Here is a 115343-nt window from a genome sequence, read left to right as displayed (position 1 = left end):
GGTGTTCCAGCTGACGATGCTGGCGGCGCTGTTGCTGGCGGCTCAGCTCGTCGTCTCGTGACGATCTCGTCCGTGCGGGCGTGCTCTTCCGACACGGGGCCGTACCGACCCCACGGCGGCGGCCGCACGACGTGCTGAGCTAGGCGGTCGCGGCCCGATCGAATCGCATCGCGTAGGCGTGCGCGAAGGCGGCGCCGCCCGGTCCCCGCAGGACCGTGCGCAGCGTCGCGGTCTTCGCCGCGTGGGCTGCGGGCCCCCGTGCCCGCCCGAGGAAGGTGTTCAGCGTCGCGAGTCGGGCGGCGTGCCGGGCCGAGGCGAGACGGTCGCGTTCCCACCGAGCCAGGTCGTCCGCTGATCCCGTCCGCAGCCATTGCGACAGCAGGGGCGAGAGGGTCAGCGCGTCCAGCAGCCCGAGGTTCATCCCCTGGCCCCCGATGGGGCTGACCTCGTGGGCTGCGTCACCGACGACGAACACCCGTCCGCGCCGCAGCGCGGGGGCCACGGCGCGGCGGACGCGGAACATCGTCGCTTGCGGGATGTCGACATCGAGACCGGCGCGCTCGGCGACGGCGCGGCGCAGGAAGGCCGCGGCATCCGGGATGTCCTCCGTTCCGGCCCAGGCCACGAGGCGGCGCCGACCGCTCGGGAGGGGGAAGGACTCGAGCACGCCGGCGCGTTCGAGGTGCACGCGGGCGACGGGCCCGCCCGGGGCGACGACGTCCGCCATCGCGTAGCGGTCGGGGTACTCGTGCGTGCGGACGGCGCCGGGGCGGTAGACGAGCTCGCGGCCCGCCCAGCCGGACGCGACCACGACCACCCGGGCCCGGACCTCTTCGTCGCCGCGCTGCCCGGTCGTCTGCACACGCACCGACGAGCCGTCGTCGGAGACCGCCGTGACGGTGATCCCGCGTCGGACGGGAGGGGCGAGCCGGGTGAGGATCTCGGTGGTGTCGACCTGCGGGAGGGCGGCGACGTACGGGTGACGGGCGCGGATCCGGTCGAAGCGGATCTCGGCCAGCACCGTGCCGTCGGCGCGCGCCTCGCCGCGCTCGATGCGGACGGCGCGCGAGAGAAGCTCGTCGGTCGCGCCCGAAGCCTCGAGGTGGGCCAGGACGGGGGAATGGACGCCGATGGCGCGGGTGCCGCCGCCGATCGCCGTCCGCCGCTCGACGACATCGACGTCGACGCCGCGGACGCGGAGGTCCGCGGCGAGGGCGAGACCGACGGGGCCCGCTCCGACGACGAGGACCTCACGCACGGGAGGCCTGCCCGCGGGCGACGGCGAGGACGCGGAAGGGCGCGGGTGTCTCCACGCGCCACGGTCCTCCGAGCGCCGCGGCGAGCTCGGGAGCCCGGTAGCTGCGACGGATCGAGCGGAGGCCGTCGACGCGAAGGAACGTGCCCGCCGACAGCGGTGCGATACCGACCGCGTACAGTCCGTAGGCCAGTCGTCCGCGTGCGATGTCGGCGTGCAGGACGCTGCCCCTCGACAGGGCGAGGGAGTCGTCGGTGAAGCCTCGGAGTGCCGCAGCGTCCAGGTGGTGCAGAACGTGGTTCGACACGACGATGTCGAACCTCTCCCCGGCCGCGAGCAGGGCCCGCGAGTCCTGTGCGACGAACCGCACCCCCGGCCGCGCGCGATCGCGGGCGGCGGCGATCGCGCGCGGGTCGGGGTCGGCGCCCACGCACTCGAGCTCGAAGCCGTCACGCGCGGCCAGACCCGCCAACCTCACCAGGACGTCCCCTCCGCCGCACCCCAGGTCGAGCACGCGCGCGGGGCGGCCGAGGGCGCGCAGCTCGGGCCGGACGCGGGATCGGTAGACGTGCCCCCAGGCCGAGACCATGCGGTTCACGAGATCGAAGCGACGGTAGGTCGCAGCCAGCGCCTGCGGGTCGCAGTCGGGGTCGTCCATGAGCTCGGTCAGCGCGGTGTCGCGCCGCGCCAAGCCGGTCACGTGGCCGGACGGCGCAGCGTCAGACGCGCCGCCTCCACCGTGAGGCCGGGGCCGAAGGCGAGGGCGGCCACGCGGTCTCCGTCGCCGCGGGAGGCGTCGGCGAGCAGGTCGCGGAGGATGAACAGCAGCGTGGCGCTCGACATGTTTCCGTGCTGGCGCAGCACCTCTCGCGAGGGGGCGAGGGCCGCAGCATCGAGGGAGAGCGCACTCTCGACGCGGTCGAGGATGCTCCGCCCTCCGGGGTGCACCGCCCACGCGTCGATGTCGTCGAGGTCGCCGATCACATTCGCGGCGATCGCGGAGATCTCGCGACCGATGATGCGGGGCACCTCGGGGGTGAGGGTCATCTCGAACCCGGAGTCGCCCACCGTCCAGGCCATGTCTTTCTCGCCCTGGTCTATGAGGTGCGTGGCGAAGCCCTCGAGGTCGAGGCCCTCGTGGTCGGAATCTGCGGATGCCACGACCGCCGCTCCCGCTCCGTCGGCGAACACCGAGGCTGCGACGATCTGGTCGGGGTGGGACGAGGTCTGCCAATGCAGGGAACACAGCTCGGTGCACGCGACGAGCACGACCGCGGCGGGATCGTCGCCGACGATGCGGGCGGCCAGCCGCAGGGCAGGGATGGCCGCCGCGCACCCGATGAAGCCGAGGTGGTAGCGCTCGACCGTGGGAGAGAGCCCGAGATCGCGCACCAGGTGGTAGTCGGGGCCGGGTGCGAACATGCCGGTGCACGAGACGGTCACGACGTGGGAGATGGCATCCGCGGTCCGTCCCGAACCTGCGATGGCGGCGCGAGAGGCCTCGGCGAACAGCGGTGGAGCGGTGCGACGATACTCGTCGTTGCGCGCGCCGGTCGGGGGCATGAGGAGTGTGTCGCCGTCGCGGACCTCGAGTGCGTCGCCCTGCCCGCCCGCGAGTTGGGGAAGGACCACGTGCCGGGTGTCGATGGCCGCGGCATCGAAGGCGGCCCCCACGAGCCGCTGGGCCTTGCGGTCGAAACCGGGCTGTGCGGCGAACAGGTCACGCAGGGTCGACTGGTCGACACGAGTGTCGGGCAGGGCCGTGCCGATCGAGAGGATACGGGCGGTCATGCCTCACTGTAGACACGGCGCCGCCGCCCTTCGTCGGGGATGGCGCCGTGTCGGCACGCCGTCTATGGTGCGCCGGGCTCAGGCCGCCAGCATGCGCGACACGAGCAGGTTCTCGACCGTCGCTCGGTAGTCGGCGATCATGCGGCCCCGGTCCATGCGGGCCCGGGCCGCGAGGGCGGCTGCGCGCAGCGCCGGGCCGAGGGCGAGGGCGTCTCCCCAGGCCTGGACGATCGCGTCGACGTCGCGCGCCGTCACCAGGCCGAACCCCTCGACGAGGCGCGCGGCGTCTCCGACGTCGGTGGTCACCGGAACAGCTCCGGATGCCGCTCCCTCGACGAGGCAGAGGGGAGAGGCCTCACCGAAGGCGCTCGTCAAAGCGACGACGTCGGCGATGCGGTACAGCTCGGGCATGTCCTCGCGAAGGCCCAGGGCGTGCAGGGGCACGCCGTCGTCGACGCCGCTGTCGGCGAGGAGCGAGACGAAGGCCGGGTTGGCGCGGGTCATGCCCGATCCGCACACGACGTACTGCGTCCCGGGCGCCGTGCGCGCGTGCGCCGCGACGGCCCGGAGGAACAGTCCGGGGTCCTTCATCGCATCGAAGCGCGCGGCCAGCAGCACCACGGGGGCGGAGTCCGGGATGCCGAGCCCCGCGCGGATCCGTCGCCGCTCGGCGCGCGTGCCGGGGCGGAAGCGGCGGGTGTCGATGCCGTTGTCGATGACCCAGGCCTCACCGGCCGAGACGCCGGCGCGCGCGTAGGCGCGGGAGGTCGACTCCGCGCAGGAGATCGTCGCCGTGACTGCCCCGCAGGAAGCCGACTCGACGAGCCAGCCGAGGGCGGGGCCGGAGTGGGTGGGGTCGGAGCGGTGCAGGCAGGCGGCGATCGCGCGGTCGGGCAGCATGCCCGCGCGCTCGAGGGCGACGACCAGGCTGAGCGGCTGCTCTTTCAGCGAGAGGATGACGTCGGCCTCCGCGAACAGGCGCGCGGCGTGCGTGAGCTCGTCCCTCGTGTACTCGTCGGGGCCCGGGGGGCGGTCACCGGCGACGCGGTCGAACGTGTCGATGCGGACCCCGCGCTCCTGCAGACGACGAAACCGGGTGTCGTCGTGCGCGAACTGCAGGGACGCGTCCCGCCGTGCGGCGGACGTCAGCGACAGCACACGGTGCTCCTGCGTCCCGTCGGCCGCGAGCCCCTCGACGACATCGGAATGGAGGATTCGCGCGCCTCCGGCGAAGAAGCCTTCGTAGAGCGAGAGCACACGCACGGGTCGAGTCATCGAGGTCGCTTTCCAAGCCGGGATCCACTACCGCGGGTGCGGTCGTCCCATGCTGGAGCCTCGACCAGGTGCGGCGGGTTACACCGTGGAGACCATCGTGTGAACGCCCGGACACGAGCCGACGCGCCGACCTCCGGGGGAAGAAGCCGACGCGCCGGGTGAAGGGGCGGTGGAATCAGGCGCGGAGTGCGTCCGCCATCGCCTCACCGGCCGAGCCCGTGCGCGACCAGGGCCACCGCCTCGCCGTGCGCGGCGCGGGTGATTCCTCGATCGAGCGCGGCCCGATGCCGTTGCCCATCGCGGCCGTCATGGCGATGCTCCACACCGAGCCCGTCTGTCGTCCGCTCTGCTGTCCGTGGATCATGGTGTTCTCCTTGCTCCCGTCTCCCGACGGCGCTGTGTACGTCATAGACCCGGGGGGAGGGGCGTGAGACCGGCTTGACAGGAGTCTCGACGTACCCATCACCCGGTCCGCCGCGTGTCGAGCGGCCGGTGGAGCATCCTGCGCCGCTCCGTGCAAGCGGACTGGACACTGGGCCGGAGTGGGTACGATCATGGGTCGTGCACTCGTCCCCCGAAACTTCGTCTCGCCCCGCGCCGGGGTCGGAGGTCGGCCGCGCCCTCCTCGCCTACGGCGAAGCCCGCCGGGTCGCCGCCGCGGAAGCGCGTCGTGAGCTGTCCTTGAACGAGCTCGACGCTCGCGCCCTGCTGTTCGTCGCCGAGAATCCCGGGGCTCGGCCCTCGCACGTGCGTGACCACCTCGGCATCACCTCGGCCGGCGTCACCACGCTCATCGACCGCCTCGTGCAGCGCGGTGCCGTGCGGCGCGACCTCGACGAACAAGATCGTCGGGTGAACCACATCACGGTGATCATCGACCTCGACACTGCGCCGTGGTCACAGCTTCGCGCCTTCGACACCGCCGTCGAAGCGGCGATCGCCGACGTGGATCCCGTCGATGCGAAACGGCTCGCCGAAGTCCTCGACCGCATCACCGCGCAAGCCGTGAGCTGAGCTTCTTCGACTCGACCCGTCGCGCCCGGCGGCCTCAGACGTTCGCGAGAAAAGCCTCGGATCGTGCCTGGAGGAAAGAACACAACGCCGACAACGTCGCCAATTCACCCGACAGCGCCATGACGCGACCGGCCGGCAGGGGAGCGGCGTCTTCGCGGGGCTCGAACGTCACGGCCCATTCGGTGGAGTGCAGCTCGGGGCCGGGGGCGATGAAGAACGTCGTCGAAACGCTCTTCAGCCGGGCGGCGATGAGTCCCGCATCGGCGCCGTCGTCGAGGTCCTGGGGAATGACGCGCAGCATGTCTGCGTCGTCGTAGCCGAGCGCTCGGAAATCGTCGACCCAGGTTTGCAGCGTGGTGGTCGTGCGAAATGGCATGAGAGCTCCCTTCCCTGGCGGACGCCGGGTAGCCCCCGTCCCATTATGGGCCGCACCAGGCGCCCCGGGCGGGGTCACGAGCTCCGCCTCGAGGCGCCTGCCGACCACCGCGCCGGGGAACGGAGAGCGGTCAGGATGCAGCGAGTTGCTGCTCGGGGATGATGGCCGGTCGACGTACGTCGGGTCAATCTGCACGGAGTTCATCTTTCGCATTCCGGATGCCGATTGACGTACGCGGTCCGAATCCGCCGAAATGCGCATCGCAATTTCTATGAGCGATAGCGTGGAATGCGGATGGGGGGCATCCACGACGCCGCGGTCTCTTCGGCTGAGCGTGTGAGAGCGTTCCCATAGTGGCCCCCGCCACTGAGCGCAATGGTCTTGCCGCACATCCTCGGACTATTTAGGAAAAAGGCGTGGAGCATACGAACATCGAAACCCGCGACGCCGAGACGGTGGAGCACCTGTGGCAGACCGTCGTTCCCGGAGCGCGCATCTCGCGCGCCGAGGTGATCCAGCCGGCTCTCGCCTGGCATGCGGCCTCCGAGCCCGGTTTCGCTTTCTGCGATTACACGATCGGTTCGACGATGATCGTCGAGTCCGATCCGCGCGATCAGGTCGTGGTCGGTCGTATCGCCGGTCCCCGGGTATCGGGTACCTACCGTCGCGAGCGCATCGACACGGCGGTGCCGTTCATGGTCGTCGACCGCCCTCTCGAGATCGCCTTCACCGGGCGCATCGCCGGTACCGCCGTCTCGTTCGCCCGCTCCGACTTCGACGAAGCCGCGCGGCGGCTGTCGGGCGACGACACCCTGCGCGTCCGGCCGACAGGGTACGCGCCGGTGAGCGAGCAGCGCCTGCGCTACTGGTCGCGCACGTGGGAGTACGCCCGCGACGTGCTGCTGCGCTCACCCGAACGAACCCCGATCATCGAGCAGCAGGCCCGCACCCTTTTGCTGGAGGCCTCGCTCCTCGCCTTCCCGACGACCTTCACCGAGGCCCTCGCGGCCGGCCGCCCCTCGCGGCCGCTGCCCGCCCCGGTGCGCCGGGCCAAGGCGTACGTCGAGGCGCACGCGGCAGAGCCCGTGGTGCTGGCCGATATCGCGCAGGCGGCTCGTCTGTCGCCGCGCGGCCTGCAGTACGCGTTCCGCGCGGCCACCGGACGAACCCCGATGCAGTACCTGCGCCGCGTGCGTCTGGACGCCGCACGCGCCGAGTTGCGCAGCGCCGACCCGTCGGTCGAGACGGTCGCGGCGATCGCGGCACGGTGGGGGTTCTCGAACCTCGGGCGCTTCGCCGCGATGTATCGCGGGGAGTTCGGCGAGACGCCGTCGATGACGCTGCGGTCCTGAGGGCGGCGGGCTCGCGTCGAGCGGGATCCACCGGCGGGCTCGTGGCCCCGGCCGCCCCCTTCGAGGCGAGCGCGGGGTCAGTGTCCCGCGCCGAGCCCTCCGCTCAGGCGCGCGTGCAGCCGGGCGGCGGTGTCGTTCATGCCCTCGATCTCGACCGTCGTGCCGAGGTGCGCGTACTTCGTCTGCACCGCGTCGAGAGCTGCAACCGTGGACGCGTCCCAGACGTGCGAGCGCGAAAGGTCGATGACGACCCGCCGAGGGTCGTCGTGGTACGCGAACTTCGTGGTCAGGTCGTTGCTCGAGGCGAAGAACAGCTCGCCCTCCACGGTGTAGCGAGCGGTGTCGCCCTCCACGGACCGCGTCACCGCGGTGACGCTCGCGACCCGTCGTGCGAAGAGCACCGCGGCGGCGATCACGCCCACACCCACGCCGATCGCGAGATTGTGCGTCCACACCGTCACGGCGACCGTGAGCACCATCACGATCGTCTCGCTCAGCGGCATCCGGCGAAGGGTGGAGGGGCGGATGCTGTACCAGTCGAAGGTGGCGATCGATACGACGATCATCACGGCCACGAGCACCGCCATCGGAACGACGGCGACCACGTCGCCGAAGGCCAGCACGAGCACGAGCAGGAAGACGCCGGCCAGGAAGGTCGAGATGCGGGTGCGCGCTCCCGAGGCCTTCACGTTGATCATCGTCTGGCCGATCATGGCGCAGCCGCCCATTCCGCCGAACAGCCCCGACAGCAGGTTCGCCGCCCCCTGGCCGAGGGACTCGCGCGTCTTCGACGAGGGGGTGTCGGTGATGTCGTCGACGAGGGCCGCGGTCATGAGCGATTCGAGAAGGCCGACGATCGCCATGGCGACGGCGAAGGGCAGGATGATCGCGAGCGTCTCGCCGGTGAGCGGCACGTTCGGAACAAGCAGGGCGGGCAGGCTCTCGGGCAGGGCGCCCTGGTCGCCCACGGTGGGCACCGAGATGCCGAAGACGACCGCGGCTGCGGTGAGCAGGACGATCGCGACCAGCGGCGCCGGGACGACCTTGGTCACGCGCGGCAGCAGATACATGATCGCCAGCCCCGCCGCCGCGATCGGGTAGACCGCCCAGGGCACGCCGATCAGCTGCGGCACCTGGGCGACGAAGATCAGGATCGCGAGGGCGTTGACGAAGCCCACCATGACGCTGCGGGGAATGAATCGCATGAGCTTGGCGACCCCGAGAATGCCGAGGATGACCTGCAGGATGCCGCCCAGGATCACCGTCGCGAGCAGGTAGTCGGCCCCGTGCTCGCGGGCCACGGGGGCGATGACCAGGGCGATCGCGCCGGTGGCGGCGGTGATCATGGCGGGGCGGCCGCCGAGGAAGGCGATCGCCACGGCCATCACGAACGATGAGAAGAGCCCGAGGCGCGGGTCGACCCCGGCGATGATCGAGAAGGCGATCGCCTCGGGGATGAGGGCGATGGCGACGACGAGGCCGGCCAGCACCTCGCGGGTCAGCAGGCGAGGCGAACGCAGGGCCTGCAGGACGGTGGGCTCGGTGCGCGGGCGCGCGGGGGCAGAGGTCATGGTGATGCTCCGGGGTGGGGGAGGGGTCCGCTTCAACGCGGGGAAGAATAGGGGGGTCGCGATCGCGACCTATCGAACTCTACCGTAACGAGAGGGTTGCGGGATCGGGGATGGCATGACCGACGTGCGGCCGATGCAGATCGGCGAACTCGCCGAGCGGACGGGGCTGTCGATCCGCACCCTTCGCCACTACGACGAGATCGGGCTGCTCCGCCCCTCGGCGCGCAGCGAGGGCGGGTTCCGGCTCTACACGGCCGACGACGAGTCGCGGTTGCTTCTCATCCGCCGGATGAAGCCGCTCGGATACTCCCTCGAGCAGATGGGGGAGCTGCTCGCCGTGGTCGACGGACTCACCGAGGCCCCGGACGATTCCGCTCTGGTGGCCCGTCTCGCCGACATTCGCGACGAGGCGCATCGCCGTCGCGAAGACCTGCGGCGCCAGCTCGCCGCCGCCGACGAGTTCGTCAGCCAGCTGGAGGCGCGATGACCGCTCACGACATCACGCTCGAGGGTCACGGCATCCGTCTGACCCCGGCGGAGCCGGCGGACGCGGCGCAGGCGTGGCCGCTGACCGACGCGGAGCTCTGGGCTCGCATGACGACCCCGTGGGCGGATTCGGTCGAGGCCTACGCCGCTCGGGTCGAGCAGCAGGTCGCGACGCCGGGGCTGTACGCCTTCACCGTGCGCGACGCCGAGACGCGAGAGGTTCGCGGTGCGACGACGTTCTACGAGTACGTGCCGCCGCAGGGGCGGGTCGAGATCGGGACGACCTGGTACGGCCGCGCCTTCCAGGGTGGGCGCACGAACCCCGCCGCGAAGCTGCTGCTGCTCGCCCACGCCTTCGACCAGTGGCAGGTGAATCGAGTGGCGCTGCGCTGCGACGCGCGGAACGAGCGCAGTGCGCGCGCGATCGAGCGACTCGGCGCGACGCGAGAGGGGCGGCTCCGGCGGCACCGCATCGCACCCGACGGCAGTGTGTCGGACACGCTGTACTTCTCGATCCTCCGCGAGGAGTGGCCGGCCGTGCGCGCGGGTCTCGAGGGGCGTCTGGGCGGCTGACCCGCCCACGTGAGCAGGCTCGCGCGGCGGAGGATGCCCACGCGCGAGCGGAACGTTCTCCGCGGGCGAGGTGAGCGGGATGCTCAGCCGGCCGCAGCCTCGGCTGCCCGGCGGCGCGCGAACTCCCGCGCCTCGGTGAACAACTCGAGGTCGATCTGCACGTGCCGGCGGGCCAGCTCGGCGGCCTGTTCGGGCAAGGCCTGAACGATCGCATCGACGATCGCGTCGTGCTCTCGCGCCGCGCGCGTCTCCATGCGGCGATGACTGCCGCGATCGCCCCACGGGTGCGCTGGTGCCGACAGTGACAGATGTCGCTCGTGCTCGAGCAGGATGTCGCGCAGCGCGGTGTTGTGCGCCGCCTCGATGATCGCGAGGTGCAGCAGGCTGTCGGCGCGCTGCTTGGGGCCGCCCGACTCGGCGGAGTGGAACTCGGCGAGGCGCTCACGCATGACGGCGATGTCGGCGTCGCTGCGCCGCTCGGCGGCGAGGCGCGCGAGCGAGGAGTGCAGCATCGAGCTCGCGGTGCACGCGTCGACCAGGTCGCTCCAGCGCTCCTCGAACCAGCGGTCGACGCCGACGACGATGGAGGCGGGCCACTCCTCGGTGACGAACGTGCCGCCCCCGCGCCCCCGACGCCGTTCGATCAGACCCCTCGTGGACAGGTCGTCGAGGGCCGCGCGCACCGTCGTCCGGCCGACGCCCAGGAGGGGCGAGAGGTCGCGCTCGGCGGGCAGGCGGGTACCCGGGAGGAACTCGCCCACCGCGACGGCGGTGATCAATCGCTCGGTCACGCGCTCCACCAGGGAGGCGTCGTCGGTGTCGGCCATGGGCTCCCGTCGTTTCTCCCATGTTAAATCCGGAGAAAAGGTTTGCCAACGCACCTTTAAGGGTCCACGATGACTCCATGCAGCGCGAGATCACCGTTCCCTTCCACGACGGCTTCACCTGGGCCAGACTCACCGAACCGGCCGAGCCCTCCGGGAAGGCCCCCCTCTTCGTCCTCCACGGCGGGCCGGGGATGGCGCACGACTACGTCTCGAACCTCGACGCGCTCGCCGATCTGACCGGGCGCACCGTCGTGCACTACGACCAGATCGGCTGCGGCAAGAGTTCGCACCACCCCGACGCCCCGGCCTCCCAGTGGGTGCCGCAGCTGTTCGTCGACGAGTTCCACAACCTGCAGCGCGCGCTCGGCTTCGACGAGTACCACGTGCTCGGGCAGTCCTGGGGCGGCATGCTCGGAGCCGAGATCGCCGTCCGCCAGCCCGCGGGGCTGCGGAGCCTGGAGATCTGCAACTCCCCGGCATCCATGGCCCTCTGGCTCGCGGGGGCGGCCCGCCTCCGTGCCGAGCTCCCCGCACGAGCCCGCGAGGCGCTCGACCGCCACGAAGCCGCGGGTACCCTCGACGACCCGGAGTACGCGGAGGCCACCCGCGTGTTCTACGAGCGGCACGTCTGCCGAGTGACCCCCATGCCGCAGGACTTCGTCGACAGCGAGCAGCAGATGCTCGCCGACCCGACCGTCTACTTCACGATGAACGGCCCGAACGAGTTCCACGTCGTCGGCACCGGTCGCGACTGGACGATCATCGACCGTCTGCCCCGGGTCGCCGTGCCCACGCTCGTGGTCGCCGGCGAGTTCGACGAGGCCACGCCCGAGACCTGGGAGCCCTTCGTCGAGCGCATCCCCGGCGCCCGGTCGCACGTCTTCGCCGGGGCGAGCCACTGCACCCACCTCGAGATGCCCGAGGCCTTCCGCGCGGTCATCGCCGACTTCCTCGCACCCCTTCCCTGACGACGCACCCCGACCCCCACCCGAACCAGGAGACCCGATGTCGCATCACGCCCCCGAGGCCCAGCAGTCGCTGGAGTCCTTCGGCTACAAGCAGGAGCTCAAGCGCTCCATGTCCACCCTCGACCTCGTGGTCTACGGTCTCGTCTTCATGGTGCCCATCGCGCCGTGGGCGATCTTCGGCGTCGTGTTCAACGCCGCGAGCGGCATGGTGCCGCTGGTCTACCTCACCGGGGTCATCGCGATGATCTTCACCGCCCTCGCCTACGCGCAGATGTCGAAGGCGTTCCCGATCGCGGGCTCGGTGTTCTCGTACGTCGGTCGGGGTCTGCACCCCACCGTGGGCTTCTTCGCCGGGTGGGCGATCCTGCTCGACTACCTGCTCGTGCCGACCCTGCTCTACGTCTTCGCGGCGTCGTCGATGGCGGGGATCTTCCCCGATGTCCCGCAGTGGATCTGGGCCGTGGTCTTCGTCGTCGTCAACACGGTGATCAACGTCCTCGGCATCGGCTCCATCAAGATCGCGAACCGCGTCATGCTCGCCATCCAGCTCGCCTTCGTGGTGATCTTCGTCGTCATCGCGATGATCGCGCTCTCGTCCGGCACGATCCCGGGCGCCGAGTTCACGATGGCGCCGCTCTGGGACGCCGAGAAGGTCAACCCCGCCCTCATCGCCACCGCCCTCTCGATCGCGGTGCTGAGCTTCCTCGGCTTCGACGGCATCTCGACGATGGCCGAGGAGTCCACGGGGGACCGGAAGTCCGGCGGACGCGCGATGATCATCGCCCTGCTCGTGGTCGCGGTGCTCTTCATCGCGCAGACGTGGTTCGCGAGCGCCCTGGCCGCCGGCACCATCGAGTTCGGCGACGACGAGGTCAACAACGCGTTCTTCCTGCTGGTGGCCAAGGCCGCCGGCAGCGGGTGGGCCACGGCGTTCCTCGCGGTCAACGTCATCGCGGTGGGTATTGCCAACGCGGTGGCGGCGCAGGCCGCGACCTCGCGCCTGCTGTACTCGATGAGCCGTGACCGGCGCCTCCCCGCCTTCCTGTCGAAGGTGACCTCTCGCCAGGTTCCGATGGCCGCCATCCTGATGGTCAGCGCCATCTCGCTGGTGCTCGTGCTGTTCTTCGTCGGCCAGATCGCCGTGATCTCGTCGCTGGTGAACTTCGGCGCCCTGCTCGGCTTCATGCTGCTGCACGTGTCGGTGGCGGCGTACTACCTCGGCAAGAAGAAGTCGAAGAACTATCTGCTGCACCTCGTCGTGCCGCTGGTCGGCTTCCTCATCATCGGTTACGTGCTGCTCAACGCCGACATGACCGCCAAGGTCGGCGGCATCCTGTGGCTCGTCGTCGGGGGGATCGTGTACCTGATCTTCGCCCGCAAGCACGGGGGAGCCGCCGGTCCTCTGCCCGAGCACGCCACGTCCACCGCCGGTGAAGGCGGGGGAGAGGTCGCCCCTCGATGACCGTCGACCACTGGCTCGGCAAGGATCACGGTCGTCCCGGCTACGACGCATCGGTGCCTCCGGTGCTGCGCCTACGGCCCGGGACCGGTGAGACGATCGCCTTCGAGACCGACGACGCGGTCTACGCCGAGCTCCACGACCACGGCGATCTCGGTGCGCTGCGGGCGCCGATCAACCCGGTGACCGGGCCCGTGTACGTCGAGGGCGCCAAGCCGGGCGATGCCCTCGCCGTGCACGTGCACGAGATCCGCCTCGGCGACTACGGCTGGTCGCAGAGCCTCCCCGGCGCGGGCGCGCTGCAGCACCGCATGCCCGAGCGCGTCATCAGCCGTCGCATCCCGATCGACGCCGAGGGCGTGCATCTCACCGACCGGCACGTGGTTCCCGCGCGACCCATGATCGGGTGCATCGGAACGGCTCCCGCGTCGGGGCGCAACTCCACCGTGATGCCCACGACCGCTCTCGGCGGCAACATGGATCTCACCGACGTCGCTCCGGGGGCCACGGTCTACCTGCCCGTCGAGGTCGAGGGCGCGCTCCTGTCGATCGGTGACATCCACGCCGTGATGGCCCGCGGCGAGTCGTCGTTCGTCGCCATCGAGGCGGCGGGCGTCGCCGTGGTCTCGATCGATCTCATCGCGGATGCCGCTCTGCGGGCGCCCCGGGTCGAGACCGACGAGGAGTGGATCTTCGTCGGCCTCGGAGACCCGGTCCAGGAGAGCATCCGGCGCGGGTACGAAGACGTCTTCGACGAGCTCGTCGACGCGCGGGGATGGGACCGCATGGATGCCTACGCGGTCATGAGCGCGCTCGTGCACAGCGAGCTGGGCGGCCCGACCGGCTCCGAGGCGCCCGACCCGCTGCACCCGTTCCGGGCGGTGGGGGCGGTGACGCTGCACAGGTTGCCGAAAAGCGTGCTCTGACATACTGCGCCGATGACCGACGCTTCCGACCCCGCCGCGAGGGGTGTTTCGCATGGCTGATCTCGACTTCGTGCTGCGCCTGCTGCTGGCAGCGGGGTGCGGCGTGCTCATCGGTTTGGAGCGGCAGTATCGCTCCCGCACGGCGGGCCTTCGCACGCAGGCGCTCGTGGCCATGGGAGCTGCCGCTTTCGTCCTCTTCGGCAGCGAGCTGGGGGTGGGCCAGGGCTCGCTGCAGATCGCCGCCTACGTCGTCTCGGGAGTCGGTTTTCTCGGCGGTGGTGTGATCCTCCGGCAGGGCCTGTCCGTGCAGGGACTCAACACCGCTGCGACCCTGTGGTGCTCGGCGGCCGTCGGGTGCCTGGCCGCGGGCGGGCTGGTGGTGCCGGCGCTGACGATGACGGCGCTGGTGCTCCTCGTGCACGTCCTCCTCCGCCCGCTCGGTCGCCTCGTCGACCGCGCCCCCGACGCCAACGCCGAGACGATCGGGGCATTCGTCCTCACGGTGCGCGCGCTCGAGGAGCGCGAGCAAGAAGTGCGCGAGCTGCTCTCCGACACGCTGGAGTCACCCGATGTCCTCGTGCTCGCGATGTCGAGCCACGAAGACGACGGCGTCGACGAGGAGCCGGCGGGCGTGATCCTCGACGCCGAACTGCTCATCGAGGGAGACGCGCCCGAGTTCCTGGATGCCGTGACCACCCGGCTTTCGCGCGACACCGGTGTGCGCGCGATGTCGTGGAGGGCGGAGGACAGCCCGATCACCGTCCGAACCCGGCGCCGATTCGGGCGGGGCTGAGCGACGTGTAAGATCGTCCCTTGGAAGTGTGTCCGAGCGGCCTAAGGAGCATGGCTGGAATCCATGTAGGCGGGGTAACTCGCCTCGCAGGTTCAAATCCTGTCACTTCCGCCACGAGATGAGCCTCACCCTAAGGGGTGGGGCTCATCTCGCATGATGCGGGTCCCTCATAAGACATGGTTTACCCAGAGATCTCAGGTCAGGTCGGGGCGTATCGCCAAGCGTTGGATCTCGTCGGCTGACCAGTCCGCGCGCGTCTCGTCGTCCGGCAACGTGACGACTTTGTCGAACATGCGAACGAGGGGTCCGAGATCTTGCTGATCGGACCCGGCGCGCGCCGCGAGATGGTTCTCGTCACCGTGGACGGGGCGCCAGTCGAGTTGCCACCCCGCGGCTAGTGCGACGCGATTCCAGTAGATGCGCTGCACTCGTCCGTTGCCCTCTCTGAAGGGGTGGATGTAGTTGATTTTCTCGTAGTGATGGGCAATATGCTCGACGAACTCGTCGCGGCGTAGCCCGGAGAGATGATTGTCCTCGGCGAGTGCCGCGAAGCAGATGCTGGCGGCGTGCTCAATGTAGCCGACGGGGAGGAAGAACTCGGCGCCAGGAACATTCTTCCGTACGTCGATCGTCCTCACCTGCCCAGCCCAGTCGTAGATGTCCTGGAAGAGGTGAAGGTGGATCCGTTGCAGCTCGCGCAGATCGTTTGTCGCCGGAACCGGTTCATCCAGCAGCTGCAGTGCTCTCACGAAGGAGAGGTCTGCCTCGGCGGCGCTGAGATCAGCTGCGGAGGTGAGCCCGAGGAGGTTCCTCAGGACGTTGGTTCCCGGTATCAGATACGGATCGACGACTTCAGGAGAGGCCATACCTGCTGCGCACCCGGTCGACAAGCTCAGTCGAGTCGATCTTCCCGGCAACATACGCATCGGCGTCGGTGAGGGTCGCCTTGCTGATACTCAGTCCCTCGATCTCGGCGCTGTGGATCGCCGCCTCGACGCTCTTCGCCCGCACTGCGGTGGTCTCCATCTCGACTCCCGTCCCGTTCGTCACAGTCTACGAGCGACGGCTGACTCTCGACTGGACCCCAGACCTCGTGATCAATTCGGTGGGGTCGCACCAGGCGCGCGGTTCGTTCGGAGCAGCTGCTGAACTTCGGCGAGCGAGACCGAGCGTTTCGATGTGCCCCGTCTCTCAACCCAGCTGAACCCGCCTCCGAAATACTTCCCGGTAGCAAGAGTGCCGCCAAGGACTAAATGGGGGAGGTGCTCGTCGGGCTGTGGGGGGATATAGACAACGAGAACGCGATGATCGCCGCGCTCAATCACTTCGACCCTCAGATCCCGAGGGTGAGGTGTGATGTATCGATTGATGATCTCTTCGACGCGAGGGACTGCCGCATCGATGTTCCGAATGCCGTCCACGTTAGTGATCACATCACGATCAAACTCGTCCCGCGTTGTCGTGAACCCGACGACAATGACGCCGCCCGCCGGTGAGTTGGCGAAGCTGGCGACATCGAGGGCAAGTTCGAATTGACCGGCTGCGCTGTCCACACCCCACAGCTTTGCCTTTGCCTCTAGCCATGATGATTCTGGTACTCCCCGGAATGACTCCCACGCGTGGGAAAGGAGGGACTGCATCGCGCCGTGTGGAGAGTCGACAGACAGCATCGTTCCGCGGACGCTCGCGATGACCCGCATGCAATCACGTGCGAGCTCGCGCATCTCGACGCCAACGTCTGGGGTGAACGTCACCTCAATTTCGTCGCCTTCCGAGTGAGAACGGAAGGTGGCCGACTCGAAATGGAGGCTTCGCCACGAGCTCGCGCTTCGCCTCATCATCGATTCGACTTCGTCGGCGTCATCCATCGGCGGAAATTCTATGGATAGCGAGACGCGGTTGGGCGCGGTGTCAAACCACATGGCTTCACCTCCCGCCGTGCGATCTCTCATTCGTCTGCGAAGCGGGTCTGGTGGGAGGCCGAGGGCTTCTTCCGCGGATTCTGAGAACACAATCAGCGCTGCTTCGCCGGAGAGGTAGGGCGCGACCGACTCGAGCACCGCTCCAACACGGAGTGTCGCGATGGCGTCAAGGTGCACGTCTATGTCCGCATAGCAACCGACCGTTACTCCGTTCGGGAACGTGAATTGGCGCATACTGCAATTCTCGCGCGGCGTGCCTATACCGGCGATCGAGGATGTCCGTGTCCGCGGTCTAGGCGTGTGCGGCCGGCAGTGACTCGTCAGACGGCGGTGGTCTCTCGCTGGATCGCTTCGGCGCCGGGCCGAACGACGAGCGAGCGAGGGTACGCCCGCGCGAGGAACCGGCGCAGCGGTGCAGTTCTCTCATCGAGAGCCGCACGCACGCCCGTGACGGCGGCGACGAGACCGGGTCCCCGAGCGGGGTCAAGGCTGTCGCCCGCGTAGCTCACCCGTTCGACGGCCTCGCGGAGAAGACCGACGTCGTCGGACGGTGCGCCATGCTCCTCGACGAGCAGTACCGCGAAGGCGCGCGGAGACAGCGCAGACGAGACCGGGATGCCGAGATCCACCGCCTCCTCGAGCATCGCCGTCCACGCGGCCACCGGGTCGCCCGCGCGCGCGGCGGCGAGGCGTCGGCGACGCCGCACGATCCGGGCGACGGCCGGGATCCCGGCGAGCACCAGCAGCACGAGGATCCCGAGGACCGGGGCGACCCACGCCGTGCTCTGACGCGCGGTCACCGAACCGCCGCCGGTGCTCTGCGCCCCGGGGTCGTTCTCGGCGGCCTCCGACGGCGCCGACGAGGGCTGATCGGCCGGGGTCTCGGCATCCTGGCTCGGGGTGTCGGGGGTGGTCGTGTTGTTCCCGGTGGAGCCCGAGGCGAAGTTCGTGGGCACGCCGAGGCTGTTCGTCGGCTCGAACGGGATCCACCCGATGCCCTCGAAGTACACCTCGGGCCAGGAGTGCAGCTGGCTGGAGCTGACGGAGTACTCGGTGCCGCCCTGCTGAGGGATGCTCGAGGCGGTGCCCGGAAGATAGCCGATGACGATGCGCGCCGGGATGCCGAGGGTGCGGGCCATGACGGCGAAGGCCGAGGCGTAGTGCACGCAGTACCCGGCGCGCACCTGCAGGAACTGCGCCACGGCGTCGAGGCCCGCTCCGTCGAACCCGGAATCGACGGGGGCGTCGAGCGAGTAGCGGAACTGGCTGCCGCGGAACCAGTTCTGCAGGGTCACGAGCTTGTCGTAGGGCGTCTGCGCGTTCGCGGTGACCTCACGGGCGGTGTCGCCGATGACGGCGGGCACGTCGGCGGGGAGCGCGGTCAGCGCGGGGTCGAGGTCCGTTCCGCCGACGGTCTTGGAACGGATCTGCTCGAGGGTCGGGCGGGGGACGCTCGCCTGCACCTCGTAGACCTGCTCGCGTGTGGATCCGGCGCGGGTCACCACCGTGCGGTTCTGCGGCATGCCCAGCCAGTCGCCGTTCAGGCCCGTCACCGTCGAGGCCGGGTACGGCACCGGCAGCCAGGGGCTGTCGAGCTGGTCGACGGTGAGCGTGGTCGTCCAATCGGCCAGGGCGACGTCGCCGTCGACGCCCACGCGGTCGAACACCGCGCCGTCCGAGGGCAGCGGGACGGTGTCGAAGCTGTCGGGCTGCCAGACGGCACCGTCGAAGCGCGACAGGGTGACCGCGCGCAGGTACGGCGCCGTCGGACCCGTCGTGCGCACCTTCAGCACCTCGACGTCGCGCGGTTGCCGCAGATCGTTGCCGAGCTCGAGGTTGGGGTTGATCGTCGTACCCAGGCCGCCCGTGCCGCCGCTGGCGAACCGCAGGCCCGGCTGCGGGAGCAGGGGGGTCGCGACCACGGCGACGATCACAGCCACGGCCGCGACCCCCAGGGCGGTGGCCGATACCCCGAAGAGACGGCGGCCCTGCGCGGGGCGAGCGCGATCGTCGCGGCGTGCGGACGCCGCGGCACGTGCCCGTGTGTCGACCCGCAGCAGGAAGAGCAGAGCAGCCGCCAGCAGCACGAAGCTCGCGACATCGACGTCGGAGGGGATCGCGATCGTCGGGATGAGCGAGACAGCGACCAGGCCCACTCCGGCGAGCAACGGCATCCGGGCGGTCAGGACGACGTGGTCGAGGACGATGGCGAGCGCGCCGATCGCGGCGATCAAGAGGAACGCCAAGCCCTCATCCGGCGGGACGGGGGCGACGCCGTCGCGGATCTCCGCCGAGGCCTGGGCGACGAGCCCGGGTACCGAGGTGAAGGTCGAGGGGGTGGGGATGACACCGAACAGGGCCGTGGAGCGGCCGAAGATCGCCGTGAGCAGCACGATCCACACGACCACCTCCGCGATGCTCGCCACCAGGGCGGGCAGCCGCGACAGACGGACGATCAGTCCCGCGCCGAGTGAGCCTCCGGCGACGAGAACGGCCCCCGCGACCCAGGCGCCCGGGGCGATGACCGAGAAGACCGGCAGCATCGCGGCGGCGATCGCGGCGCACAGACCGATGGTCAGCAGGGTCGCGTCGCGGCGACGGCGGGGAGTGCGCAGCACGGTGAGATCAGCGACCGACACGGGCGTACCCCTGTTCCATCGCGTCGTCCCAGGCGAGGGCCACGTCCGCCCCCGGGCGCAGGTGCGCCGCGCGCCAGCCGGCGGTCCGCACGGCATCGAGCTGCGCGTGCTCGGCCACCACGATCAGTACGGGAAGGGCCGAGTGCGTGCCGACCGCCCCGAGGGCCGCGTGGTCCTCGGGCTGCAGGTTCCCCGTGATGACGACGACGGGACCCAGCAGAGCCGAGACGGTCACCGGCACCACGCGGTGGGACGCGTCGTCGGCGCGCGCCCTCAGGCTCGCGAAACCCGCGGCGGCCGCTCGCGCCTCGACGTCGTCGCCGCCTTCGACCGGGTCGGTGAGAAGAGTGCCGTCGCTGTCGACGACGTCGACGGTGTACCCCTCGTGCACGAGGTGGGCGATGGCCGAGACGCACGCGGTCACCGCCGTCTCGAAAGCGGGGTCGCTGCCGGGAGCGTGGGCGGCCAGCGGCGACCACCGCGAGAGCGCGCGGTCGATCACCACGGTGGCGGCCGGCGAGGACTCCTGCTCCTCCTGGCGCACCATCAGCGTGTCGCGGTGGGCGGTGGCCCGCCAGTGGATGCGACGCATCGAATCGCCCGGCGCGTAGGGACGGGCGACGAGGTTGTCGGCCCCCTGTCCCAGCTGCAGGGCCGCGGTCTGGCGCGTGCCGCCCGCCTCACCCGACGCCGAGGGGAGCGGAGCCAGATCGACGATCGCCGGGGCCACCGTCACGGAGGTCGCCCGGCCGAGGGCGATGCGACGGCGCACCAGGCCGAAGGGATCGGTGGTCGTCACTTCGAGAGGACCGATCGAGTGGATGCCGCGCGAAGCGCCGACCACGTCGTAGCGCACCTCGACCGTGCCCGCTGCACCCGAGAGCGTCGAGGCGATGGGTGCCGAGGTCCCCCGGGCATGGCCGGTGAGTCCCGCCGGAAGCGTGTCGCTCCATCGTCCGGGACCGGTGGGGAGGGCGCTGGAGAGCGTCGTCCGCACCACGACGGTCGCCGGACCTCCGACCTCGGGGGTCTCGGGCGTCACCACACGTGAGACCGACCCCGTGCCGCGCGTCAGCAGCAGCGCGATCGCCGACACCGCCAGCAGAGCCACGAGCAGGGTGGCGAAGTACAGCAGTTCCGGGATGCCGGCGCGCTGCGCGATCACGAACCCGGCGACGGCGAGGAGGACGGCCCCCGTGCCCCGCAGGGTGAAGGGCCACAGGCGCTTCACGCCGGTGCTCACGGCCGCGGGGCGAGAGGAACGCGCACGCTCGTCGCGATGCGCTCGAGCGCGTCGGCGACGACCGCGGCCCCGGCCCGCCCGCCCGCGGCCGAACGGTTGGCGATCAGGCGGTGTGCGAAGACCGGTGACAGCAGAGCGGTGATGTCATCGGGGATGACGTACGCGCGCCCGTCGAGAGCGGCGCGCACCTTGGCGGCGCGCACGAGCTGCAGGGTCGCGCGCGGGCTCGCCCCCAGACGGATGTCGGGGTGACTGCGGGTGGCTTGCGCGAGGGCGACGACGTAGTCCTCGAGAGCGGGAGCCACGTGCACGCCACGTGCCCAGGCGATCAGCGCGGTCACCTGACGCGCGGTCACGACCGGTGTCAGGGCGTCGAGAGGGTTCACCGCGTCGCGCTGGCGGAGCATGAGCGCCTCGGCCGCGGCATCCGGGTATCCCATCGAGATCCGCAGCAGGAAACGGTCGCGCTGGGCCTCGGGGAGCACGTACGTGCCCTCCATCTCGAACGGGTTCTGGGTCGCGACGACCAGGAACGGCGAGGGGAGCACGTGCGTGCGGCCGTCGACCGTGACCTGGCGCTCCTCCATGGCCTCGAGCAGCGACGACTGCGTCTTGGGGGAGGAGCGGTTGATCTCGTCGGCGATGACGATGTGCGCGAACACCGCGCCCGGGGTGAACTCGAACTGCCGCTGCACGGGGTTGAAGACCGACACGCCGGTGATGTCGCCCGGCAGGAGGTCGGGAGTGAACTGGATGCGGCGCACGTCCGCGTCGACCGTGGCAGCCAGTGCCCGCGCGAGCATCGTCTTGCCGACGCCCGGGACGTCTTCGATCAGCAGATGGCCCTCGGCGAGCAGCGCGATGAGGGCGCTGCGCACGGCGTCCGGCTTGCCGTCGATGACGGTCGACACCGAGGCCAGAATGTCCCCGGTCAGCCGGGCGAAAGACGCCGCGTCGAGAGGGGTGTCGACACCGGGCCGAGCCGAGCCGGTGGGGGCGTCTGCGCGGCGCAGCCGCGTGGTCGCCTCGGGCGTGACGGTCTCGTCCATGGCATCTCTCTTGTCGCGGAGGCGGGCGCGTCCTCGCCACCGTGACCCGATCGTAACCCGGGCCGCGGCGGCGGGGGTCGGAAAGCCGCGGGTGCACAGGCGTCACTCGGGGAGAGGGGGCTCGCCCCTAGGATCGGGGAGCGTTGGTCCACCCGAGGAGCCCGCGCATGTCGCACACCACCCCGTCCCTGCCCGCCGTCACCCATGTGCTCGCCGTCGACATCGGCGGGACCAAGGTCGACGCGGCCCTGGTCTCGGCCTCCGGCGAGGTGGTCCGCGCGAGCGTGAACCGACGCCCCACCGGCCGTGAGAACGACCGCGACGCCATCGCCGGAAACGTCCGCGCGGCCGCCGAAGCCGCGCTCGCCGCCGTACCGGGAGCCACGGTCACCGCGATCGGCGTCGGCAGCGCGGGCCCGGTCGACCTGCCCTCGCGCTCGGTGTCGCCCCTGAACCTCCCGCTGGCGGCGGGGCTGCCCGTCGACGAGGTGCTGCGCGGGCTGGTCGACGGCCCCATCCATCTCGCGCTCGACGGCACCTGCATCGCCCTCGCCGAGCACTGGCGCGGGGCCCTCGTCGGCTGCGACGACGCGATGGCCATCGTCGTGTCGACCGGCGTGGGCGGCGGCCTCGTCCTCGGTGGTCGTCCCGTCAGCGGAGCGAGCGGCAACGCCGGCCACTTGGGCCAGACCTTCGTCCGCACCCTCGAGGAGGGCGAGATCGTGGCGGCGACGCTCGAGGCCGTCGCCGCGGGGCCCGGGACCGTCGCGTGGGCGAGGTCGCAGGGCTGGGAGGGCGAGACCGGTCTGGATCTCGCCGCTTCGCACGCGGCGGGGGATGCCACCGCCATCGCCGCCGTGAGCCGTTCGGCGACCGCGGTCGGCCAGGCCATCGCCGCGGCCGCCACGCTGTGCGACCTCGAGGCCGTGGCCATCGCCGGCGGTTTCTCGCAGGTCGCCCCCGATTACGTCGACCAGGTGCGCGCCGCAGCCCAGGCCGCGTCGCTGCACGCCTATGCGAGGCGGTGCCGCATCGTCGGTTCGGGTCTCGACGGCGATGGACCGTTGCTGGGCGCGGCCGCACTGGCGCTGCAGTCCTGAGCGCACCGTACCGAGAAGTGCGTGGATGAGCGGGCGTAATCTGGGCGAGAGGGCCCGCGCCGCGGACCGGCGAACGAGGGCGGGGGTCATGCGCACCGGATCCAACCTGCCCGCCGTCGGGGAGTACAACCAGACGCTCGTGCTGGACCACATCCGGCGCTCGCCCGAGGGACTCAGCCGGGTCGAGCTGACGGCGCGCACCGGTCTCAGCGCGCAGACGCTGAGCAATGTCACCCGTCGCCTGGCCGATGAGGGACTCATCGTCGAGGCGGGCAAGGTCATCTCCGGCCCCGGCAAGCCGCGCACGATGCTCAAGCTCGCGCCGCGCTCGCGATTCGCGGTCGGCGTGCACCTGGATCCCGTGGTCGACACGATCGTGGTCGTCGACATGGCGGGCGAGGTCATCGTCCACGACGAGATCGCCCGCCCCGTCGTGTCCGCCCCCGGGAGTCTCGTGGATGCCGTGGGTGCCGCCGTCGACGCGATCGTCGAGCGCGCCGGCATCCCGCGCGAGCTCGTGCTCGGTGTCGGAGTCGCCGCCCCGGGTCCTTTCGACGCGCGTGGGGGGCGCCTGCTCGACCCGCCCCTGCTGCCCGAGTGGCACAACGTCAACGTGCGCGAAGACCTGGGAGCCGTGACGGGCCTGCCGGTCATCGTCGAGAAGGACGTGACCGCCGCCATGGTGGGCGAGATGTGGTTCGACCGCTCCGATGCTCTCGGCGACGCGATGTTCCTGTACTACGGTGCCGGCGTCGGCGTCGGACTTGCGATCGCGGGTGCTCCCGTGCGCGGACGGACCGGCAACGCGGGCGGTATCGCCCACGTCGTCGTCGATCCCGAGGGCCCGGGGTGCGCCTGCGGGGCACACGGCTGCCTGGGGGTGTCGATCGAGCCGCGCGTGCTGCTCGCCGAGGCGGGGTACGCTCCCGCTCGCGCCGGGGACACCCGTCCCGATCTGGATCGGCTCGTGCGAGACGCCCGCGAGGGCGAGGAGCGCGCGGCCGCCGTGCTGCGACAGGCGGGGGCGCGCATCGCCCGAGCGCTCGTGGTGACGAACAACCTCATCGACGTCGACGAGGTGGTCCTCGGCGGTCCGGTGTGGGAGCGTCTCGCGGGAGTCCTGGGCGACATCGTCGCCGAGCGCGTCGCGGTGGACGCCGCCTCGACCGCGACGCGCGAGATCGTCGTGCGCCGCTCACGTGTCGGGTCCGATGTGGCGGCCGTCGGGGCCGCCTGCCTCATGCTCGACGGTGCCTTCTCCGCGCGGCCGGCGCGCATGATGATCGCGCTCTGAGGCGCGCCCACCGTCTCTCATAGCCGGGCGAGTCCCGATCGTTACGCGCGCTCGCGCTCTCGGACTTGCCGAGTTAGTCCATTTGATTTATAAAAGGTTCTGGCGACGCGGTGTCTCCACCCGAGCAAGGGAGCTTCAATGAAGAAACTGACGATGGCGACCGGTCTTCTGACCGCCACCGCCCTGACCGTGGCCCTCGCCGGCTGCTCCGCGGGGAGCGCGGGTGCGGGCGACGGAAAGACGATCCGCGTCGCGTACCAGACCACGGCGACCTTCAACCAGATGCAGACGCTGATGGAGACCGCCAAGTCGCAGTACGAGGCCGCGCATCCGGGTATGACCGTCGAGCTCGTGCCGATCCAGGCCGAGGGCGCCGACTACTACACGAAGCTCGCGCTGATGAACAAGTCGGCCAGCACCGCCCCCGACGTCCAGTACGAAGACACCTTCAAGATCCAGTCCGACGCGGCCGCCGGCTACCTGCTTCCCCTCGACGACTACCTCTCGACGTGGAGCGATTGGTCGCAGTTCGCCGAGGGGGCCAAGCAGGCCGGTCTCGGCCCCGATGGCAAGACCTACGGCGTCTCGCTCGGCACGGACACCCGCGGCCTCTGGTACAACAAGGAGATCTTCGCGAAGGCCGGCATCTCGGTGCCCTGGCAGCCGAAGACCTGGGCCGACGTGCTCTCCGCGGCCGAGAAGGTCAAGGCGGCCGACCCCGACGTCATCCCGATCAACGTCTACTCGGGCAAGACGGCCGGCGAAGCGGCATCCATGCAGGGTCTCGAGATGCTCCTCTACGGCACCGAAGACAGCCTCTACGACACCTCCTCGAAGAAGTGGGTGGTGGGCAGCCAGGGCTTCAAGGACTCGCTGCAGTTCGTCAGCGACGTCTACCAGGGCGGCCTCGGGCCCTCGCTCCAGCAGGCGCTCGACCCCAACATCTTCACCAGCGTGACCGCCGACTGGCTGCCCAAGGGCAAGCTCGCCATCGCCCTCGACGGCTCCTGGCAGTCGGCCGCCTGGGTCGACGGCGGCACGGCCCCGTGGCCCGCATGGAGCGACGCCCTCGGCATCGCCGCGATGCCGACGCAGAAGGGGCAGGCGCCCGGCACGACCAGCATGTCGGGCGGGTGGACGCTCGCGATCGGCAAGAACACCAAGAACGCCGACGCCGCGTGGGACTTCCTCTCCACGGCCGTCAACAAGGACAACGCCACGTCCTACAACATCGACAACAGCCAGATCGCGGTGCGCTCCGACGTGGCCCAGTCCAGCGAGTACCTCGACGCGAACCCGAGCTTCAAGACGTTCTCGAGCTTCGTCGACACCACGCACTTCCGTCCGGCGACCGAGGACTACGACAAGATCTCGAACCAGATCCAGGTCGCCATGGAAGCCGTCATGACCGGGCAGTCCAGCGTCGACGACGCGGCCGCCGCCTACGATCAGGCCGTCATCGGCATCGTCGGCGAAGACAACACCCAGAACGGCTGAGCATGACCGCCCTGGCTCAGACCGGGGCGACCGGAACCGACCGGGGGTCGCGCGCCAAGACGCGCGGCCTCCGGTCCTCGGCCCGGGCGCTCCCGCTCCTTCCCGCAGCACTGCTGCTCGCCGTGTTCCTGCTCGGTCCGATCCTCGTCTCGCTGTGGGGCTCCCTCACCAACGCGACGCTCTCGGGCTCCACGGCGGTCGCGAGCGAGTTCGTCGGCCTCGACAACTACACCCAGCTCTTCAAGGCCCCCGACTTCCCGGTCGCGGTCGTCAACACGATCGTCTTCGTGTTCTTCTCGGCCGTCATCGGCCAGAACATCCTGGGTCTCGCACTTGCTCTCATGATGCGCTCGGGCAACCGCGTCGTCACCGCGGTGGTCGGCACGATCGTCGTCACGGCGTGGGTGCTGCCCGAGATTGTCGCGGCCTTCGCCGCCTACGCCTTCTTCCGCGACAACGGCACCCTCAACGCCATCCTCGCCGTCTTCGGGCTCGACCCGGTCAGCTGGCTGTTCACGATGCCGGTGCTCATGGTCATCTTCGCCAACATCTGGCGCGGGACGGCCTTCTCGATGATGGTCTATTCGGCGGCTCTGGCCGACGTGCCGCCCGAGATCACCGAGGCCGCCGAGGTCGACGGCGCGAGCGGCATCAAGCGCCTCCTGCTCATCACGATCCCCATGATCCGCTCGACCATCGGGACGAACTCGATGATCGTCACGCTGCAGACCCTCTCGGTCTTCACGCTCATCTTCGTCATGACCGGCGGTGGCCCCGGCAACAAGAGCACGACGCTGCCGATCCTCGCCTACCAGGAGGGCCTGAAGTTCGGCGAGCTCGGGTACGGCACTGCGATCGCCACGATCATGCTGCTCATCGGTGCGATCTTCTCCTTCTTCTACGTCCGCGCGCTGCGCGAGGAGGTCTCCTCATGACCACCGCCACCCTTCCCGAGGTCACCGGCGCTCGCGTCCGGTCGTCGCGCCGTGCACCCGCGCGCAAGAAGGCGTCCCTGTCGTCGCCGCGTACCCGTGTGCTGCGGGTCGTCGCCAACACGCTGCTCCTCGTCGTCGGCATCCTGTTCGTCGTGCCTCTCGTCTGGCTCGTCACGGCCTCGCTCGATGCGCAACCCACCCTCGCCATCAAGATGCCCGAGGTCGTCACCCTCGACAACTTCGCCGCCGTCATGAAGCCCGACCTGCTCTTCCAGCCCCTGTGGAACAGCGTCCTGCTGGCGGGAGGCACCTCGATCGCGACGGTCGTGCTCGCCTCGCTCGCCGCCTATCCGCTGTCGCGGTACAGGATGCGCGTGGGAAAGCCCTTCCTCTACGCGGTGCTCTTCGGCACGTGCCTTCCGATCACGGCGATCATGGTGCCGGTCTACAGCTTGTTCGTGCAGCTGAATCTCATCGACTCGATCGGCGGCACGATCCTCTTCCTGACCGCGAGCGCTCTGCCGATCGCGATCTGGATGATGAAGAACTTCATGGACGGCGTACCCGTCGAGCTCGAACACGCCGCATGGATGGACGGTGCGGGTTCGATGCGCACCCTCGTCCAGATCGTGCTGCCCCTCATGCGCCCGGGCATCGCGGTGGTGTTCATCTTCACGTTCATCCAGGCGTGGGGGAACTTCTTCGTTCCCTTCGTGCTGCTGCTCAGCCCCGACTACCAGCCGGCGGCGGTCAGCATCTTCAACTTCTTCGGGTCGTTCGGAGCCGTGGCCTACGGCCAGCTCGCGGCCTACTCGATCGTCTACTCCCTTCCGGTCCTCGGCCTGTACGTGCTCGTGCAGCGCGGACTCGGCGGCCCGTCGGCCCTCGCCGGCGCGGTCAAGGGCTGACCCGTCCCCCCAGACAAGGAATCCACCTTCATGCACGACCGCACCGCGCTCACCGAGATGCGCATCGAACGCTTCGTCCGCGAGCGTCTCGCCCCCGCCGTCTACCGCGCCCGCCAGCCCCTCGACATCCAGGCATGGGAGGCCCCCGGCGAGCCCGTGACCTTCGCCGAGGCTCGGGATGCCGAGTACCGCCCCTTCGCCGTCGGAACGCCGTGGGGTCGGGCGTGGGGCACCACCTGGTTCGCCGTGTCGGGAGAGATCCCCGCCGCCTGGCGTGACGGCTCGGGCACCTTGCCCGCCGGGACGGTGGCCGAGTTCGTCGTCGACCTCGGGTTCACCGCCGGGCAGAGCGGCTTCCAGTGCGAGGCGCTGATCTGGAACCGCGACGGGGCACCGATCAAGGGCGTTTCGCCCTTCAACAACGCCACCGCGGCGGCCATCGGCACCGACGGCCGGATCGACGTGCTCGTCGAGGCCGCCTCCAACCCCGACGTGGGCAGCCTCTTCACGTTCGAGCCGACGCACCTCGGCGACCCCGCGACGGCGGGAGATGCTCCTCTCTATACGCTGCGCGAGATGTCGATCGGCCTGCGCGACCTCGCGGTGTGGGAGCTGCTGCAGGACTTCCGGCTCCTGCACGGCCTCATCGCCGAGCTCGACGCCACCTCCGCGCGCCGGGCGACCCTCCTCGAGGGAATGGATGCCGCGATCGACGCGGTCGATCCCGATGACGTCGCGGCGACGGCGCAGGCCGGTCGCGACGCGCTCGCTCCTCTGCTCGCCGCCCCCGCGGCATCCAGCGCTCATGTCCTGCACGCGGTCGGTCATGCGCACATCGACTCGGCGTGGCTCTGGCCGGTGCGGGAGACCGCCCGTAAGGTGTCGCGCACCTTCAGCAACGTGCTCTCGCTCATGGACGAAGATCCCGAGTTCGTCTTCGCCAGCTCGTCCGCGCAGCAGTTCGCGTGGATGAAGGAGCACTACCCGGCCCTCTGGGAGCGGCTCAAGGCGCGCGTCGCCGAGGGGCGCTTCGTGCCGGTGGGCGGCATGTGGGTCGAGTCCGACACCAACATGGTGGGCGGCGAGGCCATGGCCCGGCAGTTCGTCGAGGGCAAGTCGTTCTTCCTCGAGGAGTTCGGCATCGACACCGAGGAGGTGTGGCTGCCCGACTCCTTCGGCTACAGCGCAGCGCTGCCCCAGATCATGAAGGCCGCGGGCGCCCGCTGGTTCCTCACGCAGAAGATCTCGTGGAACGAGACCAACCGCATCCCGCACCACACCTTCCGCTGGGAGGGGATCGACGGTTCGCGCATCTTCACGCACTTCCCGCCGGTCGACAAGTACAACTCCGAGGTCACCGCGGCCGACCTCGCGCACGCCGAGCGCAACTTCGCCGACAAGGGCCGCGCGCGCACCTCGCTCCTTCCCTACGGCTTCGGCGACGGCGGCGGCGGACCCACCCGCGAGATGACCGCGACGATCGCTCGCACGCACTCGCTCGAGGGCGCGCCGGTGGTGAAGCACTCCACCCCGCGTGCCTTCTTCGAAACGGCCGAGGCCGAGTACGCCGATCCGGCCGTGTGGGCGGGGGAGCTGTACCTGGAGTTCCACCGCGGCACGTACACCAGCCAGCTGCGCACCAAGCAGGGCAACCGCCGCAGCGAGCACCTGCTGCGCGAGGCCGAGCTGTGGGCTTCGACCGCGACCGTGCGCACCGGTGCCGCCTACCCGGCCGGGGCGTTGCGTCGCCTGTGGCGCCTGGTGCTGCTGCAGCAGTTCCACGACATCCTGCCCGGCACCTCGATCGCGTGGGTGCACCGCGATGCCGAGCGCAACTACGCGGCGATCGCGACGGAGCTCGAGCAGATCATCGCCGACAGCCTCCGCGCTCTCGTGGGCACCGGGGAGCACGCGGTCGTGGCGAACGCCGCGCCTCACCGTCGTGCCGGGACCCCGGCGCTCGCGATCGCCCCCGCGGTCCCGGCCGGCGACGTCGCACCCCGGCCCGCGGGCGAGGGCTTCGTGCTCGACAACGGCCTCGTGCGCGTGGTCGTCGACGGCCGCGGTCTGATCACCTCGATGATCGAGGTCGCCTCGGGTCGCGAGGCCGTTCCCGCCGGAGAGTCGGCGGGGCTGTTCGAGGTGTTCCGCGACACTCCCACCCAGTGGGACGCGTGGGACATCGACGAGACCTACCGTCGCCATGTCACCCCCCTCGACTCCGCCGAGGCCGTCCGCCTCGACGGCGACGCGGTGCTGGTCGAGCGACGCACGGGCGATTCCACGATCGTCACGCGCATCGCCCTGGCCAACGGGTCGCGCACGGTGCGTCTCTCGCTCGAGGTCGATTGGCACGAGCAGCAGAAGCTCCTCAAGCTCGGTGTGCCCGTGGACGTGCACACCGATCGCGCGGCCAGCGAGATCCAGTTCGGTCACGTCGTTCGTCCGACCCACACGAACACCTCGTGGGACGCCGCGCGCTTCGAGACCGCCGCCCACCGCTGGGTCCGGGTGGCCGAGCCGGGGTTCGGCGTGGCCGTCACCAACGACTCCACCTACGGCCACGACATCACGCGCCACGAGCGCGGGGCGGGTGGAACGTTCTCGCTGGTGCGGCTGTCGATCATCCGCTCGGCGAAATTCCCCGATCCCGGTCAGGACCAGGGAGCGCACCACCTCGAGGTCGGTATCGTCGTGGGCGCCGACGTGGTCGACGCCGTGGCCGAGGGCTACCGCACCAACCTGCCCGAGCGCACGGTGGCGGATGCCGCCGAGTCGACGGTCGCACCCCTGGTCACGCTCGATCGTCCCGGGGTGGTCGTCGAGGCGGTCAAGCTCGCGCAGGACGGCTCGGGAGACGTCGTCGTGCGCCTGTACGAGGCGTTGGGCGAGCGCACGCGCGCGCGCGTGGAGGCCGGGTTCGAGGTCGCGGGTGTCACCGAGACCGATCTGCTCGAGCGCGAGGTCGACGCCGCCGCGGTGACGAGCGTGGCGGGCGGAGTGGTCGAACTCGACCTGCGCCCGTTCCAACTGGTCACGCTGCGTCTCGCCCGCTGACCGCGCAGGATCCGCGGGGCGGGCGAGCGGCGAGGCCCTCCCGCCCCGCGGTGCCGTCGGGTGGGAGGGCGCGCTCAGTCGGCGTCGAGGCCGATCTCGGCGAGCAGCAGCGACGCCACCCGCCACGGCTCGATGCCCGCGGTTTGCCGGGCACCCGGTGGTGGTGCGGCCGCGCTGACGGGGCGCGCGGCCCGGGCCGCGGAACGCGCGTCTCTTCGGCACACGTGACCTCGCGAGCCGCGCGCGGGGTCACACCGACGCCACCGCCATAAGAGCGACGGATGCCGCCATCGCACCGATCTGGGCGCGGTCGAGCCGAGCCCGCATCCGACGCATCATCTTGAGAGACAGCACCGCGTAGACCGCTGCTGTGCCGAGCAGCACGGGCGCCAGGGCGAGCCCATGGGCATGGCCGGCGGGGGCGGCGTGCCCGCCCATGCCGAGCTGCAGCCCGCCCATCACGACCATTCCGAGCGTCGTATGGACGGTCATCAGCGCGGGGACGTGCGGCGTCCGGCGTTGACGCGGCCGGCGCCACACGGTGAGTGCGATCGCGCCGGCGAGCAGGAGCCCCGTCCACCAGACCGGAGCGACCACCCCGAACACCGCGGCATCCAGCATTGCCAGGAGCATGAGGGCGGATGCCAGGACCTCGGGCGGTCGCACCCGCGCGCGATCGGCTGCCAGACAGCAGGCACCGACCGCGGCGGGGGCGACCGCCGCCACGTGGAGGATCTCGCTCATCGCCTCAGCAGTGGCATTCGGCGGCCGGGGCGTCGCCCGCGTCGTGGCCGTGCTCGTGCTCGGATGCGTGCGCGGCGGGCGAGCAGTGCGTCGAGGCCGGTGCGGGCACGTTCAGCACGGGGTTCCGCTCGAAGAAGTTGTACGGCTTGAGCGTGAACTTGGCGTAGTCCATCGGCATGACGGGCCAGTCCTCGTTGCGGGGGAAGTGCGTGAGCCCGAAGGTGTGCCACAGCACCACGTCTTCGCCCACGAGCGGCTCGTCGCCGGCGATGAATGCCGGGATGCCGGCACCGCCGGGGTGCTGGTTGACGAAGTCGCCCGCGGCGTAGCGCTCGTCGGGGTCGTACTTCGTGACGTACAGGCTCTTCGTGGCGAACGCCGCACGGGCGGCGATCGACGACGTGTCGTCGGCGAGCAGCATCGGCGTCTCGGTCGGGAAGAGCACGTACGAGGTCGCCTGACCGCGTTCGGTGGTCTTCTCGGTCGAGGCGATCTGCCAGACACGGTTCACGGAGCCGTCGGCGAGACGGCCCGAGACCTTCTCGCTCGTGAGGGGAGTGACACTCTTGGTGAAGGCGTTACCGGCCGGGTTCTCGGCCGAGATCGGAACGCGCACGGCGTCGATCTCGTTCACGACGTTCGCGACGCCGTCGACCGTCATGTCCAGGCGCGCCGAGAAGAGGTGCTGGTGGTACGGGGCTCCTAGACCCGGTGCCACCTCCGAGGCGTACGGGTAGCCGTCGCCCGGGTAGGCCGAGGTGAACAGGATGCCGGTGAGCTTGGCCTCGCATTCGATGGTGCCGTCGAGGTAGAGGTACCAGTAGAAGCCGTAGTCGTAGTTGCCGACGGTGGTGAAGAACGAGATCACGAGACGTCGGGAACGGCGCACCTCGCTGGCGCCGGTGAAGATGTCGGTGTGCTTCCAGAGGGTGCCGAAGTCCTCCTCGTGCATGCACACGGCGTTGCGGACGGTCCGCGGCATCCCGTTCTCGTCCGAGAGCACGGCGTCGACGTAGGTGATGTCGCCGACGCAGTCGCAGCCGAGTGCGAGCTCGTTGGTGTAGCGGCCGAAGAGGTACTCACCGGTGTCGAAGTAGTTCTGCCAGAAGCGGTTCGGGGCGGGGTCGGCGTAGGGCACGATCATCTCGCTGATCGAGCCGCGGTACATCACGGGTCGTCCCGCGAACGACAGCTGGCGCAGGATCAAGCCCTCGCGGGTGTCGAAGCCGATGCGCAGGTCCCACTCGCCCCACGAGACGTGCTCGCCGTCGACGGTGAAGCTCGACCCTTCGGGCTGGGTGATGACGATGGGCTTCAGCCCCTCGAGCGGCGGGCCCTGCAGCTCGGGGTCGTCGTAGTTGCCGTGCGTCTCGGGCACGGTGAACCCGGGGGTGTCGATGATCTCGGTGACCCGGCGGTCGGCGACGTCGATGTAGGCGGTGAGGCCGTCGACGGGGTGCGCCCACGGGTGGTCGCCGGGGTGGTCCTGACGGAACGCGAAGGCGCGCAGCACGCGCCGACCCACCTCGTTCTCGTAGCCGTAGTGGCCGGCCGAGAGGGGCACGAGGACGACGTCGGCGGTCGTGAGCCCGCGCGCGGCGAGGGCCGCGACCCACTCGGCGCTCTCGCCCGCGATGACCCCGACCTCCTCGAACTCAGCGTCGAGGATCGGGAGCTGTCCGTCCGAGCCGTCCAGCTCGGTCTGACGGAGCACCTGACCGGTGGACAACGACACGACGAGGTCGAGCGAGTGCGCCGTGCGCAGGTTGAGCAGCTGGACGCGTGCCCGGCGCTCGGGGAAGGGGCCCTCGCCCCGCTCCCATGCCAGCACCTCGCCCTTCGGGGCTTCTTCGAGGCCGACGTAGGCGAAACGGGTGGCTTCGTCGAGCCCGTCGAGGCTGGAGGCGATCGCGTGCACGGCGGTGATCTCCTCGGGCGACAGGGAGGCCAGCGGGTGGGCGGGCGTCGCGGGCGCGGTGAAGGCGGTGGACGTCGGGTCGGTGAGGGTCATGATGTCTCTTTCGGGTGGAGCGGGAGGGAAAGGGGCGGGAGGGATGCCGCGACACCGGGCCGCGGCATCCGCTCATCCCGCGATGGCGTCGGTGAGCTTGGCGTAGGCGGCGGGGCGGCGGCGTCGGATCCAGGCGGCTTGGGCGTACCCGAAGACGGGAACGACCACCACGAGCGCGAGCAGGGCCCAAGTGACGGCGCCGAAGCTGGGTGCGCCCTGGGCGTCGACGTCCCCGACCATCACGGGGAAGTAGGCGACGATCACCACGGCTGAGATCGCAAGCCCCACGAAGCCGAGCGCCGGCGCGATCATCGTGTTCCACGGACGACGGTCCTGGCGGTTGCGCGAGAAGTACACGATCACCGCGACCGAGGTCACGGCCATCAGGATGACGATGGCCACGGTCGCGACGCCGGAGAGCCAGGTGAACACCTGCAGGAGGGGGTCGAGTCCGAGCAGGGCGAACGCGGCGAGCAGGACACCCGCCGTGACGGTCTGCACGATCGACGACACGTGCGGCGAGAGGTGTCGTGCGTGCACTCCGGACACCGCCTCCGGGAGGACCCCGGCGCTCGACATCGCGTGCTGGTAGCGCGTCAGGACGTTGTGGAACGACAGGACGCACGCGAACATCGAGGTCAGCAGCAGGACGTTGACGATGACCTCGCCGACCGTGCCGAGGTACAACGCGACGGTGCGGAGCATCAGCGTCGCGGGGTTCTCCGCGGCGGCGGCGAGCACGCCGTTCGGTCCCCAGGCCATCACCAATCCCCAGGTCGACACGGTGTAGAAGACCCCGATGCCGATGACGGCGCCGTAGGTCGCCCGCGGGATCGTGCGGTCGGGGTCGCGCGCCTCGTCGCGGAAGATGGCGGTGGCCTCGAAGCCGATGAAGGCGGCGATCGCGAACATCAGCCCCACTCCGGGCGAGCCGCTGGCGATGTTGGCGGGCTCGAAGGGCGCGAGGCTCAGTCCCTCCGGGCCTCCGGTGGCGACCACCGCGCCGACCAGGACGAGGACGATCGCCACCTCCGCGATGAGAAGGACGCCCAGCACCTTGCTGGACAGGTCGATGTGCCGGTAGCCGAGGATCCCGACCAGCGCGACGGTGGCCAGCGCGTACAACCACCACGGAAGATCCGGCCCGCCCACCGACACGATGGTGATCTCGAGCAGGTACCCGACGTAGCCGTACACCGCGACCTGGATGGTCGTGTAGGTCAGGATCGCGGTCCACGCCGCGGCGAGCCCGGAGGGGCGTCCCAGGCCGTATCCGATGTAGGTGAAGAAGGCGCCGGGGCGGGGGACGTGCCGGGTCATGGCCGCGAGGCCCACCGCGAACAGAAGCAGGATGACGGCGCTGACGGCGTACAGAGCCGGGTAGCCGACACCGTTGCCGATCAGGATGCCGAGCGGGCCGGCGCCGCCCACGACGGTGAGCGGCGATGCGGCGGCGACCACCATGAAGATGATCGCCGTGACACCGAGGGAGCCCTGCAACGTCCGCTTCGCCGACGCCGCCACTCCCTTCGATTCGAGTTGGGTCATTTCCAGTCCTCCGGAGTTCGGGTGAGGGTGCGCGGTTCGTGAGTCGAGGTTCCCGTGGCGTCGTTGCCGGACCGTGTAGTCGTCGTGAAGGTGTGCCCACACCGAGTGAGACGCCCGCCGGGGGTGTGTCTCAGTCGAGGTCACGAGCACGAAACACGCGGGTCGCCCGGGTGCAACGCCCGCCGCGTACGGTCGGCAGAACCCGACGGAGACCACGTGAACGCACTCGCTCGCGCCATCGCGCGCCCCGACCCTGTCGCCGGCTTCGGCGACCGGTCGCCCCTGCACGGGCTCGACAGGCGCCGGATCGGCATCGTCGACCTCGCCGCTCAGTCGATCGCGGCGGTCGCCCCGGCCGCGGCGGCGACGACGGTCGTCCTGCTGGTGGCGGGTGTCGCTCCCGGGGCGACGGTCACCGCGATCGTGGCCGCGGCGATCCTGAGCCTGGGGGTTGCCCGGACGATCTCGCAGTTCGCCCGTCGCTTCGCCGCCACGGGCGCCCTGTACACCTACACCGCTCGCGGTCTCGGCACACGGGCCGGCCTCGCCGCGGGGGCGGCGATCCTCACGGGGTATGGCGCGGTGGCGATGTTCGCCATGCTCGGCGGCGCGTACTACGCCACCTACCTGGTGTCGGGGGTCTGGCCGTCGATCGACCGAACGATCGTCACCGCACTCTTCCTCGTGGGTCAGGGCCTTCTCGTCGCGTTCGTGCTCGTCCGCGGCATCCGGATCTCCGCCCGTGCCGCTCTCGTCGTCGAGACCCTGTCGGTCGCCCTGATCGTCGTGCTCCTCATCGCGCTTCTCGTGCGCATCGGTCCGATCGACCTCGCCGCGGTCGCGGGGGTGGGGACGGCACACCTCGATCTGACGGCTTTCGCGGCGGGGGCGGTGATCGCCCTGACGGCGTTCGTCGGGTTCGAGTCCGCAGCGACGCTCGGCGTCGAATCGGTGTCTCCGTTGCGCAACGTCCCGCGCGCGATCACCGGCACCGTCGTTCTGTCCGGCCTTCTCTACGTCCTCGCGGCGCTGACCCAGGTGGCCGGGTTCGACGCCCTCGGAGCCGATCTGGCGACCAGCGTCTCGCCGGTCAACGAGCTCACCGAGGCGTACGGTCTGGGCGGATGGGGGGTGGTCGCCGATCTGGGCATCGCGGCGTCGTTCCTCGCCTGCGCGATCGGCACGACCACCGCGCTCGTGCGGGTGCTGTTCGCGCTGAGCCGCGACGGGGTGCTCCCGGACGCCGTCGGACGCGCGCATCGGCGCTTCGGTACCCCGGCGGCGGCCGTCGGGTGCGCGCTCCCGGTCATCACGGCTGCGCCGGTGCTCGTGGTCGCCGCGGGGATCGACACCCGCGACGCGATGCACATCACGATCGGGGTGGGGGCCGCGGGGTACATCGTGGCCTACATCCTCGTCTGCGTCGCCGCCCCCGTGTTCCTCCGCCGCATCGGTGAATCCACGGTCGGCGTCACGGTGGTCGCGGGGGTCTCGGCGCTCGCCCTCGCCGCGGCCCTCGTGTCGTTCTTCATCGACGACGCGGCCGAGGGCGGGCCGGTCGTCGCGATCGTCGCGGTGCTGGCCGCCGTGTCCGCCGCCGTCATCTCCGTCCTCCGTCGCCGGCACGGCCCGGGGGCGCTCGGTGTCTACGACGAGCCGGTCGCGGCGCAGGTGCTCGGGGGAGTGGTGTCGCCGCGGCATCCCGGCGATGCGTGAGCAACCGGCGCTTGCCGCACGCCAGCCCGGTGCCGTGCACTCCGCGCTCGCCGTCCTCGAGGCCGTCGCCCAGCTCGGCGCCGGGGTGAGCGCCCAGCGGATCTCCGCCGAGCTCGGTCTCCCGCGCGCCACGACCTACCGTCTCGTGAACCTCCTCGTCGAAGACGAGTACCTCGTTCGCACGCCGGATCTCGCGGGGTTCGCGCTGGGCGCGAAGGTCGCGCAGCTGGCGGCCGTCGTCGCTCCGCCGGCGCGTCTGTCGTCGGCCGCGCGGGCGGTGCTCGCCGAGGCGCGCCTGACCGTACGCGGGGGAGTGCACGTCGCGCTGTTCGTCGACGGGCGGGTCGCGGTGGTCGATGCCGATCCCGACTTCCCCCTGTCGGACGAGGCGCGTCTTGCGCGCGAACCCGCCCGGTATGCGCTCGGCCGACTCATGCTGGTGTCGCAGGGCGACGAGGGCACGCCCGAACTCGACCGCGCGCGCGACGACCTCGCACGATGGGGGGCGACACGCCAGAGCGGAGAACTCGTGGCCGCGTCCGGGTGTCTCGCTGTGCCGATCGTCGATGCGAGCGGCCTGGCGGCGGGCGCCGTGGCGTTCTCGGGGCCGCGACACCGTGTCGACGACCCCGTCGACGTGCTGTCGGCCCTGCGGCCAGTGGCCGACGCCCTCGCCCCGCTGATGGTGTGACGCGCATCGGGTAGGCTGTACTCGGCTCTCCGCGTGGCGGTATCCCGGCCAACTCCCCCAGGACGGAAACGTAGCAAGGGTAACCAGGCTCTACCGGGTGCGCGGAGGGTCTTTTCTTTGCCCGGAAGCCTCGGCTGCGCGACGGGATGCCGGCTGAGCTGCGCGCTTGTCGGACTCGGGCCCGTCACCGGGAGGCGAAGGGCCCGTCGAGCACCGCCCACTGCAGCAGCATGATGGTCTTGGCATCCTGGATCGATCCGTCCCGGATCATCGAGAGGGCGACATCGATGTCGTACTCGAGGATCTCGATCTCCTCGTCCTCCTCGGCGAGGCCCCCGCGGTCGCCCTCGCGCTCGGCCCCGTCGTAGGCCGCGGCGAAGAAGTGCAGCCGTTCGGTGACCGAGCCCGGACTCATGAACGCGTCGAAGACGTGCTCCACCTCGGCTACCCGCACGCCGGTCTCCTCCTCGGCCTCGCGGCGGATCGCGGTGACGGGGTCGTCGTCGTCGAGCAGGCCCGCCGCGGTCTCGATGAGCATGCCGTCGGGGTGGTCGTTGACGTAGATCGGGTAGCGGAACTGTCGCGTGAGCAGGACGGTCCGCCGTTCGAGGTCGTAGAGCAGGATCGTCGCGCCGTTGCCGCGGTCGTAGGTCTCGCGGGTGAGGGTGGTCCACTCGCCGTCGTCGCCTCGGTACCGGAACGTGGTCGCGCGCAGCACGTGCCATCCGGCGGCGAGGAGCTCGACGCCGGTGACCTGCACACGGGGGTTCCTGTCGAGGTCGAGTCCGGTCCGGTCGAGGCCGGTGCGGCCGCGGTGGTCGGGAACGGTGGAGCCGGGTGGGGGGAGGGTCATGAGTCGGAACGATAGTGCAGAAACGTGCAAGAATGCGAACGTGATGCTCGCCGCCGCCCGCAAGGACGCCCTCCTCGACCGCCTCCGCCGCGATGGCCGACTCGTCGTGAAGGACGTGGCCGTCGAACTCGGTCTGTCCGAAGACAGCATCCGTCGGGACCTGCGAGAACTGGATGCCGCGGGCCTGGCCGTCCGCGTCTACGGCGGCGCCCTCCCGGCATCGCCGGCCGTCGCCGATCACTCCGCGCGTGCCGAGGTCGCCCGGTCGAGCAAAGCACGTGTCGCGGCGGCGGCGGTGGCCGTGATCGAGCCGGGCGCCACCGTGCTGCTCGACGGCGGCACCACGACCCTCGCGATGCTCGACGTGCTACCGCGCTCGTTCTCGGGAACCGTCATCACGCACTCGCCGACGATCGCCGCGGGGCTGCTGCACCACGACGCGGAGGTCATCGTCCTGGGCGGGCGCATCTTCAAGCACTCCGCCGTGGCCTGCGGGGCAGCCGCGATGGAGGCGGCCCAGAACATCAGCGCCGACCTCTTCTTCCTGGGGGTGACGGGCGTGCATCCCGAGGCCGGGCTGTCGACGGGAGATGCCGAGGAGGCGGCGATGAAGAGAGCGCTCGCCGCCCGCGCGGCCGAGACGTTCGTTCTCGCGAGCGAGGAGAAGCTGGGCGCAGCCTCGCGCTTCGGCATCCTGCCGCTGGACGGAGTGACCGGGATCATCGCCGACCTCGATCCCGGGGCCGCGCTCGCGGGAGAGCTGCGCGCGGCGGGAGCGCGCCTGCTTCCGGCGTCGCCGTGATCACTCGACGCCGAAGCAACCCCGCAGCGGTGTCGGAGGCGCGCAATAGGCTGGACGCGTGACGCAGAGCATCTACATCACGTCGGCCGAAGGTCATTCGGGCAAGTCCTCCGTGGCCTTGGGCGTCCTCGACGCGCTCAGTCGTGTGACGCCGCGCGCGGGGGTGTTCCGGCCCATTGCGCGATCCACCGCCGAGCGCGACTACGTGCTCGAGATGCTGCTCGACCACGACAGCGTCGACCTCGACTACGACGACTGCGTCGGCGTCACCTACGACGACGTCCGCGACGACGCCGATGCGGCTCTGGCGCGGATCGTCGAGCGCTATAAGGCCGTCGAGGCGCGGTGCGATGCCGTCGTGATCATCGGCAGCGACTACACCGATGTCGGAAGCCCCGCCGAGCTGGCGTACAACGCCCGGATCGCGGCCAACCTCGGTGCCCCCGTGCTCCTCGTGCTGGGCGGTCGCGCGCAGCAGGGCCACAGCGAGACACTCGGCATGTCGGTCGCCCGTACCCCTCACGAGGTCGGCCAGATCGCCTCGCTCGCGGTGGCAGAACTCCAGCACGAGCGAGCGGCGCTGTTCGCCGTGATCGCGAACCGCGCCGATCCCGACCACCTCGACGAGATCATGGCATCCGTCCGCCAGGTCGTCGACGCCGTGCCGGTCGGTGCGCCGGCCGAGCAGCGCAGCGTCCCCGTGTGGGCCCTCCCCGAAGACCGGTTCCTGATCGCCCCCTCGGTGCGCGGCGTGCTGCGCTCGGTCGAGGGTGAGCTGATCAAGGGCGACCCGGCCCTGCTCACTCGCGAGGTCCTCGACGTCGTCGTGGCGGGCATGTCGATGGTCAACGTCCTCCCGCGTCTCAAGGAGTCGGCGGTCGTGGTCATCCCGGCCGACCGCAGCGAGGTGCTCCTCGCCGCCCTCCTCGCCAACGCCTCGGGCACGTTCCCCTCGCTCGCGGGCATCGTTCTCAACGGCGGCTTCGAACTGCCCGACGCGATCGTTCGCCTCATCGACGGGCTGGGCTCGCCGCTGCCGATCATCGCCACCGACCTCGGCACCTACGACACGGCCGTGCGCATCATGAACACGCGTGGCCGTCTCGCCGCCGATTCGCAGCACCGCTACGACACCGCCCTGGCGATGTTCGAGCGCCACGTCGACACCGAGCTGCTCACGCGCGAGCTGGGCGTGGCCCGCCCGAGCGTGGTCACCCCGCTCATGTTCGAATACGGCCTGGTCGACCGTGCTCGCAGCGACCGTCGCCGCATCGTCCTGCCCGAGGGCACCGACGATCGCGTACTGCGGGCCGCTGCCACCGTTCTCTCGCGCGGCATCGCCGACCTCACGATCCTCGGCGAGCCGATCGAGGTGCGCGGGCGCGCGATCGAGCTCGGCATCGACATCCGCGACGCCGAGGTGCTGAGCCCCTTCGACGCCGTCCACGTCGACAAGTTCGCCGCCGAGTACGCCCGGCTGCGCGCCCACAAGGGCGTCACCTACGCGCAGGCCGCCGACACCGTCACCGACGTGTCGTACTTCGGCACGCTCATGGTGCACCTGGGCCTCGCCGACGGCATGGTGTCGGGCGCCGCGCACACCACGGCCCACACGATCCGTCCGGCCTTCGAGATCATCAAGACCGCGCCGGGTGTCTCGGTCGTCTCGAGCGTGTTCCTCATGGCCCTCGCCGACCGCGTGCTCGTATACGGCGACTGCGCCGTCATCCCCGACCCCACCAGCGAGCAGCTCGCCGACATCGCCGTGTCGTCGGCCGCGACCGCCGAGCAGTTCGGCATCGCGCCGCGCGTGGCGATGCTGTCCTACTCGACCGGCGAGTCGGGCACCGGCGCCGACGTCGAGAAGGTGCGCACCGCCACCGCCCTCGTGCGCGAGCGGGCGCCCGAGCTGCTGGTCGAGGGCCCCATCCAATACGACGCCGCCGCCGACGCCGCCGTGGCCCGGGCCAAGATGCCCGACTCCGAGGTGGCCGGGCGCGCGACGGTGTTCGTCTTCCCCGATCTCAACACGGGAAACAACACCTACAAGGCCGTGCAGCGCTCGGCCGGAGCCGTCGCCATCGGGCCCGTCCTGCAGGGGCTGAACAAGCCCATCAACGACCTGTCGCGCGGCGCTCTCGTCGACGACATCGTCAACACCATCGCCATCACCGCGATCCAGGCCCAGGGGGTCACCCAGTGAGTGTCGTCCTCGTCGTCAACAGCGGGTCGTCGTCGTTCAAGTACCAGCTGCTCGACATGGCGCGTGAACAGGTCCTCGCCTCGGGACTCGTCGAGCGCATCGGCGAGGGCACCGGCGTCGCGAAGCACACGGTGAAGGCGGCGTCTTTCGGCGCAGCGGGCGAGCCCGTGCCGACGGTGACCGATGCCACCTCGACCATCGAGCGCGAGATCGCCGATCACACGGCGGGCTTCGCCGTCATGCTCGAGGCCTTCGCGCAGCACGGCCCGTCGCTCGACGAACGCCCGCCCGTCGCCGTCGGACACCGGGTCGTGCACGGCGGGGCGCGGTTCTTCGCACCCACCGTCGTAACCCCCCTCGTCGAGATCAACATCGACGAGCTCTCGGTGCTGGCGCCATTGCACAACCCGGCCAACCTCGCGGGGATCGTCGCGGCCAAGAAGGCCTTCCCCCACGTGCCGCACGTGGCCGTCTTCGACACGGCGTTCCATCAGTCCCTCGCCCCCGAGGCATACACCTACGCGATCGACCGCGAGGTCGCCGAAGCCCACCGCATCCGTCGCTACGGCTTCCACGGAACGAGCCACAAGTTCGTCAGCGAAGCCGCCGCGGCCTTCGTCGGCCGCCCTCTCGGCGAGCTCAAGCAGATCGTCTTCCACCTCGGCAACGGCGCCTCGGTCGCCGCGATCGAGGGGGGCCGCTCGGTCGACACGTCGATGGGACTCACCCCGCTCGAGGGACTTGTCATGGGCACGCGTTCTGGCGACCTCGACCCCGCGGTGCTGCTGCAGCTCGCCCGTCGCGCCGACATGTCGATCGCCGACCTCGACACGCTCCTCAACAAGCGCTCCGGCCTGCTGGGTCTGGCGGGTGTGTCCGACATGCGCGACATCGGAGAGCGCAGAGAGGCCGGCGACCCGTCGGCCCAGCTCGCCTTCGACGTCTACATCCACCGCCTGCGCGCGTATGCGGGCGCGTATCTCGCGCAGCTCGACGGCGTCGACGTCATCTCGTTCACCGCGGGCGTGGGCGAGAACGCCGCCGCCGTGCGAGAGGGCGCCATGGCCACCCTCGGCTTCGCGGGCGTCGAGATCGATCCCGAGCGCAACGCCTCGCGAGAGCGCGGCATCCGGCGCATCTCCACCGACGCCTCGCGCGTCCAGGTGCTGGTCGTCCCCACCGACGAAGAGCTCGAGATCGCCCGTCAGACCCTCTCCGTCACCGGCTGAGTCGCTCGCGGCCCCTCACCTCTTCGAACGGCCCGCCGTGCAACCGGCTCGGTCCGCCCCCGACCGCTACCCTGAGATCGCCGCGCATCGGCGCCCGTGACCCGCACACCGATCTGGAGCCCGCCGTGACCGACAGCCCCGACCTGCCCGACCTCACCGCTTTCGAGGGAGTGCTGTTCGACCTCGACGGCGTCCTCACGCCCACGGCCGAGGTCCACATGCGCGCCTGGAAGACGATGTTCGACGAACTGTTCGCGGCGTGGAAGATCGAGCCGGCCTACACCGATCGCGACTACTTCGAGTACGTCGACGGCAAGAAGCGGTACGACGGCGTTGCGAGCCTGCTGCGCAGCCGCGACGTCGAGGTCCCGTGGGGCGACCCCTCCGACGATCCGTCCGAAGACACCGTGTGCGGAGTTGGCAACCGCAAGAACGAGGTGTTCTCGCGGATTCTCCGTAGCGAAGGCATCGCGCCCTACCCGGGTTCGGTCGCCCTCCTCGATGTGCTGCAGGCCGCGGGAACCCCCATCGCCGTGGTGTCGAGCTCGAAGAACGCCGTCGAGGTGCTCGACGCGGCCGGCATCCGCGAGCGCTTTCCCGTCGTGATGGACGGCGTGATCGCCGAGCGCGACAACCTCTCGTCCAAGCCCGCCCCCGACGTCTTCGCCGAAGCCGCACGCCTGTTGGGCGTCGACCCCGCCCGATCCGTCGCCGTCGAAGACGCTCTGAGCGGCGTGCAGTCCGCCGTCGCCGCCGGTTACGGCGTCGTCGTGGGCGTCGACCGAGGCGTCGGGGCGGACGACCTCCGTGCCGCCGGGGCCACCGTGGTCGTCGACGACCTCGCGGCGTTCGTAGACTGAGCCGTCGCCACCCGCGACAAGCGTCATCGCCCGCCCCCATCGGCGAGACCGAGCACCACCCGCGCGAACGGCCCGAGGCCGCCCCGCGCCTACCCGAACCTGCCACCGGAAGGCACGCCCCGATGATCGACCGCGATCGTTTTCCCGTCGACGAATGGCGCCTCGTCGAAACCGAGTTCTCCCTCGACGACGTGGGGGTCACCGAGACCCTCTTCGCCGTCGGCAACGGGTACCTCGGTTTGCGCGGCAATTCCATCGAGGGGCGCTTCGCCCTCGAACAGGGCACCTTCATCAACGGCTTCCACGAGACGTTCCCCATCCGGCACGCCGAGCAGGCCTACGGCTTCGCCGAGGTCGGGCAGACGATCATCAACGCTCCGGATGCCAAGGTCATGCGCGTCTACGTCGATGACGAGCCGCTCTCTCTCGACGTCGCCGACGTCCGTGAGTACGAGCGCGTGCTCGACATGCGCCAGGGAATCCTCCGCCGCAACCTGCTGTGGGTCACGCCCTCGGGCAAGCGCGTGCGGATCGAGGACGAGCGTTTCGTCTCGTTCGACGAGAAGCACCTCGCCGTCCTCCGTCTGACCGTGACGGTGCTCGACGCCGACGCTCCCGTCACCGTGAGCAATCAGCTGCTCAATCGTCAGGACGGCGAGGGGATCTACGGCGGCTCGCCCATGGCATCCAAGCAGTCCGGTTTCGACCCGCGAAAGACCGAGAAGCTCAGCGATCGCGTGCTGCAGCCGCGCGAGTACTGGCAGGACGGCAACCGTTCGGCGCTCAGCTACGAGGTGAGCGAGTCGAACATGACGCTCGCCGTCATCGCCGACCACCTCGTCGAGACGGAGAACGAGTACACCTCGCGTCAGCTCGTCGAGCCCGACATCGCCAAGAACATCTACCGCGTGCACGCGAAGGCCGGCGTGCCCACCACGATCACCAAGCTGGTGAGCTATCACACCTCGCGGGGCGTCCCCACGGGTGAGCTGCTCGATCGCTGCCGACGCACGATCGACCGTGCGGTCGAGACGGGGGTCGACGGGCTCGTCGAGAAGCAGATCGCCTGGTACGCCGACTTCTGGGACCGCTCCGACGTGCGCATCGGCGGTCACGGCGACCTGCAGCAGGCCACGCGCTGGTGCCTGTTCCAGCTCGCGCAGGCCGCGGCCCGCGCCGACGGACAGGGTGTCCCGGCGAAGGGCGTCACCGGTTCCGGGTACAGCGGTCACTACTTCTGGGACACCGAGGTCTACGTCCTGCCGTTCCTGGCGTACACGTCGCCCCTCTGGGCCCGAAACGCCCTGCGCATGCGGTACCTGATGCTTCCTGCAGCCCGCAAGCGCGCGCACCAGCTCAACGAAGCGGGTGCCCTGTTCCCGTGGCGCACCATCAACGGCGAAGAGGCGTCCGCTTACTACGCTGCCGGCACCGCGCAGTACCACATCAACGCCGACGTCGCCTTCGCCCTGGCGAAGTACGTCCGCGCGACGGGGGACGAGGAGTTCCTCGCCCGCGAGGGTGTGGACATCGCGGTCGACACCGCCCGCCTCTGGTCGACGCTGGGCTTCTGGCGCTCGAGCGACGCCGCCGAAGACGGGGAGCGCGACTCGTTCCACATCCACGGTGTGACCGGACCGGACGAGTACACCACGGTCGTCAACGACAACCTCTTCACGAACGTCATGGCGCGTTTCAACCTGCGCTTCGCCGCCCGCACGGTGCGCGACCTCGCCGAGAACAACCCCGAGGCCTATGCGCAGATGGCCGACCGCATGAACCTCGACCCCTCCGAGCCGGAGCGCTGGGACAAGGCGGCCGAGGCCATGCACATCCCGTTCAGCGAGGCCCTCGGCATCCATCCCCAGGACGCCGTCTTCCTCGAACGCGAGATCTGGGACCTCGAGAACACCCCGCCCGACCAGCGCCCCCTGCTGCTGCACTTCCACCCGCTGGTCATCTACCGCTACCAGGTGCTCAAGCAGGCCGATGTGGTGCTCGCGCTGTTCCTGCAGGGAAATCACTTCACGGATGCCGAGAAGCTCGCCGACTTCGAGTACTACGACCCGCTGACGACGGGCGATTCGACGCTGTCGGCGGTCGTGCAGTCGATCTTGGCGGCCGAGGTGGGCTACCAGGACCTCGCCTTGGAGTACTTCCGGCAGGCCGCCTTCGTGGACCTCGGAGACCTGCACCACAACGCCTCGGACGGCGTGCACGTGGCATCGGCCGGTGGGGTGTGGACCGCCCTGGTGAGCGGCTTCGGCGGCATGCGCGACCACTTCGGCCTGCTCACCTTCGACCCGCGCCTTCCGGCCGACTGGCCCGAGCTGTCGTACGTGCTGCACTGGCACGGCACGCGCCTGGACATCACGCTCACCGAGACCGCGCTGACGCTGCGCGCCGGGGGAGAGGGCGACCCCGTCACCTTCGCGGTGCGCGGGGCGACGTACACCGTGGCTCCGGGTGAGACCGTGCGCGTCGCGCTCCACGGGCAGGGCCCGGTGCGGCCGGGTCGGCCCTCGATCCGCCAGCTCGAGGGCTCGGTGCGCGAGGACGGCACGCTCCTGTCGGCCTCGGTGCCGATCGTCACGACGGCGATTCCGATCGTCGGCGACGACGACGGGCCGATCGCGGTCGGGCTCGACGGCGGTTTCTGAACCATCGACGCGGCGGCATCCTCCGGGATGCCGCCGCGTTCGGCGTCTCGGGCGCCGCCGCGCGATGACGGCCCGGGGCTCGGCATCCGTTGTTCTGGCGGGGCCGATCGACCGCGGCGGATGCGATGTCGGAGGTACGCCGTAGGCTGGTGTGGTGACGACAGCCCTGTACCGCCGATACCGCCCCGAGGCGTTCGGCGAGATGATCGGGCAGTCTCAGGTGACCGAGCCGCTCATGACCGCACTGCGCAGCGATCGCGTGGGTCACGCGTATCTGTTCTCGGGTCCGCGCGGCTGCGGTAAGACCACGTCAGCCCGTATTCTCGCGCGTTGCCTGAACTGCGCCGCCGGCCCCACCGACACCCCGTGCGGCACGTGCGACAGCTGCGTCGAGCTCGGTCGCGGCGGCGGCGGATCGCTCGACGTGGTCGAGATCGACGCGGCGAGCCACAACGGCGTCGACGACGCCCGCGACCTCCGCGAGCGCGCGATCTTCGCACCCGCGCGCGATCGCTTCAAGATCTTCATCCTCGACGAGGCGCACATGGTGACGCAGCAGGGCTTCAACGCGCTGCTCAAGCTCGTCGAGGAGCCGCCCGCGCACGTGAAGTTCATCTTCGCCACCACCGAGCCCGAGAAGGTGCTCGGCACGATCCGTTCGCGCACGCACCACTATCCCTTCCGGCTCGTTCCGCCCGCGGCCATGCTCGAGTACGTCCAAGAGCTGTGTGAGACCGAGGGCGTCGGCGTCGAGGCCGGTGTGCTTCCGCTCGTCGTCCGCGCCGGTGGCGGATCGCCGCGCGACACGCTCTCCCTGCTCGACCAGCTCATCGCCGGCTCCGACGCGGACGCGGGCGGTCACGTCCTCGTGCGGTACGAGCGCGCGGTCGCGCTCCTCGGTTACACGCACTCCGAGCTCCTCGACGAAGTCGTCGACGCCTTCGCCGCCAACGACGGTGGGGGAGCCTTCGCCGCCGTCGACCGGGTCGTGCAGACCGGTCAAGACCCGCGTCGTTTCGTCGACGACCTGCTCGAGCGCTTGCGCGACCTGATCGTGGTGGCAGCCACAGGCGCGGGCGCCTCGGCGATCCTGCGCGGCATCCCCGACGATGAATTCGATCGCATGTCCCGTCAGGCGACGGCGTTCGGCGCGCCGCGCCTCTCGCGCACCGCCGACCTGGTGGTCGCCGCCCTCGACGAGATGACCGGGGCCACGTCCCCGCGCCTGCAGCTCGAGCTGTTGGTCGCACGCGTGCTCACCCACGCCGGCGTCGCCCAGGGCACGTCGCCCGCCATGGCGCACGATCTCGAGGCGACGCGTGGGGGCTCGCATGCCTCCGCTCCGGCCCCCGCGACGGGAAGACCGGCGTCTCCCGCGGCCGACATCGCCTCTCCCGGCACATCGCCGGCGTCCCCCGCGGTAGCGAGCCCCGGAGGATCGCGAGTTGCCGCGCCCGGGATCGCCTCCCCGGGCAGCACTTCTCCGGCGGTTGCCTCCCCCTCCGTCGCGCCCCCGACTGCGTCTCCCGCGGTCGCTTCTCCCGGTGTCGCCGCGCCAGCCGCTGCGTCTGCCGGGAGGATCGCGTCGCCCGGTATCGCCGCACCGGGTGCCGCGACACCCGGTGTGGCCGCACCCGGTGCCGCTTCGCCCGCTCCGGCGGCACCCGCCGCGGCCTCACCGGGAAAGCCGCAGGCGGTTCCGGTGCGCCCGGCCGATGCAGAACCGCCCTCTTTCGGACCGAGCGACGACGATGCACCGCCGCCGTTCACCGACGACGACGCTCCTCCGCCTTTCGACGACGACGAGCAGTCGCCGTCTGAGACGGCAGCGCCACCCGCGCGCGGCGCAACGGGGGCGATCTCCCCGTCGGGCCCGAGCCCGTCCGACCAAGAAGACACTCGGGCGTCGGCAGGATCGCCGTCGCGCCCCGCCGCGCGTGCTGCGGCGTCTGCGGGTTCCGGTCGTGTCGAGGCGTCGGACGACGTCCACCCGTTCGACACGGCTCCGACTCCGCAGACCGCGTCGTCCGAACTCGACCCCGAGCCCGAATCGGCGCCCACCGAGGCCCCCGCGGCAGCAGCCCCGCGCCACGACGCCGCTGCGTCCTCGGCGTCGGAGTCGGCTGCACAGCGACCCGCCGCGGCGTCGACCTCGGGCGCGCCGTCCGACGACACGGAAGACGCCTCGCCGCTCGAACCGACCGCGCCCACGCCGCCCGCCACTCCCGTCGGCCCGATCGAGCTCGGACACGTCCGCGACGCGTGGCCCGAGGTGCTCGGCCAGCTCGAGGTCGCGAGCCGGTCGTCGTGGCTCATCGTGTCGACCGCCGCCGTCGCCGCCTTCGAGGGCGACGTGCTCACGCTGGCATTTCGGACGGGGAGCGATCTCACCGCCTTCAAGACGCGCACCCCGGAGGGCGGCCCGAGCGAAGATCTCCGCCAGGCCATCCAGGCGGTCCTCGGCGTCCGGGTCAAGTACCTCGCGCGCCTCGAGGGAGACGGTCACGGGGGATCCGGTCCCGGCGGCTCCTCGCGAGGCCCCTCGGCTCCCACGAGTGGCCCGGCGTCGGGCGCTCCCACGACCACGACTCGCGCTCCGCAGGGTTCGGCGCCGTACTCATCGTCGGTGACCGAGTGGGCCGTCGCGCCGATCCCGGCATCCGACGGCTCCGCCCCGGCGGCGATGCGGGTCCCTGCGGCTCCGTCCACGGCCCTCGCCGTCGACGACGAGCCCGACGAGGCGACCGCGGTCGCCCCCTCCGAGCTGCACGAGGGCGTTGTCCTGCCGCCGCGCGAGGTCACCCCCTCGGTGGCCGCACCGGACGAGGTCGACGACGACGACGTCATCCCACCGGTCGACGAGGTCGAGGCCCCGCTGCCGCCGGTCGTCGTTCCGCGCATGGCCCCGCTCAGCGGGGGCGTCCAGCGATACGGCGAAGCCGTGGTGCGCCAGATGCTCGGGGCGAACTACGTGCGCGATGAGCCCTACGAGCCCCCGACGAGGTTCACCTGATGTACGACGGCATCGTCCAAGACCTGATCGACGAGTTCGGCCGCCTTCCGGGCATCGGCCCGAAGTCGGCTCAGCGCATCGCATTCCACATCCTGCAGTCGCCGTCGTTCGATGTATCGCGCCTGTCGACGCTGCTCGGAGAGATCCGCGACAAGGTGAAGTTCTGCGAGATCTGCGGCAACGTCTCCGAGCAGGACCGCTGCTCGATCTGTCGCGACCCGCGTCGCAATGCGACCTTGATCTGCGTGGTCGAAGACGCCAAAGACGTCGCGGCGATCGAACGCACCCGCGAGTTCCGCGGCCTCTACCACGTGCTAGGCGGCGCCATCAGCCCCATCGCGGGGATCGGTCCCGACGATCTGCGCGTCACCCAACTCATGCAGCGCCTCGCCGACGGCACCGTTCAAGAGGTCATCCTGGCGACGAACCCCAACCTCGAGGGAGAGGCCACGGCGACCTACCTCAGCCGGCTGCTGCACACCCTCGAGATCCGCGTGACGCGTTTGGCATCCGGTCTCCCCGTCGGCGGCGACCTGGAGTACGCCGACGAAGTGACCCTGGGCCGCGCCTTCGAGGGTCGTCGGACGCTCTGACGACCGTCCGCGGGGTCAGGGCATCCCGGCACCCCCGCTACCGCCGCACGCGCGCTCGCACCCGGGGAATAACCGACGGGGTCGTCCGCGCGGGCCGGCGCCGGTTACCGCCGCACGCGCGCTCGCACCCGGGTGACGCTCGACAGGGTCGCCCGCACGGGCTGGCCCAGATAGATGCCGAGAGAAGCACCGACGGCGAGGGCGATGCCGATGGTCGCCGCCCCGGCGAGCGTGGTGACCCCGGTCATGAGCACGGCAGGATCCTGGCCCGACTCCACGATCCCGAGAAGACCTCGGAAGACCGCGGCACCGGGCACGAGCGGGAGGATCGCCGCGGTCGTGATCGCCACCGACGGCACGTGCAACCGGTAGGCGACCACGATGCCCGCGAAGCTTCCGACGAAGGCTCCCACGCCGCTCGCGGCGGCGACCTCGAAGCCGAGGCCGGAGGCCGCGACGTAGCCCGCCCAGGCCACCAGGCTGAGGGCGGCGCTCACCACGACGATGCGCGCGCCGGCACCGTTGAACACCGCGACAGCGATGGCGATCACCGCGGCTCCCACGAACTGGACGCCGACGGGTCCGAGCGGCAGCGCGTTCGACGGCGGCGACATCCCCATCCCGAGAACGCGCACCGTTTCGAGCCCCGCGAGAATCCCCAGCACCACGCCGAGAGTCTGCGTGGTGAGTTCGAGGATGCGTCCCGTCGCGGTCAGAGCGAAGCCGTCGATGGCATCCTGTGCCGCGCCCACGACGGTGAGACCGGCGAGCATCAGGACGATTCCGGATGCCACGATCACCGACGGTCTGATGGCCGCGGCCGCGTCGAGACCGGTGTAGCGCAGCAGCGGCGACAGCGCCGCGAAGACGGTGAGGACGAAACCGCCGGCGATCTGCGCGAAGAAGTACGGCACACGCGCGCGCGCCAGCACGTATTGCGTGGTGGCGGCGAGGGCCGCGGCGATGAAGGACAGCACGAGGGCGAGCCAGTTCGCCCCGAACATGATCGCCACTCCCGCGGCGAGCGACGCCTGTGAGGCGATGACGATCGCGGGGCGATAGCGGAAGGGCAGGCGACGGATGGCCCGGCACCGCACAATCGCATCGTCGAGCCCCAGGCCGCCGGTGATCTCCTGCACCAGGGCCTGCAGGCGCTGCAGCTTCGCGTGGTCGGGGACCGAGCCCCGCACCACGCGCAGCAGGGTGGTCGGGTGGCTCGCGCCCGGGCGGCTGTGCGCGATCGTGATCGAGTTGTAGGTCACGTCGACGTGCACCGGGTCGAGTCCGTACGCCCCGCACACCCGAACGATCGTGAGGGTCACCTCGTTGGCCGGGGCACCGACGACGAGCATGGTCTCGCCGATGCGGATGGCGAGATCGAGAATGCGCGTCGACAGGGCCTCATCGATGATCGGAAGCAACGTCGTGTCGGGGGAGGAGACCTCGTCGACATGGACGAGCCGGCGCAAAGACGACAGCAGTCGGCGCGGGGTGGGGGACAACCGCGGGCCTCCAGAGAAGGGGGAGAGAGGGAGGGTTCGATCCTATCGACGGGCTCTGCGATTTCTCCCGGCGTCGACCCATGACGGAGGCGGTATGCGCCCGCCTCTAGGATGATCCTCGGGCGCGGCACGAGCGCCCCGTCGTGGCATCCCGACGCGCGACCTCTCCGGGAGTTCTCCTCATGGCTCTGATCGTCCAGAAGTACGGCGGTTCGTCCGTCGCCGACGCCGAGAGCATCAAGCGGGTCGCCAAGCGCATCGTCGACACCCGCCGCGCGGGTCATGAGGTCGTCGTCGCCGTCAGCGCGATGGGCGACACCACCGACGAGCTGCTCGATCTGGCGAACCAGGTCGCGCCCATCCCTGCGCCGCGCGAGCTCGACATGCTGCTCTCCAGCGGGGAGCGCATCTCGATGGCGTTGCTGGCGATGGCGATCCACTCGATGGGCTTCGAGGCGCGCTCCTTCACCGGCAGCCAGGCCGGAATGATCACGGATGCCACGCACGGCGCAGCCCGCATCGTCGATGTCACGCCCGTCCGCCTTCGCGAGGCGCTCGACGAGGGAGCGATCGTGATCGTCGCGGGCTTCCAGGGCTTCAACCGCGACACCCGCGACATCACGACCCTCGGTCGTGGCGGATCCGACACCACGGCCGTGGCGCTCGCCGCGGCGCTGAAGGCCGATGTCTGCGAGATCTACAGCGACGTGGACGGCATCTTCACCGCGGATCCCCGCGTCGTGCCCCTCGCGCGCAAGCTCGACCGTGTCGGCAGCGAGGAGATGCTCGAGCTCGCCGCCAATGGCGCGAAGGTCCTCTACATCCGCGCGGTCGAGTACGCGCGTCGTCACGGCGTCCTCATCCACGCCCGTTCCACGTTCAGCTCGGGCGAGGGCACCTGGGTGCTCGACGCTTCGAAGACCTCCGCACTCGTCCCCGAAAGAGAAGTCATGGAAGAGCCCATCGTCGCCGGCGTCGCCACCGACCTCAGCCAGGCCAAGATCACCGTCATCGGTGTGCCCGACGTGCCCGGCAAGGCCGCCGACATCTTCAAGATCGTCGCCAAGTCCGGCGCGAACGTCGACATGATCGTGCAGAACGTCTCGGCCGCTGCCACGAGCCGCACCGATATCTCGTTCACGCTGCCCAAGACCGACGCCACCGCGGCCCTCAAGGCGCTCGCCGCGGAGCAGGCCGAGGTCGGGTTCGAAAGCCTCGTGCACGACGACCAGATCGGCAAGCTCTCCGTCGTCGGCGCGGGCATGCGCACGCACTCGGGCGTTTCGGCGACTCTCTTCGAGGCGCTCAGCCTGGCTGGCGTCAACATCGAGATGATCTCGACCTCCGAGATCCGCATCTCGGTCGTGGTGCGTGGTGTCGACCTCGCCGAGGCCGCCCGTCTCGTGCACACGGCCTACGGGCTCGACGGTGACGCCGAGGCGACCGTCCACGCCGGCACCGGTCGCTGATCACCGTCTCGCCTCGACGCGCAGGATGTCGCTGGGCGCGGAGGTCGCCGCGTTCCAGAACGACGCAGGCGCGTCTCGGGATGGCGTGATCGGTGACGCCGACTAGTTCGACGTCTCCCGTCTTTCCTGATCGGTCCGGGGAAAGGGCTCCGGCAACCGGTCACCCGAGAACGACCAGACGATGATGTACAGCACCGCGCCGATGAGGAAGAGCCCGAGAAGGACCACTCCGGCGATCGCCCCCGGCCACAGGAGCACGAGCAGTCCGGCGGGTCTCGTCATCGCGCGCGAGACCAGGCCGCGGGTCATGAGCTGGAACAGGACCACCAGCACACCGCCCGCGTAGGCGCTGCACAGTCCCAGGGTCAATCCGAGAGTGCCGAGGGGATCGCCCGCCGTGGCGTAGACGACGATGCCGATGAGGTCGAGGACGAGAGCACCCGCGATCGCCCACGAAGTGAACTTCGACAGGGGCCCATCGTCCATCCGAGACGCGACGATGGAGCGAAACAGATCACCCAGGTTGCGCTGCATGCGCCGGAGCCACAATCCCAGGATGGCGATGGCTCCCGAGAACAGGAGGGCCTGGACAATCGCGCCGGCGAGATGACCGAGGCCGGTGTCGATGCGCCATCCCCACAGGCCGCCGGTCGGAACGCAGACCGCGAGCAGGGCCACGCACAGGCCGAGGACGACCGAGACGGGGAAAACCAGCGCCCTGCTGGCGGCGAGCTCGAAGAAGACCTCGTTGTCGTCGTCGCCGGGGGCCTTCGCCACGCGACGAGCCGTCTCGAGGAGGGCGTCGGATCCGCGCTGACCCGGTCCGCCGAAGACGGCGAGGACGCGTTGGGCATCGTCGTTCGTCGGGTCGATGCGTAGCGCAAAGGCGACACTCTCGCGAGCTTCGCGCGAGCGGCCCACCTTCCACAAGCACGTCGCGCGCGCGAGGTGCAGATCGATGTCATCGGGCTGCGTCTCGAGCGCGCGCTCGAGGGCGGGGATGGCCTCGGCGGCGCGACCGAAGGCATGCAGGACGCGCGCGTAGGTGAACACCGCGAACGAGACCTCGGGGGCCAGAGCGTACAGACGGTTGGCGGCGTACAGGGCCTCTGCCTCGTGGGCGGTCTCCATCTGGGTGAGGGCGAGCAGGCGCCACGCCCACGCGTCGTCAGGAAACGATGACACCGCGTCTCGGGCGAGCGGCGTGAGTTCGTCCCAGCGCTCCAGCTCGACCAGGGCCTCTCCGACGATCCGCTGTGCTTCTGCGTTGCCGGGGTCCCGCGCGAGCACCGCTCCCGCCTCCTTCAGTGCCTGTTGGCGCCGTCCGAGGCTCAGCAGCGTATCGGCGTTACGGAGTGCCCGTGCGTCGTCGCTCACAGGCGGCGCACGCTTTTGAGGTAGTCGCGCAACTGGGTGAAGGTGCCGTCGTCTTCGCCGAAACGGACGATGTTACGGGCCGCCTCGAGCCAGGGGCCCGTAGACGAGGTGGTCTGAGCGACGCCATGTCGCAGATCGTCCATGCCGATGAGACGCGCCGTGCCGGTTCGTGCGCTCTCGAGCAGCGCGTTCTCGCTCGCGACCTCGCAGACATAGGCGATGTCGGCGCCGCTGTAGCCGTCGGTCAGCCGTGCGAGCTCCGCGAGATCGACACCCTCGACGGGACGGCGGGCCAGGTGGTGGCGGAAGATGGCCCGCCGAGCCTCATCGTCGGGAGGGAGGACCAGCACCGTGCGGTCGAGGCGGCCCGGTCGCCTCAAGGCGGGATCGACATCCCACGGCTGATTCGTCGCCGCAAGGACGAAGACGCCCTCGTTGTCGCTGGCGACACCGTCGAGTTCTTCGAGCAGGGCGACGACGACCCCGCGCATCCCGCTGTGGCGGGCCTGCGAACGGCGCTGCCCAATGGCATCCAACTCGTCAAGGAAGATGACCGTCGGGGCGTCGCGGCGCGCAAGCTGGAAGAGGTCTCGGACGTTGTGCTCGCTCTCGCCCATGTACCGGTCGAGGATGTCGCTGATGCCGACGGAGAGGAACGACGCCCCGAGTTCGCCGGCGATCGCACGGGCGATGAACGTCTTGCCGCACCCCGGCGGTCCGTACATGAGCAGTCCGCCCCGCAGGCTCTTGCCGTAGAGCGCACGCAGCTCGGGATTCTTCAGCGGGGCGAGGAACGCCGCATTCAGCCGCTCTTTCACCTGGGACATGCCGCCGACATCGGTGAGGGTCGTCGTGGGTCGCTGCAGGTCGTGCGCGTCGAACGCCGGGGCACTCTCGCCGTCGACGAACGCGGGCCGCGCGATGTGACCCACCTCGGTCTCGGCGGCCGACCAGTCGAAGCCGGCCTCCGGACGGGGTGGGGAGGGAGGGGCCGCAGGTCTGAGGCTCGCCGGGTCGGGGGCCGCGGGCGCACCCAGCGCTCGAGCGAGCAGTTCGCGGGCCCGCGAGTCGGCGGGGGAGTGCGATAGAACGGTGCTCGCCTCTGAGACGGCCTGGTCTGCGAGTCCGCGTTCCCAGAGCTGCGTCGCGAGATGCAGACGCAACTCGTCGTCGAGTGGTGCGGCCTCGACGGCGCGACGCAGGGCTTCGATCAGCGGGTCGTTCATCGGTCTCCTCGCGACGGGGGTGCCCTGCCATTGTGGGCGAGACCACCGACACGTGCCATATCGTCGTCTCACCTGTGGATTGTTCGCCGTGCGAGAGCAGCGGTCCTGCCATCCTGGCGTTCACGACCGCCGGAGCGGCCGGCGCTGATCGGCGACCCCCCGAGCGCACGCTACTCTGGCACGAATGTCGCGCGCATCCGTCCGCGCGCCCCCGCGTACCCGAGGAACAGCCATGACCCGCATCTCCGATTCCGGAATCTCCCTCGCAGTCGTCGGCGCCACCGGCCAGGTCGGCACCGTCATGCTCGAGATCCTCGCCGAGCGCGCGTTCCCGATTCGGGAACTCCGACTGTTCGCCACCGCGCGCTCCGCCGGCTCGTCGATCGAGTTCGCGGGCCATTCCGTCGTCGTCGAAGACGTGGCCACCGCCGACCCCGCGGGCGTCGAGGTCGCTCTGTTCTCCGCCGGAGCTACGGGGAGCCGGGCGCACGCGCCGCGCTTCGCCGAGGCGGGCGCCCTCGTCATCGACAACTCCAGCGCCTGGCGCATGGATCCCGAGGTCCCGCTCGTCGTGAGCGAGGTCAACCCCCACGCGATCGACCAGGCCGTCAAGGGCATCGTCGCCAACCCCAACTGCACCACCATGGCCGCCATGCCGGTCCTGAAAGTCCTCGACACCGAGGCCGGCCTCGAACGCCTCATCGTCAGCACCTACCAGGCCGTCTCCGGCTCCGGCCTCGCGGGCGCCCGGGAGCTCCTCGGCCAGGTCGAGGGCGTCCTCGCCCAGGGCGAGGTGGAGCGTCTCGTGCGCGACGGCTCTGCCCTCGATTTCCCCGAGCCCGAGAAGTACGTCGCCCCGATCGCCTTCGACGTCATCCCCTTCGCCGGCAACCTCGTCGACGACGGACAGAACGAGACCGACGAAGAGAAGAAGCTCCGCAACGAGAGCCGCAAGATCCTGGAGCTCCCCGACCTGCGCGTCGCCGGTACGTGCGTGCGGGTCCCCGTCTTCACGGGTCACTCGCTCAGCATCAACGCCGAGTTCGCTCGCGACCTCTCGCCCGAACGCGCTCGTGAGCTCCTCGCCGAGGCCCCCGGTGTCAAGCTCGAAGAAGTGCCCACGCCGCTCCAGGCCGCCGGCACCGACCCCAGCTACGTCGGTCGCATCCGCGCCGACCAGTCCGCTCCCGAAGGCCGAGGCCTCGTGCTGTTCATCAGCAACGACAACCTGCGCAAGGGCGCGGCTCTCAACGCGGTGCAGATCGCCGAGCTCGTGGCGCACAAGCGCCTCGCGACTGTCTGAGACACGGCATCCGGATGCCGGGTGCGAGGTGTCTCGACATCGAACCGACGGTTCTCTCGATGTCGAGACACCTCTCGGCCCGCACCTAGAATCGACGGGTGACTGAAAACGTCGATGTTCTTCTCATCGGTGGCGGCATCATGTCGGCCACTCTCGGCACGCTGCTGAAGGACCTCCAGCCCGATCTCAAGATCGCGGTGCTCGAGCGTCTCAGCGACGTCGCTCAAGAGAGCTCGAACGCCTGGAACAACGCCGGCACCGGTCACGCGGCGCTGTGCGAGCTCAACTACACGCCCGAGGCCAAGGACGGCACGATCGACCCGGCCAAGGCCGTCACGATCAACGAGCAGTTCCAGCAGAGCCGTCAGCTGTGGGCCTCGCTCGTCGCCGAGGGCGTGCTCGATGAGCCGTCGACGTTCATCAACGCCACGCCCCACATGACGTTCGTCCGCGGCGAGAAAGACGTCGCCTTCCTCCGCAAGCGCTACGAGGTCCTCAAGCAGCAGCCGCTGTTCGCGGGTATCGAGTACAGCGAGGACTCGCGCGTCATCAACCAGTGGGCTCCGCTGCTCATGCAGAAGCGTCGCAAGGGCGAGCCCTTCGCCGCCACGCGAGTGCCCGCCGGCACCGACGTCGACTTCGGCTCACTCACGCGTCAGCTGTTCGCGAACCTGCGCGAGAAGGGCGTCGAGGTGGCTACCAACCACGACGTCAAGAAGCTCAAGAAGCAGAAGGACGGGTCGTGGGAGGTCTCGTACCGCCACGTCATCGGCGGGACCCCCGGCTCCATCAATGCGAAGTTCGTCTTCGTCGGCGCGGGCGGCTGGGCCCTCAAACTCCTGCAGCGCTCGGGAATCCCCGAGATCAAGGGCTACGGTGTCTTCCCGATCGGCGGGCAGTGGTTGAAGACCTCCAACCCCGACATCGTGGCGAAGCACCGCGCGAAGGTGTACTCGCAGGCGTCGGTGGGTGCACCCCCCATGTCTGTGCCGCACCTCGACACGCGCGTGATCGACGGGGAGTCGTCGCTGCTGTTCGGACCGTTCGCGACCTTCAGCCCGAAGTTCCTCAAGAACGGCTCGATGCTCGACATCGTCACGCAGGTGCGTCCGCACAACATCCTGCCGATGCTCAAGGTCGCCGTCGACAACCCGAGCCTCATCAAGTACCTCGTCAGCGAGTTGCTCAAGACCCACTCGAAGAAGGTCGACAGCCTTCGCGACTTCATGCCCACCGCGAAGGACAAGGACTGGGAGCTGCTCGACGCCGGCCAGCGCGCCCAGGTCATGAAGCGCGACAAGGACAAGGGCGGCGTGCTCCAGTTCGGCACCGAGGTCGTCACCTCAGCCGACCACTCGATCGCCGGTCTCCTCGGGGCATCCCCGGGAGCCTCCACCGCCGTGTCCATCATGCTGGGGCTCATCAAGACCTGCTTCCCCGAGCGCATGGCCGACTGGGAGCCGCGCCTGCGCAACCTGATCCCCAGCTACGGCGAGACGCTGAACACGAACCCCGCCGCCGCGCGCAAAGAGCTGGATGCCACGGCCCACGCTCTCGCGATCAACCCCTGAGTCGCGCGTGGCGAAGCTGTACTTCCGCTACGGAGCGATGAACTCGGGCAAGTCGACAGCCCTGCTGCAGGCGGCGTACAACTACGAGGAGCGTGGTCAGCGCGTCCTGCTGGCCAAGCCCGAGATCGACACCAAGGGCGCTGATCAGATCGACAGCCGCCTCGGCGTGAAGCGCGCGGTCGACTTCCTCGTCGCCCCTGACGACGACCTGCGCGAGGTCTTCCACGGCGCCGCGGGCCACGCACCCGTGGCGTGTCTGCTGGTCGATGAGGCGCAGTTCTTCACCGCCGCGCAGGTCGACGACCTCCTGCGCATCGCCGTGCTCGACGGCATCCCCGTGCTCGCCTACGGCATCCGCACCGACTTCCGCACCGAGGCCTTCCCCGGATCCGCCCGCCTCATGGAGATCGCCCACAGCCTCGAAGAGTTGAAGACGATCTGCCGGTGCGGTCGGAAGGCGATCTTCAACGCACGGCTGGTGGGCGGCCGGTTCGTCTTCGACGGCGATCAGGTCGCCATCGACGAGGGGCAGATCGAGGGCGAAGTGACGTACGAGTCGATGTGCGCCGCGTGCTACCTGCGCGAGTCGGGCGGGCGGCTCGACGGGCGCTGAGCCCCTCTCGCGCGATCAGCGCGGTGGTGCCCGAGCGATAGCCTGGAGGCATGCGCGTACTCCTGGCCGGCGGAGCCGGTTACATCGGAACCCACACGGCCGTCGCCCTTCTCGAAGCGGGCCACGACGTCGTCCTCCTCGACGATCTGTCGGGCACGCACGCGGTCGCCGCCGAGCGGGTCGAGAAGATCACCGGCAAGCCCGCGCCCCTCATCGTGGGCGATGCGGCCGACGAGGCGGTCGTCGCGTCGGCGTTCGACGAGCACGGACCGATCGACGCGATCATCCACCTGGCCGCTTTCAAGGCCGTGGGGGAGTCGACGCAGAAGCCGCTCGAGTACTACTCCAACAACCTCGACACGACCTTCGCCCTGCTGCGGGTGGGCATCGCCCACGGCATCCGGAGCTTCGTCTTCTCGAGCACCGGAACGGTGTACTCCGACCCGGCCGACCTCCCGTTCACCGAGGAGTCGACGACGAGCATCGATCTGTCGAACGCGTACAGCAAGTCCAAGCGCATGAACGAGGTCGTGCTCGCCGACGTCGCGCGCGTGAACCCCGAGCTGAACGTGACGGTGCTGCGCTACTTCAATCCGGTGGGCGCGCACCCGTCCGGCCTGATCGGTGAAGACCCCGCCGGCATCCCGAACAACCTCATGCCGTTCGTCTCGCGCGTGGCGATCGGCACGCTCGACGAGATCGGGGTCTTCGGTGCCGACTACGACACCCCCGACGGCACGGGCTTGCGCGACTACATCCACGTCGTCGACCTCGCCGAGGGTCACGTCGCCGCTCTCGAGCAGGCGCAGCCCGGCCACCAGGTGTTCAACCTCGGTACCGGTCGTCCGGTGAGCGTGCTCGAACTCGTCGCCTCGTTCGAGAAGGCCGTGGGGCGAGAGCTGCCGAAGAAGATCCTCGACCGTCGTCCCGGAGACGTCGCCGCGACGTACTGCGACCCGTCCAAGGCCGGCGAGGTCCTCGGCTGGCGCACGCGTCTCGGCATCGACGACGCCTGCCGCGACTACTGGAACTGGCAGACCACGAACCCGGCCGGGTATCGCACGACCGCCGACGCCTGATCATCCACGCGTAGGCTGGTGTGGTCGGGCCACACCAGCGTGCTCGACGGAACGGGGACTCCTTGCCGAACATCGCACCCCGTGCCTGGCAGATCGTGCTCGAACGCATCGAGGGCGATCTCCGCGAGGGGCGCCTGTCGCCCGGCGACAGACTGACTCCCGAGCGCGAGCTCGCGTCCCAGCTCGGGGTCGGCCGATCGAGCGTGCGTGAGGCGGTGCGGGTGCTCGAGGTGCTCGGGGTCGTGCGCACGGCGACGGGCTCGGGACCCACCGCAGGGGCCATGATCGTGACGACACCACGGGGCGGCCTCGCCGCCTTCCTCCGGTTGCAAGTCGCCGCGAACGGTTTCCCCTTGACGGACGTCGTCCGCACGCGCATCGTGCTCGAGGTCGATGTGGTCGAGCGGTTGGCCCGCGACGACGTCGATCTTTCCGAGGTGGTCGGCATCCTGGACGCGATGGATGCCGAAACCCTCGCCCCCGACGAGTTCCTGGCTCTCGACGCGCGTTTCCACCAGGCCCTGTCCGAGGTGTCCGGCAACGCGGTCGTCTCGGCGATGATGGCGGGCCTGCGCAGCTCCATCGAGGCGTACACCCGGGCGGGGGCCGCCCGCCTCGACGTGTGGCCGGTCGTCGCCGAGCGGTTGCGCTCGGAGCACCGACACATCCTCGCGGCGGTCTCGCGTGGCGACGCCGAGGGAGCGCGCGAGGCCGTGCGTGCTCACATCACCGATTACTACACCGAGGTGGCGCAGGCGCTGAGCCCGTCCGATGCGGACGAAGCCGCCGTCGGTGACGCGGCGCGTGCCGCCGTACGTTCTTCGCCGTCCGCTTGAGAGGATCCCCATGAGCGATCGACCCGCGCGCCCGCCGCGCCCGCAGCACATTCTGCACGTCGTCGAGACCGAGCGTCTCACCCCGCACCTCGTCCGCGTGCGCGCTCGAGGGGAGGATCTCGCGGTGTTCCGGGACAACCCCCACACCGACAAGTACGTCAAGATCACGTTCGCCAAGCCGGAGCTCGGCCTCGAGCCGCCGTACGACCTGGCTTCTCTGCGCGACACGCTCGCGCCGGAGGACCTTCCCGTCACCCGCACGTATACGGTGCGCGCGGTCGAGGGCGATGAGCTGACGATCGATTTCGTCGTGCACGGCGACGAAGGTCTCGCGGGCCCCTGGGCGGCGGGTGCACAGCCGGGGGACCGTCTTGTGGTGTCGTCGCCGGGGGGCGGCTACGCGCCCGACTCGACGGCGGACTGGCACCTGTTCATCGGCGACGAGTCTGCTATCCCCGCGATCGCCGCGGCTCTCGAAGCCCTGACCGCGGATGCCGTCGGCGCGGCGTTCCTCGAAGTGCAGGCCGCCGACGAGCAGCTCGCACTGGCCGCCCCCGCCGGCATCGAGATCACCTGGGTTCACCGAGGGGCTGCGGTGGCGGGTGCAACGAACGTCCTGGCGGATGCCGTGTCCGCGTGGCATCCGCTCGACGGACGAGGACACGTGTTCGCGCACGGAGAGCGTGAGGCGATGAAGCGGATCCGCGATCTCGTCTTCACCCGGTGGGGCTTGGCCCGCGAGCAGGTCTCCCTGTCGGGCTACTGGGCCTACGGCCGCACCGAGGATCGGTTCCAGGCCGAGAAGCGCGAGCCTATCGGACAGATCCTCTGACGGCTCGCGCTGCCCGGGCTCACTCCCCGGTTCGTGCGGGAAGCGTCGGGATGAGCTTCTCGAGGAACGCGGCGGTGTCTTCCCACCCGTGGACGGCCTGGCACTCGACGCCCATGGCCAGCACGGGGTAGTCGTTGCCGTCGGGGTCGAGGCGATCGCCGACGAAGAGCATGTCGTCAAGGGGGATGCCGGTGGCTTCGACGAGCTTGTTCATGCCGTAGGCCTTGTCGATGCCGCGGTGGGTGATGTCGACGGAGGTCGATCCGCCGGAGCGGACCTCGAGGTCGGGGATCCGGGAGGCAACGGCCTCGCGCAGACTGTTCTTTTTCTCGCCGGTGGGGTCCCAGGCCATCTTCGCCTCGAGAGGGGCGGACTGCCCGAGTGCCGAGAACGTGATCTGCGAGCCGCGGTCTTCGAGGATGTCTCCCCACGGCTCCGACTCCCAGAGGCCGAGGCGCTCGGCCTCCTCGCGAACGGCGGTGAGGGCGCGCTGCTTCTCGTCGTCGGTGAGCGAGTGGGCGTACACGGTCTCGACGCCGGCGGGTGTGAGCAGGTAATACTGGGTGCCGCAGGTGGGCATCAGGTGGAAGTGCGCGAGCAGCTCGGGGGAGGCCTGGGGAAGGCGCTCGACGACCTGGCTGCGGAACTGCTGAAGCTGCCCGCCGGAGATGATCGCGACCTCGACCTTCTCGGCGAGAGCGAGCAGCAGGTCGCCGATGCGCGGGTCGATCGCCGACTTCGAGGGGGCGAGGGTGTCGTCGAGGTCGAAGGCGACGAGGCGGGGCGAGGCGTCGGACACGGTGCTCCTGAAAGGTGAGAGGTCGTCGCACGGAGGTGTCGCGTGCGCGCGGCGGGCGGGCCGGCGAGGGGCCCGCGTACGAAGTGATTCTACCGGCGGGCTCCCGTCGCCCCTTGCGTCGTGCAGTGGGTGGGGGCGCGGGTTCAGACGGCTCGGGTGAGGATGCCGATCCGAGAACCAGCGCGGTCGAACACCGTGAGCGTATCTCCGGCGATTGTCGCGGTGGCCACCCTGCGCAGCCAGGTGTCGACGCCCATGCAAGCCTTCAGCGTCGACAGCCCGAGACCGACGGTGAGCGTGTCGCCCTCCCGGGAGTACGAGCCGTTGAGCCCATTGCAGCCGTCGCTGCCGGTGAGGACCTCGTCTTCCAGTGTGAGGAATTCCGGTCCCTGCCCGGCCCAACGGCCGTACTCGGATGCCGGGGCGGTACCGCTCGCGGGGGCGGCGCACGCCGCGGCAATCATGCCGCCGACGGCAAGCGCGGAGAGGGCAGCGAAACGGCGGGACATGAGAATCTCCTCATCCACATCGAAAAACGAAATCGACTTCATATACAACGCTCAGGTTCCCTTAAGGTGATCCTCGACGCTGAGAGATGGGTGGGGGCCCTATCGAGATTCCCGTCCTGCCTCATCGCGCGTTTTCACCGACACATGAGATGAGACGATCACACTAATCATGAAGCGTATGGGGTGGGCTGCAGCGTCCACCGCCGTCGCGCTCACCGCTTCCGGTCTGCTGGCCCCCGCGGCCTTCGCCGGGGAAGACCAGTCGCTCGCGCCGACCTCCGGTCCGGCATTCGATGCGACCGCACAGCAGCCCCTGGCCAACGACGACGTTCAGGCTGTGACGATTCCCATTCTGCTGAAATGAGGTTTACGAAACCGGAGTTGTGCGGCACTACGCACATCGCGCCCAAAGGGGTCATCTCCGCCACCCGCATAGCCGGTGCCGCATATCAATTCTTGCGTCCTAAATCGCACGTGCCTGTCACCCATTTGGAGGGCAATCACCCTCTACGAAATGCCGCGTCGACCCCGAGGTGCGTGTGCTACCCCGAGACGAGGAACGCGTGAGGAACGAATCTTGCATCCATGCCGTGGGTGCATAGTCCGGGCGTTGTCCCCCATATGGCCGACTTGACAAGGAGGATCACGCAACTGGACGCCCACTGTGCGTTCGATCCGAGCGTCTTCGGCAACAAGAAATACTGGGGCTCCCCATCACGTAAAGCCCCGGTCAGGTTACATATTGATACTCGCCGGTGGTTGCCTCGAGTCATCGATCCTTGATTTCCACAGCTCCGTCCTGCTAGACACGAAGCGCAATAGCAAGTAAATGAATCCGGCATCCGGATCGAATAAGGGGGCATTTGAATGGGGAACAGGATGAAAAAGTCATGGAGCCGCACAATCGCCGCGGTCGCTGCCGGGGCCGTGCTTGCCATCGGAGGAGTCGTCGCAGTTGCCGCGCCTGCGAACGCAGCCCCGTCGGGGTGTCAGACTCAGGGGAAAAGCTGTCTGTGGTCGGGATATGACTACGGCACTGATGCGGCTCAGAACTGGCGGATGCTGTACTTCGAATACTGCATCGACAATTTGGGGAACTACAGCTACAACGACATAACCTCGTCGGCGTACAACTACGGGTTCTCGGACAACGCTCGGTTCTACGAGCACGACCTCCAGAACGGGTATTACTTCACGATTCTCCGCCACGACGGTAAGCCCAATCTCAACAATGTAGACGGCCAGAACTGGAACGACCGTATTACGTCCGCCTACTTCACGGGTGCGCTTGGATCCAAGGGCACCTCTCGATGCGCTTGAGTCACCTCACGCAGCGCGGCCGGCGATTCGCGCCGGCCGCGCTATTGGTCACGGCATGTTTTGCAGTTTCGGGGTGCACCTTCAGTGCCGAGCCGAAGCAGCCTGATCAATCCACGGGAGTAGTTGAGATGGGGCAGCCTGTTTCTGAAAAGAACAGGACGCAATGGTCGCTCCCGCTTGAGGAGTTCATCGTGTACTCACCCGAATTGAGCAACTACGCGGAGCAGTTGCTCATTTCAAAATGCCTCACCGGGCAGGGATACGAGTGGCCGGTGCCTTGGCGCGACTCAGCCTTCCTCTGGCCTGAAGGGTTCAACAAGATCGGATACCGCTTGTTTGACGAGCCTCTTGCCAAGCGTTTTGGGTATCACTTCGCGCCTCCTAGAGACGCAAACGAGGCCGATGCGTGGGCAGCATTCGCAGACTTCGCCAACTCGTACACTCCCGACGACGACTTCACGGGAAAATTCGAAGAATGCTCTGACGAGGCTCGAAGCGAGAAGACTGTTCGTGACGTCGACGCACAGAACTACGTGATGGGACTGGCGATGCAGGCGAGCGATGTCGCCGTCCAGGACGCGAGTGTTCAGGAAGCCGTCGCTCGGTGGCGAGAATGTCTTACTCCGAAGGTGGATTTCGCCGTGTCAGACACCCCCTGGAAGCAGATGCCGCCGCAAGCTGTGGCGGAGCGCTTCGGTCTGTACGGCGAGTCTCGAACGATGGCGGCGTCCGGGGATGAGATCGCCGTCGCGGTAGCCGACGCTCAGTGTCGCGAGTCCAGCGGCGTCAGCGAGACGCGATACAACCTTGAGTGGGACCAGCAGAAGAAGTTGATGGACCAGAACCGCGATCAGCTCGACCGCATCCGTGCCGAGGCGGGCGCTCACAAAAAGGATCTGCTAGCGATCATCGCAGAAAATGCACCGGCCGCCCCCATGGGTTGACTGGAGCGCTCCTGCTAGCGCATAGCTCTCGGACCTATAGCTAGGTGATCGTAAGGTTCAGGAAAGTGCAGGTTTAGTCATTCATCGGACCAGAAACTCCAAATACGGGTGGTGGACCGCCGTCTCTGTCGTCTCCGCTGTGGCGATGCTCGGTTGCGGGTGGTGGCTCGCAACGTTGTTCCAGTCGCCCGAACAGCTCGAGGCGAACGCAACCGCTCCATCGCCCGGCCCCGTTTTTTCCATCGTTGCGGAGGGGTCGCTTGCTGAAGAGCATACTTTCACCGGAAAAATAGGGCCTTCGTCCACCATGGAGGTAAACCTTCTCCCTGCTCCCGACGCGGCGATGACTGTCGTCACCGGGCGTGCCATAGGTGAGGGGGATATAGTCAGCAATGGCGGTGTGCTTATCGAGACGAATGGACGTCCAGTGCTTCTGGCGCAGGCACCTTTTCCGTTCTATCGCGATATGGGCTTTGGAGACCAGGGGCCCGACGTGGAGGCTCTCCAGCGGGCATTGTCGAGCGCAGGATACTCCGTTCAAGCGGACGGCCGTTTTGGGGTTGGAACCGCTCAGGCCCTGCAGAGCTGGTACAAAGACGCTGGTTACATCGCGCCTACGCGTCCGCGACCGGAGGGCGAACCGTCGCGATCATCGCGCTCGTCAACCGCCGATACTGGCGCTAATCGGGATGTGACCGCTGATAGCAGTGATGCAAAGAGCAACCTCACGCCGCTCGAAGCGCCGAAGGTCATCGCAGACGCTTTCATGCCCGTGGCGGAGGTCGTAGGCATGACGACCTCTTCAGCAAAAGTCCTACGCAGCGTGCCTGTGGGTACGCGCGTCGCTGTCAGCGGCACTCCAGACATTGTCCTGGGTTCGTCCGAAGTGGTGGTGTCGGTCTCGGCAGCTGCGGCGGACGTGACCAAAATCGTTGAAGGCGACACCGCGACCATTTCGCTTGCAAATGGTGAGATTCAGGCAACCATCGGCGCAATCACTCCGTCCGTGGCTGGCAAATCGCAGGTCTCATCAAAAGATGCGGCTGCCGGGACGGCCGGTGACGACGTGGATGCGGATACCACCTTCCTCGTCATCCCACGCTCAGCTCTCGACGTGCCCACTGGAGCGACGCAGGCGAGGGTGACAGTAGTAAAAAACATTCTTCCCGAGCAAGCTCTTCTTGTGCCCGTTCTGGCGGTCACGGACCGGGGCTCGGGGAATACGGTCGTTCATAAGCGCCAACAGGACGGGACCCTCGCGGAGATTCCCGTTCGAGTCCTCGGTTCCTTGAACGGCCAAGTCGCCGTTGCAGCCTCGGCAGACTCGCTCGTGGCGGGGGAAGAAGTGCGGGTCGGCTGACGTGCCACAGATTCATCTCAACCACGTCTCCCGGACATACTCCTCAGCGCGGGGTCCTGCCGTCGTCGCTCTGCGCGACGTTAGCCTCGAGATTGAGCAAGGTGAGTTCGTCGCGATCGTCGGACCTTCCGGGGGCGGCAAGACCACATTGATGAACATCCTGGGTCTCTTGGACGAGCCCACCAGCGGTGAGTACCTGTTGGATGGACAAGCCGTGAATGTGGGAGGACCTCGTAACGCGCCGCAGCTGCGCGCTAGAATAATCGGGTTCATCTTTCAGGCTTTTCACCTGCTGCCAGCGCGGCCGGCTGTCGATAGCGTGGAACTTGGCCTTCTCTATCGCGGTGTCCCGCGCGCGCGACGACGTGCACGCGCGCAAGAGGCTCTGCTGTCTGTGGGACTGGCTGAACGAGCTGCAGACAGCACATCCCAGCTGTCGGGAGGACAGCGGCAACGAGTCGCCATTGCTCGCGCCATAGCCGGTGACGCCAAGCTCATCCTCGCCGACGAGCCCACGGGAAATCTTGATTCGGAGAATGCCGAGCGAGTCTTAGACGAGTTGCAACGTCTGAATGTCAAAGGTTCGACCGTGATTGTCGTTACCCACTCGTCCGAAGTTGCTTCCCGTGCTCAGCGCATCGTGCGTCTCGCAGACGGCGCCGTAGTGAGCGATCAGTGGCGGGGCAGACCGCTCACTTCGGATGCGCTGTCCCCCAGCGTCGGTCTAGGACGGTCGGCTAAAGAGTCCCTCAACGCCGGAGAGCCACAAGTAGCTTCCAATACTCTGTTGTTGCCAACCAGCACATATAGCCGGCTCAGAGTCCTCGACCTCTTACGCGACGCGTGGGCGTCGGTGCTCTCACGACGGAACCAGACCATAGGGCTTAGCTTCGCAGTCGCCATTGCCGTAGCGCTTACGATCACGACGCTTGGTCTGTCGTCTTCTGCCACAGCGCAGGTATCTGCGACCTTCGATGCCCATCTGAACCGTGAGGTCACCGCGCGATGGTCTACGGGGACCGCGCACTCGCCCACGCTGACCAGCGTTCCAGAGGTGGTGGGAGACCTGAGAGGCGTCGAGGCCGCCGCCGTGTTGCTGGACCTCAGTCCCAGCACGGTATCTTCCTTCGCTGAGTCGCGCCAGGTACAACCGCACGTCGCCGTGGGAAACATCACAGCGGCGGGGCGGCTAGAGGTGGCGGAGGCGCCATGGCATAGCGGCGAACTGCATGCGGACGAGGTTCTTATCGGTGACCTGTTAGCGTCACAGTTGCAGTTGAGTTCACTCGCCGGCGCTCCTTCGATCTACATTGACGGGAACAACTACGTCGTCGCGGGGTTGATCACGGGGTCACCACGACTTCCACTACTGCGTGGAGAAGTGGTGATGGGGGCCCCAGCAGACATTAATACTCATGCGGCAACAGATGCGAGCCTGCTGGCGATAACTGCTCCTGGCGCTGCCCCGCAGGTCGCAAGGCAGATGCCCGCGGCGATAAACCCTTACCAGCCAGACGCCATTTTTGTCGCCGCCCCGAGTGACTCTGCAATCCTCCGCGGGCAAGTGGAAGAGGGTTTGCGGACAGCCCTAACCGCGTTCACCGTTCTCGCTTTGATTGTGGCTGTGGCGGCGCTGATGAACGCGACATTACTCGCTGTGCATACGCGGCGGGGAGAGATCGGCATGCGGAAAGCCCTGGGGGCGCGCAATGCGCAGATCGGCGCACTGATAACCATAGAGTCGGCATACGTGGGGCTGCTCGGCGGCGCGATCGGTCTCTTACTTGGCATGGGCGCGATACTCGTAGTTACCATCAGTCAAAAGTGGTCTCCGGTCTTCGACACCGCGTTGACACCGGTGGCCATGCTCGTCGGCCTCGTGGTCGGGGCGAGCGGCGGAGGACTAGCGGCGATTCAGGCCGCACGGCTCAAACCGGCTGACAACCTGAGGAACTAGCGACGATGCAAATCTGGCCCGGCGCAGGACCCAGCACTCCCGGCGACGACCTTCTGAATCGCCTGACCTTTGTTCCGTTCTTGAAGCGAGGATGGAACTCGATGAATAGGAACTATTCGCCGGAGATGCGTGAGCGGGCGTTGCGGATGCTCGCGGAGACGCGGCCGTCGCATTCGACGATGATGAGCGCGGTCCGTCACGTGGCCGGGTTGCTCGGGATGAGCCTCGAGACGCTGCGCCTCTGGTAGCGCCGTTACGAAGTCGATGCCGGCGTTAAGCCGGGGTTGACGACCGAGGCGGCGGCGGAGATCAAGCGGCTTCAGAAGGAGGTCTCGGAACTGCGGAAGGCGAACGAGATCCTCAAAGCTTCGAGCGTGTTTTTCGCGAAGGAGCTCGACCGCCGTTGACCGAGATGATCCGGTTCATCACCGAACACCGGGATCGTTTCGGGGTCGAGCTCATCTGCCGGGTGCCGCGCCCAGCGGTTCAAGGGTTCCTCACCTCCCGTGGCTACCGCGCCGCTGTCGGCCGGATGCCATCGGCGCGGCAGTTGAAGGACGAGCTTCTCGTCCCGCAGGTCGCCAGGCTGCATGCGAAGAACTACGGCATCTACGGGCGTCGGAAGATACACGCGCTGATGCGTCGGCAAGGGTGGCAGGTTGGTCGCGACAGACCGAGCGCCTGATGCGTCTGGCCTTGGTCCGCGGCGTGCGCAAGTCGAAGCGGGTATTCACCACGCGCTCCGACAAGACCACGGCGCTACCCGCCGATCTCGTGAACAGTCGCTCCACCGCGCCGGCGCCGAGGAGACTTTGGGTCTGCGACGTGACCTATGTCGCGACGCGGTCCGGGTTTGTGTACGTCGTGTTCGTCACCGACGTCTACTCCCGCCGCATCGTCGGGTGGAACGTCGCGTCGACGCAGTGGTCGGAGATCCTGCCGATGCAGGTGCTCGATATGGCCGCCTGGGGCGCCGGCAGCCGACTCGACGGGCTGATCCATCACGCCGACCACGGCTCGAACTACACCGCGATGGTCTACACCGAGCGGATCGTCGAACTCGGCGCCGTTCCCTCGACCGGAACGGTCGGCGACAGCTTCGATAACGCGATGGCGGAGGCGGTGAACAACCTTTGCAAGACCGAGCTGATCCGTCAGCGCGGCCCGTGGCGCACGGTCGAGCAGGTCGAGCTGGCGACGCTCGAGTGGGTGTGGTGGTGGGACAACTCCCGCCTCCACGGCGAGCTCGACATGCGCACACCGGTCGAGGTCAAGCGCGCGTACTACGCTGACCTCGAATCAGCCAATTCGGTCTCTGCCGGACAAAGCTCCCGACAGGAGTGAAAGTCAGGCCGATTCAGAGAGCGTGTCCTCGGGGTCGGTGACCGCTGGTTCGCAATTAGTCTCTGCAGAATGGACGCTCGTGCGCACTGCCGCTAGGAGAGGTCCACGTGCCCATCCCTCTTCGCTCCAACGGGCCACTTTCGCTGGTCACCGAGGCCCGCGAGGCCCCCGTGACGACGTGATGGGCTGGTTGTGCGTTGCAGCTTTCCCCTCAACGCACCTGAGACTCCGAACACCTCGCTCGCAAAGACCAAGAAATGAAGTCAGCTCTCGCGTCTGAGCAGCGAAAGCTGGAGGACCAAGAGGAGCGGCTCATCGAGTTGGTGGCCGATGGGGCGGTAGCAACACTGAATCTGCGGGAGAAGCTGAATCAGATCGCATTGCAGAAGGGGGCGGTGGCGGAGAAGCTTGAGCGCACTCTCGCCAGTCTCGACGCCGGAGTCAAACGAGCGCATGCGCAGCTCGATTTACCCCAGGACCCCGCTCATCTTTACCGCATGTCGCCCGGAAACGTTCGCCGCGATGTTCTGTGCGGCCTTTTCCGTAAGTTAACCATCTAGAGGGCCGCGGAAGGTGAAACGTCCATAAGGGGTGAACGTGCGGTCATCAATCAGGCCATGCACGCTCTCCGCGCGTCCCGGCGAGACGTCGAGTCAACAAAACCTCAAAGGGCCTCCCGCGCGTCTGCGGAAGGCCCTTTGAGTGCAGGCTTCGAACGCGTTTCTTCGTCCGAAGGTTGGAACATTCTTGAAGTGGTCGGGGTGACAGGATTTGAACCTGCGGCCTCGTCGTCCCGAACGACGCGCGCTACCAAGCTGCGCCACACCCCGTTGCAACTAGACAAGTCTACCCTGCACCGAGGAGTGCTTCGAACCACTCCGGGGGTTTGAGTTCAATCAGTCGGGTTCTGCCGGGGTGGGATGCGGGTCGTGGAGCGGCGCACGCCCACCCCGGCAGAACATCAGCCGGCCAGTGGTTCTGCGCGTCGGCGACCCCGCCGCCACGCATACATTCCCGAGGCGATGGCGGCAGCGGAGACGCCGCTCGTCACTGCCAGCGAAGTCCCGGAGACTCCTGTCAATGCGAGGGCCGCGGGAACCAGCGGGGGTGCTGGCGGTGTCGGCGGAATGACGGTGGCGACGGTCGCGGGGGTTGTCGTCGGGGAGGGGTCAGGGGCAGCGGGAGGCGGAGAGAAGGCCAGTTGCTCCGTCTGCGCGGGAGTGGCGAAGCGCTCCATCCAGAAATAGCGCGAGGGGAAGTGCGCGACCGAGTCAGGGTCTTGGGATGTGCGCTCGATACGCCACACGGCCGTGTACACGCCCGGACCGGGCAGGGAGACCGAGGTCGTGCGGTAGACGGCGGGGCCGATTCTCGGGTCGGTCCGGAGCTCAAGGTGTGCGACCGGGCTGAGATTTGACGGGATCTCGGTGGCCTCGGCGGGAAACGCGTTCGTCCGGTAGACGTCGGCACTTGCACTCACGACCACGAAAGTTCCGTCGCTGTGTCGCGGCCAGACACCGTCACCGGCAGACACCATGACGTCGTCGACGAACCGGCCACGGGAGTCGATCGTGGCCGCCGTCTCGATCCGCGGGGCGAAGCGCAAGGGCCGCGGTGAGGCGTCTTCGGTCGCCAGGGTGAAGGTGGTGGGTTCGGCCGGCCCCGCGGACTCCTGCTGCCCTGGGGTCGAGTAATACCGGATGGCTGCCGAACGCACGGTGAATGTACCTGCGGCCCGTACGACGTACGGTCGTCCGTCGTCGGACGCCGTCGCCGGGGCGATGATCGGGTACGTGACCGCCCCCTGGATTCCGGCACGCTCGGAGCTTCCCGTGTCGGCGAAGACCGCGTTTTCGAGTCGAAGTGTTCCCGAGGCGGTCGGGTCGACATCGAGCGTCACCGCTCCCCGCGTGGGATCGTCTTCGTCCATCGACAGCGTCAGCGAGCCGCCCACTCGTGGAACGGGCATGCCCTCGGCTTCGGCCAGATACCGCACGGTGCGCTGCTGAATCGCGGTGCTGTTTTCGGGGCTCGCTCTCCGCATGATGTAGTCGATCGCCTCGGTCAGCTCGTTCCCGCCGTACCCCCAGGAGTGCAGCGTCGTATCCCGGTCGACGATGGCTTTCACCGCCCACCCGACGCTTGCGGCCTGCACCGCGTCGCCGGTCTGCCCGTACGTGCTGACGAGGTAGTTGATGGAGATCAGCTGCTGCGGGGTCAGTCCGTTGACGTCGGTGGTGATGCCGTGGTCCGTCGTGGTTCCGGTGGCGACGGGAAGGCCGGGATGTATGCAATAGGTGTGAACATCTCCCACCCGCATCGAGCCGTGCCAACCGGTGCGGGAGAGCGGGGCCCACGTACCGAAGCCCGTGCCTCGGTCAGCGGCGTTCGCAGCCGGGGCCACGGCGACGCCCAACAAGACGGCGACGAGCGTCAGGACGGCGGGGAGACGTCGGAGAGAGGGTGGACGGTGGCGCATCGGGGGAGTCCCTTCGGTCGAGGAACTCGATCTTCGGGGAACGACACGTCCTCTCGACGCGCGAAGGGGCCGATCCGTGTACGGATCGGCCCCCGAGGCGGCTGTGGAGAATCCGTCAGCGCGGAAGCAGCGTGAGCAGCGATGCCTCCGGGCGGCACGCGAAACGCACGGGCGCGTAGATCGAATGACCGAGCCCCGCGCTGACGTTCAACGGCACGGTGCGGCCTTCGTAGGTCCAGTCGCTCAGTCCGCGCGCCTGATCCAACGGGATGTCACAATTGGCCACCAACGCGTCTCGACGGAACGGCACCCGCACCTGTCCGCCGTGCGTGTGACCGGCGAGCAGCACGTCGGCACCGAAGTCGGTGAACGTGTCCAGAGTGCGCCGATAGGGCGCGTGCATCACGCCGAGCGTGAGGTCGGCGGCATCCAGGCGTTCCACTACCGGCGGGATGAGCTCGGGGTGGTCCCACTTGCGGTGGGCGTCGTTGACGCCGAAGGCGGTGACGCGTAGGCCCTTCACCTCGAGCGACACAGCGGTGTCGTCGAGGATGCTCCACCCCAGGTCATCGGTGAAATACCGGTCGAGGGCGTCGACATCGAGGTGCTTGTGCGCGGGCTGATGACCGGACGGCCCCAGAAAGTACCGCAGGGGGTTGCGGGGTGCCGGCTCTTGGAAGTCGTTCGACCCGTGCACGACCAGTCCGGGCACACCCCGTAGGGGTGCGAAGGCCGTCCGGATGCCGGTGAGTCCGTCGCGGTGACCGAGATTGTCGCCCGTATTGACGACGAGGTCGGGCGATAGCTCGGAGAGACGCGCCATCCATTCCTGCTTGCGGTTCTGCCAGGGAGCCATGTGCGCGTCGGAGACGTGAAGGACGCGGATCGGCTCGGCCCCTTTGGGGAGGACACGCAGCGCGTGGTAGCGCACCGTGAAGAGGTAGCGCTCGATGCCCACGCCCCACACGGCGGCCCCGACAGCGGCCGCCCCCGCGACCCCGAGGGGTGCGAGGGCGGCCGTCATGAGAGGACGCGTCACGAGCACTTCTTCGCGACGATGGACAGAGCGATCGCGGCGCTCTTGTTCGTCGCCGTGCCGGCGGCAGGGTTCGTCGCCGTCACCTGGCCCTCGTTCGGAGCGTTGCCCTCGGGCTGACAGGCGCCGATGGACACGTTCGTGAAGCCAGCGGCATTCAGCGCTGCCTGGGCCGCGGGAACAGTCTGCCCGCCCACGTTCGGCACCGTCGCACCCTGGCCGTTACCGGGGCTCAGCGTGATCTGCGAGCCCGCGGGAGCAGAGCCTGCGCCGGGGTTCTGCGCGGCGACGGTGTCAGGACCCGACGGGGAGTCGACGGGGTCACCGACCGAGACGCGGAAACCCGCGTTCTGGAGGGTCGAGGTGGCGTCGGAGATGCTTTGGCCCACCACGTTCGGTAGATCCCGCATCTGGGTGCGGAGGAGGTTCGACGAGGGGTCGGGGAACCGGTCGCCGCCGTAGAAGTCATCGGATGCGCGCTGCACATCGGCCGCCAGGGGATAGCGGATGTCAGAGAGAGCGCGACCGCCCCAGAACTTCTTAAAGACGTTGACGCCACCCTCGTAGTTGCCGACCCAGGCAGCGGTCGTCGTGTTGGTCGACGACTCGATCATCCAGGTCTGCCACTCTTCGTGGGTACCGGTCTTACCGAGAACGGGGGTGCCATCGCCGGGGTTGCCACGGGCGCCGGTCCCGCCGCGGGCCATGACGCCCTGCAGGGCGTATGCGGCCGTTGCAGAGACCTCCGGGGTCAGCGCAGCCGAGCAGGTGCGTTCGGGGATGGCACGCTCCGCGCCGCTGCTGTCGGTGACCTTGTCGATCACCTTGGGCTGGCAAAGCGTTCCACCGTTGGCGACCGTGGCGTAGGCCCCGGCCATCGCGATGGGAGAGACGTTATCGCTGCCGATGACGTTGTTGGCGTACTGCATCGTGATGTCCGAACCATCACCCCGGGTCACGCCGAGCTTCTTGGCCGTCTTGGCGATGTCACAGAGGTCGAGCTGCGCCGCCATCTGGAGATAGCCGGTGTTGAGCGAATCGCGCGTGAACATCATCGGCGTTCCGACGTAGCCGCTGTCGTTGCCGAAATTGTTGATGCGGTCGTTGTTCTTGTTCACGTAGTTGCCGGTGCACGAGTTCGTCATGTTCGGCACGGGACCGATCCGGCCGTTCAGCGTCTCGTTCAGGGAGTGCCCTGTCTGGAGCCAATCCACGAGAGTGAAAAGCTTGAAGGTCGATCCCGCGTTGAAACCGATGGACCCGCCGTTCGTGCTGTCGCCCGCGAAGATCACGGAGTTATAGGAGGGATCGGACTCCGCTTGCCCGGGGTCCTGCGTGAACTTCGTGTTCTGCGCGATGGCGAGGATGCGCCCGGTCTTCGACTCGAGGTTGACGACGGTCGAACCGAATTTCATGCCGTCGATGCTCGAGGGCGTGTACGCGTTCATCGCGTTCTGCGCGGCATCCTGAACGCGCCAGTCGAGCGTCGTCTGGATAGTCAGGCCGTCCTGGCGGAGGGCGCGCACGCGGTCGTCGGTGTCGGTACCGAACGCCGGATCGTTCAGGATCGTCGACACCACGTACTGGCAGTAATACGGCGCAGCGGACGAGGCGCACCCCTGGCTGGTCGGTCTGATCTTGGGGGTAATCGGCTCGACCGCTGCAGCGACGTACTGCTCGTGCGTAATCTTGCCGTCGGTCTCCATGCGGCTGAGCACGTAGAGCTGGCGGCCCTTGGTCGCACTGTAGCCGTCGGCGGCGTTGACGAGCTGTTCCTGGGTGATCTCGCCGTTGTCGCGCAACGTATAGAGGGCCTGGACTGTGCTCTGGTCGACATCGTCGATCGAGCCGTCGGGGGCCTTGTTGTACGAGGTCTCGCCGTCGCTGATCGAGCCTTCGGGGCGGTCGATCCGGAAGCGGTTGGGGTTCTGCACCATGCCCGCGAGGACCGCTGCCTGACCCACGCTCAGGTTGGCGGCAGGAGTGTCGAAGTAGTAGCGCGCCGCGGCGTCGATGCCGTAGGTGGTGCCACCGAAGTTGGCGATGTTCAGGTAGCCGAGAAGGATCTGATCCTTCGTGTACTCCTTCTCGAGCTGGATCGCGTACCGCATCTCCTGCAGCTTGCGCTGGTAACCCGCTGCACCGTTCGCCTGCACTGCCTCGAGGGCGCACTTCTGCAGCGCTTCGTCACGCGAGACCGCCGCGGTGGTTTCTGTGGCCTCGACGGCCTTCGCGTCGCGCTCACAGCGCTGCACGAGCACGTTCTTCACGTACTGCTGGCTGATAGAGGAGCCGCCCTGAGTGTCGCCGTCCGGGTTCGTCGCGTTGCTGAGCAACGCGCGAGTCGTGCCGATGAGGTCGACACCGCCGTGCTGGTAGTAGCGCGGGTCTTCCGACGAGAGGATCGCGTCGTACATGACCGGGTTGACCTGGTCGAAGGTGACGGGGGAGCGGTTCTGGTCGTAGAACTTCGCCAGCACCCGGTCGCCGGCCATCAGCGTCGTCGGCTGCATGAGCTCGTCGGGCTTCAGGTAGCTGGGCATGTTGTCGAAGACGGTGATCGCGCTGGAGGCAGCGGCACCGGAGACGGCGATGGCCGGCGTCACGGCAGCGGTGACCAGGAGTCCGGCGACTGCGCTCAGGCCGACCAGGCCGACGATGCCGCCGAGGGCACCGCTAGCCGTTCGTTTGTTCTCGGGCATAGGCTTGATGCTAAGCGACGTTGCTGGGCGATGCCTTGAAGGCGTGCGCTCGCGCGCGGACGCGTCCATCCTCGCGCGCAACACAGCTGCGCGCTCCGAGCCACCTCCGGGAGCCCGTCATGACCACGTGGGAGTACCTCACCACACCCCTGCTCATCCACAACACCGCGGCGATCCTCAACAACTGGGGCAAGCAGGGGTGGGAGCTCGTGCAGGTGGTCACCGGTCCCGAGGGCGGACTCGTCGCCTACTTCAAGCGCCCCACCGGCGGTGGCGCGGCAAACGCCGGCCTGGGTGCAGCCGAGACGGCCGCGCGACAGTTCGAGGGCCAGCAGTGAGCGTCTCCGAGCGCCTCGCCGCCCTCGGCGTCGACGTCCCGGCGGTGGTGCCTCCGGTCGCGTCCTACATTCCGGCCAAGCGTCACGGAGACCTCGTCTACACCTCGGGTCAGCTCCCCATGGTCCAGGGTGCCCTGCCCTCGACCGGCAAGGTCGGTGAGTCCGAGGGCCTGATCGCCCCCGCGGATGCGAAGACCCTCGCCCGTCAGTGCGCGCTCAACGCGATCGCCGCAGCCGCGGCTCTCGTCGGCGGCGTCAATAACCTCACCGGGGTGCTCAAGCTCACCGGCTTCGTGGCATCCGTCCCCGAATTCACCGGGCAGCCGGGCGTCATCAACGGCGCGAGCGAGTTCCTCGGCGAGGTCTTCGGTGAGACTGGCGCCCACGCGCGCTCCGCGGTCGGTGTGCCCGTCCTCCCCCTCGACAGCCCCGTCGAGGTCGAGGTGATCTTCACCGTCGCCTGACGACGACTCCGGATGCCGGCACCCCGGCCTTCGCACGAGAGGGACGCCCTGGTCGCACGGGGCGTCCCTCTCGTCATCGTCGGGTATCTGTCTCGGCTGATTCAGAAGTGTGCGGGGGCAGGATGCCCCCGTGACCTCCTCTTCCGCGCCGAGTGGGCCGTCGACGGCCGAGAGCGCACTTCTCACTCCTTCGGCTCACCTCCGGCGCGACATGGTGGTGGCGATCTCGGCCATCGTCGTGCTCCTCGCCGTGGGATTCATCCTCCGCTTCGCGCCGATAGACGTGGCGTTCTCGAACGCGGTGCATCATCTGCATGTCAGCGCCCTCACCCAGGTGGCGGAGGCGTTCTACCGCTCGCTGAAACCGCTGCCCGCCGCGGGCATCATGATCGTCGCCACGGTCGCCGTGGGCCTTCTCTCCCGCCGGTGGCAGGTCGCCCTCGCCTTCTTCGGGGGAGTGGCGGTGACGTGGGGTCTCGCGGAAGCGGCGAAACTCATCGTCGACCGACCGCGCCCCGGGATGTCAGAGGCCATGACGCAAGCGGTCGGCGCGACGGCCGATCCGTCGTTCCCGAGCGGTCACGTCGCTTTCACGGCATCGTTCGCCGCCGTGTTGATCTGCGCGCTCTGGACGACGCGATGGCGCGCCCTCGGCATCGTCGTCGGGGTGGTGCTGGTCGTGGGGATGTCGGTGTCGGTCGTGGCCATCGGCGTGCACTACGCCGGGGACGCCCTGGCATCCATCGTCTGGGTGGCGGGGGTGTATCCGGCGGTGCGGGCGGGAGGGGCCATGCTCGTCATCCCGCGGGTCGAACGCGCGATACGGCGATCGGTCTCGTCGCGGGGGCGCTGATTCGCTAGCATCGAGGCCGAGTCGATCACCGGGGGGAAGGACTCGCATGGATGACGCCGCGCAGATGCTGCTCGCTATTGCCGGGCAATTGGAACGAGCCCAAGAGCTGTCGAATGTGGCCGAGGAACTGTCGGGCGAGCTCGCCACGCTGACGGGGATGGGTCGAAGCGACGAAGACGGGGCCACGGTGACGGTCGACCATCAAGGAATCGTCATCGATGTCGCCTTCTCGGATGCGATCCGGGATGCCGACGGGCCCACCGTCTCGGAGTGGGTGATGTCGGCGACGACCCGGGCGATCGAAGACCTGCAGAAGCAGGCAGAGCCCATCCGGGCAGCGATCCTGCAACCGCATCTGGCCGCTCCGGCGGTCGACTTCTCAGCGCGGATCGACGAGCTCTTCGAGAGGGTGCAGCGGTTGGACGCCGAGACTTCGGCCGCAACGCCCGTGAAAGACGAATTCGAGGGGGGCTCACGATGACGGATCTCGAGGTACAGGCCGATGCGCTGCACGCGCACGCCTCTCGGCTGAACGGCTCGGCCGACCAGTTGAACGACGCAGCCGTGGCCGCGTTGAGTGCCGTGGCACTGCAGCCGGTGGCTTTCGGATTGCTCTGCTCGTTCCTCGTTCCCGTGGTGACCCTGCAGCAGTCGACGACGGTCGCCGGACTCTCGGCGCTCCGCCTGGCACTCGCCGCCGAGGCCACCGCGGTTTCAGCGGCTGGTACGACATACTCTCTGCTCGACGATCACCTGGCCGCCGAGATCGCGAAGGTCATCTGATGTCGCTCATCGCCGCACCGACGTACGAGAGCGGGCTGAGCGGTGAGGCCGTGCTGGGTGCGTTGCCGGTCGCCGGGGGGATCGCTGATTCCGTGCGCGACTTCGGCAGCGGCAACATCACATCGGGCGTGATCGACGCGGCCGGCTCAGCGCTCGATGTCGTCAGCCTGATCGCGAACCCGATCGCGACGCTCGCGTCATCGTGCGCATCGTTCCTGCTCGATTACATGTCGCCGCTGCACGAAGAGCTGGAGCTGCTGACCGGCAGCCCCGAGATGGTGCGTGCACTCGGCGAGACCTGGGACAACGTCGGAGACGCCCTCACGGCCGTCGCGGACGACCGGGATCAGGCGCTCGGAAACCTCCGTGAGTCGTGGCAGGGAGCCGCCGCCACGGGCTACGAGACGGTCGCGACCGGCCTCACCGCGATCCTGCGGTCCCTCGCGGAGGCCGCCCACAGCAACGCGAACGGGCTTCGTTTGGCGGCATCCGTCGTCCAGATCGTCTACGAGATCGTCAAGGGCATCATCGCCGACCTCGTCGGACAGCTCATCCAGGCGGTCGTCGAGGCGCTGGCCACCGTCGGCGTGGGGCTCCCGGTGATCATCGCCCAATGCAGCACCAAGATCGCGACCCGCGTGCCTCAGGTCGCCCGGTGGGTCGAGAAGATTCAGGAGGTGATGCAGAAGATTCAGGGAATCGTCGAGCGTTTCACCCAGTTCGGTCGCGAATTTCAGGTCGAGACGGCGGGAATCGAGAAGATGCTCAACGTAGGTGAGCTCCGGGTCAACTTCCAAGCACTCGACGTGGTCAACGCTGTCAAGGGCATCAACGCCGGAGTCGGAAAGTCGGCAGAGGCCGACGCAGATCAGCAAGGGGGGCGCTGATGGTCGCTCCTGATTTCTCCGGCGTCCCCTTCGATGTGCAGGAACGTCTCGCCGCTCGCGACGCGAAGTATGCCGCCGCGATTGCACGGGGTACTGCCTTCGAAGCGGTTCGAACGGCGGTCGAGACAGCCCAGGGGGCGGCCGTGTCGTTCCAGGGCGAGGTGAGAGCGACCGTGTCCTCTCGCGGGCTTCTGACTGAATTGCATGTTTCCTCCCGCGGAGTCGCTCTCGGTCCGCGCGCCCTCAGCCGTCTCGTGACCGCCACGATTCGCGAGGCGCTCACCAATCTGCAGGAAAATCTGACGAACGCGATCGAGGAGGCCGATCCTGGAGTGGCCGGGGCCTCGGTGTTGAGCGAGATGCGGGCTGGCCTCGTCGGTCCGCTATCCCTGCTCGATGCGGAAGGCCCGGTTCAGGGCCTCCGCTAGCGTCGACCGGTCTGCAGGGCGCCGCCTCACCGGCATCGCTGAGTGTCTCACCCAGCCCATCGTTGGTGCGAAAAGCGGAAGGATTCTCCACGCGACATCCGCCCGCGTCGTGTGCGCGACTCCGTCACTCAGCTGTCGCCACGCGGACCCGGCAGGAGAGTGGACGCGACAGTGGGGATGCCGCGGGGTGTCGCCGTGCCCAGAGAGGCGCTCCCCACATGTGCACTCACGTTCAGCCCCGGCCGTGCGCCTGACGGTGCTTCCCAACGGTCGATCGCTTCGCTGCGCTTCATGAGCACATTGCTGGGTGCGTCCGGCGCCTCCTGCCAGGGGATTTTGTTGCCGAGACCGTAACCTTTCCAATCCGGGTGGACCAGCCGACGATCAAGAACCAAGCGCGGACCGTCCGCGTCATGGTTGGGGAACACCCCGACGCCAGCGACGAGCGCATCCGCTCGCCCCCATGAACTGGCGGGCACCCTGTCGAGCAGTGCGTCGAGCGTGTGAGCCACCGCCCGGATCGTCGGCACGTCGTAGTCCCGCAAGCCGTAGGCAAGGATCACGCCTGCACGGATGACGACGGCGCTCAGGGGTGGGAGCGATGACAGGACCTCGACGAAAGCGGGCTGAAGCAAATCCGTCGCGAACGCGGGGACGAACCCTTCCACCTGCCAGCGTCCATCGGCCGTGCGCGAAGGTTCCAGAGGGGGGAGTGCCAGACCGAGGTCCTTCTCGGTTGCGAGAGTATCGACCATCCGAAGTTCCGGAAGCGATGCGGGGAGCTCGAGCCAAACACCGGTGGTCTCGCGGCGATCACCGTAGGGCAGGCCGCCGTTTGTCGTGCTGTAGCGGTAGCCGATCAGGCGTGCTGCTCGAAATGCGCGCTTTTCGACAGATCCGTCGATGACCTCGCTCAGGCCCACCGGCCAAATGTCGAAGCTGTGTTCACCGCGCAACGAGGCCTCGGTCAATTCGAAGGGGCACGGAGGCTGCGCATCGTTCCACGACCACCCCTGAGAGGTGACGTCATGCCGCAACGTGGCACGGCGCTGCGCGGCCTCTTCGCGTTTCCGCTTGCCAAAGATCACGTCTGCCGTCTCCTCGATCTCTCTATCAATTCGGTGTCATGCCATCATGCCCACGGAGCCTCTCCGCCTGCGAGATCGCCGCGGAGACGGTCATCGGCGAGGTTGAGCCCGGTCTGCCGTCCGCCGCTTTCGGTACTCGGTCACACGCCATCGATGTCGTGGTTCTCGCAGCCGACCGACCCGCCGCCGACAGGGCGGCATCGACTCTCCCCGTGGGGGTGATCGCGCTCCTCAGACGCCATGATGAAGAGCCGACGCGACCGCCGGTAAGTCTGAACCCCCTGCCCGCGTACCGATGTGGAGTCCCCAAGACGTACCCGGCGGCACGTCCCAGACGTCCACCGCTTCGCGTCGCGACATCGTCACGTGCTTCGGAGCGTCGGAGGCTTGCTGCCAAGGCACCTTTCCGCCGAGACCGTATCCCTTCCAATCAGGTCGCACGAGCCGTTGCTCGGGCCTCAGCCCTGCACCGCCGATCGTCCGACGGGAGAACACTCCGAAGCCGGCGACGAGACGTCCGGCCTGGAAATCTCCCTCACCGACGGTGCCCCGGAGGGCATCCGCGACACCAACCATCCAGATGTCGTGGGATCGCGAACCGCGTATTACGGCCTCGCCGAACTCGAAAATCGGCGCGGGTGCTGCACCCTCCCACGTCCATCCGGCGGCCGACACCTCCTGGCGCAGGACCTCTCGGCTCTGCTGTGCTTCGTGGCGCTGGCGCTTTCCGAACATCACGTTCGAAGTTTAGGCGCGTTCACCGAGTTCGCGAGGAAACCCGGGTGAGACGAGTGGCCCGTCGAATTGCTGCTTCGCGGCGTGACGCGGCTCCTTCCCAGCGACGCGTGACAAAGGTGACGCTCGGGCTCCCGTCGCTCTGTGATCAGCCCCGGCGATCAGGCACGCGGAGCCGCCCCGCCCTGCGAGATCGTGGACGCCACAGTCGGGATACCCAAAGGCATCCCCGAGCCGATGGTCGCACGTCCGAATTGTGCGCTCAGGGAAAAGCCCGGTGCATCGTCGGGGGTGGGCTCCCACACCTCTACCGCCTCGCTGCGCTTCAACATGACATTCTTCGGGGCGCCGGGCGCGTCTGGCCACGGCACTTTCTCCGCCAGCCCGAAGCCTTTCCAGTCGGGGCGCACAAGACGCTGGTCGAGTGAAAGGCTGGCCCCGCCGGGGACGCGCCGTGGAAACACCCCGGTGCCCGCGACGAGAGCGTCCGCGCGGCCCCAGGCGTTGCCGGGCACCGCCTCGATCAGTGCAGCAAGGGTCGTCGCGACGGTTCGAATGGTCTGCGCATCGTAGCGCTGCAATCCATAGGCGAGGATCATTCCCGCGCGGATGACGACGGCTGTGAGAGGGGGAAGGGTCGCAAGCGCCGTGACGAATGTCGAATGAAGGAGGTCCGAGGCGAACTGCGGGACGAAACCTTCGACCCGCCATCGTCCGTCGGTCGTCCTCGCAGGGTTCAGTGGGGGAAGAGGGAGCCCCTCGTCCTTCTCCGTCGACGAAGCGTCTACGAGACGGATCTCGGGCAGCGAGTCGGGCAGGTCGATCCACACCGCGCTCGTCTCGCGACGATCCCCGTACGGAATGCCTCCGTTCGTCGTGGTGTAGTCGTAGCCGATGAGTCGCGCGGCGCGAAAGGGACGGGTGTTCACCATGCCGTCGACGACATCGCCTAAGCCGACCGTCCAGATTTTGAACCGCTCGGGGCCTCGAAGGGCCGCCTCCGAGAGTTCGAAAGCGGGCGCGGGCTGGGCGTCGCTCCACCGCCACCCTTGCTCGGCGGCGGCAGCTTTCAGCTCTTCGCGCTGCTGCGCAGTCTGCTCATGCCTTCGCTTGCCGAAAATCACGGTCGCAGTCTAGGCAGACCGAAGCGATCAGAAGGACTTAGCGAGCGAATCCTCCGTCGCGGCAATCGCCTCACCCGTTCGCAGAAGCACCTCCGCGCACCCGTCCAACAGCGTCTGCATCGACCGCATCTGTTCTTCCCACTGGGCGCGTGCGACGGAGTACGCCTCCCGCGCCTCGCCTCGCCACCCGCTTTCCATGGTCGCCAGTCTCGTGTCGAGGGCGTCGAGCTCGCCTCGGATTCCCCCTGACGCGGCGCGGAGCACCTCGACCGTTTGACTGACCCTGCCGAACTCGATTCGAATGTGATCCGCCACGCTCATCCCCCCGGAACAATGGTTTCGACCCCTGTCACAATACGAGATCGCACGGCCACGGAGAGCGCCGCGCTCGACTTCGCCGGAAGATCCCGGATGCCGAAGCCCGCGGCATCCGGGATCCGAGCTCACTTCACTTGGGCGCTGATGACGCTCATGACGGCCGTGTCGGCGAGCGTGGTGGTGTCTCCGACTTCGCGGCCCTCGGCGACGTCGCGCAGGAGTCGGCGCATGATCTTGCCCGAGCGGGTCTTCGGCAGCTCGCCGACGATGTAGACGTCACGGGGGCGGGCAATCGGACCGATCTGCTGACCCACCCAGGTGCGCAGCTCGTCGCCGAGGCCCTCGACGGGGTGCTCTTTCAGGTACCGGCTCTTGATGATGACGAACGCGACGACGGCTTGGCCGGTGGTCTCGTCGCTCGCGCCGACCACGGCGGCCTCGGCGACGCCCTCGTGTCCGACGAGGGCGGACTCGATCTCGGCCGTCGAGAGCCGGTGGCCGGACACGTTCATGACGTCGTCGACCCGGCCGAGCAGCCACACGTCGCCGTCGTCGTCGAGACGGGCGCCGTCACCGGCGAAGTAGTAGCCCTTGTCAGCGAACTTCTCCCAGTAGGTCTCGCGGTACCGGTCGGGGTCTCCCCAGATGCCGCGGAGCATGCTCGGCCAGGGCTCGGTGATGACGAGGAGGCCCCCACTGCCGTTGCCGACCGGCTCGCCCTGCTCGTCGACCACGGCGATCGAGACGCCGGGGATCGGCACTTGGGCAGAGCCGGGCTTGGTCTCGGTCACTCCGGGGAGCGCGGAGATCATGATGGCACCGGTCTCGGTCTGCCACCACGTGTCGACGATGGGGGTCTTGTCGGCGCCGATGATCTCGCGGTACCAGATCCAGGCTTCGGGGTTGATGGGCTCACCCACCGAACCGAGCAGACGGAGCGACGACAGATCGAACTTCTGCGGCACGTCGCGCCCGATCTTCATGAACGAACGGATCGCGGTCGGCGCCGTGTAGAAGATCGTCACGCCGTGCTTCTCGATGAGCTCCCACCAGCGTCCCGGGTGCGGCGTGTCGGGGGTGCCTTCGTAGAGCAGCTGCGTCGCGCCGTTGGCTAGGGGACCGTACGTGACGTAGGTGTGTCCTGTGATCCAGCCGATGTCGGCGGTGCACCAGTACACGTCCGTTTCGGGGTGGACGTCGTGGACGACGCGGTTGGTGAATGCGGCTTGGGTGAGGTACCCGCCCGACGTGTGAAGGATGCCCTTCGGCTTCCCGGTGGTTCCCGAGGTGTAGAGGATGAAGAGGGGGGTCTCGGCGGGGAACGCCTCGGCCTCGTGGTCGGCGGAGGCTTTCGGAACCACGTCGTGCCACCAGAGGTCGCGGCCCTCGGACCAGTCGACCTCGTTGCCGCCCCGCTTGACCACGAGCACGTGCTCGACGGTCTCTTGCTCACCGGAGCCGTTGCGGTCGGCGAGCGCCAGGTCGACAGCGGGCTTGAGGGGGGAAACCTTCCCCTTTCGCCATCCTCCGTCGGCGGTGATGACGAGCTTGGCGCCGGCATCGTCGATACGCGCACGCAGGCTGTCGGCCGAGAATCCGCCGAAGACGACGGAGTGCACGGCGCCGATGCGCGCGACGGCGAGCATCGAGGCGATGGCCTCGGGGATCATCGGCAGATACAGCGCGACGCGATCGCCGCGCTCGACGCCGAGCTCGGTGAGGACGTTCGCCAGGCGCTTCACCTCGTCGGTCAGTTGGGCATAGGTGACGTTGCGCTGATCGCCGGGCTCGCCCTCCCAGCGCAGAGCGATGCGATCGCCGTTGCCCGCTTCGACGTGCCGATCGAGGCAGTTGTATGCGACGTTCAGCTCTCCGTCGGCGAACCATTCCGCGAACGGGGGGTTCGACCAGTCGAGCACCTGGGTGAAGGGAGTGTGCCAGTGCAGTTCACGCGCCTGATCGGCCCAGAAGCCCTCGCGGTCCGCTGCGGCGCGCTCGTAGAGGGTGCGGTCGGCGACGGCCTGCGCGGCGAAGTCGGCCGACGGCGCGAACCGGCGGGTCTCGTTGAGGAGGTGATCGATCTGGCTGCTCATCGCGGCGCTCCTTCGCGTTCACGGACCCGCGCACCTGCGCGCGGTGTCCTCACCTCGGTCACGCTATCGACCGCCTCCGACACCGGCCACCTCCGATAGATGGGATCGGGGTGGATGGGAAACAGGTGATATATCGCCATGAATAGGTCGGTCGAGTTGGCCTGACTGATTTGCACGCGTACTCTAGCTAGCGCCCGAACATCGCTTCCGGCACTCGCGTCGGGGGGAGCCCCCCAATTTTTCCCCGGCGCGTGGCGGCATCCCTCGCCCCCCACTGTAGGGATGCCGCCCCCTCTTTCTTGGTGCTGTTGCCCCTCGCTGTCGAGGGTCTGTCCCGAAACGTCTTGGGTGGTTCCTCCCCAGGAGCGGTTGTTCACGCCGCCTCCACCGATCGCCTCGGACGGCCCGCGGACCGTCGCATCGTGACCCTACGGTCGTCGCGTGACCTTCCTCACCCCACTCCGCAACGGCCTCGACAACGGGGTCGTCGACATGCTCGATCCCGCGGTGGCGTTCCTCCGTCCCTTCCTCGACGACCCGTGTGTCACGGACCTCTTCGTGAACGGCGACCGGGGACTCTTCGTCGACCGGGGTGAGGGGGTCGAGCGGGTGACGTCGTGGCTGGCGAGCGAGGCCGAGGTGCGCCGTCTCGCGGTGCGCCTGATCGCGCTCGGGGGTCGTCATCTCGACGACGCATCGCCCTGCGTCGACGTTCGGCTCGAGAGGGGAGTGCGGGTTCACGCCGTTCTGGCACCCGTGGCTGCGAGCGGGACGAGTATCTCCGTGCGGGTCCCGAAGTTCGACGGCCCTGATCTCGGCGACCTCCAGCGTGCGGGCATGTTCTCAGCGCGTCAGCGGGAGCGGCTGGAGCGCCTCGTCGACCGGCGAGAGAACGTGCTCATCGCCGGGCCGACCGGGGCGGGGAAGACGACCCTTCTCGCGGCGCTGCTCGCTCGGGTCCCCGCGACGGAGCGCATCATCACGATCGAAGAAGTTGCGGAACTGCATCCCGACCATCCGCACCACGTCGCGCTCGAGGCGCGACAACCCAACATCGAGGGCGCCGGTGGCATCTCTCTCTCCCGTCTCGTGCGCGAAGCGCTGCGCATGCGCCCCGACCGGCTGATCCTCGGCGAGTGTCGGGGGGAGGAGATCCGGGACCTGCTCATGGCCCTCAACACCGGCCACGACGGGGGAGCGGGAACCCTCCATGCGAGCAGCCTCGTCGATGTCGCGACGCGTCTCGAAGCCTTGGGGGCCCTCGCGGGAATGGATGCCAGAACCTGCGCGCGCCAGAGTGCCGGGGCCATCGGCGCGGTCATCCACGTGGAGCGTGTCGGCGGGCGGCGACGCGTGACCGGCTGGGGTCGTCCGGTGCTTCGGGACGAATGCCTGCGGGTCGAACCGGAGAAGTGGGCGTGAACGTCAGGATCCTCGGCCGAACGCGTCGGAACTCGCGTGGCGACGGGCGGAAAGCTGATCCGATCGAGACGGTTCTGCGTCTCGCCGTTCTGTTGTCGGGCGGAACCGCCCCGACTCTCGCCTGGAGATACCTCGCCGAGGGCGGTGACCCGGCGCTGACCGCTGCGGCTGACGCCGCCGAGCGGGGAGCCGACGTCGGTGCCGTCCTTCGCGCGGCGGGGGACTCCTGGCATGGCCTCGCCGCGATCTGGAGTGTGGCTGTGGCCGCAGGGGCTCCGCTGTCCGACGCCCTCCGCTCGGTCGTCGGCGCGCTTCGCGAGACCGCCGAGGTGTCGGCTGATGTGCGCGTCGCTCTCGCCGAACCGGCTGCGACAGCCCGCCTCCTCGCCTGGCTGCCCCTCGTCGGCATCCCTCTCGGTGGTCTTCTGGGTTTCGACCCGGTCGGCACCCTGCTCGCAGATCCATTCGGACGAGGCTGCCTGGCCCTCGGGCTCATCCTGATGGCGACGGCGTACGTCTGGATGCGGCGCCTCTCCCGGAGGGCGCAGCCGCCACGGGTGACTCCCGGGCTGGAGGCCGAGCTGTGGGCGGTGGCTCTGTCTGCGGGGGTCTCCGTCGACCGGGCTCGCGGAGTGATCGACGACCTCGGAATCGACCCGACGGGGCGCGCCGAGGTGAGGGACACTCTCGAGCTGGCGACCCGCGCAGGCGTCCCGGCCGCCGAGCTGCTCCGCGGCGATGCCTGGATCGCGCGCTACCGCGCGCGGACCGACGGTCGAGTCGCCGCGGCGCGTCTGGCTACACGACTGCTCGTCCCCCTCGGCGTGTGCACACTCCCCGCCTTCCTGTTGATCGCCGTCGTGCCTGCCGCGCTCGCCGTCCTGCGGTCCACGGCATTGCCGTGACCGCCGTCCATCCGCCCCCGAGAAGAAGGAAAGATCCATGATCCGTTTCGTTCGCACCGCGATCCGCCCTCGACCCGCCGCAGACCTGCCCTCCCTCACGAGCGCTCGCGCCGGCGCCCTGTTCCTCGACGAACGCGGCGCTGCGACCGCCGAGTACGCCATCGCGACGATGGCTGCCGTCGCTTTCGCGGGACTACTCGTCGTCATCATGCGCAGCGATGAGGTACGCGGGATCCTGACGGACCTCGTGCGCCGTGCACTGACGGTTCAGTGAAGATCCCGCAGCTCGGGGAGCGCGGCGCGGCCACCGCTGAATTCGCCGTGGCGCTGCCGGCTGTCCTGCTCGTGCTCGCGCTCGGCGTCGGTGTGCTCGGATCGGTGGCGACCACCGTCCGCGTGCAGCAGGCGGTGGCCGAGGCCGCCCGACTCCTCGGTCGCGGCGACGAGGACGCCCTGTCACGCCTCGCGGAGGTCGGCGCGACCGCCTCGGTGGACCGCGGCGGAGGAGTGGTGTGCGTCCGCGCCTCCGTTCCGGTGCCGCTGGGGCTTCCCCTCCCGCCCCCATCCGCCCGGGCGTGCGCCCTCGATGGAGGTCGCTGATGCCCGGCACGGTGACCACTGTCGGCGTGGTCGCCGTGATCGCGGGTCTCGTCTCCGCTCTGGCCGTGGTCGGCGGGGCCTCGCTCGCCGTCCAACGTCTGGCGGGCACGGCGGACGCTGCCGCCCTCGCGGCCGCGGACGCCGCGAGCGGGGCGGTGGCGGGAGTGCCCTGCGACGAGGCCGCCCGCATCGCCAAGGCGGGGGACGCGAGCCTGCGAGAGTGCGATGTCGAGGGCCTGATCGCCACCATCACCGTCGCCGGGGCGTACGGTGGGATTTCATTCGATGCGCGCTCACGGGCCGGACCCTCCGCGGCCGCGAGCCCGTGAGACCTCCCGGAACCCGAACAGGGAGGCGTGTGTATGGTGTGCATCGACGAAAGGACCCCAGTGGCAAACGGAAAGAAGCTCGTCATCGTCGAGTCTCCGACGAAGATGAAGTCGATCCAGGGATACCTCGGCGACGACTACGAGGTGCTCAGCTCGGTCGGTCACATTCGCGACCTCGCGTCGAAGAAAGAGATCCCGGCCGACAAGAAGGCGGCGTACGGCAAGTACTCCATCGACGTCGAGAACGACTTCGACCCCTTCTATGTCGTCAACGACCGCAAGACCAAGACGGTCGCCGAGCTCAAGCGAGCGCTCAAGAGCGCCGACGAAGTCCTGCTCGCCACTGATGGCGACCGCGAGGGCGAAGCCATCGCGTGGCACCTGCTCGAGGTTCTCAAGCCCAAGGTCCCCGTTCGTCGCATGATCTTCCACGAGATCACCAAGGACGCCATCAAGGAAGCGGCGGAGCACACGCGCGAGCTCGACGTCTCTCTCGTCGACGCGCAAGAGACGCGCCGCGTCCTCGACCGTCTCTACGGTTGGGACGTTTCGCCGGTGCTCTGGCGCAAGGTCGGTTCCGGCCGCGAGGGCACGGCGCTCAGCGCCGGCCGTGTCCAGTCCGCGGCGACCCGCATGGTCGTCGAACGCGAGCGGGAGCGCATGGCGTTCGTCTCCGCTTCGTACTGGGACGTGGAAGCCCTTGCCTCGCAGGCGGGATCCTCCTTCACCACCCGGTTGAACCGTCTCGACGGCGCCCCCATCGCTCGCGGTGGCGACTACGATGACAACGGCCAGCTCAAGAAGGCCGTCGTGGTCCTCGACGAGGCGCAGGCCCGTGCCCTCGCCGACGCGATCACCGCCGCCGGTATCGCGACCGTCGCCAAGCTCGAGGCCAAGCCCGGCACGCGCAGCCCCCGTGCCCCCTTCACGACCTCGACGCTCCAGCAGGAGGCGGGTCGCAAGCTCTCGATGAGCGCCAAGCACGCCATGGGGGTCGCGCAGCGACTCTACGAAAAGGGCTTCATCACCTATATGCGTACCGATTCGGTCGCCCTGTCGGGGCAGGCCATCTCGGCGGCGCGCGCGCAGGCCGTCTCTCTCTACGGCGACAAGGCGGTCCCCGCGAACCCGCGTGTCTACAAGAGCAAGTCGAAGAATGCGCAGGAGGCCCACGAGGCCATCCGTCCCTCCGGCGAGACCTTCCGCACTCCCGCCTCGCTCGCTTCCTCCCTCGACCGCGACGAGCAGAAGCTCTACGACCTCATCTGGAAGCGCACGGTCGCCAGCCAGATGGCGGATGCCAAGTACGAGACGACGACCGTCACCCTCACCGTGAAGGCGGGTGCTCAGGTCGCCGAGTTCACGGCATCCGGAACCGTCTACACCTTCAAGGGGTTCCTCGAGGCCTATGAAGAGGGCGCTGACGAGAAGCGCAACGACGACGACGCGGACCAGTCGCTGCCGGCCGTCGCCGTGGGCGACGCGCTGTCGGTCAGCGACGTCGAGCCCAAGGGCCACAGCACCTCTCCGAAGCCGCGCTACACCGAGGCCAGCCTGGTCAAGGCGCTGGAAGAGAAGGGGATCGGCCGCCCGTCGACCTTCGCCAGCATCATCGGCGTGATCCTCGACCGCGGCTACGTCAGCAAGCGCGGGCAGGCCCTGGTACCCAGCTGGCTCGCCTTCAGCGTCGTGCGTCTGCTCGAGGAGCACTTCGCAGACCTCGTCGACTACGACTTCACCGCTGCCCTCGAGGACGATCTCGATGCCATCGCCCGCGGCGAGCAGCGTCGCACCGAATGGCTGAAGTCGTTCTACTTCGGCTCCGAGAAGCAGGTGGGGCTCCGCCACATCGTCGACAACCTCGGCGAGATCGATGCTCGAGAGCTCAACTCCACGCGCATCACCGACACCGCGACCCTCCGCTTCGGCAAGTACGGGCCGTACCTCGAGGTCACCGACCCCGCGGCCGGCCCCGAGGCGAAGCCCCGCATCGTGAACATCCCCGAAGACCTCGCCCCCGACGAGCTCACGCCGGCGAAGGCGCAGGAGTTCATCGACGCCCCGGTTGCCGGCGACCGCGTGCTCGGAGAGAACCCCGAAAACGGCAAGCTCGTCGTCGTCAAGGACGGTCGCTTCGGGCCCTACGTCCAAGAAGTCGATGCCGAGGAGCCCGAAGAGGTCGATCAGGCTACGGGCGAGGTCGTCGAAGCCCCCAAGAAGCGCGGCGCGAAGAAGGAAGCAGCTCCCAAGCCCCGGACGGCGTCGCTGTTCCGGTCGATGTCGGTCGACACCGTCGATCTCGACACCGCTCTGCAACTGCTGGCGCTTCCGCGCGTCGTCGGCACCGACCCGGAGTCGGGCGCCGAGATCACCGCGCAGAACGGTCGCTTCGGTCCTTACCTCAAGAAGGGCACCGACTCACGGTCGCTCGACGACGAGAAGCAGATCTTCGACATCACACTCGAGCAGGCTCTCGCGAAGTACGCCGAGCCGAAGTACGGCGCCCGCCGGGCATCCAGTGCGCTGAAGGAGTTCGACGCCGACCCCGTGAGCGGCAAGCCCCTCAAGCTCAAGGACGGCCGTTTCGGCCCGTACGTCACCGACGGCGAGACGAACGCCACGGTTCCCCGCGGTGAAGACGCGATGGCCCTGACCTTCGAGCGCGCGGTCGAGCTGATCGCTGACAAACGCGCCAAGGGTCCGGCGCCGAAGAAGACGGCGGCGCGCAAGGCTCCGGCCAAGACCACGGCCACGAAGACGGCCGCGGCCAAGACCACTGCGGCGAAGACGGCCGCGGCGAAGACCACGGCCACGAAGACCACCGCGGCCAAGACGGCCGCGGCCAAGACCACCACGGCAGCGTCACCCAAGACCACGACCACGCGCAAGGCGCCGGCGAAGAAGTCGTGACCGAGGATCGCACCCGGCCGCTGACCGTCCCCCGGGCGGCTGCGGCCGGGGGGCCCGGCCTGTTCGTGACCTTCGAGGGCGGCGACGGCGCGGGCAAGACCACCCAAGCCTCGATGCTCGAGGAGTGGCTGACCGCCCGTGGCAACACGGTCGTGCGAACCCGTGAGCCCGGTGGCACCGAGGTGGGCGTGCGCATCCGCGACATCGTCCTGCATCATCGCGGCCACATCGCGGCACGCGCCGAAGCTCTGCTGTACGCCGCGGATCGGGCTCATCACGTCGAGACCGTCGTGCAGCCGGCCATCGCCCGCGGCGACGTCGTGATCCAGGACCGCTACCTCGACTCGTCCGTCGCCTATCAGGGCGCGGGCAGAATCCTGGATGCCGACGACATCCGCGCCCTGTCGCTCTGGGCGACGGGCGGGCTGCTGCCGGATCTCACGGTGTTGCTCGACCTCGATCCGGCCGCGGCGCGTCGGCGCCTGGATGCCGACGACAAACCGTTCGACCGACTCGAGGCGGAGAAGAGCGAGTTCCACGCGCGCGTACGCACTGGCTTCCTCGCCCTCGCCGCCGACGAGCCGCGGCGTTTCCTCGTCCTAGATGCCATGCGCCCGGCCGACGAGCTGGCTCATCACGTCCGTGCGGCCATCGCCGAGCGTCTCGGCTGACGCGGGGCCGGACGATGCACAGCCGACCGCCAGCGGCCGTGTCCGACCCCGCCGTTAGGCTGGAGCCCATGTCCGTCGCCCTCGATTCGCCCGCTTCCTCCGCAGGGACGACGGCATTCCCGTGGGATGCCGTGTGGGGGCAGGACGAGGCGGTCCAGACGCTGCAGCATGCGGCATCCGACCCCTCCGCCCTTGCCCACGCGTGGCTCATCACCGGCCCTCCCGGTTCGGGCCGCTCAACGCTGGCGTACGCGTTCGCCGCGGCGCTCATCGCCGATCCGGGCGACGAGCAGGCGCAGCGTCAGGTGCTCGCCCGCACCCACCCCGATCTCACCGCACTGCGCACCGAGCAGGTCGTCATCCGCATCGACGAGGCGCGACGCCTGGTCGAGCGTGCCTCTTTCGCCCCCTCGCTCGGACGCCACCGCGTGATCGTCGTCGAAGACGCCGACCGCATGGCGGAGCGCACCTCGAACGTTCTCCTCAAAGCCCTCGAGGAGCCCCCCGAGAAGACGGTGTGGGTGCTCTGCGCGCCCAGTGACGCCGATCTCCTGCCGACCATTCGCTCCCGTGTGCGCGTGCTGCGCCTGCGCGAGCCGTCCGTCGCCGACGTCGCCGCTCTCATCGTGGAGCGCACGGGGGTGAGCCCCGACATCGCCGAGGAGTCCGCGCGGCACGCGCAGCGCCACATCGGCATGGCGCAGCGGCTCGCGACCGACGACGACGCGCGCGGCCGTCGGGCCGAGACCATCGCCGCCGTCCTCGCCGTGCGCGGCATCGGCGACGCGGTCGACGTCGCGGGGCGCATCGTGCGCCTGGCCACCGACGACGCCAAGGCGCTCACGGCCACGCGCGATGAGGAGGAGCGTCGCTCGCTCCTGCGCATGCTCGGTGTGGCCGAGGGGGCCGCGGTGCCGCCGTCCGTGCGCGGCCAGGTCAACGCCCTCGAAGACGATCAGAAGCGCCGTGCGACCCGCAGCCTGCGCGACGGCATCGACCGCGTACTCACCGACCTGCAGTCGCTTTTCCGCGACGTCGTGATGATCCAATACGGCCGGGAGGGCGATCTCGTCAACAGCGAGCGTCTCGAGGCCCTGCGTGCCGTGGCCTCCGAGTGGTCTCCCTCCCGCACACTCGGAGTCCTCGACCGCATCTCGGTCACCCGCCGCAACCTCGAACAGAACGCCGCCCCGCTGCTGGCGCTGGAGAGCCTCATGATCACCGTCGCCAACGGATCCGCCCCGTGAGCGTGCGTCGCCGTCTGGCCGCCGTCGTCGCGGGCATCGTGGGTCTGTCTCTCGCACTGTCGGGCTGCCTCTACGCGCAGATCCCGCCCATGGCTCCCGCGGTCGGTCCGTCGCCGGCTCCGCAGACCGAAGGCATCGATGCCGCGCTCTTGCCGTATTACGGGCAGACGCTCACCTGGACCGACTGCGGTTCGGCGGGTTTCGACTGCACCACGGTCACGGCCCCGCGCGATTACTCCGATCCGTCCCAGGGCGAGCTCTCGCTGGCTGTCATCCGCCACCGCGCGACGTCGGGTCAGCCCCTGGGCTCGCTTCTGACCAATCCCGGCGGACCCGGTGTGAGCGGCGTCTCCACCGTCCGCGACTCCCTCTCGCTCGTGGCGGATGAGACGCTCACGAAGGACTACGACGTCATCGGCTTCGACCCCCGCGGCGTCGGTCAGTCTGCTCCGGTCACCTGCTACGACGCGGCGGGCATGGATGCGTTCCTCTACGACATCCCGCCGGGAGCGCGCGGCAGCGACGAGCGCAACGCCGCTCTCGAGAAGCGTCAGGCCGATTTCGCGCAGGCGTGTCAGCAGAACAGCGACGGCATCCTGCCCTACGTCTCCACCGAGAACGCCGCGCGCGACATGGATCTGCTCCGCGCCGTCCTGGGAGACGAGAAGCTCAACTACCTCGGCTTCTCCTACGGCTCGTTCCTCGGTACCACCTACGCGGGGCTCTTTCCCGCTCGCGTGGGTCGCATGGTGCTCGACGGCGGCATCGACCCCAGTCTGCCCGGCAGCGCGAGCGGGATCGCTCAGGCGGTCGGATTCGAGAACGCCTTGCGCGCCTTCATGGCGGACTGCCTCGAGAACTCGGACTGCCCGTTCACCGGGTCCGTCGACGATGCGATGAATGACCTCTCGTCGGTGCTCGAGCGGGTCGACGCGCGTCCTCTCGCCGGTCCCGACGGCCGACAGCTCGGCGCGGACACTCTGGTGACATCGATCGTGGCGGCTCTCTACAGCGACCAGAACTGGCCATACCTCCGTATCGCGCTGAGCGGTGTGCAGAACGGTGACGCCTCCGTCGCGTTCCAACTCGCCGACTTCTACAACGGTCGCGTCGACGGGAAGTACCAGGACAACACGATGCAGGCGCTGCGCGCCTACAACTGCGTCGACTATCCCGACGAGGGCGACGAGAACAATCCGCAGATCGAGCAGGAGCTCCGAGAGAAGGCGCCGGTCGTCGCCCCGTACTGGCTCGGGCCCGACGCCTGCGAGGCGTGGCCGGCACCGCCGACGGGCACGCGTGAAGCGATCACCGCCCCCGGCTCCCCGCCGATCGTCGTCCTCGGTACGACGGGCGATCCCGCGACCCCGTATGCCGAGGCGCAGGCGCTCGCCGGTCAGCTGTCGCAGGGTGTGCTCGTCACCTACGTCGGCGAGGGGCATCTCGCCTACAACAAGGGCAACGACTGCGTGAACTCGGCGGTCGACGATTACCTGATCGACGGCACCGTGCCCGCCGCGGGGCTGCGCTGCGAGTAGCGCCGCGTTCGGGCCCGACCGTCCGCGTAGGCTGAAGACGTCACATCCCGAGGAGACCCCTATGAACGCGCCCATCGTCGACCTGGCGTCCTACATCGACCACACGCTGCTCAAGCCCGAGGCCACTCGCGCCGATGTCGAGCGCCTCATCGCCGAGGGCTCCGAGCTCGGCACCTACAGCGTGTGCATCTCGCCGTCGTTCCTGCCCGTGCAGCTCCCCGAGGGCCTCAAGCTCGCCGTCGTGTGCGGCTTCCCCAGCGGCAAGCACCACGCCGAGGTCAAGGCGGCCGAGGCCGCCCTGTCGGTCGCCCAGGGCGCCGACGAGATCGACATGGTCATCGACGTGGGTGCGGCGATCGAGGGGCGTTACGACGTCGTCGAGTCCGAGATCCGCGCCGTGCGCGCCGCGGCTCCCGTCCCCACCGTGCTGAAGGTCATCATCGAGTCGGCGGCGCTGAGCGACGAGGCGATCGTCGCCGTCTGCGAGGCCGCGGTGAACGCGGGCGCCGATTTCGTCAAGACGTCGACTGGTTTCCACCCCGCAGGCGGAGCGAGCGTCCACGCCGTCGAGCTGATGAAGCGCACAGTCGGCGACCGCGCCGAGGTCAAGGCTTCGGGGGGAGTGCGTACCCGCGCCGCCGCCGAAGAGATGATCGCCGCGGGGGCCACGCGCCTCGGTCTGTCGTCGAGCCGGGACATCCTCGCCGACCGCACCGCGGTGGGCGACTACTGAGCGCGTACCTCGGCACGCGCTGGAGCATGTAAGATCGATGATCGTGCACGCGACAGCGAGCACATGCCGCCTTAGCTCAGACGGCAGAGCGATTCACTCGTAATGAATAGGTCAAGGGTTCGATTCCCTTAGGCGGCTCCGAAGGCCCTCACCCGCTTCCACCGGGTGGGGGCCTTTCTTCGAAGGGCTGGATGCCACGGCCGCGGCGTTTCCTTTCCTCGCCTACGGCACCGAATGGCTGGCGTTCGCCCACCTGCTGATCGCGGCCGCCCTCCGGGGGCTTCCCGTGGGTTGGCAGGTGATCGACATCTCGTTCGGGGCGGTTGCGGCCGTGCCGCTCACCGTGCGCTGGTCGCGACGCGTCGTCGCGGGGCGCTGTCGCCGGCTCCGGCGACGATCTCGGCACCCGCCCGATAGGCTGAACCCGCCTCGTTCCGCGCCCGCGTGACGGCCGTCCTCCGCCCGCTGACCCCGCTGGAGCCTCCGTGTCGAACGCCCTCGATGCCGTCATCGAGATCTTCACGTGGGTGGGTCTCGGCGGTGGACTGCTGTTGGCATTCGCGGCGGTGTTCCTCCTGCTCGCAGATGGCACCTGGCTGCCCGTCCGCGCGGTCGTGGAGCACGTCGACGACGGTCGCGTGGTCCGTTGGTTCGACGCCGACGGGGGAGTGAACGAAGCGCCGCTCTCGGCGCACGACGAGGTGAAGATCGGCGCCGCCGATATGGCCGATATCTTCTACCGCCGCGGCTCGTCGAATCGCATGCGGCTCACGCGCTCCTCGCCCCTCGTCCGATTCGTCTCCTTCCTCGCCGCGGGAGTGCTGGGCCTGGGCGTGGTCGCTTTCGTCGTCTCGATCGTGGTGCTCTTCGCGCGAGGCTGACGAACTGGCACAGAGGACATATTGCTAGATAAGCTAGCTATATGTCCGACTCGCCTGCGTCCACTCGTCGCTCCACCCGCGCAGCCACGCGCCGCTCGCTACGACCCGCGCGGGTATCGCGGTGGCTGCGCATCGGCATCCCGAGTCTGCTCGTCCTGATGTGGGTGGCGGGCGGATCGATCGGTGGACCGTTCTTCGGCAAGGTCGATCAGGTTGCGACGAACGACCAGTCGTCCTTCCTGCCGCAGTCGGCCGACGCGACCCGCGTCAGTGAACGGCTGACCGATTTCACCGGGAACGACACGATTCCCGCGATCGTGGTCGCCTCGACCTCCGACGGCAGCGCGCTCAGTGATGCGCAGGTCGCCGCGCTGCAGAGTCTCGCAACGGACGTGGCCGCCGTCGAGGGGGTGCCGGGCGACGCCTCGCCCCCTGTCGTCTCGGACGACGGCCGCGCGGCGCAGATCTTCGTGCCGATCGACAGCTCCGGCGAGGTGCGTGAGGTGGTCGAGCAGGTGCGCGAGACGGTTGCGGCCGGGGTGCCCGCCGGAGTCGAAGCGTGGGTCACCGGTCCCGCCGGGTTCACCGCCGATCTCGTGAAGGGCTTCCTCGGTATCGACGGTCTGTTGCTGATCGTGGCCCTCGTGGCGGTGTTCGTCATCCTCGTCGTCGTGTACCGCTCACCGCTGCTGCCGATCCTCGTCCTACTGACCTCGGTCTTCGCCCTCTGCGTCGCGCTTCTCACCGTCTGGTGGCTCGCGTACGCCGGGGTCGTCGTGCTCAACGGTCAGGTGCAGGGGATCCTGTTCATCCTCGTCATCGGTGCGGCCACCGACTACGCCCTCCTCTACGTCGCGCGGTTCCGCGAAGCCATCGGCGAGGGCCTGACGAGATGGGATGCCACGACCCGGGCGTGGAGGCGGGCGTTCGAGCCCATCCTGGCCTCGGGAGGCACCGTGATCGCCGGGCTTCTCTGCCTGTTGCTGTCCGACCTGGCCACCAACCGTGCTCTGGGCCCGATCGCGTCGATCGGGATCGCGTTCGCCGTGCTCTCGGCACTGACGTTTTTGCCCGCCCTGTTGGCGCTGGTCGGCCGGGCGGCGTTCTGGCCGTTCCTGCCCCGGCCGGGCCGATCGGCGATCCCCGCCGACTTCACGCAGCCGGCGAGGGGCCTCTGGCCGCGCCAGGCGCGATTCGTGGCCCGTCGCGCTCGCCCGGTGTGGGTCGTGTGCACACTCGTCCTCCTGGCGGCGTGCGTCGGCGTCACGCAGCTGCGCGCCGACGGGGTGCCCGCGAGCGACCTCGTGCTGGGGGTTTCGGAGGCGCGCGACGGTCAGGCGGCCCTGGCCGAGCACTTCCCGGGCGGCTCCGGGAGCCCGGCATACGTTGTCGTCCCCGAGCAGGAAGCTGCTCGGGCTGTGACCGTGCTGCAGAACGCCTCGGGGATCGACGCGGTCTCGGTACTCAGCGCCGACGCCCCCGGGGGACAGTCGCCCGTGAGCGTGGTCGACGGCGCCCTGCAGACCACGACGTCGGGTGCGCCCGGAACGCCCGCCCCGACCCCGACGGTCGCCGAGGGCGATGTGCTGCTGGCCGCGACCCTCGCCGACACGGCCGATTCCTCGGCGGCAGACGACACGGTCCGTCAGCTCCGCATCGCTCTGGCCGACGAGCTGGGAGAGGGAGCGGCCCTGGTGGGCGGGGTGACCGCGACCGACATCGACTCGATCGACACCTCGATCCGCGACCGCTCGTTGATCATCCCGATCGTGCTCGTCGTGATCCTGCTCATCCTCATGGCGTTGCTGCGCTCGGTCGTGGCCCCGCTCGTCCTCATCGGTACCGTCATCGTCTCGTTCGGCGCTGCTCTGGGGGTCAGCGCCCTGGTGTTCGACGGCATCCTGGGCTTCCCGGGCGCGGATCCGGCGGTGCCGTTGTACGGCTTCGTCTTCCTCGTCGCCCTGGGCGTGGACTACAACATCTTCCTGATGTCGAGAGTGAGGGAGGAGTCGCTCGTGCACGGCACGCGCGCGGGAATCCTGCGCGGACTCGTCGCCACCGGTGGGGTCATCACCTCGGCGGGTCTCGTGCTGGCGGCGACGTTCGCCGCTCTCGGGGTCATTCCGATCCTGTTCCTCGCGCAGCTCGCCTTCATCGTGGCGTTCGGGGTCCTGCTCGACACGTTCGTGGTGCGATCCCTCCTCGTGCCGGCGCTCGCCTATGACCTGGGTCGTCGCATCTGGTGGCCTTCGAAGCTGGGCAGGGGAAATGTCGGGGCGCGTAGGCTCGACGCATGACGCGCGCCCTGTTCATCGTCGACGTCCAGAACGACTTCACCGAGCGCGGTGCGCTGGGTGTCGAAGGAGGCGACGCGGTCGCCGAGCGCATCTCGCGGTACCTCGCCGAGCACGCCGACGATTACGCGCTGATCGTGGCTTCGCGTGACTGGCACCACGGCGACGACGACAACGGCGGCCATTTCTCCGAGGCCCCCGACTTCGTCGACACGTGGCCGGTGCACTGCGTCGGCGGAACCTTCGGCGCCGATTACGACGAGGTGTTCGACACCGCGCGCGTGACCCACCACCTCAAAAAGGGGCAGGGCAAGCCTGCTTACTCGCTGTTCGAGGGCGTCACCGACGAGGGCGAGACCGCGGCGCAGCTTCTCGAGGCTCACGGCATCCGCGACATCGACGTCGTGGGGATCGCGACCGATTACTGCGTGCGGGCTTCGGCCCTCGACGCCCTCGGCGCCGGGCGTCGCGTGCGCGTGCTGATCGACCTGATCGCGGGCGTGCACCCCGATTCGAGCGCCGCCGCCCTCACCGAGATCGAGACGGCCGGAGCGCAACTCGCGACCTCGGGCGACTGAGGCGCCGCGCTCAGTCGCGCTCGTCGTCGGCGCGGGGGAGGGTGATGGTCACGCTCGTCCCCTCGCCGAGAACGCTGGTGATGCGCAGCGTGCCGCCGTGCTCGCTCACGATCCGCTGGACGCTCGCGAGCCCGATGCCCCGACCCCCGTCCCCGGGGTCGGCGAAGCGGCCGCGGTTGCCCTCGTGGGTGATCGAGGCGAGATCCTCGGGGTGGATACCGCGTCCATGATCGCGCACGCGGATCGCGGCGCCTTCGTCCGTTTCGAACGCCTCGATCTCGATGAGGTCGTCCGAATACTTGGCGGCGTTCTCGAGCACATTCGCGATGGCCCGCCGAAGGCCCAGCACGTCGCCCCAGACGGTCACGGCATCCATCTGGCCGAAGACGACCCGGCCGGGCGCGTCTCCGGGAAGGACCAGTGAGACCGCCCCGCGAGCGATGAAGTCCAGGCTCGCTCGGCTGCGGCCTCGCTGACCCGCGGTGTCGACCTCGGCCATGAGGGCCTGCGCCATCGCGATGAGGTGGTCGCTCGCTTCTCCCGCAAGATGCAGGAGTCGGTGGTCGGGGGGCAGCTCCTCGCCGATGAGGTCGAGATAGCCGCGCAGGGCGGTGACCGGCGAGAGCAGATCATGCGCGAAGGTGCGCTGCAGGGCCAGACGCTCGTCGGCGGCCTGCTTCTCGGCGGTCAGGTCGCGCACGATCTTGACGAAGCCCCGAACCTGGCCGTGCTCGTTACGGATGGCGGAGATCGTCACGCGCGCCCAGAACTCGCTGCCGTCGCGACGGACGCGCCAGCCGGTGTCCTCGACGTGGCCGTCTCGCTGGGCTGCGGCCAGCAACTGGTCGGGCTTGCCGCGGCGTCGGTCCTCCTCGCGGTAGAAACGCGAGAAGTGCGAACCGAGGATGTCGTCCTCGCTGTACCCCTTGATGCGTTCGGCGCCGAGATTCCATCCGCGCACGAACCCACCGCTGTCGAGCTTGACGATCGCGAACAGGTCGACCTGCTCGTCCCAGTCCTGCGGAATCGAACGTCGGATGCTCATCAAGGGGCGGGTGGGTTCGTGATCGGGTGAAGTGGACGTCATCCGCGGTCCATCCGTGGCCGTGGTCATACGAGGGCGCCCGTGTGGGCCGGGGTGCTTGCTGAAGGCATACGCCGATCATGCCGCGGGGGTGCGCCCGGAAACAGAGATTGACATTCCCGGGCGGCACCTCACGACGAGACGGTGACGAGCGTCCGCTGCCAACCGCTCGAGCCGTCGGGGGCGATCGGCGCCTGATCCTGGATCTGCAGGTTACCCTGCTTGTCGGTGGCTCGGACGGCGATGTAGTGCGTACCGGCGTCGGCGGTCCAGTCGAGCTTCCACTGCACCCACGACTGGTCGTTGATCGGCGTCGACAACTGGGTCTCCTGCCATTCGCCGTTGTCGATGCTGACTTCCACCTTCTGCACGCCCACGGGCTGAGCCCAGGCCATGCCGGCGATGACGACGGGGCCTGCCGGGACGGGCGAACCGATCTTGGGTGTGTCGACGCGCGACGACATCTTGATGGGGGCCTCTGCGGAGTAGCCGCGGGGCGTCCAGTACGCCTCGTCCTTGTCGAAACGCGTCACCGTGAGCTTGGTGACCCACTTCGTCGCCGAGACGTAGCCGTACAGGCCCGGCACGACCATGCGCACGGGGAAGCCGTGCTCGAACGGGAGCGGTTCGCCGTTCATCTTCACAGCGAAGATCGCATCGAGGTTGTCGTCGGTGAGGGACGAGAGGGGAGTGGATGCCGTGTACCCGTCGACGCTCTCGGAGAGGACCATGTCGGCATCTCCCTGCACGCCGGCCATGCGCAGCACGTCGCGGATGGGGATGCCGGTCCAGATGGCATTGCCGACGAGTCCGCCGCCGACCTCGTTGGACACGCAGGTGAGGGTGACGCCGTACTCGTCGAGTCCCATGTTGACGAGATCGTCGAAGCTGAGCTCGATCGGGTTGTCGACCATGCCCTCGATCGAGAGACGCCACGTGGTGGGGTCGACGTTGGGGACCGTGAGCGCGGTGTCGACGCGGTAGAAATCGCCGTTCGGGGTGATGATCGGGGTCAGGCCGTCGATCTCCCAGTTCGCACCCTCGGGCACGGTCACCGTGGTGCGAGCCGAGGGGATCCGCAGCGCATCGCGGGCGGCGGCGACCGACGAGGTGGCGGCGTTGAGCACGCGGGCTCCAACGCCCACCACGACGGCGCCCACCGCGGTGAGACCGGTGAACAGCAGGAACTGGCGACGGTCGGTGCCCACGGCATCCGTCTTTCCCGCGGTCGCGGCCGAGACCCAGCGACGCAGGCGCACGATGGCGAGGAGCAGGACCAGGACCCCGGCGACGGTGCCGATGACCGGGGGGAGCCAGGCGAGAGCTCCGGCTCCGGCGCGCGTGACGATGGCCGCGGTCGCGAGGATGCCGCCGATGCCGAGCAGGATCACCCCCACGAAGCGGAAGCGGTACTCGAGCACACCGGCCACGGCGGCGGCCACGGCGGCTCCGAGACCGACGCCGGCGAGCAGGGCGATCTTGTCGCTCTCGCCGAACAGCGTGATCGCGAGCTCCTTCAGGGGGCGCGGGACGATGTCGACGATGAACGAGCCGACGGCCAAGATCGGACTCGCCGATCGGGCGACGAGCGCCGCGAGCGCTTCGGCGACGGCCAGCAGAGCCGCCGCAGACACGATTCCGGCCAGGGCGGCCCAGATCCAGGCGTGCGGGCGGCGGACCGTGGTGGTCTTGTCTTCCCGGGCCGCGGTGTCGGTCGTCATGGCATCCCTCGTCTCCGCTCGGCGCGTGTTCGCGAAGAGCCTTCCTACCTGTTCGGAGCGGAGGGCGGAACGGATGCCGTCAGGAGCCGGCGTCGGGAGCGCTCGCGGACGCGGGGGACAGCGCGAAGACCGCGACGCCCGTCGTGATCAGTGCCAGGGCGAAGCCGAGGCCCGGGCCGAGGGGCTCTCCGAGGAGCGGCACGGCCACGACGGCGGTGAGGACCGGGCTGAGGGCTCCGGCGGCGGCGGGAAGGCTGCTGCCGAGGTTCTTGACCGCCACGACGTAGCAGGCGGTCGAGAGCAGACCCGTGCCGACCCCCTGCACGAGGGCGTAGGTGCCCACGGTGCTCAGGTCGGCTGTGCCGGCGAGGAGGGTGGAGGGCAACACGCCCGTTGTCGCCAGGAGCAGGGCGGATGCCACGGACGTCACCGACACGACCACGATCACCGTGATCGGATCGAGCCGGGTGCGGGCGACGCCGAGGGTATAGGCGGCCCACACGAGGCCGGCAGCCAGAAGCACGGCGATACCGGCGGGCCCCGCCGGTCCGCCGGTGAACAGCGCGCTGGCCACCACTCCCGCGACGATCGCGGTGAGGGCGAGCAGGCGGCGCGGCGACACCCTGCGGCGCACGCACAGGAAGAGCAGCACCGCGACGAACAGGGGGACGGTTCCCGGTACGAGCAGTCCGGTGAGCGCCGCAGAGGTGAGGTGGGCGCCCCAGGCGAACAGCAAGAAGTGCGGCAGGCCGGCCAGGAGCACGAGAGCGAGCACAGTGGGGCGCTCGGCGCGGAGAGCGCGGAATGCGCGAGGGATCCACGGACTCAGGACGACCGCGGGAACGGCGAAGCGAACGATCGCGGCATCGACCATCGTGAGTCCGGCGCCCTCGAGCGCGCGCGTCGACAGGGCGAACGACGACCAGAGGGCGACGACGGCGGTGAGAGCCGTCAGACCGACGACGGTGCGGCGGGGCAGCGCTCGGGGCAGGGGCAGGGTGAACGTCGTCACCCTGCGAGCGTAGAAAGATCGCCGACGCAGCGGATTGCGATTCTTGCCCGCAGTCCACGAAAATTGGCAGAATCTGCTACATGACTTCGCTCGATCGCATCGACCGACTGATCCTGCGTGAACTGCAGCAAGACGGTCGACTCTCCAATCAGGAACTGGCCGATCGAGTCGGTCTCTCGCCCTCGCCGTGCCTGAGGCGCGTGCGTCAGCTCGAGCAGGCGGGCGTCATCGAGGGCTATCGTGCGGTGGTGTCGCCGAGAGCGGTCGACCTCACCATCACGGCGTTCGTACGCCTGCGGCTCGCCTCGCACGAGGGGGCGACGGTGGATGCCGTCGAGGAGCGCTTGCGCGCGATCCCGCACATCGTCGAAGCGCACCTGCTCGCCGGCGACTGGGACTACCTGGTGCGCATCGTCACGCCGAGCTTCGAGGAGTACGAGCGACTCCTGCGCGATCACCTGCGCGCTATCCCATCGCTGTCGTCGATCGACACGACCTTCGCGTTCGGGGTCACCAAGCCCGTTTCGCCCCTGCCACTGGAACCGGCCCCCGGGCACGCGTAAGGCCCGGGTCGACGATCGCGACCCGGGCCCGGGGCAGTTCAGCGCTGCGAGCGCTGCCTGAGAACCTTCGCCTGCACCTTGCGGCGGATCTTCTGTACCTTGGGGTCTTTCCAGACCCGGTAGGCCACGGTTCCGGCGGCGACCGCACGGCCGATCGCCGTCCGGGCCAGGACGGCCCCTGCGAGTCCGACTGCGCCGGTTCCGATCCAACGTGCGACACCCATGACGCCTCCTCGATTGCGTGTGGGTTCTCACCTCACACGATCCAGCGCCGGATGCCGCGCCGCTTGCGCCGACGCCGTGGTTGTGCGTCGCTCAGCGCAGCGACCCGCCGGAGGGGGCGGCGAAGGGCTCGAGGGCGGCGATCACGTCGTCGCCCAGTGTGGCCTTGCTCGCCTCGACGGCGTCGTCGATCTGGCTCGGGCGCGAGGCGCCGATGATCGCGGTGGTGACCACCGGGTCACGCAGCACCCACGCCACGGCCAGCTGCGGGATCGACAGCCCCGCATCGCGGGCGACCCCGTCGATGCCGCGGATGCGTTCGAGGTAATCGTCGGTGAGGGCGGACTCGTCGAGGAAGCGGCTGTCGGCCGCTCGCGAGTCGGCGGGGACGGTGCCGTCGAGGTACTTCGCGGTCAGCAGGCCCTGGGCGAGCGGCGAGAAGACGGCGCTGCCGACCGAGAGCTCGCGCAGCGTGGGGAAGAGCTCGGACTCGGGCGTGCGGTCGAACAGCGAATAGCGCGGCTGGTGGATGAACAGGCGCACGCCCTCGGCCGCGAGCAGCTCGTGCGCGCGGCGGGTGAGTTCGGCCGGGTAGTTCGAGATGCCGACGTACAGCGCCTTGCCGCTGCGGACGATGTCGGCGAGAGCGGTGACCGTCTCTTCGATCGGCGTCTCGGGGTCGACGCGGTGGGAGTAGAACACGTCGACGTAGTCGGTGCGCATGCGCGTGAGGCTCTGCTCGAGCGAGCGCACGAGGTACTTGCGCGATCCGCCGTCGCCATAGGGCCCGGGCCACATGTCGTACCCGGCCTTCGTCGAGACGAACAGTTCGTCGCGGTACGGGCGCAGATCGCTGTCGAGCACCGTGCCGAAGGTCGTCTCGGCCGCGCCGTAGGGCGGGCCGTAGTTGTTCGCGAGGTCGATGTGCACGACGCCGCGGTCGACGGCGTGGCGCAGGATCTCGCGCTGCGAGTCGAGCGTGCGTCCGCTGCCGAAGTTCTGCCAGAGACCCAGCGAGATACGGGGGAGGGGGATCCCGCTCGCCCCGGCGCGCAGGAACGGCACGTCGTCGTAGCGGGTGGAGGACGCGATGAACGCGGACGTCAGGCGGGGGTCATCGGCGGCGATGGGCATGCTTCTCCTCGACGGTGAAGGGGGTCACCGTCGACTCTGCCACGGATCGCGCGGCCCTCAGGCGGGAACGCGCGCGAGTTCTTCGCGAAGGATGCCGGCGCCCGCCGAGAGCGCGCTGAGCTTGTCGAACGCCACCTGGCGCGGAAGGGGCGCCATGCCGCAGTTCGAGCTCGCGATGAGCTTGTCGGCATCCACGAACTGCAGGGCACGCCGCAGGGTGTCGGCCACCTCTTCGGGGGTCTCCACCTCGTGGCTGGCGACGTCGATCGCGCCGAGCATGACGTTCTTGCCGCGGATGAGCTCGATGAGGTCGATCGGCACGTGCGAGTTGTGGCTCTCGAGCGACACGGTGTCGATGCTCGAGCGCTGCAGCAGGGGGAACGACTCCTCGTACTGGCGCCATTCCGCCCCCAGAGTCGCCTTCCAGTCGGTGTTCGCCTTGATGCCGTAGCCGTAGCAGATGTGCACGACCGTCTCGGCGCGCAGTCCCTCGGCGGCGCGCTCGAGGGTGGCGACGCCCCAGTCCTTCATCTCGTCGAAGAAGACGTTGAAGGCGGGCTCGTCGAACTGGATGATGTCGACGCCGGCGGCTTCGAGTTCGAGCGCCTCCTGATTGAGGATGGTGGCGAACTCCCACGCGAGCTTCTCGCGGCTGCCGTAGTAGCGGTCGGCGAGAGTGTCGATCATCGTCATGGGGCCGGGAAGGGCCCACTTGATCGGGCGATCCGTCTGCTGACGCAGGAACGCGGCATCCTGGACGAAGACGGGCTGGCGACGGCTCACCGCGCCGACCACGGTCGGTACGCTCGCGTCGTAACGGTCGCGGATGCGCACGGTCTCGCGGTTCTCGAAGTCGACGCCCTCGAGGTGCTCGATGAAGGTCGTCACGAAGTGCTGGCGGGTCTGTTCGCCGTCGCTGACGATGTCGAGGCCCCGGCGCTCCTGCTCCTTCGCGGCGCTGCGCAGGGCGTCGTGCTTGCCCTCGACGAGCGTGTCGCCGTCGAGTTCCCACGGCGACCACAGCACCTCGGGCTTGGCGAGCCAGGCGGGCTTCGGGAGGCTTCCGACGATGGAGGTGGGCAGGAGAGTGTTCACGGCGGTCGCCTTCGGGGAGGTCATCGGGTGGGGAGGGCGTCGGCGACGAGCCAGGCGTCGAGCACGGCACGGTGAGGCTTCACGAAGTGCTCCTCGGTGTATCGGCCCTGCGTGATGCCCAGGCGGCTGCGCTCGTCGCGGTCGTAGGCGATGTCGGTGCGGGTGAAGTCCTCGTGCGCCAGCGTCGGGCGGTAGACCTCGCCCGCGGGCTCGTGCGCGTTGTAGATCTCGGGACGATAGATCTTCTGGAACGTCTCCATCGTCGCCACCGTGCCGGCGAGCTGCAGGTCGGAGTAGTCGCCCAGCAGGTCGCCGCGGAAGTAGAACGCCAGCGGGGCCACGCTGCCGCGCGGCATGAAGTACCGCACCTGCAGGCCCATCTTCCCGAAATACTCGTCGGTCAGCGAGAACGAGTCCTGCTCGTACTCGTGCCCCAGGACGGGGTGAACGACACCGGTGCGGTGGTATGTGCGGCTCGTCGACACGCTGATGCACACGACGGGCGACTGCGTGTAGCGCTCGCGGTAGGCCTCGGAGTCGAGGAAGTGCTGGAAGAGCTTGCCGTGCAGGATGCCGAAGCCCTCGGGGAGCGTGAAGGCCTTGCCCTCGCCGTTGGCCGCCGGCAGCAGCACGCTGAAGTCGTAGTCGCGCAGGTAGGACGAGAAGTTGTTGCCCACGATGCCCTGGTGGCGCTCGCCGGTGGCCGTGTCGACGAGGTGGAGGTCGAGGACCTCGAGCAGGGGGAATTCGCGATCGTCACCGTCGTCGTCGAACTGCAGCTCGGCCGAGACGATGTCGAGCTCGACCCGGTAGCGGTCGCCGTCGGGGTTGTCGGCGTCGACGAGTTCGTTGAAGCGGCGGTCGATCATGGCCAGCGCATTGCGCAGGTTCTGCCGGCGGTGCTCGCCCCGGGCGAGGTTGGCGAAGTTCGTGGTGATCCGCGAGCTGGTCGAGGGGGCGTAGTCCTCGTCGAAGCGCGTGGTGGAGATGCGGAACGTGATGTCGTTCGCCATGTCGAGCCAATCGGATAGGGCCGGGGTGGGCCGTGCGGTGATCGTGTCCTCATCGTGCGCCCTCTGCGGGGTCATCGAGTAATTCCGCTCCGCTATACGCGGGTATAGCTTTGGGCTATGGCAAAGCGCGCGAGTGGCATCACGCTGCAGCAGATGCAGTACTTCATCGAGGTGGCGGCGGAAGGATCCATCAGCGCCGCGGCCGACCTGCTCTACGTCGCTCAGCCCACCATGTCGGCCGCGATGCGCGATCTCGAGACGCGGGTGGGCCGGGACCTGTTGACCCGCTCTGCGCGCGGCGTCACCCTGACCGTCGACGGGGTCGAGTTCCTCGGCTACGCCCGGCAGGTGGTGGAGCAGGCCGAGCTGCTCGAGCAGCGCTACCTCGGTCGACCGCCCTCACGTCGCCTGCTGGGCGTCTCGGCCCAGCACTACTCGTTCGTCGTCGACGCGTTCGTGCGGATGGTGAAGGCGACGGATGCCGCGGAGTACGAGTTCTCGCTGCGCGAGACCCGCACCTTCGACATCATCGAAGACGTCCGGACGCTGCGCAGCGAGCTCGGCATCCTGTTCCGCAACGACTTCAACCGGAACGTCCTCGACAAGCTGCTGCGGGACTCGGGGCTCGCCTTCCACCCGCTCTTCCGCGCCGAGCCGCACATCTTCGTCTCTCGACGCAATCCGCTCGCCGGTCGCGAGCGCGCGACTCTGGACGACCTGGCGGACCTCCCGCGTCTCACCTTCGACCAGGGCGCGAACAACTCGTTCTACTTCGCCGAGGAGATCCTCTCGACCCTCTCCAGCAGGCAGGAGATCCGGGTCTCGGACCGCGCGACGATCTTCAACCTCATGATCGGTCTCGACGGATACACGATCTCCACCGGCATCATCAGCGACGACCTCGACCCCGAGATCGTCGCGGTCCCCCTCGACGTCGACGAGCGGATCGAGATCGGCTGGATCGGGCGGACCGCCATCCCCCTCACCGAACAGGCGCAGCGGTACCTGGGCGAGGTGCGCGATGTCGTGGCGGGGTTCGGGGTGGAACTGCTGGATTGAACGCCCGCGGACGCCGAGAGGCGACGACTCCCGAAGGAGCCGCCGCCTCTCGGGATCGCTCAGCTCGCGCGGGTGCGCGGGCGACGCATCGCCCAGCCGGCCGCTCCGGCGACCAGCAACATCGCTCCGAGCAGGGCGACACCGAACGGAGCCTGAGCCCCGGTCGCGGCGAGGGTGCCCTTCGCGGAGACCGTGACGGGCAGCCGCGCGATCTCCGACCCGTCGGCGGCCCACACCACGATGTGGTGCTGGCCCGTCGGGAGCGACGGGGGGATGCGCACGTCGAAGCTCACGCGTCCGTTCGCGTCCGCGACGGGGATCCCCGTGATGCGGATCGGATCGCTGCGCAGCTCGGCCGTGACCTGCTCGCCGGGGGCGAGACCGCTCACGCTCACGCGCACGACGCCACCACGCTCGACCGCGTTGACCGACGACGTGGCCGTGCGCGGCGTCGCGGTGCCCGCCGTCGGCGAGCCGGTACCGCCCGCGGTGGGCGAGGCGGTGCCCGACGGGCCGGGGCCCGCCGTTGCGGTCGGCTGCGGGCCGGCGGTCTCGGTGGGTTCCGGGCTCGCGGTTCCCGTGGGCTCCGGGCTCGGCGCATCGGTGCGGACGACGGCGACCGTGTAGGTCGTCTTCGTCCGGTGATCCTGCGCGTAGGCCTCGAGGGTGAGCGTCGGGGTGCCCTCGCCGAGGGCCACCGTGCGCACCTTCGTGTCGTCGATGAGGATGCCGTTCGCGAAGACCAGCCCGCTCGGAACGGCCGGGTCGGCGTCGAACGTCACCTCCGCGCGACCCTTCGGCACACTCAGCGTGTATGCGGTCGTGGTCCCGTCGAAGGCGGGCGAGAGCGTTCCCCCGTCGAACGACAGATCCGTCAGCGCCGACGCCGTCGCGAAGGCGGTCTGCGTCGCCGTGAACACGCCGTACACGCCACCGACGAAGCTCGATCCGTTGCTCTGGAACCGCACCGTGACGACGGGGATCTTCTTTCCCTCGGCATCCAGCACGTAGCCCCCGTTGGCATCCTTCTTGTACCGGTCCTTCGCCTCGGTGTCGGACAGGAACGACGCGGGGATCTCGTCGTATTGCACGTACCACTGGTCCGCTCCTGCGGCGTTCGTGATCCGCTCGCTCTTGAGCTTCTGATCGTTCACGTAGACGTCGAAGGTGCGTCCGTCGTCGCCGCCGTAATAGCGCACGCCGAGGTAGTTCTTCGGCGTCGAGGGGTCGATCTGCAGGTCGTACTGGAAGAACGCCGCGGGGTTCGCCTGCGCGTCGCGATAGCCCATGCCCCGCCACACGCCGACCTGCGAGAGGTTGGTCTTGTAGCTCTTTCCCGCCTCGCTGTTGTTGTTGTCGAACGAGACCAGCGAGTCGACCGTGGTCTCGTCGATGCGCAGCTGCTCCTTCTCTTTGCGGATCATCGCCTGAGCGGCGGCGGAGTCGGGCTCGATGAGGTTCATGTACAGGCCGTAACGGACGTTGTACATGCTGTAATACGGCTCGAATGTCAGGGCGGCTGCGGCGCTGTCGACGTTCTTCAGGCCGAACCGCATCACCGACCGATCGTTGTTGTCGAGACCGTTCTCCAGACGCACCAGGTTGGCGGCGATGTTCTTCTTGAAGTCATCGACGTTCGACACCAGCACGTTGTTGCTCACCGACTTGTCGGCCACGCTCATCTGCACCAGGATGCCGGCCTCGTACGAGGCGTCGACGTTCGTCGAACTGAGCGCCGTCGAGAGCACGATCGGGCCGTACCGGAAGGCCACCCAGTTCGGGTTGCCGGCGTCGGAGTCGACCGTGACGGAGGCGGGGAGGGTGTACACGAGCATGTCGCCGGCGGATACCGGAACCACGAGGTACCCGTTCTCTCGGGCGACGTCGACGGTGTTGCCGTTCACCGTCAGCGTGGGGTTCGGCGACCAGTCCGGCACGCGCAGACGCAGGGTGGTCCCGCTGGCCAACGCGGTGCCGTCGAGCGACGCGACGGAGAACTCCACCACGTCGGTGTTGGGGACGTCCGCCGTCTGCGTCAGCTTCAGGTTCTGCTCGGGGGAGTCGAGCTCCGACGAGCGGAACATGTTGACCCACACCGAGGTGCCCTTGCGGAAGTAGATCGAGTCGCCGAGCTTCGTGAAGCTCTCGGTGGCGGTGCCGTGATCGCACCAGAACTCGTCCTCCTTCTTGCCGAAGACCTTGGCATAGCCCGCGGTCTGGGGCTGGAAGTACGTCATCATTCCCGTCTCGGGGTTCTGCGACGCGAGGATCGTGTTGATGTACGTGTTCTCGTAGTAGTCGGCGTACTTCACGTCGGGGGCGACGCGGAACAGCGCTCGCGTGAGCTTGAGCATGTTGTACTCGTTGCACCCCTCGACCGTGGAGTTCTCGCCGTAGCCGCTGGTGTTGCCGTTCGTGGCGAAGTCGTACAGGGTACCGGGCTGTTGGAAGTGCTCGGAGTAGCTGTTGCCGCCGCCCACGTAGGAATGGTCCTCGACCACCATCGCCCAGAAGTTGTCCGCCGCCTGTCGGTACATCCCGAGGTCGGCCTTCTCGGCCTCGCTGAGTCGGGCGTACAGCGTCGGGTCGTCGGTGAGAACCGTGTACCGCTTCAGCGCGCCGATCAGCTTCGGGATCGTCGTGTTCGCGTGCTTGCCGGCGAGGACGTCCTGACCCGCCGCGAGCTGGCGGAACAGCGTCGTCTCGTCGAAGTACTGGGCGGCCTTCTTGTGGTTCTCATCCATCGAGATGCTGTAGAGGTCGTACAGGGCTTCGTTCATTCCGCCGTACTCGGTGTTGAGCAGTTCACCGGGGTTGGCCTGACGCGATCCCCAGGTGTTCAGCCAGGTTCCGAACTTCTCGGCCACGGTGAGCGCCTCGTCTCCGACCGCCTCGGGCGCGTATTGGTGCGCCTTGAGGAGCCCGGCCAGCACCTTGTGCAGGTTGTAGAACGGCACGATCAAGCCGTCGCGACCGCCGGGCAGGTACGACACCGGGAACGGTGAGACGTAGCCGGCGTTGTCGGGGTCGTTCTGCGCGTAGGCGTCCTGTGCCGCTTTGAGCCCGTCGACCGCCGTCGTGAGCTTCTCGAGCAGCTGCGCCTTGCGTGCGGCATCCGTCTCCGTGGCGTACGCCTGCGACAGCGCGGAGAGGAAGTGGCCGAAGAAGTGCCCCTGGAAGCGCGCGCCGGTGGTGCGCTCCCATCCGCCGTAGGGCTGGGCCGTGGTCGGAATGCCCGAGAGCTGGTCGAAGGAGTAGAGGAAGCGCTTCGGATCGAGGGTCAGCAGCCAATCGACCATCTTCGTGTGGCTGTTCTGCAGGTAGGGGTCTGCGACGAAGACCTCGTTGAGATCGGTGTCGTCGACGTACAGCGAGGCGGTCGATCCCTCCGCCGGCACCGTGACCGTGAACGTCTTCGTCCGGGCGGTGCTGCCGCCGTAGGTGGCGCTGGCCGTCAAGGTGACGGAAGAATCCGCCCCCTGCGGGCGGACGACCGCGGCCTGTCCGGCCTGGACGGCGATGACGTCGGCGTTCGACGAGGTCCACGACAGCTCGGATCCGTTCGCCGTCGAGGTCGGCACACCGAAGTCTGCGGTCGCGGTCGTGGGGACCGACACGGAGTCGAGGCCCTTCTGCGCGATGGTCGAGGGGTCGAAGGTGGGGTCGTTCTGCCGCTGGAGGGCGACGACGTCCGACGTGGTGGCGACGGCGTCGTAGAGCGTGTAGTCGTCGAGGGCGCCCTGGCTGTACGCGCCGTTGTGGACGACTCCGTTGAAGCCGATCGACTTCTCGACATCCGTGGTGCCGAGCACGCCCGAGGCGTTCGGGCCCACCGGGACGACGACCGTCGAGGTCTGCTTCTCGCCGTTGCGGTAGAACGACACCGCCTTGGTGGTCTTGTCGTAGGTGACGACGACGTGCGTCCAGGCGTCGCTCGGGAAGAACGCATCCCGCGTGCCGGTCACCGCGACCTTGTAGGGCTGGTTGTTCCCGGGCCCCACGGAGAGCGCGAGCGGGGTATTGGGTCCTTCAGAGGTCAGGTACCACCCGTCGGTGAACCACTCGCGCTTGTTCCAGGTGAACACCTGTTCGGCATCGCCCATGCTCCCGTCGGGTTTGAACCAGAAGGAGGCGGTGAGGTTCTCGGGCTGCAGGGAGGGGGACGTTCCCAGGCCCAGCGCGTCATCTCCCGAGAGCTTCAGCGCCCGACCATCGATTCCCGCGGTGTACTCGGCCGCCCCTCGGATCATGGAGGTGGGGTTCCCGCGGGGGCCGCTGTCGGCGATCGAGTCGTCGAAGGGGAGGTCGAGGATCTTCGAGCCGTCGAGCCCGGTGTCCGCCGAAGCGACGAGCGGCGTCGTGAGCGCCACCGCCCCGCTCGCGACCATGAGGGCCACGGCACCGAGCGCGACCGATTTTCGGATACGGGACATGCTGTTCCTTCCTGCGGCATCGCAGAACGAGGAAGTCGGGCGTGCGGCGGAAGGCGTCGAGGCCTTTCACGAAAGGGGGCCGGACCTCCTGGCGGAGCGTCATTGCGCGGCGACGTCTTCGTCGCCTGAGGTGATGTTAGCGCTCACAGATCGGGGCCGAAAGAGCTATTTCGGACACAGTTACCTGATCGTGACGGCAATTCGTCCATTCATCGCGTCGTCAGATGAGAAACCGATGAGAAGGATCTCTGCGCCCTTCCTGCCGGCTCGGGAATGCGTTTACTGTCTCAGGACGCGACACCGACGTCGCGGACCATTCGAAGGAGAGTGACCATGCAGCACGCATCCCCCCGTCCCCGTGCCCTCGTTCAGCGCATCGTCGTCGCGGCCGCAGCGCTCGCCGCCGTCATCGCCCCCTTGGCGGCGACCTCGACACCTGCCGAGGCGGCCGGGCGCATGACCTACACGCTCTATACCGAGGCGAACCCCACGGCCGACCAGGCCGATGCGTACGACCGCATCCGAGCGGCGATGGATGCCGCGGTCTCGCGCTACAACGAGTTCAGCGACTTCGACCGGCACCTGAACGTCTACTACGTCCCCGGGGTCCCCACCGCCGAGGCGAGCATCGACGGGACGATCCGGTTCGGCGAGAATCGCGGCTTCATGCAGGAGCGCACGGCGCTCCACGAGATCTCGCACACCGTCGGCAACGGCACCGCCAACGCCTGGTACGCGATGTGCCAGAACGGGCAGTGGACCGGCCCCAACGGCAACGCGAAGCTGGCCGAGTTCGATGGAGCCGGGGCCGTGCTCAACTGCGGAGGATCGCACATCTGGCCCTACGGCCTGAACTACGACAACGAGATGTCCGATCTCAACGCCGACCGGCACGTCCAGCTGATCTGGGCGATGATCGCCGACGGCATGTGAGTCCCGGGTCGAGCGTCGCCTGGCGGCCCCTCCCGCCGGGCGACGCTCGACCTCAGGCGCACCAATCGGGCCGCGTGCCCGAGAGCTGCGTCTCGATCTCGCCCGACTCGGCGTCGACGATGCGCGTCGAGCGGCCCACGCGGTCGGCGCGTGCGGGATACCCGTCGATCGGCGCCGCCTCGGGTGCGCTTCCGACAGCGAGGTGTCGGCCGCTCGGTGAGGCACACACCTCCTGGAGACGTTCGCCGCTCCCCGCGACGGCGAGCGGGACCCCCGACCCCTCTGCCGTCGACCGTGTGATCTCCTGGCCGGTCCACGTGAGGACGGACGTGGGGGAGAGCACGAGACTGCCGAGCGTCGAGGTGGCCGCGGGGGCCCCGGTGACATCCGTCACCGAACCGTTCGTCAGATCGAGGACCGAGGTCGCGGCATCCGACGACACCACGACCGACGTCGTCCCCGGGAGGATGCCGCGCAGATCGCCGAGCTGGCCGAGTGCCCGCGGCGGAGCGACCCCCGTCCCATCCACGAGGACGAGACTCCGGTCGGCGGCCTGCGCCACCAGGTAGGCGCTGCCGGGCACGAAGAACCACGCGTCGGTGCGCAGCGGCATCCCGTCTATGCCGTGGACGGCGCGCGGCGCGGAGTCGTCCGCCGGGTCGGTCAGAAAGAGCGTGTTCGTGTACTCCGTCGTCCCATCGGCGGAGGGACCGGTGAAGACGTACCCGACTCGACCGGCGTCGGCGGATGCACGAAGGAGTCGGATGTCGCCTCGGCCCGGCGCGGGAAGGGTGGCTTCGACACCCGCATCGTCGACCGTCTGCAGGCGTGCGCCTCCCTCCGCGGCGAGCACGAGCGCCACGACCCCGTCCGGAGTGTCGGCGTATTCCTGGATGCGCGGTGCCGACAGCAGAGTGGTCACCGTCTCGCGTGACAGGTCGTGACGGACGACGCGGTCCGGGGTGTCGTCGACCCGGTCGAATGCCCCACCCCGCTCGAGGACGGTGACCGTGTTCGAGGGCGTCGTGAAGGTGTACTCCACCGCGCTCGTGGCGCCCGTGGCCCGTGATCGCAGACCCGGGGCGACGATGCGGTACACCGTGTCGAAGTCGAGCAGGTCGGTGAAACGTACCCGGACCGAGGCGCCGTCGAGGTCGATGTCAGCGGGCGCCGCGGGTTCGATACGCAGCCCCTCCATCGAGGAGGAGTCGAGCGGTTGGTCGGTGCGCAGGGTGAGCGTCAGATCGCGTTGAGAGACGGTGAGCGAGACATCGCCGGTGACGGCGCGCAGGCGGGGCCCGCGATCCAGGGCCACAGCCGCCATCGCGACGCTCGCGCCGACGAGGACGAGGACGACGATCGCCGCGACGACGAGGAAGCGGCGCCGCGTACGGCGGGGTTCACGAGAGGTAGGGATCATCGGGTTCGGGCACCTCCTCGATCGTGTCGGGACGGAGCACGGTCGCGCCGTCGTCGTCGGTGAAGGTTCCCGCGACACGGACCCAGGCGCCGGTCTCGACGCCCGCGGGCAGGGCGGAGCGCTCGATGCGGACCGCGAAGAGCTGGGCGTCGACCGTGCAGCAGGTGACCGCGTAGCGGCCGATCCGCGCGGTGTCGGTTGCGGCGTCGAGAAGGACGAAGCCGGTCACGTCGGCCTGCTGCCCCACGAGATCGGATGCCGTGGACCCGGCGCCGAGTATGGTGGCCCAGTCTCGCAGCGAGAACCTCGTGGGATCGCTTCCCACCAGTGAGGGTGCCGCGACATCGCCTCCGCCGCTGGTGGCGGCGGTGCTCGTGAGTGCGCGCTCGGCACTCAGCACGGCTGGCGGCGCGACGAGCAGGGCGAGGGCAGTGACGACGACGAGGGTCCCGCTCACGGCGGTGGCGAGAAGACCGCGGCGAGGCGCGTGGTCATGGCCGTGATCGTCGTGCTCCGGCGCTCGCCGCGCGAGCGAGAACCACACGGCCAGAGCGAGCAGGGCCGCTCCCACCAGCGTGAGGACGACGGTGAAGACCACGTACCGCGGGTGGATGTACAGCGTCAGGTCGCCCCGGGCGGCGAGGGCGAGGGTGCAGAGCACGCCGATGCCGCACAGAATGAGCCCGGTCCAGCGGGAGAGGAACTCAGACAACGAGGTTCACCGCCAGGCCGATCGTCACGGCACCGAGGGCGACGAGAAGGGTGAGCCCCGCCAGTGCGCGCACGCGGAAGGTCGTGGACAGCATCGCGAGCATCTTCACGTCGATCATCGGCCCGAACACGAGGAAGGCGACGAGCGCTCCCGGCGAGAAGGACGACGCCAGCGAGAGGGCGAAGAACGCATCGACGTTGGAGCAGATCGCGATCACGAAGGCGAGCACCAT

The 115343-nt window shown here is 68.9% G+C and carries 104 protein-coding genes, 3 tRNA genes and 1 other RNA gene (2 of these 108 only partly in view); 65 read left to right on the top strand and 43 right to left on the bottom strand.

Annotation, left to right across the window (positions count from 1 at the left end; genetic code table 11):
• Nucleotides 1–61 carry the 3' end of a UbiA family prenyltransferase gene (locus OVA17_RS01825; protein WP_267787786.1) on the top strand. 767 nt of this gene lie to the left of the window's left edge, so the window shows 61 of its 828 coding nt (coding positions 768–828); the start codon falls outside the window, past its left edge; its stop codon occupies nt 59–61.
• A gap of 78 nt (nt 62–139) precedes the next feature.
• Here the strand turns inward: OVA17_RS01825 and OVA17_RS01820 are convergent, their stop codons facing one another.
• The 5 genes from OVA17_RS01820 to OVA17_RS01800 all read right to left on the bottom strand — a co-directional run bounded on the left by OVA17_RS01820 (nt 140) and on the right by OVA17_RS01800 (nt 4685).
• Nucleotides 140–1258, bottom strand: a complete 1119-nt coding sequence (locus OVA17_RS01820) for an FAD-dependent oxidoreductase (RefSeq protein ID WP_267787784.1) — start codon at nt 1256–1258, stop codon at nt 140–142.
• A complete protein-coding gene (locus OVA17_RS01815) occupies nt 1251–1913 on the bottom strand; it encodes a methyltransferase domain-containing protein (RefSeq protein ID WP_420712434.1) in 663 nt (220 codons plus the stop codon). The genes OVA17_RS01820 and OVA17_RS01815 overlap by 8 nt, the downstream gene beginning before the upstream one ends.
• Before the next feature lie 38 nt (nt 1914–1951).
• Complete coding sequence (locus tag OVA17_RS01810; RefSeq protein WP_267787780.1) at nt 1952–3046, bottom strand: type III polyketide synthase; 1095 nt, start codon at nt 3044–3046, stop codon at nt 1952–1954.
• A gap of 78 nt (nt 3047–3124) precedes the next feature.
• The gene (locus OVA17_RS01805) at nt 3125–4321 is read right to left on the bottom strand and encodes a glycosyltransferase (protein ID WP_267787779.1); all 1197 of its coding nucleotides are present in this window, start codon (nt 4319–4321) and stop codon (nt 3125–3127) included.
• Between the two features lie 175 nt (nt 4322–4496).
• Nucleotides 4497–4685 carry a hypothetical protein gene (locus OVA17_RS01800; protein WP_210073515.1) on the bottom strand — a complete coding sequence of 63 codons (189 nt, stop codon included), beginning with the start codon at nt 4683–4685 and terminating at the stop codon, nt 4497–4499.
• Nucleotides 4686–4882: 197 nt separating this feature from the next.
• Here OVA17_RS01800 and OVA17_RS01795 point away from each other — a divergent pair, with 197 nt between their 5' ends.
• On the top strand, nt 4883–5335 hold the full coding sequence (locus OVA17_RS01795) for a MarR family winged helix-turn-helix transcriptional regulator (protein ID WP_267787777.1): 453 nt from the start codon (nt 4883–4885) through the stop codon (nt 5333–5335).
• Between the two features lie 34 nt (nt 5336–5369).
• On the opposite strand, the gene OVA17_RS01790 is transcribed toward OVA17_RS01795, so the two are convergent.
• Entirely contained in the window at nt 5370–5711 is a 342-nt protein-coding gene (locus OVA17_RS01790) for a hypothetical protein (protein WP_210073519.1), read from the bottom strand.
• 416 nt (nt 5712–6127) lie between these two features.
• Between OVA17_RS01790 and OVA17_RS01785 the strand changes: the two genes are divergently transcribed.
• Nucleotides 6128–7063, top strand: coding sequence for a helix-turn-helix transcriptional regulator (locus OVA17_RS01785; protein WP_210073521.1), 936 nt, complete (start codon nt 6128–6130; stop codon nt 7061–7063).
• Between the two features lie 77 nt (nt 7064–7140).
• On the opposite strand, the gene OVA17_RS01780 is transcribed toward OVA17_RS01785, so the two are convergent.
• Nucleotides 7141–8634, bottom strand: coding sequence for a SulP family inorganic anion transporter (locus OVA17_RS01780; protein WP_267787774.1), 1494 nt, complete (start codon nt 8632–8634; stop codon nt 7141–7143).
• Nucleotides 8635–8749: 115 nt separating this feature from the next.
• Between OVA17_RS01780 and OVA17_RS01775 the strand changes: the two genes are divergently transcribed.
• Together OVA17_RS01775 and OVA17_RS01770 are read left to right on the top strand one after the other, a co-directional pair.
• Nucleotides 8750–9121, top strand: coding sequence for a MerR family transcriptional regulator (locus tag OVA17_RS01775; protein ID WP_267787772.1), 372 nt, complete (start codon nt 8750–8752; stop codon nt 9119–9121).
• Nucleotides 9118–9693, top strand: a complete 576-nt coding sequence (locus OVA17_RS01770; protein ID WP_267787770.1) for a GNAT family N-acetyltransferase — start codon at nt 9118–9120, stop codon at nt 9691–9693. The genes OVA17_RS01775 and OVA17_RS01770 overlap by 4 nt, the downstream gene beginning before the upstream one ends.
• An 83-nt stretch (nt 9694–9776) precedes the next feature.
• Here the strand turns inward: OVA17_RS01770 and OVA17_RS01765 are convergent, their stop codons facing one another.
• The gene (locus tag OVA17_RS01765; protein WP_267787768.1) at nt 9777–10520 is read right to left on the bottom strand and encodes a FadR/GntR family transcriptional regulator; all 744 of its coding nucleotides are present in this window, start codon (nt 10518–10520) and stop codon (nt 9777–9779) included.
• Between the two features lie 77 nt (nt 10521–10597).
• Between OVA17_RS01765 and OVA17_RS01760 the strand changes: the two genes are divergently transcribed.
• The 5 genes from OVA17_RS01760 (at nt 10598) to OVA17_RS01740 (ending at nt 14780) form a co-directional block, all read left to right on the top strand.
• Complete coding sequence (locus tag OVA17_RS01760) at nt 10598–11488, top strand: proline iminopeptidase-family hydrolase (RefSeq protein ID WP_267787766.1); 891 nt, start codon at nt 10598–10600, stop codon at nt 11486–11488.
• A gap of 37 nt (nt 11489–11525) precedes the next feature.
• Nucleotides 11526–12950 (top strand): APC family permease, encoded by a 1425-nt coding sequence (locus tag OVA17_RS01755; protein WP_210073532.1) that lies wholly within the window; start codon nt 11526–11528, stop codon nt 12948–12950.
• On the top strand, nt 12947–13873 hold the full coding sequence (locus OVA17_RS01750; protein WP_267787764.1) for an acetamidase/formamidase family protein: 927 nt from the start codon (nt 12947–12949) through the stop codon (nt 13871–13873). Before OVA17_RS01755 ends, OVA17_RS01750 begins: the two co-directional genes overlap by 4 nt.
• Before the next feature lie 52 nt (nt 13874–13925).
• Nucleotides 13926–14666, top strand: a complete 741-nt coding sequence (locus tag OVA17_RS01745; protein WP_210073536.1) for an MgtC/SapB family protein — start codon at nt 13926–13928, stop codon at nt 14664–14666.
• A gap of 22 nt (nt 14667–14688) precedes the next feature.
• Nucleotides 14689–14780: transfer RNA gene (locus OVA17_RS01740), tRNA-Ser, on the top strand.
• 80 nt (nt 14781–14860) lie between these two features.
• On the opposite strand, the gene OVA17_RS01735 is transcribed toward OVA17_RS01740, so the two are convergent.
• The 6 genes from OVA17_RS01735 to OVA17_RS01710 all read right to left on the bottom strand — a co-directional run bounded on the left by OVA17_RS01735 (nt 14861) and on the right by OVA17_RS01710 (nt 21519).
• Nucleotides 14861–15532, bottom strand: coding sequence for a Fic/DOC family protein (locus OVA17_RS01735; protein ID WP_267787763.1), 672 nt, complete (start codon nt 15530–15532; stop codon nt 14861–14863).
• Nucleotides 15519–15692, bottom strand: a complete 174-nt coding sequence (locus tag OVA17_RS01730) for an antitoxin VbhA family protein (protein WP_267787761.1) — start codon at nt 15690–15692, stop codon at nt 15519–15521. Before OVA17_RS01730 ends, OVA17_RS01735 begins: the two co-directional genes overlap by 14 nt.
• A gap of 71 nt (nt 15693–15763) precedes the next feature.
• The gene (locus OVA17_RS01725) at nt 15764–16822 is read right to left on the bottom strand and encodes a helix-turn-helix domain-containing protein (protein WP_267787760.1); all 1059 of its coding nucleotides are present in this window, start codon (nt 16820–16822) and stop codon (nt 15764–15766) included.
• Between the two features lie 86 nt (nt 16823–16908).
• Entirely contained in the window at nt 16909–19227 is a 2319-nt protein-coding gene (locus tag OVA17_RS01720; protein WP_267787759.1) for a transglutaminase TgpA family protein, read from the bottom strand.
• Nucleotides 19214–20470 (bottom strand): DUF58 domain-containing protein, encoded by a 1257-nt coding sequence (locus OVA17_RS01715; RefSeq protein WP_267787758.1) that lies wholly within the window; start codon nt 20468–20470, stop codon nt 19214–19216. The genes OVA17_RS01720 and OVA17_RS01715 overlap by 14 nt, the downstream gene beginning before the upstream one ends.
• The gene (locus tag OVA17_RS01710; protein ID WP_267787757.1) at nt 20467–21519 is read right to left on the bottom strand and encodes an AAA family ATPase; all 1053 of its coding nucleotides are present in this window, start codon (nt 21517–21519) and stop codon (nt 20467–20469) included. Before OVA17_RS01710 ends, OVA17_RS01715 begins: the two co-directional genes overlap by 4 nt.
• Before the next feature lie 167 nt (nt 21520–21686).
• Here OVA17_RS01710 and OVA17_RS01705 point away from each other — a divergent pair, with 167 nt between their 5' ends.
• The 6 genes from OVA17_RS01705 (at nt 21687) to OVA17_RS01680 (ending at nt 30310) form a co-directional block, all read left to right on the top strand.
• Complete coding sequence (locus OVA17_RS01705; RefSeq protein ID WP_267787756.1) at nt 21687–22619, top strand: ROK family protein; 933 nt, start codon at nt 21687–21689, stop codon at nt 22617–22619.
• An 88-nt stretch (nt 22620–22707) separates the two neighbouring features.
• A complete protein-coding gene (locus OVA17_RS01700; RefSeq protein ID WP_267787755.1) occupies nt 22708–23913 on the top strand; it encodes an ROK family transcriptional regulator in 1206 nt (401 codons plus the stop codon).
• A 138-nt stretch (nt 23914–24051) separates the two neighbouring features.
• Nucleotides 24052–25410: an extracellular solute-binding protein gene (locus OVA17_RS01695; protein WP_267787754.1), complete on the top strand. Its 1359-nt coding sequence runs from the start codon at nt 24052–24054 to the stop codon at nt 25408–25410.
• A 2-nt stretch (nt 25411–25412) separates the two neighbouring features.
• Nucleotides 25413–26345 (top strand): carbohydrate ABC transporter permease, encoded by a 933-nt coding sequence (locus OVA17_RS01690; RefSeq protein WP_210073548.1) that lies wholly within the window; start codon nt 25413–25415, stop codon nt 26343–26345.
• Nucleotides 26342–27253 carry a carbohydrate ABC transporter permease gene (locus OVA17_RS01685; RefSeq protein WP_267787752.1) on the top strand — a complete coding sequence of 304 codons (912 nt, stop codon included), beginning with the start codon at nt 26342–26344 and terminating at the stop codon, nt 27251–27253. Before OVA17_RS01690 ends, OVA17_RS01685 begins: the two co-directional genes overlap by 4 nt.
• Nucleotides 27254–27283: 30 nt before the next feature.
• On the top strand, nt 27284–30310 hold the full coding sequence (locus tag OVA17_RS01680) for an alpha-mannosidase (RefSeq protein WP_267787750.1): 3027 nt from the start codon (nt 27284–27286) through the stop codon (nt 30308–30310).
• A 249-nt stretch (nt 30311–30559) separates the two neighbouring features.
• Here OVA17_RS01680 and OVA17_RS01675 read toward each other — a convergent pair whose 3' ends face one another.
• The 3 genes from OVA17_RS01675 to OVA17_RS01665 form a co-directional block, all read right to left on the bottom strand.
• The gene (locus tag OVA17_RS01675; protein ID WP_267787749.1) at nt 30560–31054 is read right to left on the bottom strand and encodes a hypothetical protein; all 495 of its coding nucleotides are present in this window, start codon (nt 31052–31054) and stop codon (nt 30560–30562) included.
• Nucleotides 31055–31058: 4 nt separating this feature from the next.
• Nucleotides 31059–33065 (bottom strand): primary-amine oxidase, encoded by a 2007-nt coding sequence (locus tag OVA17_RS01670; protein ID WP_267787748.1) that lies wholly within the window; start codon nt 33063–33065, stop codon nt 31059–31061.
• A gap of 72 nt (nt 33066–33137) precedes the next feature.
• The gene (locus OVA17_RS01665) at nt 33138–34613 is read right to left on the bottom strand and encodes an APC family permease (RefSeq protein ID WP_267787746.1); all 1476 of its coding nucleotides are present in this window, start codon (nt 34611–34613) and stop codon (nt 33138–33140) included.
• Nucleotides 34614–34829: 216 nt separating this feature from the next.
• Here OVA17_RS01665 and OVA17_RS01660 point away from each other — a divergent pair, with 216 nt between their 5' ends.
• From OVA17_RS01660 to ffs, 3 genes are all read left to right on the top strand, one after another.
• Nucleotides 34830–36329, top strand: a complete 1500-nt coding sequence (locus OVA17_RS01660; RefSeq protein ID WP_267787744.1) for an APC family permease — start codon at nt 34830–34832, stop codon at nt 36327–36329.
• Complete coding sequence (locus OVA17_RS01655) at nt 36322–37020, top strand: helix-turn-helix domain-containing protein (protein WP_267787742.1); 699 nt, start codon at nt 36322–36324, stop codon at nt 37018–37020. Before OVA17_RS01660 ends, OVA17_RS01655 begins: the two co-directional genes overlap by 8 nt.
• Nucleotides 37021–37040: 20 nt before the next feature.
• Nucleotides 37041–37137: signal recognition particle sRNA small type (ffs, locus tag OVA17_RS01650), an RNA gene on the top strand.
• Between the two features lie 67 nt (nt 37138–37204).
• Here the strand turns inward: ffs and OVA17_RS01645 are convergent.
• Nucleotides 37205–37873: an NUDIX domain-containing protein gene (locus OVA17_RS01645; RefSeq protein WP_210073562.1), complete on the bottom strand. Its 669-nt coding sequence runs from the start codon at nt 37871–37873 to the stop codon at nt 37205–37207.
• Nucleotides 37874–37916: 43 nt separating this feature from the next.
• Here OVA17_RS01645 and OVA17_RS01640 point away from each other — a divergent pair, with 43 nt between their 5' ends.
• The 7 genes from OVA17_RS01640 to recR all read left to right on the top strand — a co-directional run bounded on the left by OVA17_RS01640 (nt 37917) and on the right by recR (nt 49233).
• Entirely contained in the window at nt 37917–38675 is a 759-nt protein-coding gene (locus tag OVA17_RS01640; RefSeq protein ID WP_267789342.1) for a DeoR/GlpR family DNA-binding transcription regulator, read from the top strand.
• A 58-nt stretch (nt 38676–38733) separates the two neighbouring features.
• The gene (gene pta / locus OVA17_RS01635) at nt 38734–40878 is read left to right on the top strand and encodes a phosphate acetyltransferase (protein WP_267787741.1); all 2145 of its coding nucleotides are present in this window, start codon (nt 38734–38736) and stop codon (nt 40876–40878) included.
• Entirely contained in the window at nt 40875–42107 is a 1233-nt protein-coding gene (locus tag OVA17_RS01630; RefSeq protein WP_267787739.1) for an acetate/propionate family kinase, read from the top strand. Before pta ends, OVA17_RS01630 begins: the two co-directional genes overlap by 4 nt.
• 125 nt (nt 42108–42232) lie before the next feature.
• A complete protein-coding gene (locus OVA17_RS01625; protein ID WP_267787737.1) occupies nt 42233–42967 on the top strand; it encodes an HAD family hydrolase in 735 nt (244 codons plus the stop codon).
• A 122-nt stretch (nt 42968–43089) separates the two neighbouring features.
• Entirely contained in the window at nt 43090–45627 is a 2538-nt protein-coding gene (locus tag OVA17_RS01620; protein ID WP_267787735.1) for a glycoside hydrolase family 65 protein, read from the top strand.
• 154 nt (nt 45628–45781) lie between these two features.
• Complete coding sequence (locus OVA17_RS01615; protein ID WP_267787733.1) at nt 45782–48640, top strand: DNA polymerase III subunit gamma and tau; 2859 nt, start codon at nt 45782–45784, stop codon at nt 48638–48640.
• Entirely contained in the window at nt 48640–49233 is a 594-nt protein-coding gene (gene recR / locus OVA17_RS01610; RefSeq protein ID WP_056229546.1) for a recombination mediator RecR, read from the top strand. Before OVA17_RS01615 ends, recR begins: the two co-directional genes overlap by 1 nt.
• A 104-nt stretch (nt 49234–49337) precedes the next feature.
• Here the strand turns inward: recR and OVA17_RS01605 are convergent, their stop codons facing one another.
• Nucleotides 49338–50735: a threonine/serine ThrE exporter family protein gene (locus OVA17_RS01605; RefSeq protein WP_267787731.1), complete on the bottom strand. Its 1398-nt coding sequence runs from the start codon at nt 50733–50735 to the stop codon at nt 49338–49340.
• A gap of 182 nt (nt 50736–50917) precedes the next feature.
• On the opposite strand from OVA17_RS01605, the gene OVA17_RS01600 reads away from it, so the two are divergent.
• Complete coding sequence (locus tag OVA17_RS01600) at nt 50918–52204, top strand: aspartate kinase (RefSeq protein WP_210073576.1); 1287 nt, start codon at nt 50918–50920, stop codon at nt 52202–52204.
• A 102-nt stretch (nt 52205–52306) separates the two neighbouring features.
• On the opposite strand, the gene OVA17_RS01595 is transcribed toward OVA17_RS01600, so the two are convergent.
• Nucleotides 52307–53581, bottom strand: coding sequence for a tetratricopeptide repeat protein (locus tag OVA17_RS01595; protein WP_267787729.1), 1275 nt, complete (start codon nt 53579–53581; stop codon nt 52307–52309).
• Nucleotides 53578–54807, bottom strand: coding sequence for an ATP-binding protein (locus OVA17_RS01590; protein WP_267787727.1), 1230 nt, complete (start codon nt 54805–54807; stop codon nt 53578–53580). Before OVA17_RS01590 ends, OVA17_RS01595 begins: the two co-directional genes overlap by 4 nt.
• Before the next feature lie 232 nt (nt 54808–55039).
• On the opposite strand from OVA17_RS01590, the gene OVA17_RS01585 reads away from it, so the two are divergent.
• From OVA17_RS01585 to OVA17_RS01560, 6 genes are all read left to right on the top strand, one after another.
• Nucleotides 55040–56110 carry an aspartate-semialdehyde dehydrogenase gene (locus OVA17_RS01585; RefSeq protein WP_210073589.1) on the top strand — a complete coding sequence of 357 codons (1071 nt, stop codon included), beginning with the start codon at nt 55040–55042 and terminating at the stop codon, nt 56108–56110.
• A gap of 98 nt (nt 56111–56208) precedes the next feature.
• Nucleotides 56209–57681, top strand: a complete 1473-nt coding sequence (locus OVA17_RS01580; protein ID WP_267787725.1) for a malate:quinone oxidoreductase — start codon at nt 56209–56211, stop codon at nt 57679–57681.
• A gap of 7 nt (nt 57682–57688) precedes the next feature.
• Entirely contained in the window at nt 57689–58294 is a 606-nt protein-coding gene (locus OVA17_RS01575) for a thymidine kinase (protein WP_267787724.1), read from the top strand.
• 50 nt (nt 58295–58344) lie between these two features.
• Nucleotides 58345–59373: a UDP-glucose 4-epimerase GalE gene (gene galE, locus OVA17_RS01570; RefSeq protein ID WP_267787723.1), complete on the top strand. Its 1029-nt coding sequence runs from the start codon at nt 58345–58347 to the stop codon at nt 59371–59373.
• A 62-nt stretch (nt 59374–59435) separates the two neighbouring features.
• Nucleotides 59436–60209: a FadR/GntR family transcriptional regulator gene (locus tag OVA17_RS01565; RefSeq protein WP_267787721.1), complete on the top strand. Its 774-nt coding sequence runs from the start codon at nt 59436–59438 to the stop codon at nt 60207–60209.
• 10 nt (nt 60210–60219) lie between these two features.
• A complete protein-coding gene (locus tag OVA17_RS01560) occupies nt 60220–61041 on the top strand; it encodes a siderophore-interacting protein (RefSeq protein WP_267787720.1) in 822 nt (273 codons plus the stop codon).
• Nucleotides 61042–61060: 19 nt separating this feature from the next.
• On the opposite strand, the gene OVA17_RS01555 is transcribed toward OVA17_RS01560, so the two are convergent.
• Nucleotides 61061–61840: an HAD-IIB family hydrolase gene (locus OVA17_RS01555; protein WP_267787719.1), complete on the bottom strand. Its 780-nt coding sequence runs from the start codon at nt 61838–61840 to the stop codon at nt 61061–61063.
• Nucleotides 61841–61983: 143 nt separating this feature from the next.
• On the bottom strand, nt 61984–62391 hold the full coding sequence (locus tag OVA17_RS01550; RefSeq protein ID WP_267787717.1) for an META domain-containing protein: 408 nt from the start codon (nt 62389–62391) through the stop codon (nt 61984–61986).
• Nucleotides 62392–62518: 127 nt separating this feature from the next.
• Here OVA17_RS01550 and OVA17_RS01545 point away from each other — a divergent pair, with 127 nt between their 5' ends.
• The 8 genes from OVA17_RS01545 (at nt 62519) to OVA17_RS01510 (ending at nt 69834) form a co-directional block, all read left to right on the top strand.
• Nucleotides 62519–62713: a hypothetical protein gene (locus OVA17_RS01545; RefSeq protein ID WP_267787716.1), complete on the top strand. Its 195-nt coding sequence runs from the start codon at nt 62519–62521 to the stop codon at nt 62711–62713.
• A gap of 515 nt (nt 62714–63228) precedes the next feature.
• A complete protein-coding gene (locus OVA17_RS01540) occupies nt 63229–63669 on the top strand; it encodes a hypothetical protein (protein ID WP_267787714.1) in 441 nt (146 codons plus the stop codon).
• Nucleotides 63670–63860: 191 nt separating this feature from the next.
• Entirely contained in the window at nt 63861–64613 is a 753-nt protein-coding gene (locus OVA17_RS01535) for a hypothetical protein (RefSeq protein WP_267787712.1), read from the top strand.
• 145 nt (nt 64614–64758) lie between these two features.
• Nucleotides 64759–65973 carry a peptidoglycan-binding domain-containing protein gene (locus tag OVA17_RS01530; RefSeq protein ID WP_267789341.1) on the top strand — a complete coding sequence of 405 codons (1215 nt, stop codon included), beginning with the start codon at nt 64759–64761 and terminating at the stop codon, nt 65971–65973.
• 1 nt (nt 65974) lies between these two features.
• Complete coding sequence (locus OVA17_RS01525) at nt 65975–67930, top strand: ATP-binding cassette domain-containing protein (RefSeq protein ID WP_267787711.1); 1956 nt, start codon at nt 65975–65977, stop codon at nt 67928–67930.
• Between the two features lie 412 nt (nt 67931–68342).
• The gene (locus tag OVA17_RS01520) at nt 68343–68615 is read left to right on the top strand and encodes an IS3 family transposase (RefSeq protein WP_267789340.1); all 273 of its coding nucleotides are present in this window, start codon (nt 68343–68345) and stop codon (nt 68613–68615) included.
• Nucleotides 68615–69274, top strand: coding sequence for an IS3 family transposase (locus OVA17_RS01515; protein WP_267787709.1), 660 nt, complete (start codon nt 68615–68617; stop codon nt 69272–69274). Before OVA17_RS01520 ends, OVA17_RS01515 begins: the two co-directional genes overlap by 1 nt.
• A gap of 257 nt (nt 69275–69531) precedes the next feature.
• Complete coding sequence (locus OVA17_RS01510; RefSeq protein WP_267787708.1) at nt 69532–69834, top strand: hypothetical protein; 303 nt, start codon at nt 69532–69534, stop codon at nt 69832–69834.
• Nucleotides 69835–70027: 193 nt separating this feature from the next.
• Here the strand turns inward: OVA17_RS01510 and OVA17_RS01505 are convergent.
• The 4 genes from OVA17_RS01505 to OVA17_RS01490 all read right to left on the bottom strand — a co-directional run bounded on the left by OVA17_RS01505 (nt 70028) and on the right by OVA17_RS01490 (nt 75491).
• Nucleotides 70028–70104: transfer RNA gene (locus tag OVA17_RS01505), tRNA-Pro, on the bottom strand.
• Between the two features lie 131 nt (nt 70105–70235).
• Nucleotides 70236–71753, bottom strand: a complete 1518-nt coding sequence (locus tag OVA17_RS01500; RefSeq protein ID WP_267787707.1) for a hypothetical protein — start codon at nt 71751–71753, stop codon at nt 70236–70238.
• 115 nt (nt 71754–71868) lie between these two features.
• Nucleotides 71869–72777, bottom strand: coding sequence for a metallophosphoesterase (locus OVA17_RS01495; RefSeq protein WP_267789339.1), 909 nt, complete (start codon nt 72775–72777; stop codon nt 71869–71871).
• Nucleotides 72778–72788: 11 nt separating this feature from the next.
• A complete protein-coding gene (locus tag OVA17_RS01490) occupies nt 72789–75491 on the bottom strand; it encodes a transglycosylase domain-containing protein (protein WP_267787706.1) in 2703 nt (900 codons plus the stop codon).
• Nucleotides 75492–75610: 119 nt separating this feature from the next.
• On the opposite strand from OVA17_RS01490, the gene OVA17_RS01485 reads away from it, so the two are divergent.
• From OVA17_RS01485 to OVA17_RS01455, 7 genes are all read left to right on the top strand, one after another.
• Nucleotides 75611–75829 carry a hypothetical protein gene (locus tag OVA17_RS01485; protein ID WP_056229468.1) on the top strand — a complete coding sequence of 73 codons (219 nt, stop codon included), beginning with the start codon at nt 75611–75613 and terminating at the stop codon, nt 75827–75829.
• Nucleotides 75826–76293, top strand: a complete 468-nt coding sequence (locus tag OVA17_RS01480) for a RidA family protein (protein ID WP_267787703.1) — start codon at nt 75826–75828, stop codon at nt 76291–76293. Before OVA17_RS01485 ends, OVA17_RS01480 begins: the two co-directional genes overlap by 4 nt.
• Nucleotides 76294–76423: 130 nt before the next feature.
• Nucleotides 76424–77146 (top strand): phosphatase PAP2 family protein, encoded by a 723-nt coding sequence (locus tag OVA17_RS01475; RefSeq protein WP_267787701.1) that lies wholly within the window; start codon nt 76424–76426, stop codon nt 77144–77146.
• Nucleotides 77147–77192: 46 nt separating this feature from the next.
• Complete coding sequence (locus tag OVA17_RS01470; RefSeq protein WP_267787699.1) at nt 77193–77627, top strand: YbaB/EbfC family nucleoid-associated protein; 435 nt, start codon at nt 77193–77195, stop codon at nt 77625–77627.
• On the top strand, nt 77624–77929 hold the full coding sequence (locus OVA17_RS01465; protein WP_141376141.1) for a hypothetical protein: 306 nt from the start codon (nt 77624–77626) through the stop codon (nt 77927–77929). Before OVA17_RS01470 ends, OVA17_RS01465 begins: the two co-directional genes overlap by 4 nt.
• Nucleotides 77929–78816 (top strand): WXG100 family type VII secretion target, encoded by an 888-nt coding sequence (locus tag OVA17_RS01460; RefSeq protein WP_267787696.1) that lies wholly within the window; start codon nt 77929–77931, stop codon nt 78814–78816. The genes OVA17_RS01465 and OVA17_RS01460 overlap by 1 nt, the downstream gene beginning before the upstream one ends.
• Nucleotides 78816–79244, top strand: coding sequence for a hypothetical protein (locus tag OVA17_RS01455; protein WP_267787695.1), 429 nt, complete (start codon nt 78816–78818; stop codon nt 79242–79244). Before OVA17_RS01460 ends, OVA17_RS01455 begins: the two co-directional genes overlap by 1 nt.
• 128 nt (nt 79245–79372) lie before the next feature.
• On the opposite strand, the gene OVA17_RS01450 is transcribed toward OVA17_RS01455, so the two are convergent.
• The 5 genes from OVA17_RS01450 to acs form a co-directional block, all read right to left on the bottom strand.
• Nucleotides 79373–80332, bottom strand: coding sequence for a hypothetical protein (locus OVA17_RS01450; RefSeq protein WP_267787694.1), 960 nt, complete (start codon nt 80330–80332; stop codon nt 79373–79375).
• 231 nt (nt 80333–80563) lie between these two features.
• On the bottom strand, nt 80564–81070 hold the full coding sequence (locus tag OVA17_RS01445; RefSeq protein ID WP_267787692.1) for a hypothetical protein: 507 nt from the start codon (nt 81068–81070) through the stop codon (nt 80564–80566).
• A 158-nt stretch (nt 81071–81228) separates the two neighbouring features.
• The gene (locus tag OVA17_RS01440; protein WP_267787691.1) at nt 81229–82191 is read right to left on the bottom strand and encodes a hypothetical protein; all 963 of its coding nucleotides are present in this window, start codon (nt 82189–82191) and stop codon (nt 81229–81231) included.
• Nucleotides 82192–82218: 27 nt separating this feature from the next.
• Nucleotides 82219–82512, bottom strand: coding sequence for a WXG100 family type VII secretion target (locus OVA17_RS16405; protein WP_420712426.1), 294 nt, complete (start codon nt 82510–82512; stop codon nt 82219–82221).
• Between the two features lie 122 nt (nt 82513–82634).
• A complete protein-coding gene (gene acs / locus OVA17_RS01435) occupies nt 82635–84602 on the bottom strand; it encodes an acetate--CoA ligase (protein WP_267787690.1) in 1968 nt (655 codons plus the stop codon).
• 492 nt (nt 84603–85094) lie between these two features.
• Between acs and OVA17_RS01430 the strand changes: the two genes are divergently transcribed.
• The 14 genes from OVA17_RS01430 to OVA17_RS01365 all read left to right on the top strand — a co-directional run bounded on the left by OVA17_RS01430 (nt 85095) and on the right by OVA17_RS01365 (nt 98710).
• Nucleotides 85095–86024, top strand: a complete 930-nt coding sequence (locus OVA17_RS01430) for a TadA family conjugal transfer-associated ATPase (RefSeq protein ID WP_267789338.1) — start codon at nt 85095–85097, stop codon at nt 86022–86024.
• On the top strand, nt 86021–86929 hold the full coding sequence (locus tag OVA17_RS01425) for a type II secretion system F family protein (RefSeq protein ID WP_267787688.1): 909 nt from the start codon (nt 86021–86023) through the stop codon (nt 86927–86929). The genes OVA17_RS01430 and OVA17_RS01425 overlap by 4 nt, the downstream gene beginning before the upstream one ends.
• A gap of 37 nt (nt 86930–86966) precedes the next feature.
• Nucleotides 86967–87203: a DUF4244 domain-containing protein gene (locus OVA17_RS01420; RefSeq protein WP_210073659.1), complete on the top strand. Its 237-nt coding sequence runs from the start codon at nt 86967–86969 to the stop codon at nt 87201–87203.
• Nucleotides 87200–87529 carry a TadE family type IV pilus minor pilin gene (locus OVA17_RS01415; protein ID WP_267787686.1) on the top strand — a complete coding sequence of 110 codons (330 nt, stop codon included), beginning with the start codon at nt 87200–87202 and terminating at the stop codon, nt 87527–87529. The genes OVA17_RS01420 and OVA17_RS01415 overlap by 4 nt, the downstream gene beginning before the upstream one ends.
• A complete protein-coding gene (locus OVA17_RS01410; protein ID WP_267787684.1) occupies nt 87529–87858 on the top strand; it encodes an Rv3654c family TadE-like protein in 330 nt (109 codons plus the stop codon). Before OVA17_RS01415 ends, OVA17_RS01410 begins: the two co-directional genes overlap by 1 nt.
• Nucleotides 87859–87918: 60 nt before the next feature.
• Nucleotides 87919–90768 (top strand): type I DNA topoisomerase, encoded by a 2850-nt coding sequence (topA, locus tag OVA17_RS01405; RefSeq protein WP_267787682.1) that lies wholly within the window; start codon nt 87919–87921, stop codon nt 90766–90768.
• Nucleotides 90765–91439: a dTMP kinase gene (gene tmk, locus OVA17_RS01400; protein WP_267787680.1), complete on the top strand. Its 675-nt coding sequence runs from the start codon at nt 90765–90767 to the stop codon at nt 91437–91439. The genes topA and tmk overlap by 4 nt, the downstream gene beginning before the upstream one ends.
• 68 nt (nt 91440–91507) lie before the next feature.
• Complete coding sequence (locus OVA17_RS01395; protein WP_267787679.1) at nt 91508–92686, top strand: DNA polymerase III subunit delta'; 1179 nt, start codon at nt 91508–91510, stop codon at nt 92684–92686.
• Entirely contained in the window at nt 92683–94224 is a 1542-nt protein-coding gene (locus OVA17_RS01390; RefSeq protein ID WP_267787678.1) for an alpha/beta hydrolase, read from the top strand. The genes OVA17_RS01395 and OVA17_RS01390 overlap by 4 nt, the downstream gene beginning before the upstream one ends.
• Before the next feature lie 61 nt (nt 94225–94285).
• The gene (deoC, locus tag OVA17_RS01385) at nt 94286–94957 is read left to right on the top strand and encodes a deoxyribose-phosphate aldolase (RefSeq protein WP_267787677.1); all 672 of its coding nucleotides are present in this window, start codon (nt 94286–94288) and stop codon (nt 94955–94957) included.
• 65 nt (nt 94958–95022) lie between these two features.
• Nucleotides 95023–95095: transfer RNA gene (locus tag OVA17_RS01380), tRNA-Thr, on the top strand.
• A gap of 347 nt (nt 95096–95442) precedes the next feature.
• On the top strand, nt 95443–95838 hold the full coding sequence (locus OVA17_RS01375) for a hypothetical protein (protein WP_210073674.1): 396 nt from the start codon (nt 95443–95445) through the stop codon (nt 95836–95838).
• 158 nt (nt 95839–95996) lie between these two features.
• Nucleotides 95997–98135, top strand: a complete 2139-nt coding sequence (locus OVA17_RS01370; RefSeq protein ID WP_267789337.1) for an MMPL family transporter — start codon at nt 95997–95999, stop codon at nt 98133–98135.
• Complete coding sequence (locus OVA17_RS01365) at nt 98132–98710, top strand: isochorismatase family protein (protein WP_267787676.1); 579 nt, start codon at nt 98132–98134, stop codon at nt 98708–98710. The genes OVA17_RS01370 and OVA17_RS01365 overlap by 4 nt, the downstream gene beginning before the upstream one ends.
• Nucleotides 98711–98720: 10 nt before the next feature.
• On the opposite strand, the gene OVA17_RS01360 is transcribed toward OVA17_RS01365, so the two are convergent.
• The 3 genes from OVA17_RS01360 to OVA17_RS01350 all read right to left on the bottom strand — a co-directional run bounded on the left by OVA17_RS01360 (nt 98721) and on the right by OVA17_RS01350 (nt 102527).
• On the bottom strand, nt 98721–99797 hold the full coding sequence (locus OVA17_RS01360; RefSeq protein WP_267787675.1) for a PAS domain-containing sensor histidine kinase: 1077 nt from the start codon (nt 99795–99797) through the stop codon (nt 98721–98723).
• A gap of 128 nt (nt 99798–99925) precedes the next feature.
• Complete coding sequence (locus OVA17_RS01355) at nt 99926–101515, bottom strand: molybdopterin-dependent oxidoreductase (RefSeq protein ID WP_267787674.1); 1590 nt, start codon at nt 101513–101515, stop codon at nt 99926–99928.
• Nucleotides 101516–101594: 79 nt separating this feature from the next.
• Nucleotides 101595–102527: a DMT family transporter gene (locus OVA17_RS01350; protein WP_267787673.1), complete on the bottom strand. Its 933-nt coding sequence runs from the start codon at nt 102525–102527 to the stop codon at nt 101595–101597.
• A gap of 80 nt (nt 102528–102607) precedes the next feature.
• On the opposite strand from OVA17_RS01350, the gene OVA17_RS01345 reads away from it, so the two are divergent.
• The gene (locus OVA17_RS01345) at nt 102608–103090 is read left to right on the top strand and encodes an Lrp/AsnC family transcriptional regulator (RefSeq protein WP_267787672.1); all 483 of its coding nucleotides are present in this window, start codon (nt 102608–102610) and stop codon (nt 103088–103090) included.
• A gap of 38 nt (nt 103091–103128) precedes the next feature.
• Here the strand turns inward: OVA17_RS01345 and OVA17_RS01340 are convergent, their stop codons facing one another.
• The 4 genes from OVA17_RS01340 to OVA17_RS01325 all read right to left on the bottom strand — a co-directional run bounded on the left by OVA17_RS01340 (nt 103129) and on the right by OVA17_RS01325 (nt 106554).
• Nucleotides 103129–103314: a hypothetical protein gene (locus tag OVA17_RS01340; protein ID WP_210073687.1), complete on the bottom strand. Its 186-nt coding sequence runs from the start codon at nt 103312–103314 to the stop codon at nt 103129–103131.
• 91 nt (nt 103315–103405) lie between these two features.
• Entirely contained in the window at nt 103406–104446 is a 1041-nt protein-coding gene (locus OVA17_RS01335; RefSeq protein WP_267787671.1) for an aldo/keto reductase, read from the bottom strand.
• A 57-nt stretch (nt 104447–104503) separates the two neighbouring features.
• A complete protein-coding gene (locus tag OVA17_RS01330; protein WP_267787670.1) occupies nt 104504–105541 on the bottom strand; it encodes a methionine synthase in 1038 nt (345 codons plus the stop codon).
• Between the two features lie 20 nt (nt 105542–105561).
• Nucleotides 105562–106554, bottom strand: coding sequence for a putative oxygenase MesX (locus tag OVA17_RS01325; protein ID WP_267789336.1), 993 nt, complete (start codon nt 106552–106554; stop codon nt 105562–105564).
• A 117-nt stretch (nt 106555–106671) separates the two neighbouring features.
• On the opposite strand from OVA17_RS01325, the gene OVA17_RS01320 reads away from it, so the two are divergent.
• Nucleotides 106672–107613 carry a LysR family transcriptional regulator gene (locus tag OVA17_RS01320; protein WP_267787669.1) on the top strand — a complete coding sequence of 314 codons (942 nt, stop codon included), beginning with the start codon at nt 106672–106674 and terminating at the stop codon, nt 107611–107613.
• A gap of 59 nt (nt 107614–107672) precedes the next feature.
• Here the strand turns inward: OVA17_RS01320 and OVA17_RS01315 are convergent, their stop codons facing one another.
• Complete coding sequence (locus tag OVA17_RS01315; protein WP_267787668.1) at nt 107673–112046, bottom strand: beta-L-arabinofuranosidase domain-containing protein; 4374 nt, start codon at nt 112044–112046, stop codon at nt 107673–107675.
• Nucleotides 112047–112379: 333 nt separating this feature from the next.
• On the opposite strand from OVA17_RS01315, the gene OVA17_RS01310 reads away from it, so the two are divergent.
• The gene (locus tag OVA17_RS01310; protein WP_210073697.1) at nt 112380–112979 is read left to right on the top strand and encodes a hypothetical protein; all 600 of its coding nucleotides are present in this window, start codon (nt 112380–112382) and stop codon (nt 112977–112979) included.
• A gap of 52 nt (nt 112980–113031) precedes the next feature.
• Here OVA17_RS01310 and OVA17_RS01305 read toward each other — a convergent pair whose 3' ends face one another.
• The 3 genes in view from OVA17_RS01305 to OVA17_RS01295 are tightly spaced (each overlapping or abutting the next) and all read right to left on the bottom strand, a layout consistent with a single transcriptional unit that may run on beyond the window.
• The gene (locus tag OVA17_RS01305; protein ID WP_267787667.1) at nt 113032–114399 is read right to left on the bottom strand and encodes a hypothetical protein; all 1368 of its coding nucleotides are present in this window, start codon (nt 114397–114399) and stop codon (nt 113032–113034) included.
• Nucleotides 114380–115111 carry a TIGR03943 family putative permease subunit gene (locus OVA17_RS01300; protein WP_267787658.1) on the bottom strand — a complete coding sequence of 244 codons (732 nt, stop codon included), beginning with the start codon at nt 115109–115111 and terminating at the stop codon, nt 114380–114382. The genes OVA17_RS01305 and OVA17_RS01300 overlap by 20 nt, the downstream gene beginning before the upstream one ends.
• Nucleotides 115104–115343, bottom strand: partial view of a permease gene (locus OVA17_RS01295; protein WP_267787657.1) — the 3' end only. 813 nt of this gene lie beyond the right edge of the window; 240 of the gene's 1053 nt are visible here — the last part of the coding sequence; its start codon lies off the right edge, out of view; the stop codon is at nt 115104–115106. Before OVA17_RS01295 ends, OVA17_RS01300 begins: the two co-directional genes overlap by 8 nt.

Origin of the sequence: Microbacterium sp. SL75 (assembly GCF_026625865.1) — a bacterium.
Lineage (GTDB): Bacteria > Actinomycetota > Actinomycetes > Actinomycetales > Microbacteriaceae > Microbacterium.
The sequence above is the reverse complement of the archived record's forward strand: the minus strand, read 5'-3'. Positions and strand labels throughout refer to the sequence as shown.

What these genes read in the sequence shown, in the direction of transcription:
- OVA17_RS01815 (WP_420712434.1), bottom strand. Translation starts at nt 1,913, where the DNA reads ATGGACGACCCCGACTGCGACCCGCAGGCGCTGGCTGCGACCTACCGT.
- OVA17_RS01810 (WP_267787780.1), bottom strand. Translation starts at nt 3,046, where the DNA reads ATGACCGCCCGTATCCTCTCGATCGGCACGGCCCTGCCCGACACTCGT.
- OVA17_RS01805 (WP_267787779.1), bottom strand. Translation starts at nt 4,321, where the DNA reads ATGACTCGACCCGTGCGTGTGCTCTCGCTCTACGAAGGCTTCTTCGCC.
- OVA17_RS01800 (WP_210073515.1), bottom strand. Translation starts at nt 4,685, where the DNA reads ATGATCCACGGACAGCAGAGCGGACGACAGACGGGCTCGGTGTGGAGC.
- OVA17_RS01790 (WP_210073519.1), bottom strand. Translation starts at nt 5,711, where the DNA reads ATGCCATTTCGCACGACCACCACGCTGCAAACCTGGGTCGACGATTTC.
- OVA17_RS01780 (WP_267787774.1), bottom strand. Translation starts at nt 8,634, where the DNA reads ATGACCTCTGCCCCCGCGCGCCCGCGCACCGAGCCCACCGTCCTGCAG.
- OVA17_RS01775 (WP_267787772.1), top strand. Translation starts at nt 8,750, where the DNA reads ATGACCGACGTGCGGCCGATGCAGATCGGCGAACTCGCCGAGCGGACG.
- OVA17_RS01770 (WP_267787770.1), top strand. Translation starts at nt 9,118, where the DNA reads ATGACCGCTCACGACATCACGCTCGAGGGTCACGGCATCCGTCTGACC.
- OVA17_RS01765 (WP_267787768.1), bottom strand. Translation starts at nt 10,520, where the DNA reads ATGGCCGACACCGACGACGCCTCCCTGGTGGAGCGCGTGACCGAGCGA.
- OVA17_RS01760 (WP_267787766.1), top strand. Translation starts at nt 10,598, where the DNA reads ATGCAGCGCGAGATCACCGTTCCCTTCCACGACGGCTTCACCTGGGCC.
- OVA17_RS01755 (WP_210073532.1), top strand. Translation starts at nt 11,526, where the DNA reads ATGTCGCATCACGCCCCCGAGGCCCAGCAGTCGCTGGAGTCCTTCGGC.
- OVA17_RS01750 (WP_267787764.1), top strand. Translation starts at nt 12,947, where the DNA reads ATGACCGTCGACCACTGGCTCGGCAAGGATCACGGTCGTCCCGGCTAC.
- OVA17_RS01745 (WP_210073536.1), top strand. Translation starts at nt 13,926, where the DNA reads ATGGCTGATCTCGACTTCGTGCTGCGCCTGCTGCTGGCAGCGGGGTGC.
- OVA17_RS01735 (WP_267787763.1), bottom strand. Translation starts at nt 15,532, where the DNA reads ATGGCCTCTCCTGAAGTCGTCGATCCGTATCTGATACCGGGAACCAAC.
- OVA17_RS01730 (WP_267787761.1), bottom strand. Translation starts at nt 15,692, where the DNA reads ATGGAGACCACCGCAGTGCGGGCGAAGAGCGTCGAGGCGGCGATCCAC.
- OVA17_RS01725 (WP_267787760.1), bottom strand. Translation starts at nt 16,822, where the DNA reads ATGCGCCAATTCACGTTCCCGAACGGAGTAACGGTCGGTTGCTATGCG.
- OVA17_RS01710 (WP_267787757.1), bottom strand. Translation starts at nt 21,519, where the DNA reads ATGGACGAGACCGTCACGCCCGAGGCGACCACGCGGCTGCGCCGCGCA.
- OVA17_RS01705 (WP_267787756.1), top strand. Translation starts at nt 21,687, where the DNA reads ATGTCGCACACCACCCCGTCCCTGCCCGCCGTCACCCATGTGCTCGCC.
- OVA17_RS01700 (WP_267787755.1), top strand. Translation starts at nt 22,708, where the DNA reads ATGCGCACCGGATCCAACCTGCCCGCCGTCGGGGAGTACAACCAGACG.
- OVA17_RS01695 (WP_267787754.1), top strand. Translation starts at nt 24,052, where the DNA reads ATGAAGAAACTGACGATGGCGACCGGTCTTCTGACCGCCACCGCCCTG.
- OVA17_RS01690 (WP_210073548.1), top strand. Translation starts at nt 25,413, where the DNA reads ATGACCGCCCTGGCTCAGACCGGGGCGACCGGAACCGACCGGGGGTCG.
- OVA17_RS01685 (WP_267787752.1), top strand. Translation starts at nt 26,342, where the DNA reads ATGACCACCGCCACCCTTCCCGAGGTCACCGGCGCTCGCGTCCGGTCG.
- OVA17_RS01680 (WP_267787750.1), top strand. Translation starts at nt 27,284, where the DNA reads ATGCACGACCGCACCGCGCTCACCGAGATGCGCATCGAACGCTTCGTC.
- OVA17_RS01675 (WP_267787749.1), bottom strand. Translation starts at nt 31,054, where the DNA reads ATGAGCGAGATCCTCCACGTGGCGGCGGTCGCCCCCGCCGCGGTCGGT.
- OVA17_RS01670 (WP_267787748.1), bottom strand. Translation starts at nt 33,065, where the DNA reads ATGACCCTCACCGACCCGACGTCCACCGCCTTCACCGCGCCCGCGACG.
- OVA17_RS01665 (WP_267787746.1), bottom strand. Translation starts at nt 34,613, where the DNA reads ATGACCCAACTCGAATCGAAGGGAGTGGCGGCGTCGGCGAAGCGGACG.
- OVA17_RS01655 (WP_267787742.1), top strand. Translation starts at nt 36,322, where the DNA reads ATGCGTGAGCAACCGGCGCTTGCCGCACGCCAGCCCGGTGCCGTGCAC.
- OVA17_RS01645 (WP_210073562.1), bottom strand. Translation starts at nt 37,873, where the DNA reads ATGACCCTCCCCCCACCCGGCTCCACCGTTCCCGACCACCGCGGCCGC.
- OVA17_RS01640 (WP_267789342.1), top strand. Translation starts at nt 37,917, where the DNA reads ATGCTCGCCGCCGCCCGCAAGGACGCCCTCCTCGACCGCCTCCGCCGC.
- OVA17_RS01620 (WP_267787735.1), top strand. Translation starts at nt 43,090, where the DNA reads ATGATCGACCGCGATCGTTTTCCCGTCGACGAATGGCGCCTCGTCGAA.
- recR (WP_056229546.1), top strand. Translation starts at nt 48,640, where the DNA reads ATGTACGACGGCATCGTCCAAGACCTGATCGACGAGTTCGGCCGCCTT.
- OVA17_RS01600 (WP_210073576.1), top strand. Translation starts at nt 50,918, where the DNA reads ATGGCTCTGATCGTCCAGAAGTACGGCGGTTCGTCCGTCGCCGACGCC.
- OVA17_RS01590 (WP_267787727.1), bottom strand. Translation starts at nt 54,807, where the DNA reads ATGAACGACCCGCTGATCGAAGCCCTGCGTCGCGCCGTCGAGGCCGCA.
- OVA17_RS01585 (WP_210073589.1), top strand. Translation starts at nt 55,040, where the DNA reads ATGACCCGCATCTCCGATTCCGGAATCTCCCTCGCAGTCGTCGGCGCC.
- galE (WP_267787723.1), top strand. Translation starts at nt 58,345, where the DNA reads ATGCGCGTACTCCTGGCCGGCGGAGCCGGTTACATCGGAACCCACACG.
- OVA17_RS01560 (WP_267787720.1), top strand. Translation starts at nt 60,220, where the DNA reads ATGAGCGATCGACCCGCGCGCCCGCCGCGCCCGCAGCACATTCTGCAC.
- OVA17_RS01550 (WP_267787717.1), bottom strand. Translation starts at nt 62,391, where the DNA reads ATGAAGTCGATTTCGTTTTTCGATGTGGATGAGGAGATTCTCATGTCC.
- OVA17_RS01545 (WP_267787716.1), top strand. Translation starts at nt 62,519, where the DNA reads ATGAAGCGTATGGGGTGGGCTGCAGCGTCCACCGCCGTCGCGCTCACC.
- OVA17_RS01540 (WP_267787714.1), top strand. Translation starts at nt 63,229, where the DNA reads ATGAAAAAGTCATGGAGCCGCACAATCGCCGCGGTCGCTGCCGGGGCC.
- OVA17_RS01530 (WP_267789341.1), top strand. Translation starts at nt 64,759, where the DNA reads ATGCTCGGTTGCGGGTGGTGGCTCGCAACGTTGTTCCAGTCGCCCGAA.
- OVA17_RS01520 (WP_267789340.1), top strand. Translation starts at nt 68,343, where the DNA reads ATGATCCGGTTCATCACCGAACACCGGGATCGTTTCGGGGTCGAGCTC.
- OVA17_RS01515 (WP_267787709.1), top strand. Translation starts at nt 68,615, where the DNA reads ATGCGTCTGGCCTTGGTCCGCGGCGTGCGCAAGTCGAAGCGGGTATTC.
- OVA17_RS01510 (WP_267787708.1), top strand. Translation starts at nt 69,532, where the DNA reads ATGAAGTCAGCTCTCGCGTCTGAGCAGCGAAAGCTGGAGGACCAAGAG.
- OVA17_RS01500 (WP_267787707.1), bottom strand. Translation starts at nt 71,753, where the DNA reads ATGCGCCACCGTCCACCCTCTCTCCGACGTCTCCCCGCCGTCCTGACG.
- OVA17_RS01495 (WP_267789339.1), bottom strand. Translation starts at nt 72,777, where the DNA reads ATGACGGCCGCCCTCGCACCCCTCGGGGTCGCGGGGGCGGCCGCTGTC.
- OVA17_RS01490 (WP_267787706.1), bottom strand. Translation starts at nt 75,491, where the DNA reads ATGCCCGAGAACAAACGAACGGCTAGCGGTGCCCTCGGCGGCATCGTC.
- OVA17_RS01485 (WP_056229468.1), top strand. Translation starts at nt 75,611, where the DNA reads ATGACCACGTGGGAGTACCTCACCACACCCCTGCTCATCCACAACACC.
- OVA17_RS01470 (WP_267787699.1), top strand. Translation starts at nt 77,193, where the DNA reads ATGGATGACGCCGCGCAGATGCTGCTCGCTATTGCCGGGCAATTGGAA.
- OVA17_RS01465 (WP_141376141.1), top strand. Translation starts at nt 77,624, where the DNA reads ATGACGGATCTCGAGGTACAGGCCGATGCGCTGCACGCGCACGCCTCT.
- OVA17_RS01460 (WP_267787696.1), top strand. Translation starts at nt 77,929, where the DNA reads ATGTCGCTCATCGCCGCACCGACGTACGAGAGCGGGCTGAGCGGTGAG.
- OVA17_RS01455 (WP_267787695.1), top strand. Translation starts at nt 78,816, where the DNA reads ATGGTCGCTCCTGATTTCTCCGGCGTCCCCTTCGATGTGCAGGAACGT.
- OVA17_RS16405 (WP_420712426.1), bottom strand. Translation starts at nt 82,512, where the DNA reads ATGAGCGTGGCGGATCACATTCGAATCGAGTTCGGCAGGGTCAGTCAA.
- acs (WP_267787690.1), bottom strand. Translation starts at nt 84,602, where the DNA reads ATGAGCAGCCAGATCGATCACCTCCTCAACGAGACCCGCCGGTTCGCG.
- OVA17_RS01430 (WP_267789338.1), top strand. Translation starts at nt 85,095, where the DNA reads ATGCTCGATCCCGCGGTGGCGTTCCTCCGTCCCTTCCTCGACGACCCG.
- OVA17_RS01420 (WP_210073659.1), top strand. Translation starts at nt 86,967, where the DNA reads ATGATCCGTTTCGTTCGCACCGCGATCCGCCCTCGACCCGCCGCAGAC.
- OVA17_RS01410 (WP_267787684.1), top strand. Translation starts at nt 87,529, where the DNA reads ATGCCCGGCACGGTGACCACTGTCGGCGTGGTCGCCGTGATCGCGGGT.
- OVA17_RS01395 (WP_267787679.1), top strand. Translation starts at nt 91,508, where the DNA reads ATGTCCGTCGCCCTCGATTCGCCCGCTTCCTCCGCAGGGACGACGGCA.
- deoC (WP_267787677.1), top strand. Translation starts at nt 94,286, where the DNA reads ATGAACGCGCCCATCGTCGACCTGGCGTCCTACATCGACCACACGCTG.
- OVA17_RS01370 (WP_267789337.1), top strand. Translation starts at nt 95,997, where the DNA reads ATGTGGGTGGCGGGCGGATCGATCGGTGGACCGTTCTTCGGCAAGGTC.
- OVA17_RS01365 (WP_267787676.1), top strand. Translation starts at nt 98,132, where the DNA reads ATGACGCGCGCCCTGTTCATCGTCGACGTCCAGAACGACTTCACCGAG.
- OVA17_RS01360 (WP_267787675.1), bottom strand. Translation starts at nt 99,797, where the DNA reads ATGACGTCCACTTCACCCGATCACGAACCCACCCGCCCCTTGATGAGC.
- OVA17_RS01355 (WP_267787674.1), bottom strand. Translation starts at nt 101,515, where the DNA reads ATGACGACCGACACCGCGGCCCGGGAAGACAAGACCACCACGGTCCGC.
- OVA17_RS01345 (WP_267787672.1), top strand. Translation starts at nt 102,608, where the DNA reads ATGACTTCGCTCGATCGCATCGACCGACTGATCCTGCGTGAACTGCAG.
- OVA17_RS01340 (WP_210073687.1), bottom strand. Translation starts at nt 103,314, where the DNA reads ATGGGTGTCGCACGTTGGATCGGAACCGGCGCAGTCGGACTCGCAGGG.
- OVA17_RS01335 (WP_267787671.1), bottom strand. Translation starts at nt 104,446, where the DNA reads ATGCCCATCGCCGCCGATGACCCCCGCCTGACGTCCGCGTTCATCGCG.
- OVA17_RS01325 (WP_267789336.1), bottom strand. Translation starts at nt 106,554, where the DNA reads ATGGCGAACGACATCACGTTCCGCATCTCCACCACGCGCTTCGACGAG.
- OVA17_RS01320 (WP_267787669.1), top strand. Translation starts at nt 106,672, where the DNA reads ATGGCAAAGCGCGCGAGTGGCATCACGCTGCAGCAGATGCAGTACTTC.
- OVA17_RS01315 (WP_267787668.1), bottom strand. Translation starts at nt 112,046, where the DNA reads ATGTCCCGTATCCGAAAATCGGTCGCGCTCGGTGCCGTGGCCCTCATG.
- OVA17_RS01310 (WP_210073697.1), top strand. Translation starts at nt 112,380, where the DNA reads ATGCAGCACGCATCCCCCCGTCCCCGTGCCCTCGTTCAGCGCATCGTC.
- OVA17_RS01305 (WP_267787667.1), bottom strand. Translation starts at nt 114,399, where the DNA reads ATGATCCCTACCTCTCGTGAACCCCGCCGTACGCGGCGCCGCTTCCTC.